Origin of the sequence: Sphingomonas guangdongensis (genome assembly GCF_900199185.1) — a bacterium.
GTDB classification, from domain to species: domain Bacteria; phylum Pseudomonadota; class Alphaproteobacteria; order Sphingomonadales; family Sphingomonadaceae; genus Sphingomonas; species Sphingomonas guangdongensis.
The window spans coordinates 450,963-562,314 of record NZ_OBMI01000001.1 but is presented as its reverse complement, the minus strand read 5'-3'; the positions used below and the strand labels follow the sequence as shown (position 1 = coordinate 562,314).

Below are 111,352 nucleotides of genomic sequence, written 5' to 3'. Positions count from 1 at the left end.
TCCGCATCGGCGACCCGGACGGAGCCCACCCCATCTACGACAGCGAGGGCGCGCGGCTATACCCCGGCCGGTGGAACACGCCGGCAAGCCCCATCATCTACACGTCCGAGCACTACTCGACCGCGATGCTGGAGAAGCTGGTCCACGCCAACAGCGTGCTGCCGCCGAACCAGCACTACATCCGCATCACGATCCCGAACGGCACCAGCTACGAGGTCTTCCAGCCCGCCGCGCATTCTGGGTGGGACGGCAAGGACGAGAGTATCTGCAAGGCATTCGGCGCCGCTTGGTACGAGGAGCAGCGGACCGCGCTTCTACTAGTGCCATCGATCCCTGCGCGGCTCGAACGTAACATCCTTATCAACCCGACGCACGCGGACGCCTCCGGCATCTCCTTTGACCTGCCCGAGCCGGTATGGTGGGACGAGCGGCTGTACGGCTGACGACGGATTTCCGCGTTCCGCAGCAGACGGTGTCTTCGCAAACCTCAGCCCAAACGCGCCGATTTGGCGGTGGGAAGCGGTCAGGCTAAGCTGCCCTCCGTTAGTAAGTCGAGCTGAGCGATGGATGGGCCGTGGCGGCAGAGCTACGCCGGTGTAAAAGACGTGTCGTCCGGTGTTATGCCATGAAAGAAAAACTTGAGGATGTATCGGTCGAACGCAGTTAGGCCTTGGACTTCGAGTGCGGCTTCGAGACCTTTGCTGCGGAAGAGATCTAGCGCGCTCCTAAGGTCGAGATCGGGCTGCAAAAAGTTTAAATATCGGGCGTTGTGCAGCTTGCGCGAGATCATCCGGGGAAGGCCGTACTCTTCCAGATTGTGAACGGTCGGGGGCAGGAACGCATGGCTCACCTTTCCTATGGAGGCTCCGATGTCCACGGAGGGATTCACAATCATTTTGTGAAGCTCGTTGACGTCACTCAGAAGGGCGGAGAGCTTGAAAGTGACCGTCCTCTCAAGCTGGAAAAGGCTTCGATATCGATCCCTTCGCCGGATACCTGCGTGAGCATCGTCGGCATATCGGTCGTCCAATTGGCCGCGAGGGCCTTGACCACCGCCACCACGCGGCCATGAGGAGTGTCCCATCCCGAAGGGCTTAAGGGCAATCACCTTAAATAGCATTCGCTCCCAGTCGGAGGAATTGGCCGAGTTCAGGTAGCCGAAGCCTCTCCAATCCTTCGGGTTGTCCTTCATGTCGCTGGCCGTTTTGAGAAGGAAATCCGCGTCGCTGTCTTGCAGCAGGTTCTCCCTTTCAATCCGCGCGAGGTTGTCCGCACCGATGATGTCTGAAAGCTGACGCTTGTACTCGATGATCCTCTCGATTCGGCGCTCAGTCAGGCTTTCGCGGTCTTGGGTCTCGTCCAAGCTTCCTAGAAGCGTATCTGGGAACTCGATCTGAAGTTGCGTATCCTCCTCCTTTGGCGGCGAATCCAGAAGGTAGATGTGGCCGACAAAGTGCTTGAACATGCGGCCGCCTCGACCGATAATGTTCTTGTATGTGAAATCCTTCAGGTTAGTCTGCCCAAGCTTGCTTTTCCAGATGACAACGTTTTGCGCGGATGTGTTCACGCCCTCGATGATCGAAGATGTGGAGATAATGCTGTCGAACCCTTTCTCATGCTCGAATAGCAGAACCTGAAGCTGGCTGAGGCACCTGTGCATTCGGCCGTTGTGTACGCCGACACCTCGCTCCACGAGGTCAGCCAGCACCCAGTCCCGCTGATAGTTCTCTCGAAGCCACCGGGCGAAATGGCTGGTGTGAGGTCGATCGACCTTGTCCAGGCGGGCCACGACGAGCTCGGCAATTCTGTTTATCTCTGTGTATGTCCTGGCGTAGATGAGCGACTTCTCTCTTCGCGGCGAGATGATCGAAAGCAGGGCCTCGGACTTCCTCTGTCCGTCGCCGCCAATCTCCTTGTAGACTTCGTGCTTCTCAAGGAATACGGTGTTAAAATCCAGGAGTTCTAGGAACTCCATGTCTCGCGTGAAGACGTTGTCTTGCAGCTTCTTGATATTTGGTGCCAGGTAGTAGCGCTGCTCGGATCGGCGAGACAGCTGGAGGATCGCCTTGATAAGTGACGGGGTCCGCTCCTTGTCGTGAACGATGCTCGCCTTGTAAAACTCGTCAATGACTAGGAGATCGATCTTCTTCAGCTTATGCACGTAGCCAAAGGCGCGCTCCTGCGGAAAGATCAAGATGTTCCGCGCTTCGAGCGGGACGTCAGGCGCGGTGATGATGCCGTACTGGCGCGCGAACTTCTTGTACAGGCGACGTCGGGTCTCGTCCATCAACGCGATTGTCGGGACAATGATCACGACGGTGTCCGGCCGCTTCGCCGCGATAAACGCGTCGATGATGAAGCTCTTTCCGAAGCTCGTTGGGGCGCTTACCGCGATGCTCTTGCCATCGAGAAGCTTCGAGAGAACCGTGGACTGCTCGCGGTGCAAAGTGGCGGTCCGGTTGCCGACATCGACGGCGAACGCCTCATGAACGAACTTCTGATCCCATGACGCAGTCTCGAGCTGAAGATACGGGAAGAGCCCAGCCGTCCGGATCAGCTGGTTCAGGACCTGAGGGTAGGGAGTCCTGCTACGGTCCAGATCGCCGAGAAGCCGTATCAGCATGTTTCGCGCGGCCAAGTCGTTGCCGCCTTCGATCAGGTCGTTTACTTCGGAACATGCGGCGAAGACCTCCATTACGCCGCCCCCTTGAAGTAGGAGACCGCTCCCAAGAATGTCTCGACGATCGCCTTTTTGTCCGGAACCGGGAAGAGGATCAGATGGAATTGGATGTCGCCATACCTATGGACCTTGGACGACCCGGATAATTGCCTTGAAAAGTAGGCTTCGGCCCTCTCGGTGTGCTGGACGGAGATTGCGTTCCGATATTCGTCAGATAGCTGGACGCATTTGGCTGTCTCGGCGCACTGGTGGAGAATGAGGATCGGAACGTGACTCTTCGGCTTCAGATGATCTATTGATACCTGGCTGCTGAGCGCGGCCTTGATCTTCGTCCTCAAGGATGCGGAAAGGACCAACCGGTCGAGATCCGACACATTGGTGATGATGGCGTTCTCTTTTTTGAGCTTTCCCGTATCGAGGCTCGCGTAGACCGAGTTCACGACCGCGTCCAAACGTGCGTCGACGATGGAGTTATAAAACTTCGCTTCGCCGAACCATAGCGTAAAGTCCTCACCATCGTCGCTGATCACAATGTGGACGCTATCAGCGCCCTTCGCGTTGTCCTGGACGTTCTGCTTGTAAAATATCTTAGGGACAACGGGTAGCGCCCCGAAATGGTTTTTCATTATTCCATAGAGGAAAACTTCCGCGATCTCGCTTCCCTGACCAACTTCGTCCTTATCGGTGAGCCTAAGATTCCTAGCGGAAGCCACAAGTGCTGAGTGGCTCTGATCCGCTAGGGCAAGTCGCTCCCGTTCAGAGAGCGCGGTTTGGGCGATGTTGTCCCATAAATAGCTCTGGAAACGACTGCTGAGCCATTTTCCGTCCTCGAAATCGTTCACTAAACTCAGAACACGCTTGTTCAACAGCACCTTCAACTGGGCGATATTCGTTATTTTCGACAGTGAGTCGTCAATGACGGTCTCGAAGGCGATGCTGGTCATCCGGCGGAACGCCTCTGACCAGGTCGAACGGAGACGGTGAAGCCCGCATCTGAGGGATCGGCCAAACGCTGCATTAAGAAAAGCGCCAGCTCCCCATCGCCTTATCTCCGGCTCCCAAGAAAAGGACTGGGTGTCAAGCATGCTAGGTGCGACCACCTGCATCACAGTTCCTCATCGATGTCCTTCGTAATTCAAGCGGCAGGCGTCCCCCAGAACAAACACGGAACTTAAACGGTCAAGGTTGGGCTGCGTAAATTCCGGTCTCCATACCGCCGTTCAGAGGATCGCCGCCGCTGCAAGCCATGATGTTCCCGTTATCACTCCTACGTCGAAGCTAGCGAGTCGGTGCGGAGCGACATGCGGCCGCTATTCGCCTTCCACGGTTCGGCGCCGCTCCGAGGGGTGGCGCCGATAAGAACCACCGCTGGCCGCTTCTGGCCCTTTCCGCGCCGGTAACCGTCCGGCCCGCGATCACCGGGCCGCACGGCCTTGGCGGGGCATGCCGGCGGGTGCGGCCACAACCGTGCGGGGCGGGCGTGAGCGCCTCAGCCGTTCTAACGGCGAAGATTGTAGGCCGGCACCGGAGTCGCTTCGACGGACGCGCGACAGGACCTGCCCAAGCTGATACTGCGCGACGTCGCGCTGGCGCGCGCGACGCGGCGGCGTTAGGCTACTTTGCGAATAGGGCTGGCAGGGGAGCCGATGCGCAAGGACCGATCGCTGGACGCTTTGGCCGCAGTCGGCAACGTCGCGCAGTTCGTGTCGTTCGCCCCGCAGGGCGGCGGCGTTTTCGCGCAGACGCATTCGCGCGTGCTGGGGCATCCGGCGGACCATCGCTTCGGCGATCTGGCGGACGCCGCGTCGGCGCTGCTAGCAGCCTCACCGGAGGGCCGCGTCAACGTTCGCAGCTACGAGCCGACCGATCCCCGGAGCCGCGAGTTCGTCTACGGGCTTCAGTCTGCGGCGGAGGTCGTCGCGACCGCGGAGCGGCTGCTTGGCGAGGGTCTGCACGTGATCCTCAACGAGACGGTCGACGTGTCGGACGGCGGCGTCTCTGGAGTGGTGCAGGATGATCTGATCGAGTTCGCGCCGGATGACACGCCCCGGTGCGTCGAGAAGCCGGGCGTCGCCTCACTTCCGCTGGACCTGGGAGTAGACCTGCTAGAGATCGTTTACGGCTTCCGTCCGGACGTCCCGGCGGGGGGCAGGACCGAATTCAGCGTCCACCCATTGCCGCGCGGATATCGCGCGACGCGGACACTGCTCTGGGAGCGGGAGGAGACGGCGGCGGAGCCCGGTCGTGCGGCCGTCGTCTGGCCGAATCGCTTTAGCCGCCATTTGGGCGACAAGCTCTACGGTCTCCTGGTGGCCCACCTCATCGGGCTGCGCGTCCCATCGACTCTGGCAATCTGCCGGAGGGTCGCACCGTTCTCCTTCGGCGTCGCGACCGGCGGCGTAGGGACTTGGACGCGCACCTGTCCCGTTGAGCAGGAACCCGGCCTATTTACCACGACGCGCGGGTGGACCGATCCCTTCGCCCTGCTGGCCAAGGAGGATTCCGCGGGAACGGCGATCGCGTCGGTCCTCTCGCAGGCGGCGGTGCCCGCGGCGCACTCGGGCGCAGCGGCTGTCGCGGCAGACGGCACGGTGCTGATTGAGGGAGTGGCCGGGACCGGCGACCGCTTCATGCTGTCCGAGCAGGCGCCGCAGGCACTACCCGAGCACGTTCTTCGAAAGGTGGGCGCCGCGTGCTCGTCCGCCGGATCGGTGCTCGGAGCGGTGCGTCTAGAGTGGGTCCACGATGGCGCGGAGGCGTGGGTCGTGCAGCTCCACGCAGGCGCGCCCGACCGAATGGACCACGTTCTGGTCGATGGCGAACCCTCGTCCTGGAGGACGGTGGAGGCGTCCGCAGGCTTGGCCGCGCTCCGCCGCGAGATCGGCTCGCTCGATCCCAACGAGGGTCTGCTGTTGCGCGGTTCGTTCGGCCTGACCAGCCACATGGCCGACCTCGTGCGCAAAGCCGGAGTGCCGGCACGCATGGAGCCGTCCGGCTGACCCGTTCGTTTCGTCACGGGACGTCGCGGCACGCGCCGGGACGTCGGACTGGGGGCCTTCTGCCGCCTGGATGGTTTAGAACCCACTTGCTCGCAGCTCGGCTAGTTGGTACATAGAGGGAACAGATGAAGACGATCATCCTTGGCATCTTCTTCCTTGCGGCCTTTATGCTGGTAAGCCGCTTGGTGGCCGCATACCTCCGCGTCACCGACGAGGGTGAGCGCCAGGCTGAGGAGCTGCTGCGCGCCGGCGTGACGGTTCGCGCGTTGATGGAGGGAAGCGTGCCGCCTGATCGGACGGGCGGGCTCATCCCGATGCGCGAGGGTCTGCTCTTCGAGGCCTCGTCGGAGGGGGTGGAGATCCGGGGAACCAGAACGGTCGCGCGCGACGTCTTCTGAGGCGGTCGTGGAGGCTCCTTGGTCAGGCAAGCGGCTCGGCTACGCAGGATGGGTCCCGAACGTTCATAGCCACCTCTCGTTCAGCCTGATCGGACACTCTCGCGGAGCGGACGTGCTGGCGGCGACGGTGGCGTATCCCCAACCTGCCTTGAAGCGCTTGGTCGCAGTCCATCAGTCCAGGCAGACGGACGACTTCCTGGCCTACGCCTGGTGGACGCGCTGGCGGAGGAAGGCGGCACGGCAGGACTTCGTCATGATCGGCGTCACGCACGAGGTCGCGGCGCCAGTGGGCATTGCCCAGCGTCCGCCTTCCCCTCCGCGCCCGGTCGGCCTCCGGCATGCGGCAGGGCGGGTTTATGACGTCCTCCGTCCCGATCATCGGAAGGTCTCGGAGCAGGAAGACAGGCCACGCCTGGTCGTCGAGACCGCGCCGGATGCCCAGGGCATGCTGCTCGGCAGCATCCACGTCATGCCGCATCAGAGGGAGGAGGCGAATGCGGCGGTCCAGAAGGACGTGCTTCGCCGGCTGCGCGAGGCGATCCGGATACTGCCATACGAGGCTACGACGTCCGCTCTCGACGACTTTCCCGACCAGGCCGCTGGCCTCGCCGCCCGTCTGAACCGTCCCGCTAGGATCGAGTTCGCGCTGTTCAGGACCGGCGAGGCGAGGCTTTGGTTTGACGAGGAGGCCACGACGGGCTTCGATGCCGACCAGCTGGAGGTGCTGGCGCGACAGTCCTACTTCTTCCTCAAGGACATGGTCCATCACCACGTCCATCACGACGCCAAGTCGGACCAGATCACCCCTCTGGTGCCGCTGTCGTCGCGACCGCTCGACGATCGGGAGGAGCATTGGCGGCGTGCGACCGCCTGGAGCCTCACGCGGATCGTCGACGCGCTGGCGCGCAGGGGCAACCTGCAGGATCTGCGCGAGGCAACGGGCATCCTCGCCTACGCGGACGCCTTCCAGAGCACGCTTTTGAAGTATCGGCGTCGGGTCGACGATCCGTGGGCGTTCGAGGCCAATGCCCTGACTTACGGCTACGACTACAAGCACGTCCGGGAGTCGCTCAAGGTTCAGCTTGACCAAGCGTCGGCGCGCCGGGCCAATCTCGGGCAGGTGGTGGTCGCGGGCCTGGCGGGCTGCATCGCCGCGACGTCGCTGCTGGCGTCAACGATCAGCGCGCACAACGCGCTCGTCCGCAACGAGGTCAAGCCATCGGGCCTGGTCGCCATCATTCCCGGACTGCCGGACGAATGGCTGACGGTCGCCGCGCGCTGGTACCTGCTGCCCGCGCTTCTGTGCGCCTGCTTTCTGATCATCGTCTCCTGGCAGGTTCTGGCGGAGGACCGAATCGGCGCGAAGCGGGTGAGACCGCGCCGAGAGGAGCAGGCGATCAGGGGCGTCGTCAACAGCCTCGCGCTCCGCTTCCGCTGGAGCGCGAGGACGGTCCAGCGGACGCTCCGCTGCGTCTATGCGGGCGCGGTTATCGGCTGCGTCGCGGCGACGATATGGCTGGCGCCCGTGGTTCTCGCGGCTGCGGACGCGGTGCTCGCCTTCAATCCCGGCGCGTCGCTCGGGGCGCTGATCGCCTGGATCGAGACCTTGGGCTGCTGAGCCGCGTTGCGTCTTCACCTGTTTAGCCGCGCGCGATCGCCGCGATGAGCGACGTCTGGAAGGCTATCGCGTCACGGAGCCTCGCCAGGACCTCGTCCCGCGGATCCGCCGGGTCGTGCGCCTCGTCGATCCGCCCGAGCGCGGTCGCGAGCAGATCGAGGGCGGCGGCGGGGGCGAGTTCGTGCCCGTCTACGTCGACCCGCGCCAGGCCGTGCGCAGCGGCTCGGCGGTATTCGAACGCGCACCCTGCACTGAACTCCCAGCCTGAGACGAATCTCACGCGCGAGGCGTGCCTCTCCAGTACGCGATCCCAGAAGGCCAGGAACTCCGCCTGACCCCAGTGAACGAAGTCGGCCTCAAAGCTGCCTGGTTCGATCGTGCGGATGCCGGCGGCCCGCTGCCGATTGGCCTCCTCGCGGAGATCCGCGATATTTGGTTCGATGACCGCTCGACGGCACGCGTTGCGGCGCCTTTCCGCAGCGAGGAGCCGTCCTTCGGCGAGATGCCACGTCAGCAGGCGCCTGCCGCCGGTGATCGGTCCGCTGAGATACTGGTAGCGCTCGCTGCCTAGCGCTGCTCTGAGAGTGGATAGTGCGACGTCCGCCAACTGCTCGCCGGTCAGTTCGATGTTCATACGGTGTCCTTTGTCGCCGAACGTCTGGTTACCTGCATCCCTCTCTTCGGAGTAGAGCCCATCAGACGATCGGCGAACATGCTCGATCGCGCGTCGTGGATGGCGTTGCCGCGCCTGTCGCGGACAGAAGCGGCTGAGCTACGAGCGTAGCTTGTGTTCGTCTTCCGCAGCTCTCGACGGGGGCCGAACGACCGAGCGCGAGCGATGCGTAGTTAGTCGGAGGCGCAGCTACGCGGCATCCGGCGGCATCAGAGCAACGACCAGCATCGCACCCTGAGGTCGTCGTTTAAGGGGCGGTCCGGATCGGCCTCGACCCATATGTCGGCGACGAGATGCGCGAGAAACGCGAGCGCCGCGTCGTGGTGCAGCCCGTCGGCATTGGCGATCCGACGCACCTCGCGGATCTGGTGCCCGCCCGGCCGCCACGCCGCACCGCGGCCCTAACGATCAATCCAATGACGGTCGTCTGACGCCCGTCAGGGCGCCACGCGGCGTTTGGCCTCGGCCGCGGCGAGCTCCGGCAGCTTGACCATAAACAGATGGCAGAAGTTGGAGCGAAGGCATCGCTCGTTTGGCGCTTCGCCTCGCTGGCTTGCGCCACTAAGGGTGAGCTTGAGGGGCTTGCATGGCGCTTGGCGTTTTCGTTCACCGAACCGACTCGATCTACGACGACAGTCCGGCTGAGCGGTACCAGTTTCCGGCGCAGTACCTCGGACGGGCGAGCGCCTGCGTGGGCGATTGGGTGCTGTACTACGAGCCGGTGAAGGTCAGGGCCACGCGCGGCTACTTCGCGGTGGCACGCGTGCAGGAAATCATCCCTGACCCCTTAATCCGCGCCATGTACGTGGCCGTTATCGAGCCCGGCAGCTATCTGGAGTTCGCTAATCCCGTGTCCTTCAATGGGCCTGACGGTCTGATCGAGCGACGCTTGCTCAATGAGCAGCAGCGCGTCTCGGGGCGGGCGCAATCGGCTGTGCGGCCGATCTCCACGACCGACTTCAACCGCATCCTGGACCTCGGTCTGGGCAACGACGAAGCGCTGCTCCCCCGCATCGACCACGCGGCCGGATCGGTTCTCCAGGAAGAGCGAGCGCCGTTCGCTTTCGAGCACGAGCGCGAACGGATCACCACCTACACGTTGCGCATCTTTCGGGATCGGGTGTTCCGAAAGGTCGTGTTACGCGCCTATGGCGAGCGCTGCGCGATCACCGGGCTTCGGATCATCAACGGCGGCGGCCGGGCTGAAGCCGAAGCCGCTCATATCCGGCCGGTGGAGGCGAACGGTCCCGATATCGTGACCAATGGACTGGCACTATCCGGCACCGTGCATTGGATGTTCGATCGGGGGCTGATCAGCCTCTCTGACGACCTCGAGATCCTTGTCTCGCGCCAGGCGAACGATCCCGACAGCTTGCGCGCGATGATCAACCGAACCGGTCGCGCTCTACCCACCATCCGCGCCCTCGATCGTCCTCATCCGCACTTTATGGCATGGCACCGAGAGCACTGCTTCAAGCTCTGAAATAGCGCCTTGTAGCCCCAGTCATCGATTGTTTCGTGCCCTTAACGGCGGCGCTGCCGATTCTGCCGGAGAAGCTTAGCAAGGCTGTAGGCAGGGAGCTTTAGCTGGCCCTAGCTCGCCCATCTTCGGAGGGGAATTTTGAGCACACCCTATGCGGCGAGCCCGCAGGTAAGTGTAGGAAACTACTCGCCAATCTTGTGATACATCGACCGCGCTAACGTGTGACAACGTTAAGCTGCTGTTTTCGCCACAGTTTTCTTGCGAGTGCAGCGCTAGTTTTCGTTTTCCTACAGCCCCGGTGAGCGGCTATCCAGACGACGCCTTGCGAAGCGCGACCACGCTCCTCCTAACCACGGAGAGTGTGATGTACTTCGAATATCTGACGATCCGTATCAGCCCGAACATGCGCGCGGAGTTGCTTGCGTATGTCGCGCGGATCGACTCCGATCCGAGCAAATTTGTGCGGGAGCTTATCGCCCGCGCACTGTCGACGGCGCGCGACGCGGAGGGCGAGATGCAACGGCACGTGCTCTTCTGCGCGGTGGCATTGGACTACCTTCTGGAGGCCCAAGCAGACACCTCGCTGCGTCAGCAGGCGATCGACGATTGGAAGAAGATGATCGCGGAATGGGAGCGGCCTCATGTCGATTGAGCGCAGCCCCAAGGCGCTGAGGGCGGGTGCGACGGCGTTACCGATCGAGCCGCTGACGGTCCGCATACCGGTGGCGGTTCAGCTCACCGGGATCGGCCGATCCAAGCTCTACGAGCTGATCAAATCGGGCGATGTGGAGACGGTGAAGATCGGCACAGCGACGCTCGTCACCATGGCCAGCTTGCGGCGGCTGGTGGAGCGTGGATCAGCCTGAGAAGGGGGCGAGGCTGGTGCAGAACGCAGCCCACTCGCGCATGAGGGAGCGACGCTTCTCGAGAAAGTCGGTGCGGCGATATGCCGCTTCGACCTTGTTGGGGATCGCATGCGCGAGGGCGGCTTCTGCAACCTCGCCAGGGTAGCTGGTTTCCTCCGCAACCCAATCGCGGAAGGCCGAGCGGAAGCCGTGGACGGTGACGCCGGTTTCCATGTCGCGCATGACCTTCAGCAGGGTCATGTCCGAAAGCTGGTTCTTCAGCCTCTGGCCTGGAAAGACCAGGTCGCTGCACAGCACGCGCAGCGCTTCGGCGCGCCGGAACACGTCGATCGCTTCGGGTGCAAGCGGCACATGATGGACCCGGCCCATCTTCATCCGTTCGGCTGGAACGGTCCACATGCCGGCTTCCAGATCAACCTCGTTCCACGTCGCGCCGCGTATCTCGCCGGAGCGCGCCGCCGTCAGGATCAGGGCCTCCATGGCGAGCCTTCCTACCGACGATCGCTCGCGCAAACGGGCGATCAGCTTGGGCACGTCGGTGAACGGCATGGCGGCGAAATGACCGTCCTTGCGGGGCTGCCGGGGCAGCCCCTTGGACAGCGAGCGCATCGGCGCTTCGGTTGGGCGGTAGCCCTTGGCGTAGCTCCAATCGAGGACGGCACCGATGCGCTGGCGGACCCGCCGAGCGGTCTCCGGCTTGGCGAGCCAGATCGGCGCCAGCACGTCGCGGATGATCGGCCCTTCGATGTCGTTGACGAGCCGATCGCCGAGCTTGGGGAAGGCATAGGTGGTCAGCGTGTTGATCCACTGATCCTGATGCTTGCCGTTCTTCCAGGCGGCCTTGTGCTCTTCGTGGACAAGCGTCGCGGCCTCGCGGAAGGTTGGGACCGGGTCTTCGACCTTCTTGCGCTCGGCGATTGGATCGATGCCCTGAGCGATCTGCCGGCGCAGCTCGGTCGCCTTTGCGCGGGCCTCAGCGAGGGTCAGCACCTTGAGCGAGCCGATGCCTATGTCTCTGCGCTTGCCATCGATCCGGACGCGCACCATCCAGCTCTTTGCGCCGCCGTCCGTCACCCGGAGCATGAGTCCGTCGCCGTCCACGTATCGGCCCGGGTCGGTGATGGCCTTGATCTTCATCGCAGTCAGCTGACCCATGACACCTCTCCAGTCCCACCACTTGTCCCACCAAAAGTGGTGGGCATGGGTGGATAGCTGCGGATGCGAGCGGACGCTCCAGCAGCCAAGAACCGGCTGTTTTTAGCGGGTTTAGCTGGATTTTAGAAGGCCCGAAAAGGGCGTAAGTGGCGGAGCGGGAGGGATTCGAACCCTCGATACGGTTTTGCCGTATACTCACTTTCCAGGCGAGCGCCTTCGACCACTCGGCCACCGCTCCGCAACATCGCGCACTGGAAGCGCTGCGCCCTAGGGGACGGGAAGGCGAGTGGCAAGTCACTCCGCTCACGGTTGCGCGGGGCGGAGCGGGGTGTCAGGCTTGCAACCATGCTGCTCTCTCTCCTCCTTTCCGTCCAGGCCGCGCCGCCCGCTGCTGCGCCGCCCAAGCCGTATGACGCCGAGCCCGCCGATTGGGTCGCGATCCCGGATGACGAAATGCTGGTGTTCACGCTGGCGGACGGTCGCCGCGTGGTGGTGCGCCTGGCCGCACGCTACGCCCCCGCGCACGTCGCCAATATGCGCGCGCTCGCGACTGCGCGGTGGTGGGACGGGGAGAGCGTTTACCGCGTCCAGGACAATTACGTGACTCAGTGGGGCGATCCGACGGAGAAGAAGGCGCTGCCGTCCGGCCTGATCGCTAATCCGCCAGCCGAGTATGAGTGGCCGGCGTTCGACGCCGTAGCGACGCTGGCGAAGCCGGATTCGTACAGCACGCGTGCGGGCTACAGCCGTGACGGATGGCCCCTTGCGACGAATGGCACGACAGCGTGGATGCCGCACTGCTACGGCATGGTCGGGGTCGCCCGCGATCTTGCGCCATCGACCGGGTCCGGCGGCGACCTCTACGCCGTGATCGGCCACGGCCCCCGCCACCTCGACCGCAACATCGCGGTGGTCGGGCGTGTGATCGAGGGAATGGAGGCGCTCTCCAGCTTTCCGCGCGGGACGGGCAACCTCGGCTTCTACGAGCAGCCGGCACAATATGTCCGGATCAGGAGCGGACGGCTGGCGAGTACGCTGCCTGCCGCTGAGCGGCCTCGCTATCAGTACCGCCGCACAGACAATGCGCGCTTCGCCGCCTGGATCGCCGCACGCGAGAACCGCGAGCCGCCGTTCTTCACGATGCCGGCGGGCGGTGCCGACATCTGCAACGCGATGCCGCCGGTGCGAAAGGCTTCTTAGCAGCCGGCGGTCCCGTGGTTGCGGCATCCAAGCTAAAGGCAATGCTCGGCCTCCACGCCGTGCCGGACCGGATGCGCAGGTGCATGATCACCTTTGTTGGTTCAGTCATGATCGTCTTTCTTACCAGCGTCGCCAAGCAACGAAGCGCCAATGTCTCGCCGTAGCGCTGGTCGGGCAACTGTCGCTTGGACCGATCCGGACCGGCTTACCTCCAGAATATGTCAACCGGCGATAGACTTGAGAAGAAAGAGGGAACACAAGCGGAACGATGTTCCGTGATGCGATGACGTTTGCGATACGGTGCTCCGGCGAACGCGCGTTCTTCACCCGGCCTGAATTCTGCCAGGATCGGGTAACCTATGACCTGATCACTCCGCGCATCGCTCGTGGTCTGTTCGACGCGATCCATTGGCGACCTTCGATCAGGTGGACCGTAACACGTATCTACATCAGCAGTATCGGAATTGGGGAGGCGCTCAAGGGGGACATGGCGGCGGTCCTGGTCGAACTTTGATTCTCCGAGACGTCGACTATCTTGTTGAGGCGCGACTTAACCTCCTGTCGCGAGCAGCGACGGGCGAGTCTCTCGCGGAGCATATGGCCTTGTTCCGGCGGCGCTGCCGTCGGCCGAAACTCGGAACCAAGCTCTATCTTGGTCGACCTGACTTCGCAGCGCAGGTCGAGTTAATCCCGGATTTCGAAACGGCACTGGCCGGGGGACTCGATCGGGATTTTGGATGGTTGCCGTGCGACCTGCCCCATGGCGCGAAGGAGGCGATGTATTTCAGGGCCAACGCTGTAAGTGGGATTGTCGAGGTACCCAAGATCAACTCTCCCGATGTGTTTGCGTGACGGCGCGAAGCTTCGCCTGATCGTACGGGCGGGGTGACGAAGTGGCCGCTGCGCGCTAGGCGGGCGGGCATGATCAAGCACGCGCTTCCCGTCACCCGCGCGGCCGATTTCTCGGCCTGGTACCAGTCCGTCATCGCCGAGGCCGACCTGGCCGAGGAATCCGGCGTGCGCGGCTGCATGGTGATCCGCCCGTGGGGTTACGGCATCTGGGAACGGGTGCAGCGCCTGCTCGATGACCGGATCAAGGCGACGGGGCACGAGAACTGCTATTTTCCGCTGTTCATTCCGCTCTCCTACTTCGAGAAGGAGGCGGAGCACGTCGAGGGCTTCGCCAAGGAGATGGCCGTGGTGACGCACCACCGGCTGAAGGCGGATGCGACCGGCCGTCTCCAGCCCGATCCCGAATCGAAGCTGGAGGAGCCGCTGGTCGTCCGCCCGACCTCGGAAACGGTGATCGGCACCGCCTTTGCGCGCTGGGTGCAGTCGTGGCGCGACCTGCCCGTCCTGATCAACCAGTGGGCGAACGTGGTTCGGTGGGAGATGCGGACCCGCATGTTCCTGCGCACGTCCGAGTTCCTGTGGCAGGAGGGACATACCGCCCACGCGACCGCCGACGAAGCGCACGAGGAGACGCTCCGCATACTCGAGGTGTACCGCTCGTTCGCCGAGGAGTGCCTTGCGCTTCACGTGGTCGCCGGCGAGAAGCCGGAGAACGAGCGCTTCCCGGGCGCGGTCGAGACTTGGTCGATCGAGGCGATGATGGGCGACGGCAAGGCGCTTCAGGCCGGCACCAGCCACTTTCTAGGCACCAACTTCGCGCACGCGCAGAACATCCGCTTCCAGAACGCGGACGGGCAGCTGGAGCTCGCCAACACGACCAGCTGGGGCGTGTCGACGCGAATGATCGGCGCGGTGATCATGGTCCACGGCGACGACGATGGGCTGTGCTGCCCGCCCAGGATCGCGCCGTGGCAGGTGGTGATCGTGCCGATGCTGCGCGACAAGCCGGAGGATGCGGCGATCGTCGACTATTGCCGCACGCTGCAGGCCGAGCTCGCGGCCTCACGCGCACTCGGCGAGCCGGTGCGGGCACTGCTCGACCTGAAGCCGGTCAAGTCGACCACCAAGCGCTGGAACTGGATCAAGAAGGGCGCACCGCTCGTGATCGAGGTCGGCGGGCGCGACGTGGAGGGCGGCAACGTGTCGGTGATCCGCCGCGACGAGCTGTACCGCGAGGATGGCAAGCTCGATGCTCGCGTGGTCGCGCGCGACGCGTTCGTCGGTGAGGCGGCGGGGACGCTGGAGGCGATCCAGGCGGCGCTCCACGCGCGCTCGACCGCGGCGCTCAAGGCCAACATCGTGCCCTTGAGCGACTGGGCCGCAGTGGAGGCGACCTTCGCCGAGGACCAGAAGAACCCCGGCTGGGTCGACGTCGCCTGGTGCAGGCCGACCGGCGCCGAGCTCGACCAGGTGGTCGAGCGGCTGAAGGCGCTGAAGCTCACCATCCGCAACGCGCCGATGGGGCAGACGGGGGAGGGTGCGGTCACCTGCATCTTCACCGGCAAGCCGGCGGTGGAACGGGTGCTGATCGGGCGGGCGTACTGATGGCGATCTGGCGGCGCCCGGTTGAGGTGGAAGCGCTGACGCGGCTCGGCGCGGCGACGCTGCCGGGGCATGTCGGCATCGAGTTCACGGAGGTGGGGGACGACTGGCTCGCCGCGCGAATGCCGGTCGATCACCGGACGCACCAGCCGTTCGGGCGGCTCCACGGCGGGGCGTCCGTCGTGCTCGCGGAGACGGTGGCGTCGGTCGGCGCGACCATGGCGCTGGGCGAGGGCAAGCTCGCGGTCGGACTGGAGATCAACGCCAACCACATCCGCCCGGCGGTGAGCGGCCACGTCCACGCGACCGCGACCGCCGAAAGCCTGGGGCGGACGACGCAGGTGTGGACGATCCGCATCGTCGACGACGCGGGCAAGCTGGTGTGCCTGTCGCGGATCACGCTGGCGGTGATCGACGCGAAGGGGTGAGCGGTTCCCAGCCATTGTCATACCCGCGGAGGCGGGGATCGGTTGCCGCCACCTTTCGGGAGTTCCAACAAGCTCAGCGTGTACCAGTCCCCGCCTGCGCGGGGATGACGAGTGAAGTTTGGCGGTGACCACCACCTCCTACGACGCCATCATCCTGGGTGGCGGGGCGGCCGGGCTGATGGCGGCGGCGACGGCAGGACAGCGCGGGCGGCGCGTGCTGGTGGTCGATCATGCCCGCGCGGTCGGCGCGAAGATCCTGATCTCAGGTGGCGGGCGGTGTAACTTCACCAACATCGGCACCGCGGCCGACCGGTTCGTGTCGGCCAACCCGCATTTCGCCAAGTCGGCGCTCGGCCGCTATACGGCGGCGGACTTCCTCGCGCTGGTCGAGCGGCACGGGATCGCCTGGCACGAGAAGACGCTGGGGCAGCTGTTCTGCGATGGGTCGGCCCGCCAGATCGTCGACCTGCTGCTCGCCGAGTGTGCCGCGGGACAGGTGCGGATCGCGTGCGGTTTCCCTGTGCGCGACGTGGCGCATGGTGACGGTGCGTACCGGGTGACCTTCGGGAACGAGGAGGCGTCGGCGCCGTCGCTGGTGATCGCGACCGGCGGGCCGTCGATTCCCAAGATCGGCGCGAGCGACTTCGCCTACCATCTCGCCAAGCGCTTTGGCCTGAAGCTGGTCGAGCCCCGCCCGGCGCTGGTGCCGCTGACGCTGGCGGGCGAGGAGGCGCTGTTCCGCGAGCTGTCGGGCGTGTCGACGGAGGTGGTCGCGCGCGTCGGCAAGGCGAGCTTCCGCGAGGCGGCGCTTTTCACTCACCGGGGCTTAAGCGGTCCGTCGATCCTGCAGGTATCATCCTACTGGCGGCACGGCGAGGAAGTCGGCGTCGATTTCCTGCCCGAGCGGGGCAGCGGCTGGCTGCGGGAGGCCAAGCGGGCGGCACCGCGGGCGAGCCTCAAGCGCGTGCTCGGCTTGCCCGACCGGCTGGCCGACGCGCTTGTCGAGCGGCTCGCGCTGACGGGCGAGCTCGCCAACCTGCCCGATCGCGCGCTGGAGGCAGCCGAGCGGCGGCTGGCCGACTGGCGCTTCCGGCCAAGCGGGACGGAGGGGTATGCCAAGGCCGAGGTGACGGTCGGCGGGATCAGTACGGCGGAGCTGTCGTCCCGCACGATGGAGGCGCGCCGCGTGCCCGGGCTGTACGCGATCGGCGAGGCGGTGGACGTCACCGGCTGGCTCGGCGGGTATAATTTTCAGTGGGCGTGGTCGAGCGGGTGGGCGGCGGGGCAGGCGCTGTAGCTATACATAGCCCGTCACCCCGGACTCGATCCGGGGTCCCGCTTTTCCCTTCTCGACCAGACGAGGGGAAGAGAGAAGAAGCGGGCCCCCGGCTCAGGGCAAGGGTGACGGGAGTGGACGCTTGCGGCTGACCGGCGTCCCCCAGCCGAGCTTCGCCAGCACATCCTCCGCCAACGCCCGCGCGGTTGTGATCTTGCCGCCCACGATCGTGAGCAGCGGCGCGGCCGATCGGTCCAGCTCCAGGTGGTAGTCGCGCGTAACGGTGCGGGCCTCCGCCGCGCCGTCGTCGTGGAGGGCGCGGATGCCGGACCAGCTGCCGGTCACGTCGGCAGGGGTAAGCGCCTGCGCGAAATAGCGGTTCGCGGCGTCGAGCAGGTAGGCGGTTTCTTCGCCCGAGATCTGCGGGTCGGCCGGTGCGTCGACGGGGACGTCGGTGGTGCCGATCGCGGTCTCTCCGGCCCACGGGAACGCGAACACGACGCGGCGGTCCGGCTGCTGGAGCAGGTAGGCGTGATCGCCCTCGTAGAGGCGGGTAACGGTCAGGTGGCTGCCCTTCACCAGTCGCAACGCCGGACGATCGCCGCCGAGCGTCTCGGTCACGTCGGCAGCCCAGGGACCTGCGGCGTTGACGATGATCCGAGCCGTGATCGATTGACCGCTCGAGAGCCTTACCTGCCACGCCTCGCTCCGCGTCGCCTCCGTGACCGCCACATGCTCGCGCAGCTGTGCGCCCACCGCGGCCGCGTCGGCGGCATAGGCGCGGGTCAGCGCGGCGTCGTCCACCATCGCGTCATAATAGACGAAGCCTGGCAGCGTGCGCGCGAACGGCGCCTGGAATGCGGCATCGCTCGCCCGCAGCCGGCGTGCGGCCGGCACGCCACGCCCGCGTCCACCGATCGTGTCGTAGAGCAGCAGCCCCAACCGCACGAGCCACGCCGGCCGGGTCGCGTGGACGTGGGGCAGGACGAACGGCACCGGCCGCACCAGCGCGGGCGCGAGGCGGAGCAGGCGAGCGCGCTCCTGCAGCGCCTCCCGTACCAGGCGGAAGTCGTAGGTCTCCAGGTAGCGCAGGCCGCCGTGGATCAGCTTGGAGGAGGCGGACGAGGTGTGCGCCGCCAGTGCGTCGCGCTCGACCAGCAGGACGGAGAGGCCGTGGAGCGCCGCCTCGCGCGCAACCGCGCAGCCGTTGATCCCGCCGCCGATGACCAGCATGTCGTACACGCGCGATCCGCTAGCAGATCGGAGCGCAGGTGACGACGGCGCGACGACTCCCTATCTGCCACCCATGCCAACGCGCACCAACGGGCTCCCCAGCCGCCAGCAGATCCTCGACTTCATCGGCGAGAGCGACACGCCCGCGGGCAAGCGGGAGATTGCGCGTGCGTTCGGCCTGCACGGCGCGGACAAGATCGGATTAAAGGCGCTGCTGAAGGACATGGCGGACGAGGGGCTGATCGATTCCGCGCCCGGTCGCGCGTTCCACAAGATGGGCGGGCTGCCTAAGGTCACGGTGCTGCGCGTGGTCGACGTCGATGACGGGGGCACCGTCTGGGCGCAGCCGGAGCGCTGGGAGGCGGAGGGTGTGCCTGAGCCGCGGCTGCGCGTGAAGGAGCGGAAGCGCGGCGCGCTGGCCGTCGGCGCACGCATCCTCGCGCGGACGGAAGAGGCGGGGAGCGGCTGGATCGCGCACCCGATGAAGGAGCTGCCGAAGGGCGCCGAGACGATCCTGGGCGTGCTGCGGCAGGAGGGTGACAAGCTGTTCCTTCAGGGCGTTGAGAAGAAGGAGCGTCGCGACTGGCTGGTGTCGGACGCGGGCGGGGCGGAGCCGGGCGAACTGGTGATGGCGGAGAAGGCCGGCCGACCGCCGCGGATGACCGCGCGGGTGGTCGAGCGACTGGGCGATCCGTTCGCGCCGCGCAGCTTCTCGCTCATCGCAATCCAGCGCCACGGCATCCCCCACGTCTTCACCGGAGCCCTGCTCGACGAGGCTAAGGAGGTCGCCTCGCAGCCATTGGGCGAGGATCGCGAGGACCTGCGCGACCTGCCGATCGTCGCGATCGATCCGGCGGACGCGCGCGACCACGACGACGCGGTCTGGGCGCAGCCGAACGGCGAGGGCAGCTGGGACGCGATCGTCGCGATCGCCGACGTGAGCTACTACGTGCGGCCGGGCTCCCTCCTCGACAAGGAAGCGCGGGCGCGGGGCAACTCGGTCTACTTCCCCGACCGGGTCGTGCCGATGCTTCCCGAAGTGCTGTCGGCCGACGTCTGCTCGCTGAAGGAGGGCGTCGATCGCGCGGCGCTCGCCTGCCGCTTCACAGTGACGAAGGACGGGGCGCTCAAGGAACCGCGCTTCAGCCGCGCCGTGGTGCGGCTCGCGGCCAACATCGCGTACGAGGATGCGCAAAGAGCGATCGACGGGACGCTCGACCATCCGCTGACCGAGAAGGCGCTGAAGCCGTTGTGGGATTGCTGGGATGCGCTCAACCGCGCGCGGGCGAAGCGCGAGCCGCTCGACCTCGACCTGCCGGAGCGGCGGATCGTGCTGGACGAGAAGGGACGCATCCTCTCCGTCGCGCCGCGCGAGCGGCTGGACGCACACAAGCTGATCGAGGACTTCATGATCGCGGCGAACGTCGCCGCCGCCAAGGCGCTGGAGGCGAAGAAGATGCCGGTCATGTACCGCATCCACGAGCCGCCCGCGCGCGAGAAGCTGGCCGGCCTGAAGGACTATCTGGAGACGTTCGGGGTCAAGTTCGCGCTGGGACAGGTGATCCGCCCTGCGACCTTCAATCGCATCCTGGAGCAGATCGGCGACGCCGACTTCCGCCCGCAGGTGATGGAGCAGGTGCTGCGCACGCAAACGCAGGCCTACTACGGGCCGGGCAACCACGGCCACTTCGGCCTGGCGCTCGGGTCCTACGCGCACTTCACCTCGCCCATTCGCCGCTACGCCGACCTGCTGGTCCACCGGGCGCTGGTGGAGGGATACAAGCTCGGCCCCGGCGGGCTGTCGTCGGGGGAAGTCGATGCGTTCGAGCGGATCGGCGAGGGGATCAGCCAGCTCGAGCGGCGCGCCATGGAGGCGGAGCGCGAGACGGTCGATCGCTACGTCGCGGCGTATCTGTCCGAGCACGTCGGCAGCGTGATGGACGCGCGGATCACGGGCGTGCAGTCGTTCGGCTTCTTCGCCACGGTGGAGGGGATCGGCGGCGACGGCCTCGTCCCGGCGCGCGACCTGGGTTCCGAGTATTTCCGCTACGATGAGGCCGGGCACCAGCTGGTTGGCGAGCACAGCGGCACTGCCTTCACGCTCGGCCAGCGCCTGCAGCTGCGGCTCGCGGAGGCGAACCCGGTATCGGGCGCGCTTCGCTTCGAGCCGCCGGACGGGATCGGATCGGCCGGCAGTGCGCCGCGCGAGCGCGAGCGCAAGGGCGGGTCGCCGCGAGTGCTCAAGCGGCGAGGGCGGCCGGGCAACATCCGGCACCAGGGCAAGCGTCGGTGATGACGGCCGCTTGCCCGCGGGCGGCGGCGTGATAGGTTCCCCGGAGTAGCGGCGTAGACTCACTCCGGGGGGCGTGATGGTTGCAGCGGCAGAGATGCGCGCGGGTGCGCGTGGCGAATGGACGTTCTTCGCGACCATGTCGCTGGTCGTCGCAGGCGTGATCGCCGCAGGCTTCGGACCGAGTTATGTGCGGAGTAGCGCCGGCAGCGGGCTGCCGTGGTGGGTGCACCTGCATGGGGCGGTGATGACCGCCTGGATCGCCCTGTTCGCCGTCCAGGCCGCGCTGGTGCGGCGCCGTGCGCTGCCGATCCACCGCGCGCTCGGCATCGCCTCCGTCGCGCTGGTCGCGGCGATGGTGCCGCTCGGCATCGCGACCAACCTGCTCGCGATCCGGCGTGGCGCGACGCCGCCCTTCTTCACGCCGGCGGAGATGTTCGCCGCCGACACGATCGACCTGCTGCTCTTTGCCGGGCTGTTCGCCTGGGCGCTGGTGCTCCGGCATCGGCGCGAGTGGCACAAGCGCCTGCTGCTCTGCGCGACGGTGCTGCTCGCCTGGCCGGCGATCGGGCGCCTGCCGCCGGTACGCTGGGGCGGGATCGAGTTGGTGATCCCGATCTCATCGGCGCTGTTGATCGGGCTGGCGCTGGTCGGGCCGCTTCATGACCTGCTCACCAGGCGGCGGGTGCACCCGGCCTACCTGTGGGGCGTCGGGCTGATCGTGCTGGCGCAGCCGCTGCACGCCCTGGTCGCGCGGAGTGACCTGGCCACTCGAGTGGTCGAGCGCGTTTCCGCCTAGCCCTCCATCCGGAACGTCACGCCGGCGTTCGCCTCCAGCCGCTTGACGAGCGGCTCGGGCATCAGCGCGCCGGGCGTCCAGATGCCGCCCGCGCCGTCCACGTCCTTGACCAAGCAGATCGCGGCCTCAGCTATCATCTTGCTGGTGGAGCCGTAGCCGGGGTCGCGGTCGCCGGTGACGGTCGCGACCACGCGCTCGCCGTCCGGCATCTCGGCCAGAAACTTGATCTCGTAATGGCCGGCCTCGCGCTCCGTCCGCGTCGGGCCGTCGCCAAGCGCCGGGCCCTTGTCCCCGCCGAGCGGATTGAGCTTCGCGACCGCCTCCGCCGCCATGCGGCCGACGTCGCCGAGACCAGGCACCGCGACCATCTCGTCGTAGCGCAGGTCGGTGCCATAGGCGTGACCGGTGAGCGCGTTGGTGCGGTGGACATTCTTGGTGTTGATCGCCGCCATGACGAAGGGCGCGGTCCACGCGCCGAGCGTGTCGTCATACTCGGGCATCAGCCCCTTGGGCTGCGACGGGCCCGTGAAGCCGGGCGTCAGCGCGAACGGGTCGATCATCAGCTTCAGCACCTGCGGGTCGCGCGCGGCGGCCGCCATCGTCGCGCGGGCGCTGGCGAAGGTCCCGCCGGAGAAGGTGCCCTGCATCTTGGTGACGCGGCCCTTCACCCGTGGCGCGGGGCGACCGAAGCGCGCCCGCGCGGCGTTCTGGACGGTCCAGACGCCGAGGTCGAAGGGGATCGAGTCGAACCCGCACGAGAACACGATGCGCGCGCCGCTGGCCTTCGCGTCGGCCTCATACGCGTCGATCATCTGGCGCATCCAGGCGGGCTCGCCGCACAGGTCGACGTAACCGGTGCCTTTCGCGGCGCAGGCGGCCACGAGCGGCCCGCCGTAGAGCTGGTACGGCCCGACGGTGGAGAGCACGACGGTGGTCTGCTCGCACAGGGCGCGCAGGCTCTCCGGGTTGTCCGCGTCCGCCACGACGATCGGCTGGTCGGGCAGGCCGAGCTCGTCGCGGACCTGCTCCAGCTTGGCCTGCGAGCGCCCGGACATGGCCCAGCGCACGCCGTGGTTGCGGCTGCCGAGGTACTCGGCCACCAGCCGGCCGGTGTAGCCGGTCGCGCCATAGACGATGATGTCGAACTCGCTCACGGCTGCTCTCCTGCTGTTTGCGTACGGGTCGCGCATCTGCGGGTGGCGCGCAAGCGCGACCGCGCCTACCTGAACGCGACGACATGCAGGAGCGCCCGATGGCCGAGTACGACTACGACCTCTTCGTCATCGGCGCGGGATCAGGCGGCGTGCGCGCGGCGCGGGTCGCGGCGGCGCACGGCGCGCGCGTGGCGGTGGCAGAGGAGTACCGGGTCGGCGGCACCTGCGTGATCCGCGGCTGCGTGCCCAAGAAGCTGCTGGTCTACGGCGCCCACTTTGCCGAGGACCTGAAGGACGCACGGCGCTTCGGCTGGACGGTGCCGGACTGCGACTTCGACTGGCACTGCCTGCGCGACAACGTCCATGCCGAGGTCGACCGGATCAACGCCGCCTATACCCAAACGCTCGGCAACCACGCGGTCGAGATCATCGGCGAGCGGGCGGTGGTGACCGGGCCGAACGCCGTCCGGCTGGCGGACGGGCGCGAGGTGACGGCGGAGCGCATCCTGCTCGCGGTCGGCGCGCGGCCCGCGGTGCCGTCGTGCCCGGGACACGAGCACGGCATCACCTCCAACGAGGTGTTCGACCTCGACAGCGTGCCCAAGCGCATCCTGATCGCGGGAGCAGGCTACATCGCGAACGAGTTCGCCGGCATCTTTAACGAGTTCGGGAGCAAGGTGACGCTGATCAATCGCACGGACGTGATCCTGCGCGGTTACGACGAGCAGATCCGCGACCGGTTGCTCCAGATCTCGATGGTCAAGGGCATCGACTTCCGCTTTCACGCCGAGTTCGAGGGGATCGACAAGGGCGAGGACGGAACGCTGACGGTGCGGATGAGCAACCACGATCCGCTCACCGTGGATTGCGTCCTGTTCGCGACCGGGCGGGTCCCCAACACCGACGGACTAGGGCTGGAAAGCGCCGGTGTCGCGCTGGACGACAAGGGCGCTGTGAAGGTCGATGAGGACAGCCGGTCGACCTGCCCGTCGATCTACGCGGTCGGCGACGTCACCAATCGGGTCCAGCTGACCCCGGTCGCGATCCGTGAGGGACAGGCCTTTGCCGACAGCGTGTACGGGGCCAAGCCGGCCCGGGTCGACTATGACTGCATCCCGTCGGCCGTGTTCAGCCACCCGCCGCTCGCGGGCGTCGGACTGACGGAGAGCCAGGCCAAGCAGAAGCTCGGCAACGTGAAGGTCTACACCTCCGACTTCCGCCCGATGAAGAACGTGCTCGCCAACCGCAACGAGCGCGCGCTTTATAAGATGGTGTGCGACGCCGACACCGACCGGGTCGTCGGGCTCCACATGATTGGCCCGGACGCGCCGGAGATCCTTCAGGCGGCGGCGATCGCCGTGAAGGCGGGGCTGACCAAGGCCGATTTCGACGGCACGGTGGCGCTGCACCCCAGCATGGCCGAGGAGCTGGTGCTGATGCGCTGAGCGCGAGGCGTGTCGCCACAGCGACGCGCCGGTGCGCAAGCACGCGCTCGGCCGGCCGGCGGTGCTTAGCACCGGCCGACGACGCGGGCTTCGCCCGCGTCCCCGCCGCCTACCGTACTTCGATAAGTGCCAGGTGAAGGATGCCCCGCATCCTTCAGGATCGTCTGGGAGACGATCCGACCTGACACTCCTTCGCCTTCGCTCAGTCGCTACTCAGCACGAACAGGTTTGGACTACTCCGCCCCATCCGCAAGCAGCGCATCCGTCTCCGTCCGCTCCACCGCGCCTTCCCCGTCCGCGCGCCGTGCAATCGCCGAGGTCGCCGCCACGTCCATCGCGACGTTGCCGAGCGTGCGCATGATGTCAGGAAAGGTCTCCACCGCGACTAGCAGCGCGAGCGGGCCGATCGGCAGCCCCATGGCGAGCGCGATCGGGGCGATGGAGGAGACGAAGCTGATCGTGCCCGGCAGGCTGACCGCGCCCATGGTGGTGATCGCGGCCGCGGCGATGCCGATCGCGTACTGGGTCGGGGTGAGTGCGACGCCGAAGATGTGCGCGACATAGAGTGTGACCGCGAGGTTCATCGCCGGCCCCGTGTAGCGGAAGATCGCGACCGCGAGCGGCAGCACCATGCCCGATGTCGCGACGGGCACGCCGAGCCGCTCGGTCGCGCGCAGCATGGCGGGAAGCGAGGCGAGCGACGACTGGGTGGAGATCGCGACCGCGGCGGGCTGGGTCATCGCGCGCAGGTACGCGCCGAGCCCGAGCCGCCCGCCGATAACCGCGACCGGGAAGGCGAGCAGCGTCACGCCTGCGCCGGTCGCGGTGACCACCGCGACATAGTGGATCAGCGCGCCGAACGCCGCGGTGCCCGCCTTCACCCCGACGCCGAAGGACAGCGCAAAGACGCCGAGTGGCGCCAGCCACAGCACCCAGCCAATGACGATCAGCATGGTGTCAGCGATCGCGCGGAACACGCCGGTCAGCAGCCGGCGCGGCTCGTCGGGCAGGCGGGTCACCGCGAAACCGAACGCCACCGTGAAGACGATGAGCGGCAGAAAGGCGTCGTTGACCGCGGCGGCGAGCGGGTTGGTCGGCACCATCGCGACGATGAACTGGCTGAACGGCGGCACGTCGCCGATCTCGCCCGCGCTCGCGACCGCGCTCTTGAGCGCCGCGGCGGCGTCCGGCCCGAGCGGGAAGATCGCGAGCAGGGCGGTGATGATCACCGCCGAGAGCGCGGAGGACACCCAGAGCAGCGCGATGAAGACGACGAGCGCGCGGGTTGCGAGCGTGCTCGCCCGGGCGGCCTCCGCGGTCGCGGCAATTCCGGTCACCAGCAGCCCGACGACCAGCGGGACGATGGTCATCTGCAGCCCGTGGAGCCACATGGTCCCGACCGGCTCCGCGACCGCGAGCCCGGCGGTGCCCGCCCCTGGCGCCCAGGCCGCGAGCCCGATGCCGAGCAGCAGGCCGCCGACCAGCGACAGCAGGATACGGGTGGCTTGCGACATGCTCGATTCTCCCACGGCCGGGCGCTATGGCTACGGCCGCGCGTGGCGACAAGGTTGCGGAAACGGGTGAAATGGCAAGGAAATACTTCGGTACCGACGGGATCCGCGGCCTCACCAACGCCGGCGTGATGACGGCGCAGATGGCGATGACGGTCGGCATGGCCGCGGGCAAGCACTTCCTGCGCGGCGACCACCGCCACCGCGTCGTGATCGGCAAGGACACGCGGCTGTCGGGCTACATGCTGGAGAACGCGCTGGTCGCGGGCTTCACCAGCGTCGGCATGGACGTGGTGCAGGTCGGCCCGATGCCGACGCCGGCCGTCGCGATGCTGACCGTGTCGATGCGCGCTGACCTCGGCGTCATGCTCTCGGCCAGTCACAATCCGTACCGCGACAACGGCATCAAGCTGTTCGGGCCGGACGGCTACAAGCTGTCGGACGAGGACGAGGCCGCGATCGAGGCGGCGATCGAGGGCGAGGTGACGCTCGCCCCGGCGGCGGAGATCGGTCGCGCCAAACGCTACGAGGACGCGCGCGGGCGCTACATCCATTTTGCCAAGTCGACCTTCCCGGATGACCTGCGGCTCGACGGGCTGAAGATCGTGGTCGATTGCGCCAACGGCGCCGCCTACCAGGTCGCGCCGTCGGCGCTGTGGGAGCTCGGCGCCGACGTGGTCGCGATCGGCGTCCAGCCGAACGGCAAGAACATCAACGACCGGATCGGATCAACCGCGCCGGAGGTGCTGTGCGAGACGGTGGTGTCGACCGGCGCGCACCTAGGCATCGCGCTCGACGGCGACGCCGACCGGCTGATCGTCGCCGACGAGAACGGGCGCGTGGTCGACGGCGATCAGCTGATGGCGACGATCGCCGGCGGCTGGCACCGGACGGGCAAGCTGCGCGGGCAGGGGCTGGTCGCGACGGTGATGTCCAACCTAGGGCTGGAGCGTCACCTGCGGTCGCTGGGGCTCGACCTCGTCCGCACCAAGGTGGGTGACCGGTACGTGCTCGAGCAGATGCGCAGCACCGGCTACAATCTCGGCGGCGAGCAGTCGGGGCACATCATTCTCAGCGACTATGCGACGACTGGTGACGGGCTGGTCGCCGCGCTGCAGGTGCTGGCGGAGGTGGTGCGCGCCGGCCGCCCGGCGAGCGAGGTGCTGCACCGCTTCGATCCCGTGCCGCAGCTGCTCCGCAACGTCCGTTTCGCGGGCGGTCGCCCGCTCGACGACGCGGGCGTGCAGGCGGTGATCGCCGATGCGGAGGCCCAGCTCGACGGCCGCGGCCGGCTGGTCATTCGTCCGTCGGGAACCGAGCCGGTGATCCGGGTGATGGCGGAGGGCGACGACGCCGCGCAGGTCGAGGCGGTGGTCGCGCGTATCTGTGACAGCGTCCAGGCGGCAGCCGCCTGATGCTCGAGATGCGGCCCGACTGCGAGCGGTGCGGCACCGACCTGCCGGCGGACGAGGCGGGTGCCTTTATCTGCTCGATGGAGTGCACCTTCTGCGCCGATTGCGCCGATCGCCTGGACGAGCGCTGCCCGAACTGCCGCGGCGAACTGCTCGACCGGCCGGCGCGGGTGGATGATCTGCTCGCGCGCCATCCCGCCTCGACGAAGCGGCATCATCGCGCGTGAGCGGCATCGCACGCGTCCTGATCGTTGCCGGCTCGGACTCGGGCGGCGGGGCAGGGATCCAGTCCGACATCAAGACCGTCACCATGCTGGGCGGCCACGCCATGACCGCGATCACCGCGGTGACGGCGCAGAACACGCTGGGCGTCGAGGCGGTCTACCGGATGGAGCCGGAGGCGATCGTCCGTCAGATGTCCTGTGTCGCCGAAGACATCGGGGTCGATGCCGTCAAAATTGGGATGCTGGGCAGCGCCGCGATCGCCGATGCCATCGCCGACGAGCTGCGCACCGACCTGTACGGAACTGCGATCGTGCTCGACCCCGTCATGATCGCGTCCAGCGGCGCGGTGCTGGCGGACGAGCGGACGGTCGCGGCGATGGAACGACTGGCGCGGATGAGCGCGGTAGTCACACCCAACCTGCCCGAGCTCGCCGTCCTGTGCGGGCGCGAGCGGCTGGACCCCGCCGAGGTCGAGGACGCAGCGCGTGACCTGGCGGCACGCTTCGGCACGTCGCTGCTGGTGAAGGGGGGGCACGCGGAAGGCGCGACCGTCGTCGACCGGCTGATCGATGCGGACGGCGTGGTCGCGCGCTGGGCGAACCCGCGGATCGACACGCGCCACAGCCACGGCACCGGCTGCACCCTGTCGAGCGGGATCGCGACGGGGCTCGCCGCCGGGCTGCCGCTCACCCACGCGATCGGGCGAGCGATCGATTATGTGCGCGCGAGCCTTGCCGCCGCACCCGGGCTCGGGTCAGGACACGGACCAATGGGACACGCGCTGGGACAGGTAACGTTCGACCGATGCCGGGGTTGAAGCACGAGCGGCTGTACGCCGGGCCGGTCGCCGGGGTCGACGAGGCCGGCCGCGGACCGCTGGCCGGACCCGTTGTCGCTGCTGCGGTGATCCTGCCGGCGAAGGGCATCCCGCGCGGCCTGAACGATTCGAAACAGCTCTCGGCGGCGACCCGCAAGACGCTGTGCGAGCGGCTCCACGGCTGCGCGGGCGTCGGCGTCGGGATCGTCGAGGCGGACGAGATCGACCGGCTCAACATCTACTGGGCGACGATGAAGGCGATGACGCTGGCGGTGGAGGCGCTCGGCTGCTCGGTCGAACACGTATTGGTCGACGGCAACCGCCTGCCACGCTGGAGTTATACGGCGACCGCGATCGTCGGCGGGGACGCGATCTCGGCCTCCATCGCCGCCGCGTCGATCGTTGCCAAGCACACGCGCGACACCATCATGATCGCGCATGCCGCAGCGCATCCGCAGTACGGCTGGCACTCGAACAAGGGCTATGGCTGCGCGCAGCATCTCCGCGCGCTGCGCGAACACGGGCCATCGCCGCTTCATCGCCGCAGCTTCGCGCCCGTCGCACAGGCCGAGCTGCCGTTATCCATGCCGGCTGAGTCTTTCGCGTCACACCACTAGGGATTGTGGTCGCGGTCGGCGCGCGACTCAACATCGAGTCGAGGTGCGGAAATGTTCCGCCTCGTTAACGATATCGTAACTGCCCCGGTTAACCATTGATCACTTGACGGTGAGTCCGCTTGCCGTCGATTTCACGGGCTCAACGTGCCGGGGGGCTGAAGCAGGTGGGAGTGATCGACCGGGTCGCGGGTGCGACCGCGACGACCGACGAAGCGCCGCTTGCGCTCGCCCAAGCCATCAGCTTGTCGGCCCTGCCGACGGGGCGCATTATCCAGGGCGACTGCATCGCCGCAATGCGCGCGCTGCCTGCGGCCAGCGTGGACCTGATCTTCGCCGACCCGCCCTACAACCTCCAACTCGGCGGGGAGCTCAGCCGGCCGGACGGAAGCCACGTCGACGCGGTAACCGATCACTGGGACAAGTTCGACAGCCTCGCCGCCTACGACGCCTTTACCCGCGCCTGGCTGGCGGAGGCCAAGCGGCTGCTGAAACCGGGCGGCGCAATCTGGGTGATCGGCAGCTACCACAACATCTTCAAGGTCGGAGCGGCGATCCAGGACCTCGGCTACTGGATCCTCAACGACATCGTGTGGCGCAAGGCGAATCCCATGCCCAACTTCAAGGGCACCCGCTTCACCAATGCGCATGAGACGCTGATCTGGGCCTCGACCGGCGAGAAGGCGAAGTACACCTTCAACTACCGCAGCATGAAGACGCTGAACGACGAGCTGCAAATGCGCTCCGACTGGGAGTTCCCGATCTGCGGGGGTGCCGAGCGGCTGAAGAAGGACGGGCATAAGGTCCACCCGACGCAGAAGCCGGAGGCGCTGCTCTACCGCATCCTGCTCGCGTGTACGAAGCCGGGTGACGTGGTGCTGGACCCATTCTTCGGCACCGGCACGACCGGCGCCGTCGCGAAACGGCTGGGCCGGCGCTGGATCGGGATCGAGCGCGAGGGCGTGTACATCGCCGCCGCCGAGGAGCGGATCGCCGCGGCGCTGCCGCTCGACGAATCGGCGCTCACCACCATGCAGTCGCCCAAGGCCGCGCCCAAGGTCGCGTTCGGCACGCTGGTGGAGACCGGGTACCTGGAGCCGGGCACAGTGCTGATAGACGCCAGGCGGCGGTTCAGCGCCACGGTGCGCGCCGACGGCTCGCTCGCCAGTGCGTGCGGGCAGGCGGGCTCGATCCACAAGCTCGGCGCGACCCTCCAGGGCGCGCCCGCGTGCAACGGCTGGACCTTCTGGCACCACGAGGCACAGGGCACGCTCCAGCCGATCGACACGATCCGCCAGACCTACCTGCTCGCGACGCAGCCGTGACGTGCGGTCACCCCGGCCTTGCGCCCGGGTGACGAAAGGAACCTCCCACGTGATCGATCCTCGCACCATCCCTGCCGGCGCGCGGCTGTACCTGCGGCCGGAGGGGTTCGTGGACACGCCGGTGGGGCGCGACGGGCAGGTGGCCCGGCTCGCGGGCGGTCTGCTGTGGTTCGCCGCGTACGAGCTGATCGCGCGGGTCGGGAACGCCCGGGTGGTGCAGGAGAGCGTGGCCGTGCCGGAGCTTTCCGCCCTCATCGCCAACCTGCCGCCCGCGCAGGCTGCTCGCGTCCGCCTGCTCGCCGAGCGGCTGTCCGCGCCGCGTGCGCCGCTCGTGTTCGGCGCGCGCACGATCCGGCTCGATCAGCCGCAGGTCATGGGCATCCTGAACGTGACGCCGGATAGTTTCTCAGATGGCGGACGGAACGGTGGCGATCCCGCGGCGGTTGCGCAGGCCGGATTTGACCTCGGCGTGCAGGGCGCCGCGATCGTCGACGTGGGCGGCGAATCGACCCGGCCGGGCGCCACGACGGTGTGGGAAGGGGACGAGATCGCGCGGGTCGAGCCGGTCGTCCGCGCGCTCGCAGCGACGGGGACCCCCGTCTCGATCGACACGCGCAAGGCGGCGGTGATGGAAGCGGCGATCGCCGCCGGCGCGACCCTGGTCAACGATGTGGCCGCGCTCGCCTTTGACGATCGCGCCGCAGAGGTGGTCGCGCGGGCGGGTGTGCCCGTCGTGCTGATGCACTCCCCCGATCCGGCGCGCGGGCCGCACGGCGACGGCGGCTACGGCGACGTCCTGCTGGACGTCTATGACTGGCTGGAGGCGCGGATCGCGGCGGTCGAGACTGCCGGCGTCGAGCGGACGCACATCCTCGTCGACCCGGGGATCGGTTTCGGCAAGTCGCTCTCCGACAATCTCGCGCTGCTGAACGGCACGGCGCTGTTCCACGGCCTCGGCTGCGCGGTGGTGCTGGGCGCCAGCCGCAAGCGGCTGATCGGCGCGCTCTCAAACGAAGCGCCGGTGGATCAGCGGCTGGGCGGCAGCGTCGCGCTGGCGCTGCACGGAGCGAATCACGGCGCGCAGCTGCTCCGCGTCCACGACGTGGCGGAGACGGCGCAGGCGATCCGCGTCTGGCGCGGCCTGCGCGATGCGGCGCTCACCGGACGGCGGGGGTGACCGGCTTCTTGGGGCTGGCGCTCGCCGCGCCGTAGAGCGCCGTGCCGAGCAGCCCGCAGACGATCGCCGCAATCAGCACCGCGCGCCGTCCGCGCGACGCCCAGCTCGGTACCGCCGCGCCAAGCAGCAGCACGCCGCCGACCAGCCAGCGCGTGTCGCCGCTCGCTCGCCAGTGCAAGATCCCGAGCGCGCTCGCGGCAAGCGCGAGGATCAATTGCGCAAGCGGCAACGACGCATGCGGTCGGCGCGTCAGTCCGAAGAGCGCACTTGCGACGAACAGCAGCGCCGCGAACAGGGCCAAGGTTCCGAACACGGCAGCTCTCCTGCGGGCTTCAGACGCCGCATCCTAGCACGGCGGCGCGCGCGTTGTCCCGCCGCGATCACGCCGCGCTCTGGTCGATCCCCAGTTCGCCGAGCTTTCGGTAGAGGGTCGAGCGACCGATCCCGAGCCGCCGGGCGACTTCCGTCATGCGGCCGCGATAGTGTCCGATCGCAAGGCGGATCACGTCCGCCTCGATCTCCTCAAGCGCGCGCAGGTTGCCGTCGGCGCGGAACAGCGTGACGCCGCTCGCCCCGGCGAGCGAGGCCGGGCTGCCCGGCGCGCTGGAGCGGGCACCGGCGAGCGTCGCGATCTGCGGGAAGTCGGCGCGGGTGAGCGCGTCGCCGTCGCACAGCACGGCGGCCCGGAAGAGGGCGTTCTGGAGCTGGCGGACGTTCCCGGGCCAGTCGTACTGGACCAGCAGCGACAGTGCGTCGTCGGTGATGCCGAGCGGACGCAGCCCCGGCTGGAGCGCGATGCGGCCGAGCAGGTGCCGCGCCAGCGGCGCGATGTCGCCGGGCCGGTCGCGCAAGGGGGGGATCGTCACCTGCACGACGTTCAGGCGGTAGTAGAGGTCCTCGCGGAAACGGCCCGCCTCCACCTCGTGCGCCAGCGTCTTGTTGGTGGCGGCGATCACGCGGACGTCCACCTCGCGCGGGTGGCGCGCGCCGACCGGCTGGACCTCGCCCGACTGGAGCACGCGCAGCAGCTTCACTTGCGCCTCCAGCGGCATCTCGCCAATCTCATCGAGGAAGATGGTGCCGCCGTCGGCATCGGTGAAACGGCCGACCTTGCGCTCGAACGCGCCGGTGAAGGCGCCCTTCTCGTGCCCGAACAGCTCGCTCTCGACCAGGTTGGCGGGAATCGCGCCGCAGTTGATCCGAATCATCGGTTTGCGGCCGCGCGGGGAGGCGGCGTGGAGCGCGTCGGCGACCACTTCCTTGCCGACGCCGCTCTCGCCCTCGATCAGCACGGGGACGCGGGCGCGAGCGGCCTTGGCGGCGATGGCGAGTGCGGCGCGGAACTGGGGAGCGGCGCCGACGATGTCCTCGAACGCCAGGGTCGCGGGCAGCTTCTCGGTAAGCGGGCGGAGCTCGCCCGCGCTGGTGCCGCCGACCGCTGCCTCCAGTGCGGCGAGCAGGCGCTCGGCGCCGAGCGGCTTCACCAGGAAGTCGGTGGCGCCGGCGCGCATCGCCTCCACCGCGGCCGCGACCGAGTTGTCGGCGGTCAGCGTGAGGATCGGGAGCTTAGGACGTCGCGTGCGCAGCTCGCGGATCAATCCGGTGGGATCCGCCTCCGGCGACCAGCTGTCGAGCAGGATGGCGTCGAGCGCCATGCCGTCCGGTGTGCCGAGCTGCGCGATCGACATCTCCGCGTCGCCGGCAAAGATGGTACGCCACCCGCGCCGGGCGGCGATCGCGGCAATCAGCCGGCGCTGTGCGGGTTCGTCATCGATCAACATCAGCAGGCGCTGGCCGTTGCGCGTCATTCGTGTGTCCCCACCGTCCCAGTCAGGGGCAGCGGCATAGCGCGGGGCGGTAAAGGGCGGCTTAAGCGCGCGGACGGCCGACGTGGACCCGATCTGGACCGATCCAGAACTAGCGGCATAATCGCGCTCCAGGGTCGTGCGGAGGGGACGGTGATGCTGTCGTTCGTGCTGTTGCTGGCGACGCCGGCCTACACCGTCCCGCCGGGCCTGGCGGTCGTGGGCGGCCTGCACGGATGCTGGCGAGTGAGCGGCCAGGTGCAGGGCGAGGCATCGCCGTCGATCGCACGGGGCGAGTGGCACCTTGGCCGCCGCTATTTCACCCTGCACCTGCGCGCGACGGGGGCGAAACCCTACGAGGCGGCGATCACCTATGGCGCCGTCCAGCAGCCGCGCGCGATCGGCTCGGTCTTCTCCGACACCTTCGGCGGCCTGTACGAACCGTCGCTGGGGCTTGGTACGCTGGAGGAAAGCGGCTTCGTGCAGCGCTATCGCTTTCCGGACGCGATCTACCTCAACCGGTTCAGCCGCGAGGGCACCGGCTGGCGCTGGACCATCACCGAGGAGCGTGTCGGCAAGCCGGCGTCGATCTTCGCCGACTATCGCCTGCGTCCCGCCTCGTGCCGCGGCATGGCGTTCGATTACTGACGGGCCTCGGCGCGCGCGGCGTCGTCGCCGGAACGATCAACAACCGTTGCACGTACAGGCGACCATGGCGACGAGTGACGAGCAGGCGCCGTCGGCGCGGATCGCGCTGGTGCTGAGCGGCGGCAACGCGCTCGGCGCCTATCAGGCGGGCGCGTACCAGGCGCTGGACGAGGCTGGCTGGCTGCCCGACTGGGTGGTGGGCGCATCGGCGGGCGCGATCAACGGCGCGATCCTGTGCGGCAACCCGCCCGAGCGACGGCTGGCGGCGCTGGAGGGGCTGTGGCGGCCAGCGTACGACGCGAGCGAGAGCCACCCCGCTGCCGACCAGTCGCGCCGCACCGGCGCGGCGGCGCTGACGCTCGCGGCCGGACAGCCGGGCCTGTTCACGCCGCGCAGCATGTGGGGACCGTGGTGGAACCCGTTCGGCAATCCCGAGCCGTCGAGCCTGTACGACACGACTCCGATGCTTGCGACCCTGGCGGCGCTGGTCGACGTCGATACGCTCAACGACGGGCACCCCCGCTGCTCGATCACCGCGGTCGACGTGGCGACCGGCGAGGACGTCGTGTTCGACAGCGCACGTCGCCGACTGGAGCACGCGCACGTGCGGGCGAGCGCGGCGTTGTTACCGGCCTTTCCGCCGGTGGAGGTCGACGGGCGGCTGCTCGGCGACGCGGGCATTTCCGCCAATCTGCCGCTCGACGTGGTGCTGGCAGAGCCGGGTGACGCGCCGCTGCTGTGCGTCGCGATCGATCTGCTGCCCTTGCGCGCGCCGCCGCCTGCAACGCTCGGCGAGACGGTGTCGCGCATGCAGGACCTGATGTTCGCGACACAGAGCCGCCGCGCGCTCGCCGCCTGGCAGGCGCTCTACGCCGCGCAAGGGCCGGACGCGCCAGCCGTCACCGTGCTCCACATTGCCTACCGCGCGCAGGAGCGGGAGGTGAGCGGCAAGGCCTTCGACTTCTCGGGCGCGAGTGCCGCGCACCGCTGGCAGAGCGGCCGCGAGGATGTCGCGCGAGCGGTGGCGCAAGTGCGCGGCGGCGGCCTGGTCGGGCAGCCCGGACTGACGGTGCTGGAGGAGGACGACGGCGGGCGCTGGCGGCCCGTCACCTGGCCGATGCGACCGATCGACGTCTGACCGGCTGTTCCCGGCACTCCCTTACCGCGGCAAGGGCTGTTGTCACCTCCGGCTCGACGGCACCCGACTTGCCGCCACTCGGCACCGGACATGGATACCAGCCTGCGCTGGCATGACGGTCGACTTCAGCCCGCGCGTGCCCATGTCTGGGTGCGGCAGAACGGGCCGAAGCAGCCCTTGACCTTGAGCGTCCCGCCCGCGCCGCGGAGTTCGGAGCGGTAGGTGCGTCCACTCTCCGGATCATAGATGCGGCCGCGCCAGTAATCGCCGTCCGCGGTGAAGCCGGTCAGGATCGCTAGGCCCTGGATCGGGCGGGTACGAAGGCTCTTGTCCGGATTGTTGGCGTCGACCGCCGGGCCGCCCGCACGCGGCTTTAGGATGCGCACGATACGGCCGCACAGCTGCTGACCGCAGGGGGCGACCTCCACCACGGCCTGCCCACCCTGCGTGATCCAGCGTCCGGTGACCGGTGCGGGCGCGGCACCTGCCGCAGTCGCTGCGCTGAGCAGCGCGATCGTCGAAAGACGGCGGATCATGGGCGGCGGCTCCTGAGCGGGCGGGTGGTTGCCACGGTCTCGAACGCGGCGACGATCGGCACGGCCTGGCGGATCGCGTCCCGCACGGCCGGCAGCTGGAGCGACGCCTCGTGCGCGGCCTTGCTCTCCCACGCTTCCGTCACCCAGAGCAGGTTCGCGTTGTTTGCATCCTCGGCCACCAGATACGCCAGGCAGCCCGGCATGTCTGCGCTCCCGCCCAGCAGCAGCTGCCCGAGCGCCGCGCGCTGCCCCGGCTTGGCGGTGATCCGCCCGACGAGCCCGTAGGCACCGTCGGGCGTGACCGCGCCGGCCGCGCGCCCGGTGAGCGCGAGTCCCAGCGCGCCCGCGATCGCGCCGCGCCGGTTCACGCCGCCAGCTTGCGCAGCACGTACTGGAGGATGCCGCCGTTCAGGAAGTAGTCGAGCTCGTTCACCGTATCGATCCGGCAGCGGGTCGCGAACGTCTCGGTCGTGCCGTCCGCGCGGGTGAGCGTCACCTCCACGTCCTGGCGCGGGCGCAACTGCGCGACGCCGGTGATCGTGAAGCGCTCGGTCCCGTCGAGGCGGAGCGTCTCGCGCGAGACTCCATCGGCGAACTGGAGCGGAACGACGCCCATGCCGACCAGGTTGGAGCGATGGATGCGCTCGAAGCTCTCGGCGATGACCGCACGGACGCCGAGCAGGTTGGTGCCCTTCGCCGCCCAGTCGCGCGACGATCCGGTGCCATACTCCTTGCCCGCGACCACGACCAGCGGCACGCCGTCGGCCTTGTAGCGCATGGCGACGTCGTAGATCGGCAGGACCTCGTCACCGTACTTCGACATGCCGCCCTCGACGCCCGGCACCATCTCGTTCTTGATGCGGATGTTGGCAAAGGTGCCGCGGACCATGACGTTGTCGTTGCCGCGACGCGCGCCGTAGCTGTTGAAGTCGGCGCGGGTCACCTGCCGCTCGGTCAGCCAGGTGCCGGCCGGGCTGTCCGCCTTGATCGAGCCAGCGGGCGAGATGTGGTCGGTGGTGATGGAATCGCCCAGGATCGCGAGCGGGCGCGCGTCCACGATGTCGGAAACCGCGGCCGGCTCCATCGACATGCCCTCGAAATATGGCGGATTGGCGATGTAGGTCGACGCAGCCGGCCAGCTGTAGGTGTCCGAGCCCTCGACCTGGATGCCCTGCCAGTGGCGGTCGCCCTGGTAGACGTTGCCGTAGCGCGCCTCGAACATGTCGGAGTCGATGTTGGCGTCCATCATGGCGCGGACCTCGTCGTTCGACGGCCAGATGTCCTTGAGGTAGACGTCCGAACCGTCCGAACCCTGGCCGATCGGCGTCTCCACCATGTCCTCCGTCACCGTGCCCTTCAGCGCATAGGCGACGACCAGCGGCGGCGAGGCGAGGAAGTTCGCGCGGACGTCCGGCGAAACGCGGCCCTCGAAGTTGCGGTTGCCCGACAGGACAGAGGCGGCGACGATGTCGTTGCCGTTGATCGCCTCACTGATCGGGCCGGGCAGGGGCCCCGAGTTGCCGATGCAGGTGGTGCAGCCGTAGCCGACGAGGTTGAAGCCCAGCGCGTCGAGATCCTGCGTCAGCCCCGACTTGTTGAGATAGTCGGTGACGACCTGCGAGCCCGGCGCGAGGCTCGTCTTGACCCAAGGCTTCGGCTTCAGCCCCTTCTCGCGCGCCTTGCGGGCGACGAGGCCGGCGGCGATCAGCACGCTGGGGTTGGAGGTGTTGGTGCAGCTGGTGATCGCGGCGATGACGACGTCGCCGTCACCGATGTCGTGGCCACGCTCGGCGACCGGCACGCGCTGCACCTCTTCCTTCTTGTAGACCTTGAACAGGTCGCCGTTGAAGACCTCATCGACCTTGGAGAGCGAGACGCGATCCTGCGGGCGCTTCGGCCCGGCAAGGCTCGCGGTCACCTCGCCCATGTCGAGCTCGAGCGTATCGGTGAAGATCGGGTCGGGCAGGCCGTCCTCGCGCCACATGCCCTGGGCACGGCAGTACGCCTCGACCAGCGCGATCTCGTCGTCCGGGCGGCCGGAGAGGCGGAGATAATCGAGCGTGCGGTCGTCGATCGGGAAGAAGCCGCAGGTCGCGCCATACTCTGGCGCCATGTTGGCGATGGTCGCGCGGTCGGCGAGCGTCATCGCGGCGAGGCCGGGGCCGTAGAACTCGACAAACCGGCCGACCACGCCCTTGGCGCGCAGCATCTGGGTGACGGTCAGCACCAGGTCGGTGGCGGTGATGCCTTCCTTCAGCGCACCGGTCAGCTTGAAGCCGACGACCTCCGGGATCAGCATGGAGACGGGCTGGCCGAGCATCGCCGCCTCCGCCTCAATCCCGCCAACGCCCCAGCCGAGCACGCCGAGACCATTGATCATGGTGGTGTGGCTGTCAGTGCCGACCAACGTGTCCGGGTAGGCGATGGTGGTGCCGGTCGCGTGCTCACCGCTCGCCTCCGACGACCACACGCCGCGGCCGATATACTCCAGGTTGACCTGGTGGCAGATGCCGGTGCCCGGCGGCACGACCGAGAAGTTGTCGAGCGCCTTGGATCCCCACTTCAGGAACTCGTAGCGCTCCATGTTGCGCTGGTACTCGAGGTCGACGTTCGCCTCCGCGGCCTGGGGCGTGCCGAACTCGTCGACCATCACGCTGTGGTCGATGACCAGGTGGACGGGAACCTGCGGGTTGATCTTGGCGGGATCGCCGCCAAGCTTGGTGATGGCGTCGCGCATCGCCGCCAGGTCGACGACGCAGGGCACGCCGGTGAAATCCTGCATCAGCACGCGTGCGGGGCGATACTGGATCTCGCGGTCGGAGCGCGCGTCCTGCTGCCAGTCGATGATCGCCTGCACGTCGGCGACCGTCACGGTCTTGCCGTCCTCGAAGCGGAGCATGTTCTCCAGCAATACCTTCATGGAGAAGGGCAGGCGGCTGACGTCGCCCAGCTTCTCTGCCGCCTTCGCCAGCGAGAAGTAGTCGAACGACTTGCCCGCCGCGGTGAGGGTCGAGCGGGTGGCGAGCGTGTCCTGGCCAATGGCGGTCAAAGCGGGGGTCCTTCCCTGTCGCACGACACGCAGATCGGGGCAGGGTTCCCGCGGGCGCCGGCGAAGCTGATGAAAACACGGATTTGTGCGGGCGCGAATAGCAAGGGCGGGCCGATGGGGGAAGGGGATGGTTTAGCCGGGGAAAGGGAGTGTTAACCAAGGAAGCGTAGCGCTTGCCTGGTGAGCCTCGCCAACCTCCGTCGCGCCGGGAACCGGCTGTTCTCCCGGGATGGCAGCGATGCGCCCGACGACCTCGTGCGGCGCAGCGCCGCCAAGGTGCTGGCATGGACGACGCTGGCGACGGTGCTGCTGGCGGCGATCGGCTTCTTCGAACCGATCGACGATCACCTCCGCATGCTCCGCAACATGGCGCGCACGCATCCGCCGTCGGGCAGGATCGTGGTCGTCGGCATCGATCAGGCGAGCGTCGAGAAGCTGGGAGTCTGGCCATGGTCCCGCGCGCGGCATGCTGACCTGCTGCGCCGCGTCAACGCGGCCGGCGCGAACCGAGTCTTCTTCGACATCTTCTTCCACGCGCCCGGCCATGATCGCGCCGGGGATCGTCGTTTTGCCGAAGCTCTGAAGCAGGCGGGCAACGTGTGGCTCGATGCCAGCTACTTCCCGGACGGCCCGGTCGAACGCGGCAGGAACAAGCTTCCACTAGCGGAATTTCGTGAGAATGCGGGACTTGTCAGCGTCGCGATCAAATACTCGTCGTTGGCTCTCGTCCGTGACATGCCCTACGCAACGCTGTTTGACGGAAAGCCGGTGCAGACGATGGCGGCGAAGCTGGCCAACGTCACGAAAGCTGCGGGCGAAACCTTCCCCATCGACTATGCGATCGACCTCGCAAAGATCAAGACGGTCAGCGCGAGCGACGTTATCAACGGAAGAGTTCCAGCGTCGACGTTCCGCGGCAGGGATGTAGTTGTAGCTCTAGCAAGTCACGATCTTGGCGACGTATACTTTCTGCCAGGCCGCGGGCTGATCAACGGCGGCTATGTCAACGTCCTTGCGGCTGAAACGCTGCTGAGCGGCAAGCCGGTAGATCTTGGCTGGTTCTGGCCGCTGCTGCTGACCGCACTGCTGGCCGGCCTGCACGTTCTGTGCCGCCCGACCTGGCTCAGCCGGCTGGCACTGGCCGGAGCGCTTGGTGCGAGTACCGTCCTGCCGTTCTTTGCCGAAGCCCGACTGGTCTTCCTGGATGTCGTGCCTTGCCTCACATTGGTGCTGATCGTCGCTCCAAGCCGCGCCTGGCTGAAGTATCGGCGGTCTGCCAGGCTCCGCGGCAACGTCAACGCCGTCTCCGGCCTGCCCAACCTCAACGCGCTGCGTGACGAATGCGATCCTCATCAGCCGGTGCTCGTCGGCGCCCGCATTCACAACTTCGCGGAGATCAGTTCGTCGCTGCCGGAGGAGGGCGAGCATGCGCTGGTCAAGCAGATCGTAGCGCGGCTCGAACTCGGCGGTCACGGTGCCCGAATCTACCAGGGCGACGAAGGCATCTTCGTGTGGGGGTCGACGGCCGAGAGCGCGGGCCCGGACCAGCTCGATGCGCTTCACGCCCTGTTTCGCAGCCCGGCGCTGATCGACGGTCGTCCGATCGATCTCTCGGTTACGTTCGGCTACGATGCCATACGCGATCGCAATCTGGCAAATCGGATCGGCGCGACACTGGTCGCAGCATCAGAAGCTGCGGCCGAGGGGCTGCGCTGGAAGGCCTATGACCCGGCGAAGCTCGCCGATGCGGAGTGGAAATTGTCGCTGCTCGGCCGGCTCGACGCCGCGATCGACAGCGGCGAGGTGTGGGTCGCCTATCAGCCGCAGCTCGACGTCCGGACCGGTCGCCTGTGCGGCGCGGAAGCGCTGGTGCGCTGGTCGCATCCGGAGAAGGGTGCGGTCAGCCCGATGGAATTCGTGCTCGCTGCCGAGCAGCACAACCGCATCGACAAGCTGACCGCCTTCGTGCTCGGCGATGCGATCAAGACGGCCGCGGCTTTCCAGGCGCGCGGCATCACCTTTGATGTCGCGGTCAACATCTCGGCGCGGCTGCTCGAGCGGCCGGGGCTGGTCAGCCTCGTCCGGCAGCAACTCGCCGATGCTCGATTGCCGCCAGAGCGGCTGACCCTTGAGGTGACCGAATCGGCCGCCCTGACCAGCGGCCGCGCGTCGATCCGGACGCTGGAGGAGATCGGCTCGCTCGGCATCAACGTGTCCATAGATGACTACGGAACCGGCTTTTCCACCCTCGAATACTTCAAGCGGATCCCGGCAACGGAAGTGAAGATCGACCGGAGCTTCATCGCGGCACTCGATCGTAATGCGAGCGACCGCCTGATGGTCCATTCAACCATCGAACTGGCGCATTCGCTGGGGAGAACCGTTGTCGCAGAGGGCGTCGAGACCCCCGAAATACTTGCCGAGCTAACCAATCTGGAGTGCGACAAGATCCAGGGTTACTTTATCGGCAAACCGATGAAGCTCGAAGAGTTGACGAAGCTGATCGTCAATCAGGAGCAGGCGGTCGCCGCCTAAAGGTTAACAACTTGTAAACATCATCCAACCTTGGTACATGCTCCTGTGACGGGCCGTCCTGCGGCGGTGCGTCGTGAACACAGGGGAGCAGTTTATGATCAAGAATCAGCGCCCCGTTCGCGGCTTCTGGGATTGGGTTGCAACCGGCGATTGGAACGGCGGCAACGGCAACACCGGCGCGGACGGCTGAGCAACCGAGCTTTCGGTTCAACAGACAAGCCCTGGCGGACAACCGCCAGGGCTTTTTGTTTTGTGGGGCGGCGCTCAGTGCAGGAGGTAGCGCATGATCGCCTCGTAGTGCGCGCTCCCGGCCAGCAAGTGGCTCTCGAACAAGGTGAAATGCTCGAGGGCGAAGGGCGCGCTGCTCAGCCCGGCATGTTGCGCTGACCACGGCGCGGTCGGTCCTGCGCTGCGGTTCAGTCGAGCGACCGTGACGTGGGGCAGATAGGCGCGTCGCTCGGGCGCGAGGCCCAGCCGCACCAGCGCCGCATCGATCTTGCGGTGCAGCGCCGTGATCGGTTCGCGCGGCGCGATGCCCGCCCAAAGCGCATTCACCCGCCCGCCCGAATCAAACTGGCCGACTCCGTCCAGCCTTAGCGTCAGGGCAGGCGCGCGGACCGTGGCGAGTACGTCGGCGACGTCCTCCGCGACCCGGCGATCGACCTCGCCGATGAAGCGCAGCGTGACGTGCAACTGATCCTCGTCCTGCCAGCGCGCGCCCGCCACGCCGGTCGACAGGTCGAGCAGCTGCTCGCGGATCGGCGGCGGCAGGCGAAGGCCGATGAACAGGCGGTGCACGGGCGATGTTTCCAAGTGTTGCTGGGTGGAGCGCGCACCCGGTTTCGCTTGAAAGCGCCTGTTCCAGCAACGATATTCGACCCATCCGGCATTGTGCCGGGCAAAGGAGCTGTTTTCGAAATGGCAAACTGGTCTGATCCCCGCGCGGGCACGAGCGGCTTCGCTGCGCGGTCCGCCGGTATGCGCACCGCGGCGTATGACGAGGGCCTGCGGTCCTACATGCTGTCGGTGTACAACTACATGGCCTCGGGCGTGCTGCTGACGGGTATCGTCGCGCTCGCCTTCGCCTACTCCGGCCTCGCGGCGCAGGTCATGACGACGCCGCTGCGCTGGGTCATCGCGCTCGCGCCGCTCGGCTTCGTGATGGTGCTGAGCTTCGGCATTAACAAGCTGTCGACCAGCGCCGCACAGGCAATCTTCTGGGCGTTCGCGGCCGTGATGGGCTTGTCGATGTCGGCGATCTTCCTCGTCTACACCGGTCCGTCGATCGCCATCACCTTCTTCGCGACCGCGGTTGCATTCCTGTCGCTGAGCCTGTGGGGCTACACGACCAAGAAGGACCTGTCGGGTTTCGGCACCTTCCTGATCATGGGCGTGGTCGGCATCCTGGTCGCGTCGCTGCTGAACCTTTGGTTCCAGTCGCCGGGCCTCAACCTCGCGATCAGCGCCATTGGCGTACTGCTGTTCGCGGGCCTGACCGCCTACGACACGCAGATGATCAAGAACACTTATGCCCAGGTCGCAGGCACGGACATGATGGGCAAGGCCGTGATCATGGGCGCGCTGTCGCTCTATCTCGACTTCGTTAACATGTTCCAGTTCCTGCTGTCTTTCCTCGGCAACCGCGAGTAATCTACTTCACTACCATTTGACTCAATTGAGGGCTCGGCGGGCGACCGCCGGGCCCTTCCTTTTGCGCCGGGGCCGGAACCCCGCGGTGGACGTGCTCGTTTGTGTCGGAACATGTCGGAGAGGTCCAAGGAGGGCCGTGATGAACGAGATCGAGCAGAACGTCGACACGACCATGACCGTCGCGCCCGACAACCCGGACAGCAGCCCGCCCACCCGCGCCGACGCCGGCACCGACGAATCGATCGCCGAGCGGCTGGAGCGCAACCCGCAGAGCAAGGAGGCGCGGCTCGACCGGGCGTTGGACGAGTCCATGGACGCGAGCGATCCGCCCGCCACGACCCAACCGGTCCACAATCATGAGCCGGCTCCGTCTTCGGGGTATGACGAGGACGCGGAGCGCAAGCTTCAGTCCGGTGACTAGCCTCCAACGTGTGGCGGGGACGTCGCCCTTCCCAGGAGCGGGAGGCGACGTGTGGTTGCCCAGCGTCCCGTCCTTTCAGACGAGTTCAGCCGACCACGGGCGGCTAGCCCCATAAGCAGTCCGCATCCAAGGCGTAGCGTCCGGCGACCCTCAGTTGCTTGGCGCGACCCCTAGCGATGCGGGCGCTGCGGCTTTACGGCGCTCGGGATGGCCAGCCTCTACCAGCGCTTCGTGACGTGGATTGGGGAAGGAACCGGCCTTCCCGACACGGTGCTCCACATCCATGCCGGCCTGGCGGTGCTCATGATCGTGCGGATCATCAGCGGTCGGTCGCTCGGCAGCTTCATTCCCTGGCTGGTGGTGCTGGCCGCCGAACTGGCCAACGAGGTCATGGACCGGATCATCTACGGTTCGTGGCGGTGGCCCGACACGATCAACGACGTGGTGCACACCATGTTCTGGCCGACGGTCATCTGTTTCGGCGTTCGGCTGCGTCCCCTGATCGCCCGGCGCGCTCAGACGCGATGATAGTCCCGGTACCAGCGGACGAACCGCGTCAGCCCATCCGTCAGCCTGACCTTGGGTTCGTAGCCGGTCAGCGCGTGAAGTGCCGACACGTCGGCAAAGGTCGCCGAGACGTCCCCCGGCTGCATCGGCCGCATCACCTTCCGCGCTTCGACGCCGAGCGCACGCTCTAGCGTCCCGATCATGTCCATCAGCCCGATCGGATGGTGGTCGCCGATGTTGAGGATGCGGTGCTGGTCCGACTCGGGCGGTCGGTCGAGCGCGCCGACGATGCCGTCGACGATGTCGTCGATGTAGGTGAAGTCGCGCGCCATGCGCCCCTCCCCGAACACCTCGATCGGCTCGCCCGCCAGGATCCGCCGGGTGAACGAGAAATAGGCCATGTCGGGGCGGCCCCAGGGGCCGTAGACGGTGAAGAAGCGCAATCCCGTCTGCGGCAGCGCGTAGAGGTGGGTGTAGGAGGCGCTCATCAGCTCGCCCGAGCGCTTGGTGGCGGCGTAGAGCGAGACGGGCGCGACCGCCGCGTCATCTTCGCGGAAGCCGCCGGGGGCGAGCGGCCGCTCTCCGTAGACCGAGCTGGACGAGGCATAGACCAGGTGGCGGAAGCCGGGGGCGTGCCGCGCCGCCTCCAGCACCGAGAGGTGGCCGTGGAGGTTCGCGCGGGCGTAGGCGAAGGGGTGCTCGATCGAGTAGCGCACGCCTGCCTGCGCAGCCAGGTGGACGATCCGCGCCACGCCGTTCGCGCGCACCAGCGTCGCCAGCGCCGCCTCGTCCGCGATGTCCATGCGCTCGAACCGGAAACCCTCGCGTGCCCGCAGCGTCGCGAGCCGCGCTTCCTTCAGCGACGGATCGTAATAATCGTTGACGATATCCACACCGATCACCGCCTCGCCACGGTCGAGCAGCCGGTGCACCACCGCATGGCCGACGAAGCCCGCGGCACCGGTGACGAGGATCGGATCGTTCGCTTGCATGGGAAGGCCTCTACGGTGCAAAACTCTCCTATCCGTTGACGCCCGCCGCCGATACGCCTTGAACTTCGCGGTCACCGCTGGTAGGGGCCCGGCGCTATGTCGGCTGCGGACGTGTTCGCGGCACCGCATTCTATTCGCTTCGGAGCTTACGTTTTTTATGCAGATCATCGTTCGCGACAACAACGTCGACCAAGCGCTGCGCGCGCTCAAGAAGAAGCTGCAGCGCGAGGGCGTGTATCGCGAGATGAAGCTGCGCCGCCACTACGAGAAGCCGAGCGAGAAGCGCGCGCGTGAGCGCGCCGCCGCCGTGCGCCGCGCCCGCAAGCTGGAGCGCAAGCGCATGGAGCGCGACGGCGCCAAGTAAGCGCCGCCTCCGCGCCGCTCACCCGGGCGGCGCGGCCACTGCCTGACCTACCTCAGCGGTCGCCCGCGACGGCGCCGTCGCATCCCGGAGCCGCCATGTCGGTCACTGCCGTCCCGATCGCCCCCGTCAAGCGCCGCTACCTGGTCTATCTGGTGATCGGGCTGGTGTTGGCCGCGGTCGCCGCGGTCGCGCTCGCGATGCAGGGCCCGGTCGATCCCAGCGCCGCCTTCCTTGCCCGCAATGCGAAGCAGGCAGGCGTGGTGACGACCGCCTCCGGCCTCCAGTACCAGGTGCTGGAGAAGGGGCAGGGCGCGCCGCCGACCGATACCGACGTCGCGCTGATCACCTATGTCGGCAAGCTGCCGGACGGATCGGTGTTCGACCAGAGCCAGCAGCCGGTGCCGATGCCGGTCGCGGGCGTCGTCCCGGGCTTTTCCGAAGCGCTGAAGCTGATGCCCAAGGGCGCCAAGTATCGCGTCTGGATCAAGCCGTCGCTCGGCTATGGCGGGCCGCGCCCGGCGGGTGCCCCGCCGCTTGAGGGCAAGGCCGCCGAGCTCGCGACCCAGGTGCTCGCGTTCGACGTCCAGCTGCTCGACTATCTGCCGGAGGCGGTGATCCGCCAGATGCAGATGCAGCAGCAGATGGGCGGGGCGATGCCGGGCGGTGCGCCGGGTGCGCCCGCGCCGGGCGCGATCCCGGGCGGACCGCCACCGGGCCGCTGAGGCGGGTTCAGCCTCAGCGCATTCAGTTATCCCGGACATGTTCCGGCGTCCGCAGGGCCGCGTACGAAGACCCGAGCCTACAGCGGAGCGGCTGCCGTCCGGTGGACACCGGAGCGAGTGCAGCGTGAGGGTGTAGGTGATCGCCGCCCGAAGCGGTCGCATTGTCGCGTCGTGACCGTGTAAACCGCAAGATCGGTCGAGCGTGCGACTGCGTGGAGCGCCTAGCTGGCGATGCCACGGAGGACGGGAACGGTGTCTGCGACGCTTCACAACTATCAGGCGCGGATGCGGCGGGTGCTGGATCATATCGATCGGCATCTCGACCGCAGTCTGTCGCTGGACGAGCTGAGCGGCGTAGCGGCGTTCTCCAAATTCCACTTCCACCGGCAGTTCACGGCGACCTTTGGCTTGTCCGTGCATCGCTATATCCAGCTCGCCCGGCTCAAGCGGGCCGCCTTTGAGCTGGCGTTTCGCGACGACCAGCGCGTGACGGACATCGCGATGGATGCCGGCTACGATGCGCCGGAAGCCTTTGCCCGCGCCTTTCGGCACCGGGTCGGGCAGACGCCGTCATCGTTCAGGAAAGCTCCCGATGGGGAGCCGTGGCTTGCGGCCTTCGGGCCACTCGACAATGCGAGGAGCAAGCTGATGCAGACGAGTTACAGCCCCAACGACGTGACGATCCGCGAGGTGGCACCGACCGCTGTCGCGATCATGGAGCATCGCGGCGATCCGGCGACGATCGGCGCGACGATCCGCCGGTTCATCGCCTGGCGGAAAGCGGTGGGACTGTCACCCCGCAACAGTCCGACCTTCAATGTCTTCCACTCCGACCCACGCACGACGCCCGCGGCCGAGTACCGGCTCGACCTGTGCGTCGGGACCGACCGGCCGGTCGACGCGCATGGCGAGCGGATCGAGACGGGGATCATCCCGGGTGGACGCTGCGCAGTGCTGCGTGTCACCGGCCGCACCGACGACCTGGAGCCTGCCGCGCTCTACCTCTACCGCGACTGGCTGCCCGCCAGCGGCGAGCAGGCCCGCGACTTTCCGCTCTACTGCGAGCGCATCGCCTTCTTCCCGGACGTGCCGGAGCATGAGGCGATCGCGGACCTGTATCTGCCACTGAGGTGAGCCGCGCGACCGTCGGTGGCTGCTACGGCAGATGCCGGTCTCGGTTCGGGTCCGTGCGGGCGTGGCGCTACTTTCCGGATTGTCGGGCGATGCGGAGGATGTATGGAGCGTAGGCGGCCCCGCAGCCGCCGGTGTAACGCTGCTCTCCATTCGGCAGTCGCCTGATCACCCAGAGCGTCTCGCCCGTCGGGATCGCCGCTTCGCAAGCGGGCGCGCCGAGCGGGCGGCATCCGTCCAACTCAGCGGTCTGATGCTGTACGATCCGGGTCGTCCTGACCGGCGGCCCCCATAGGGTCCGGGTGACCGCGACGGTATAAGTCACCGGCAGCCTGTACTCGGTCAACGACCAGATCCAGCGTAGCGGCGCGATCCGGCAGGTGAGCGGGTATTCGATTCCGACGACCCGGCCGCGCACGATCCGCGACAAGTCCTTCATGTACCAGCGCAATGCGCGCTCGCTGAGTTCCTCGGGGCGTGGGCAGCTGCAGGCGACCGCCGCTGACGACGCCAGGATCATGCTTACGGCAAGGGCGTGTGCCAGTCTTCGCATGGACGATCATCGCCACGGCGACCGGAGAGGTCAATGGTCGGCGCGGGGTGATGCCAACTGGCGGCGGTCCGTTGTCTCACGCCACCAGTCGCGGCGCGACCGGGGCAGGCGCGGGCTGGTCGGGCCAGATGCCGCGGGCGTCGTAGACGTGCTTGCCGGCGCGCTCCTGCGCCGGGATCGAGCGGAACAGGTCATGGTCGACCAGGATGACGAAGGTGGCGCACTGCTCCAGCGCGGTGTCGACGTCGACCAGCGCGGCGGCGGTGCCATCGAAGGCGGAAGGCAGCACGCTGGCGTAAGGTTCCACGACGTCGACGCGGTTGCCGAAGCGATGCGCGAGCGCGGCGGCGACCTTTACCGCCGGGCTCTCGCGGAAATCGTCGATGTTCGCCTTGAAGGCGAGGCCCAGCAGCGCGACGCGGCCGGGCGTTCGCTCGATCAACTCGGCCGCGCCGGCGATCACGAAGTCGACCTTGCTGTCGTTCACTTCGCGTGCGGTGCGGATCAGGCGCGCACGTTCCGGCGCCGCGGCGACCAGGAACCAGGGATCGACCGCGATGCAGTGGCCGCCGACGCCGGGGCCGGGCTGAAGAATGTTGACGCGCGGGTGGCGGTTGGCGAGGCGGATCACCTCCCACACATCGACGCCCATGGTCCCGGCGAGCATCGAGAGTTCGTTGGCATAGGCGATGTTGACGTCGCGGTAGGCGTTCTCGGCCAGCTTGGTCATTTCCGCCGCCCGCGACGTGGTGGTGACGCAGGCGCCACGGACGAAGCGGCGGTAGAAGCCCAGCGCCTTGCGCGCGCAGCGCGGCGTGATGCCGCCGATCACCCGGTCGTTGTCGATCAACTCGATCAGGATGCGGCCGGGCAGGACGCGTTCCGGGCAGTAGGCGATCGCGATGTCCGCGCCTTCCGCACTGTGCCCGGGCACCTTGAGGTCGGGGCGGAGCTGGGCGAGCAGCTCGGCGACCTTCTCCGTCGTGCCGACCGGCGACGTCGATTCGAGGATCACCAGGTCGCCGCGCTTCAACACGGTCGCGATCGTGGTGGCGGCGCGCAGGACATAGCCGATGTTGGGTGCGCGATCCTCGTCAAAGGGCGTCGGCACGGCGATCACGAACACGTCGGCCGGCTCGATCGCCAGCGAGGCGCGCAGCGTGCCGCGCGCGACGACGCCGGAGACGAGGCCGTCGAGGTCGACCTCTTCGATATGGACGCGGCCGGAATTGACGGTATCGACCACCGACGGGGTCACGTCGACGCCGAGCACCTGCGCGCCCGTGCGCGCGATCACCGCGGCGGTGGGCAGGCCGATGTAGCCCAGGCCGAGGACCGCGACCTTGAGCTCAGTTCCCGAATCCATTCGCGATCACCCCTGCAATCCGTGCCGAGGCCTTGCCGTCGCCGAACGGATTGTGGGCGCGCGCCATGGCCGAGTAGGCGGCGGTATCGTCCAGGAGGGTTGAGATTTCGGAAACGATGCGGTCGGCGTGCGGCCCGACCAGCTTCGCGGTGCCGGCGGTGACGCCCTCCGGCCGCTCGGTCGTCTCGCGCATGACCAGCACCGGCTTGCCGAGTGCAGGCGCCTCCTCCTGCACGCCGCCCGAATCGGTCAGCACGAGGTGGGCGAGCTCCAGCGCGCGGATGAAGTGGGGGTAGTCGAGCGGATCGATGCGGGCGACGTTGGCGCAAGTCCCGAGCACCCGGTCCATGACCGACACGACGTTGGGATTGGGGTGGACGGGGAAGATCAGCGCGACGTCATCCCGGTCGGCGATCCGGCCGATCGCCGCGGCGATCTGGGCCATGCCGTCGCCGAAGTTCTCCCGCCGGTGCGTGGTGACGAGCACGATCCGCTTGCCGGCGAACCGCGCGGCCAGGCCGTCGAGCCCGGCGGCGATCATCGGATCGGCCGCGATCCGCGCGCGCGTCCAGTGCAGCGCGTCGATCACGGTGTTGCCGGTGACGTGGACGGTGTCCGCGGCGATGTTCTCGCGCAGCAGCGCGTCGGCGGCGGTCTGGGTCGGGGCGAAATGCTGGTCAGCGATCGGTGCAACGATGCGGCGGTTCACCTCCTCCGGCCACGGCTGCCAGATGTCGCCGGAGCGCAGGCCCGCCTCGACGTGGCTCACCGGCACCTTGCGGTAATAGGCGGCGAGCGCGCCGACCATCGCGGTCGCGGTGTCGCCCTGCACCATCACCCGGTCGGGTGCTTCAGCGTCCATCACCTCGCCCAGCCCGGTCAGCAGCCGCGCGGTGAGGCGATCGAGCGACTGGCCGGGCTCCATCAGGTCGAGGTCGATGTCGGGGGTCAATTCCGCGATCTGGAGCACCTGGTCGAGCAACCCGCGGTGCTGCGCGGTGACGCAGGTGCGCACCTGCAGCTCCGGCCGGGCGGCGAGCGCCTGAACGACGGGGAACAGCTTGATCGCCTCCGGCCGGGTGCCGAACACGACGAGGATCTTCTTGGGCGCTACTGTCATGCGGCCGGCCATAGCGGCTGCGTGTTAAACCGGGACTAAGCGGGCGCCGGTTGATTGCCGCTCGCCGCCCGCGTTGCTATGCCGCGCCGCACAAAAGGGGAGTCGAAGCGATGACGATCAAGCCGGTGCGTAAGGCAGTGTTCCCCGTTGCCGGTCTCGGCACCCGTTTCCTGCCCGCCACCAAGGCGATGCCGAAGGAGATGCTGACCGTCGTCGATAAGCCGCTGATCCAGTACGCGGTCGAGGAAGCGCTGGAGGCGGGGATCGAGCAGATCATCTTCGTCACCGGTCGCGGCAAGGCGGCGCTGGAGGATCATTTCGACGTCTCCTACGAGCTCGAGGCGACGATGAAGGCGCGTGGCAAGTCGCTGGCGGTGGTGGAAAGCATCCGCCAGAAGCCGGGCTCCCCCGTCTACGTCCGCCAGCAGGAGCCGCTGGGGCTGGGCCACGCGGTGTGGTGCGCGCGCGACATCGTCGGCGACGAGCCGTTCGCGGTGCTGCTGCCCGACGAGCTGATGGTCGGCGGCTTCATGCGCCAGATGGTCGAGGCGTATAACCGCGTCGGGGGCAACCTGGTCGGCGCGCTGGAAGTGCCCGAAGACGAGACGCACCAGTACGGCGTGATCGATCCGGGCACCCGCGACGGGCCGCTGACCGAGGTCAAGGGCATGATCGAGAAGCCGGCGGCCGGCACCGCTCCTTCCAACCTGATGATCCCGGGCCGCTACATCCTCCAGCCCGAGGTCATGAACATCCTGGCCGAGGGCAAGGCGGGCGCGGGCGGCGAGATTCAGCTGACCGACGCGATGGCGCAGCTGATCGGGCGCCAGCCGTTCCACGGCTTCACCTTCACCGGCGATCGCCACGACTGCGGCAACAAGGTCGGCTGGCTCCAGGCGAACATCGCGCTCGCGCTCGCGCGCGACGACCTGAAGGGACCGGTCGGCGCGTTCATCGACAGCCTGAAGAGCTGAGGTCAGACCTTACCGATGCGGCTGCGCGTGGCCGAGAACAGGCGGGTTGCGGTAGGACGGCTAGGCGTTCCCCTGCACTGCGGATAAAGTGGGCGCTATGTCAGCGGGGCGCGGCCCTGCGTCAGTTGAGAGCGCGTCGTGCCGAGAATCGCTCTGTTAGCGGCAACATGCCTGGTTGCTGCGTCGCCTGCCGCGATCGCGCAGGAGCTCTCCCCGGCGCTGGACCCAGTGCAGGTCGGGCAAGGCCTGGTGCTCAAGCACATGGTCGAGAGCCACGGTCGAGCGGCCGCCGCTGCCAGGACCGGCAAGCGTCAACCTACCGCGCAGCAGGTCGCAGCCTGCGGTCAGCGCAAGCGTTTCATCGCGGAGCATGGCGCGGACGATCCGCGCATCCGCAAGCTCCAGCAACTGTGCCGCGGGGTCGGCCTTTAGACGACGATTAACCGGTCGTCGCCCAGATCGGCGAGCAGCGACACCATGCCGCCGCCTTCCGTTCCGGCCGGCAGCGCTACTCCCTGCGCGGCAAGGCCGGTCTGGCAGGCGATCACCGCAACCCCCAGCTCCTGCGCGGTGGCGAGCAGCCGGTGTTCCGCCGTCAGCACCCGCACGGCCGCATCGTGCAGGTAAAGCCGCGTGCGTCCGCCAAGCGCCGCATGAGCGCTTGCGAGCGTGCAGGCCGAGCCGAACCGCTCTGCATCCGTGCTCGCGACGACGATCGTCAGCCCGCGCACGCCGGGCACCCGGAATCCTTGGGAAGGGTGATGGTGCGGAACCGCGCGGCGAGCGCGTCGAGCAGCGTCAACCGGCCGGCGGGGTCGTCGCCGAACGGCACGATCGCGCGGATCGCCTCCAGTGCGGCGGCACTGCCGACCAGCCCGACCAGCGCGCCGAGCACGCCGACATCGGCGCAGCTCACCTCCGCCCGATCGGGGTCGGCCCCGACGAAGCAGCGGTAGCAGGGCTTGTCCGCCTCCCATCCGCGATAGACCGCGAGCTGCCCCTCGAACTGCGTCGCGGCGGCTGACACCAGGGGTATGTGGAGCGCGAGCGCCGCGTCCGCGACCGCGAGCCGGGTCGCGAAATTGTCGGAACCGTCGACCACCACGTCGGCCCCCGCCAGCAGCGCGGCGGCGTTGTCTGCGGTCAGGCGGACGGCGTGCTCCTCGACCTCAACATAGGGATTGAGGCGGCGCGCGGCGGCGTGGGCGGCAGCAACTTTCGACTCGCCCACATCGGCGGTTGCGAAGATCGTCTGGCGCTGGAGGTTGGACAGGTCGACGCGGTCGTCGTCGACCAGCACCAGCGTGCCCACGCCCGCCGCGGCGAGGTACTGGACCACGGGCGAGCCGATCCCGCCGGTGCCGATCACGACGGCGCGCGCCTGCTTCAGTCGCGCCTGGCCAGCACCGCCGATCTCGTGCAGCACGATGTGGCGGGCATAGCGTTCAAGCTCCGCATCGTCGAAGCTCATCGGGGGGCGGGCACCACCAGGCGGGCGCGGTACCAGCCGGCGGCGGTGCGCCGCAGGTTCTTGCGCGCGAGCGTCGAAATGATGCCCGCCCCGTACTGCTCGACGGTGACGCAGTCGATCGCGAGCGGCTTGACCGCCCGCACGGCCCCGTCCTGGACCAGCACCGCGAACTCGAGCGCGACCGGCGGGCGGAGCAGCGGGCAGCGCCCCGCCGCCACCTCGCGCGCCAGGAAATAGGCGGCATCGCCGGGCACGCGCGGCGGCGTGCGCCACGGCAGCGGCGGCATGCGCGCGAGATCGAGTGCCACCGCTGAGGGAGGCGGCACCGGCGCGAGCGGCGTCGCCTGGATCAGCAGCAGGGCGGCGAGCGAGCTCACCGGCCGGTCGATCCGAACCCGCCCGCGCCGCGCGGCGTGTCGTCCAGCACGTCGACCTCAGCCAGCGTCGCGCGCTGGACGGGGGCGGGCACGAGCTGGGCGATGCGGTCGCCGCGCGCGATGGGAAAGGGCGTGTCGGAAAGATTGGCGAGGATCACCTTCACCTCGCCGCGATAGTCGCTGTCGATCGTGCCGGGCGTGTTGAGACAAGTGATGCCGTAGCGGAGCGCCAGGCCGGAGCGGGGCCGCACCTGCACCTCGTAACCGTCCGGAATGGCGAGTGCGAAGCCGGTGGCGACCGCGTGGCGGGCACCTGGCGCGAGTTCCAGCGCCTCGGCGGCGACCACGTCCATGCCGGCCGCCCCGACGGTCGCATAGCTCGGGAGCGGGAGTCCCTCGCCGTGCGGCAGGCGCTTCAACTGTATGGCGATCGCAGGCAAATCCGGTGCAGGGTCCCAAGCTGTCGTTTACGACGGATGCGTCGGTTACGCTATCCCGGGGCGACGGCCCGGCGCGCAGCCTACCATGATCGATATGGGGCCGTACTGATCGCGATCAAGCCAGCACGGCGGCGATCCGGTCGGCCAGCCGACGCGCCACCTCTACCTTGGCCAGTCGCTCCCACTGCTCGGTGCCGTCCGCGCGGACGAGGTGAACGGTGTTGCTGTCGCCCCCCATCACATCGCCGGAGACGTCGTTGGCGACGATCCAGTCGACCCCCTTGCGCGCGCGCTTGGCCTCGGCTTGGGCGACGACCTGCTCGGTTTCCGCGGCGAAGCCGATCAGCAGGCGGGGGCGATCGGCTCGCGCGGCCAGCTCGGCGAGGATGTCGGGATTGGGCCGGAGATCGAGCGCCGGGGCGCCGGCGCCCTTCTTCAGCTTCTGCTCGGCGGGGGCGACGTGCCAGTCGGCGACCGCGGCGACCATCACGGCGCAATCGGCCGGAAGCGCCGCCCAGCAGGCCGCCGCCATCTCGCGCGCGGTGGTCACGTCGACGCGGGTCACGCCGGGCGGGGTCGGCAGCGTGACCGGGCCGGCGACCAGCGTCACGCGCGCGCCGCGCTCCGCCAGCGCGGCGGCGATCGCGAACCCCTGCTTCCCCGACGAGCGGTTGGCGATGTAGCGGACCGGATCAATCGGCTCATGGGTCGGCCCGGCGGTGACCAGCACGTGTCGAGCCGACAGGCTGCCGCCGCGCTGCCGTCCGAAGTTTTGGATCGCGGCGAGGATCGCCGTCGGCTCGGGCAGGCGGCCCGGCCCCCATTCGCCGCACGCCATCGCGCCCTCGTCCGGCTCCATCACCGTGACCCCGTCGGCGCGGAGCTGCGCGACGTTGCGCCTGGTCGCTGCGTGCTGCCACATCCGGACGTTCATCGCGGGCGCGACCAGCACCGGCTTGTCGGTCGCGAGCAGCAGAGTGGTGGCGAGATCGTCGGCGTGCCCCGACGCCATGCGGGCGAGGAGGTCCGCGGTACCGGGCGCGACGACCAGCAGGTCGGCCTGGCGGCTGAGCTGGATGTGGCCCATCTCCGCCTCGTCCTTCAGGTCCCACAGCGTCGTGTAGACCTGGTTCTCGCTCAGGGCCGCGAGCGTCATCGGGGTCACGAAGTGCGCGCCGCCGTCGGTCAGCACGCAGGTGACCGCCATCCCCACCCGGCGGCACAGCCGGATCAGCTCGCACGCCTTGTAGGCGGCGATCCCGCCCCCGACGATCAGCAGCACGCGAGTCACGCCATCCTCCGTATCGTGATGCGGCGGCGCCGTGCCAGGCATTCGCGCAGCGCATCGGGCACGAAGGCGAGCCCGACCGGCAGCAGCCCCGCGCACAGCAGCCCCCAGTAGAAGGTGTCAACGCGGCCGAACAGCGACAGCAGCAGCGCAAAGGCCGCGAACAGCCCGCAGACGCGGAGCGCGAGCGGCGAGCGCCACGCCGCCCAGCCCCACAGCGCGAGCGCGACGAGCGGCGCCGCGAGCACCGGCGGCGCCAGGCGCAGGCTGGTCGAGATCGTCATGATGCGCACGAAGAACCCGGGCCCGAGCAGGCCGTGCCATCCCGGCGAGGCGGGATCGAGCAGGCGGACGACACGGGCAACCGCGGCGGCATGCGCGGCGAGCGCCGCCGCCAGCACAGCGATCGCGACGCCCCACCCGATCGCCTCCCGCCAGCGGCGATCGGCGAGCGCGGCGAGCAGCATGACGCCGAGGTACAGCACCGCGATCTCGCGGATCAGCGCAGCGGCGCAGCCGAGCGCGACCGCCTCCACCCAGCGGCCCGGCCGCCAGCAGCCGAGCGACAGCGCGATGAGGAGGCCGGCCCAGATCTCGTGAAACCAGCGCAGCTCCTCCTGGACGAACACGGCAAGGCCGGCGAACAGCAGCAGGACCGCGACCGCGCGCGGCGGCGCGCGGGTGAAGGCGGGCGCGAGCGCGCGGTACCAGGCATAGGCGGTGCCGGCGGCGAGCAGGTAGAGGAGCGCGACCACCGCAGGCTCGGGCAGCAGCGACTGGACGACCGCGAGAGTCGGCAGGCGAAAGGTGACGAACGGCTTCAGCGGATAGTTGCCGGCGCGCAGCAGCGTGGCGGTCGTCGGATAGTAGAGCCCGCCGTGGCGGAGCTGCTCCACGATCGACTGGTAGAGGACGACGTCGGTCTGCTCCTCCGCGCGCGCCTCCGGTGCGCCGGTCGCCGGCGGCGGGGCGGGCGCCCGCAGCGCCAGGAGCGATACCGCGAGAAGCACGGCGAGCGCGAGGAGCGCGGCGCGGCGGTGAAGCGCGTAGCGGGTCCGCGCGACCAGCCAGAGCCCGGGCTTGACCGGTGCGGCCATGCCTGGCGACAGCGGCTGCGCGCCGCCCGTCACCGGATCAGCGCCACGGTCGCAGCGACGCTCAGCGCCGCGCTCAGCACCGCGACCGCCGCGTAGCGCCAGCCCCCGCCGACCCGCACGACCTCGATCTCGCGCAGCGGCGGGGGCGGGGGCTCGCCGCCGGGCGAGGGGTAGCGCGCCTCGATGTTGCGGAGCAGCTCGGGCAGGCGCGCAAAGGTCTTCAGGTCGGCGACGATGCGATCGGCGGCCCAGGCCTCCGGCCCCAGCTCCGTCCGGATCCACTCGCGCACGAACGGGCCCGACGTCTCCCACATGTTGATGTCGGGATCGAGCCGGGTCGCCACGCCCTCGACCACTACCATCGTCTTCTGGAGGAGCAGCAGGTGGGGCTGCGTCTGCATGTCGAAGTCGCGGGTGATGGTGAACAGCCCGTCGAGCATCGCGCCGACCGACATGTCCTTGACCGGCAGGCCGCGCATCGGCTCGCCGACCGCGCGCAGGGCGGTGGCGAACTCGGCGACGTCATGGTGCGGGGGGACGTAGCCCGCCTCGAAGTGGATTTCGGCGACCCTGCGGTAGTCGCCGGTGATCAGGCCGTAGAGGATCTCCGCCAACCACACCCGCGCGCGGCGGTCGATCCGCCCCATGATGCCGAAGTCGATCGCGGCGATGCGGGCCTGACCATGGGCGCCGGGCAGCGCAAACAGATTGCCCTGGTGCATGTCGGCGTGGAAGAAGCCTTCCGAGATCGCCTGGCGCAGGAAGGAGCGGACCAGCAACTGCGCGAGCGCGGGAAGGTCGTAGCCCGCCTCGACCAGCGCGGCGCGATTGGACAGCTTGATCCCGTCTATCCACTCGAGCGTGAGCACCTTGCCCGACGTGCGCTGCCAATCGATCGCGGGAACATGGAAGCCGGCCTCCGCCTCCATTGCGCTGGCCAGCTCGGACGCCGACGCGCCCTCCCGCCGAAGGTCGAGCTCGCGCGCGGTCCAGCGCTTGAAGCTCGCGATGACCAGGCGCGGGCGGAGCCGCGCCGCCTCGCCGCCGAGCGCCTCCAGCTGCGCCGCGGCCCACTCGTACGTGTCGATCGCGCGCGCGAAGTCCTGGTCGACGCCCGGGCGCAGCACCTTCACCGCAACGCGACGCCCGTCGATCGTCACCGCGCGGTGAACCTGCGCGATCGAGGCGGCCCCGATCGGCACCTCCTCGATCTCGCGATAGACCTGGTCGAGCGGGCGGCCGAGCGATCCCTCGATCGTCGCGCGAATCCGGTCGAAGCCGACGGGCGGCAACGCGTCCTGAAGCCGCATCAGGTCGTGCGCGGCATCCTCGCCGATCAGGTCGGCGCGGGTCGCGAGCGTCTGCCCGAGCTTGATCGCCGCGGGGCCGATCGCCTGGAACGCGTCGGCGTAGCGCGGTACCTTGGGCACCCGCGCACCCAGGCGGGCGAGCCGCGCCAGACGGCGGACCGCCGTCGGCGTGTTCGCGTCGCGCTCGATGCCACGCAGCGCCCCGTGCCGCGCGAGGATGCGACCCCACTTCAGCAGGCGCCAGAGATGGACGATCGGCGCGGTCACTTGGGCGTCAGATCTTCCAGCCCGAGTGGATCGCGACCAGCCCGCCCATGATCGGCTCGACTCTAGTCTGCGCGAAGCCGGCGTCGGCGATCATCTGGCGAAATGCGGGCATGTTCGGAAAGCGACGGATCGACTCGATAAGATAGCGGTAGCTGTCCTCGTCGTCGGCGAGCAGCTTCCCGAGCTTTGGCACCAGCCTGTGCGAATAGGCGTCGTACACGTCCTTGAACCCCGGCCAGGTCACCGTCGAGAACTCCAGGCAGAAGAAGCGCCCGCCACGCCGCAGCACGCGGTGCGCCTCGCGCAGCGCCGCCGGGATGTCCGTCACGTTCCGGATGCCAAAGGCGATGGTGTAGGCGTCGAAGAAGCGGTCGGGGAAGGAGAGGGTTTCCGCATTGGCCTCGGTCCACACCAGCCCGTCGAGCCCGCGTTGCTGCGCCCGGTCCATGCCGACCTCCAGCATCGCCGGATTGATGTCGGCGACGGTGATCGACGCGCCCGATCGCGCCAGGCGAAAGGCGATGTCGCCGGTGCCGCCCGCCATGTCGAGGATCTGCTCGCCCGCCCGCGGCTTCACCCGCGAAACGAAGCGGTCCTTCCACAGCCGGTGCATGCCCCCGGACATGGCGTCGTTCATCAGGTCGTAGCGGCTGGCGACGTTCCGGAACACGTCGCCCACGCGCTGCGTCTTCTCGGCCGGGGCGACATCCTGGTACCCGAAGGACACGGTCTCGTTCATGACCGCGAGCCGTAGCGGGTGCGGGCGTCCGTGCAAAGCGGACGTTGGCGGACCGGGGAGCCGGTGCCCGCGCCTCAGTTCTTCGGCTTGGGCCCCGACATCATGGCATCGATCTTCGACTTGGGCAGGTTGATGAGCAGGCCGTTGCGGTTCTTGGCAAAGGAGGTGAAGTCCACCGCCACCTTGCCGTCCGCGCCGACCAGCACCGCATAGTCGTCGGCCACGCGTTCGAGCGTGCCGACCATCACGCCTTTGCGGTCGCGGACGGCGGCACCGACCGCCAGATCGGCGGGCACCACCGGCACGGGGCGCAGCGAGTTGGTCGGCCCGGCGCGCGCCACGTCGCTGCGCAACTGCCCGAACATGCGGTCGCGATCCAGCATCATCGAATCGGTCGTGCCGGCGGGCGGCCCGGGCGGCGGGGGCGGAACCGATGGCGCGGTTCCCTGCGCCATCGCCGCCGGTGCCAGCGCAAACAGACCGGCCGCGGCCATACACGTGAGAAAGCGCATCCTCGTCCCCTCCCGATATTTGCGCCGAGGCTAACTGGAGCGTTGGCTGCGTGCAATCCACCCGCGACCACGAGGGATCATCCGCAGGAAGGGGGAGTGCGCTCCGTTCCCTTATGGTCGGGCGCGGCCTACGTGGGGCGTGTAGCGCGCGTGCGGAGGAGTGGATTTGCCCGAACTGCCCGAAGTCGAGACCACCGTGCGCGGGCTCACCCCTGTGCTGGCGGGGCAGCGGATCGCGCGGGTGCAGCTGCGGCGGGCGGACCTCCGCCGCGCGTTCCCGATCGATCTGGGGCAACGGCTGACCGGCGCCACCGTTACCGCGCTCGGGCGGCGGGCGAAGTACGGGCTGATCGATACCGACCGCGGCGACACGCTGGTCTTTCACCTCGGCATGTCGGGACGGTGGCGGGTCGATCCGGCGGAGCTGCTGCCGCACGACCATCTGGTGATCGAGACGGACGCCGGCCGCATCCTGGCGCTCAACGACCCGCGGCGATTCGGGTCGCTCGACCTGTTCCGCACCGCCGAGGTGCCCGCCTGGCCGCCGTTCGTGGCGCTCGGGCCCGAGCCGCTCAGCGACGCGCTGACCGGCGCTTATCTGGAGCGCGCGCTGACCGGCCGCGTCGCGCCGATCAAGGCCATGCTGCTCGACCAGCGGATCGTCGCGGGGCTCGGCAACATCTACGTCTGCGAGGCGCTGTTCGAGGCGGGCATCCGTCCATCGCGGCCGGCGGGGCAGATCGCCCGGGCCCGGCTCGACCGGCTGGCCGAGAAGATCAAGGCCGTCCTGCTGCTCGCGATCGAGGCGGGCGGATCGAGCCTGCGCGACTATGCGAAGCCCGATGGCGAGCTGGGCTATTTCTCCAAGCAGTTCAAGGTCTACGGCCGCGAGGGCGAACCGTGCCTGTGCGCGGGCGGGGGGACGGTGAAGCGCTACGCCGACGGCGGCCGATCGACCTGGTGGTGCCCGCGCTGCCAGCGCTGAGGTAGTTGACCGAATCGCACCTGTCCGCTAGGGGCGCCGCTTTCCCGGCTCGTGGACTGGAGTTCGCGCGCCCTCAATACAGGCAGGAACAACGAGCAATGGCGAATACGCCACAGGCGAAGAAGCGTATCCGGCGCAACGAGCGTCGCGCGGAGATCAACGGCGCGCGCGTGAGCCGCATCCGCACGTTCGTGAAGAAGCTCGAGACGGCACTCGCCGCGGGCGACAAGGACGCAGCGACCACCGCGATCGCGCTGGTCCAGCCGGAGCTGGCGCGCGGCGTCGCCAAGGGCGTGATCCACAAGAACACCGCGGCGCGCAAGTTCTCGCGCCTCACCAAGCGCCTGGCCGCGCTCGGCTGACGCAGTCCGCCCGCCGGCATGGCGGGTGCGAGTCGACAGGGGTTCGTGCCCCTGAACAGGGCCTCGTCCGGTACGTCCGGACGGGGCCCTTTTCGTTGATCCGTATCAAGATGGGAAACAGAATGCGAACGCGGTTCGGTTCCCGTTTTCCGATCCCAGGACTTCCCGCGATTCGCCAAAGCATTATCGCTGCACGCGGCTCAACTTACTGTAATAATTGACGAAAAGTTTTTTACCGCGGGAATCCGTGTGTCAATTCCCATTATTTCAGAATCTTTACCGCGGCCCGCTTGATCGACTCGTCGCAGCCATTCAAACAGTCAGTCCCGGTCGCGATCGCGGTCCGGGGACAAGCAGATTTGGTACGCGCTTTGGCGGCGAAACGGGGGTTTTCCGCCGGGGGGAAGTTATTGTCTGTCGCAATCAGCCGGTGGAGCGGGGGCGCTTCGCCGGGAGGAGAGAGGTGTGTCGGTGGCTCTGAGCGTAGCGCGGATGGGGGAAGCGGACGATGTGCTCGGTCGGGCCTGGACACGCGTGCGCACCAACCTGCGCCACTCGGCCGGCCAGCGGCTGTTCGACCAGTGGCTGAAGCCGGCCGAGCTGATCGAGGGCAGCGACGCGGAGAACGTCCGGATCGGCCTGCCGAGCGCGTTCGCCGCGACCTGGGTCAAGAGCCACTATGCCGACCGGCTGTTCTTCGAATTTCGCGCGCTGCTGCCGGGCGTGCGCGCGGTCTCCATCGAGACACTGAGCGACGCGCGCCCCCCGCGCAAGCTGACGGTGGAGGCGGCACCCGCGCAGGAGGCGCCCGAGCGCGCCCCGGTGCGCAACACCAGCCACCAGTTCGATCCGCGCTTCACCTTTGACCGCTTCGTCGTCGATGCGTCGAACAGGGTTGCGTTCAATGCGGCAAGGGCGCTGGCCGAGCCGGGCCGGCCGCGGTTCAGCCCGCTTTACCTCCACTCGGGCACCGGGCAGGGCAAGACCCACCTGATGCACGCCATCGGCCACGCCTTTGCCGAGGCGTGCCCGGAGTCGACCGCGCTCTACATGCCGGCCGAGCGCTTCATGTTCGAATTCGTGCAGGCGCTTCGGGCCAAGGATACGCACGCGTTCAAGGCGCGACTGCGCGGCGTCGATCTGCTGATGATCGACGACCTGCAGTTCATCGCGGGCAAGGAAGCGACTCAGGAAGAGTTCTTCCACACGGTCAACGAGTTCATGGGCGCGGGCAAGCGGCTGGTGATCGCCGCCGACCGTTCGCCGACGGCGCTGGAGCACGTCGAGCCGCGGCTTGTATCGCGGCTGGCGAGCGGCCTCGTCGCCGACATCAAGCCGCCCGAGCTGTCGCTGCGTCGCGCGATCCTGGCGGCGAAGCTGTCCGACACGCCCGACGCGAACGTGCCGGGCGAGGTGACCGAGCTGCTCGCCGAGCGGATCAGCGCCAGCGTCCGCGAGCTGGAAGGCGCGCTGACCCGCGTCGTCGCCTATGCGCAGCTGAACGGAGAGGCGATCACGCTCGACTTCGCGGTCGCGACGCTCGGCGAAGTGCTGCGCGGCGCGCAGCGGCGGGTCACGATCGACGAGATCCAGAAGGCGGTGTCGGCGCACTTCGACCTGAAGCCGATCGACCTGTTGTCCGCCCGCCGCGCGGTGGCGGTCGCGCGGCCGCGCCAGATCGCGATGTACCTCGCGAAGCGGCTCACCACTCGATCGCTGCCGGAGATCGGGCGCAAGTTCGGCAACCGCGATCACTCCACCGTGATCCACGCGGTGCGCCGGATCGAGGACCTGCGCGGCAAGGACCAGGACATCGACGGCGCGGTGGTGGCGCTGCTGCGTCAGCTGGAGCGTTAAGCGTCGGTCGGGCGAGCCGCTGCGGGGTTTGCCGTTCGGCTAGCGTCGCCGCGTCGTCACCATGGCCACCGCTCGCTCGGTGGCGAGCCGCGTTTCTCCGGCCAGCTTCTTTACCTCGGCCGCCACCACGGAGAAGCCGCGGCCGGCCTCTCCCGCGCGGGCGGCCTCGATGGTGGCATTGAGCGCGAGGGGGTTGGTCTGCTGCGCAATGCCGCTGATCGCGCCGACGATCTCCGACAGGTCGGCGATCATCGATTCCAGCTCCTCACTCAGGAGCTTCGCGGCAGTGACGTCGGCGGCAATTTTCAGGATGCGTTCTGGCCTGCCGGTGTCGTCGAGCACGGGATTGTACGTCGCCTGCAGCCACACCGGGGACCCGTCGCGCCTCAGGCGGCAATACTCGCCGCCATCGAAGCTGCCGCTCGCCAGCTTCTGCCAGAAGGTCGCGTAGGCGATCGAACCGGCGTAGTCGGGATCGCAGAAGATGCGATGGTGCTTGCCGACCAGCTCAGGCAATTCGTAGCCGAGCAGATCGAGAAAGAGCCGGTTGGCCCACAGGACGTCGCCACCGGGAGTAAACTCGGCCACCGCCTGCGACCGGCAGATCGCGTCCCAGCCGGCGGTGAGTCCGCGCTCGGATGACGGCAGGTGATGCGGGTGGCCGCTCATGCCCTCCGGGGCTAGTCCGAGGACGGCCGAGATTTGGTTAACGATCCCGACCGCCGCAGGAGATGGTCCGGTAACGTGCCTAGATCTGCAATCCCACCGCCGCCTGCGCGGAACGAAGCGTCGGGGCGGCGAGCGCCTGGGCGCGGGCGGCGCCGCGCGCGAGTTCGGCGGCGACGGCCGCACGGTCGCCGAGCAGCTCGGTCAGTCGCGCCCGGATCGGCCCGAGCACAGCCACAGCCAGATCGGCGAGCGCGGGCTTGAACGCGCCGAAGCCCTGACCCGCGAACTGGTCGACCACGTCCTGCACCGGCAGATCCGCGAGCGCAGCGTAGATGGTGACGAGGTTTCGTGCCTCCGCGCGTCCCTCCAGTGCAGCCCAGCTGTCCGGCAGCGGCTCCGGATCGGTGCGCGCCTTGCGCAGCTTGGTGGCGATCACGTCGTCGTCGTCCACCAGGTTTATGCGGCTCTGGTCCGACGGGTCGGATTTGGACATCTTGGCAGTCCCGTCGCGCAGGGACATGATGCGGGGCGCGGCGGCGGAGATCAGCGGCTCGGGCGCGGGGAAGAGCTCGACGCCGAAGTCGGTGTTGAACTTGATCGCGACGTCGCGGGCGAGCTCCAGGTGCTGCTTCTGGTCCTCTCCCACCGGAACGTGGGTCGCCTGATAGGCGAGGATGTCGGCGGCCTGAAGAACCGGATAGGTGAACAGTCCGACGCTCGCGCCCTCGCGGTTCTTGCCGGCCTTGTCCTTCCACTGGGTCATGCGGTTGAGCCAGCCCATCCGCGCCGTGCCCTGAAGAATCCAGGCGAGCTCGCTGTGGGCGGGGACGCGCGCCTGGTTGAACAGGATCGACTTGGCCGGATCGATTCCGGCCGCGAGCAGCGTCGCTGCCATCTCGATCGTGCTGTTGGCGAGGTCGGCGGGCGTGATGTCGCCGGTCAGTGCGTGGAGGTCCGCTAGAAAGTAGAGGCTCTCCCCGCCCTCCGCCGCCAGGCGGTCCTGGAGTGCGACCCACTGCTTGATGGCACCCAGATAGTTGCCGAGGTGGAGGTTGCCGGTGGTCTGGATGCCGGACACGACGCGCATGGGACGGGTTCCTGTGGAGTTAGGCGCGGCGGCGCACGAGCGCTCTTAGTTCGGCGACGGAGAAGGCGCGCAGGCCGAACGCCGCCGCGAGGTAGACGAGCATGCCGCCGCTGACCAGCGCCACCATCGCGCCGGTCCGCTCCAGCCGGTCGCCGGTGGTGTAGGGGGCGAGCAGATCGTCGGCGAACCACAGCGCCGCTCCCATCACCAGCGCCGCGGCGGCGAGGCGCAGGACTCGCCGGACAAGTTGCGCGTCGGGTATGAAGTGGCCGCGGCGGCGCAGCTCGCGGTAGAGCAGCGCGACGTTGACCCAGGACGCGATCGCGGTCGCGAGCGGCGGGCCGACCTGCTGCAACGGCACGATCAGCGCGAGGTTGAGCAGGAGGTTCACGCCGATCGCCCAGGTCGCGAATCGCACCGGCGTCCGGGTGTCGTGGCGCGCGTAGAAGCCGGGGGTCAGCACCTTGACCAGGATGTAGGCGGGCAGGCCGAGCGAGAAGGCGGCGAGTGCCTGTGCACAGGAAATCGTGTCGGCAGGCGTGAAGGCGCCGTGCTGAAAGAGCGCGGCGACGATCGGGGTGCCGCACGCGACCAGAGCGACGGTGGCGGGGAGGGTGAGGAACAGCGCGAGCTCCAGCCCGCGGTTCTGGGTCGCCATGGCCGCTTCCTCGTCGCCCCGGCCGAGCAGGCGGGTGATGGTCGGGAGGAGGACGGTGCCGAGTCCGATGCCGATGAGGCCAAGCGGCAGCTGGTTCAAGCGATCGGCATAGTAGATGTACGACACGGCGCCCGCCGGGAGCAGCGAGGCGGCGAGCGCGGTTGAGACGACCAGGTTGAACTGCACGGCGCCGGCCCCCGCCGCGGCCGGCCAGATCAGCGCGAGCAGCTTCCTCACGTCGGGCGTCAGGCGCGGGCGGCGGAGGCGCAGCGTCACCTTGGCCTGGCGGGTCGCGACGATCAGCCAGACGAGCTGAAGCACGCCCGAGACGGTGACCGCGATCGACTGGGTCCGCGCGGTCGCGATCGGATCGCCGGGCGCGTGGAAGAACAGCAGCGCGACGATCAGCGTCAGGTTGAGCAGGATCGGCGCGGCCGCGCTGACCCAGAAGCGGCCGATCGAGTTGAGGATGCCGCCGAGCAGCGAGACCAGGCTGATGCAGAGCAGGTAGGGAAAGGTGATCCGCGAGAACTCGACCGCGGTGGCGAACTGGTCATCGCGACCCTCGCCGAAGCCGAAGGTGAGGAGCCAGACGACCGGGACCGCGAAGATCATCATCGCCGCGGTCATGATGATCAGGATCGGCAGCAGGATGGCGAGCGCGGCCTCCGCAAAGGCGATGCCGGGGGCGAGATCGTCGCCGGCCTCCGCCACCTTGCGGTTGAACATCGGGATGAACGCGGCGGAGAACGCCCCTTCCGCAAACAGCGCACGAAACATGTTGGGCAGCCGAAAGGCGATAAAGAAGGCGTCGGAGGCGAACCCCGCACCCACGAAGCGCGCGAACAGCGAGTCGCGCACCAGCCCGAGCACGCGGCTGGCAAGCGTCAGGCCGCCGATCGAGCCGAGCGCGCGGGCGAGGTTCATTGTGTCAGAGCCACGAGCACATCCGTTCGTCCTGAGTAGCCGCTGAGCCTGTCGAAGAGTGCCAGGTCGGATCGTCTCCCAGACGATCCCGAAAGATGCGGGGCATCGTTCACCTGGCACTGTATCGAAGGACATGGCACAGGGCGATGCTTCGATACGAGCCTTAGCCTGCGCTCAGTCTCTACTCAGCACGAACGGAGCGGTGGATATCCTCAGGCCTGCCCGGCCGGCTCGCCCTCGGCGAGCTGGGTCTGCTGCGCGAGCTGCTGGAGGTAGAGCTGGCCGAAGTCGATCGGGTCGAGGAGCAGCGGCGGGAAGCCGCCGTCGCGCACCGTGTCGGCGACCACGCGGCGGGCGAACGGGAACAGAATGCGGGGCGCTTCGCCGAGCAGGAAGGGCTGGAGGTGCTCGTCGGGGATGTTGCGCAGCCCGAACAGCCCGGCAAAGGTGAGGTCGACGACGAACGCGACCTGCCCGTCCTCCGTTTCCGCCCGCACGTCGATCTTCAGCACCACCTCATGCAGGTCGTCGCCGACCTTGGCTGCGCCGATGTTGAAGCCGACGTCGATCTTGGGGGCACCGGGCAGCTGGTAGATGGCGGGTGCGTTCGGGTTCTCGAACGACAGGTCCTTCACATATTGCGAGATGACGCCCGCGACCGGCGCGGTATCCTCGCCATTGGTCAGCGGCCCGCCCGCGGCACCAAATTGTTCGTCTGCCATGATGATCCCCTTGTGCAACGCTTGGCGCCGCCGGAGCGTTGGCGGGGCGGCGGCGACAATGATGAGGGCCGCGCCTAGCAAAGGGCCCACCTCGACACAACGCCCGGGGCCCGGACGTTTGTATGTGGGCCCCGCCCGGACTATATTGTCGGCCTAGCCGAATTCGGAGGATCAGTGCTGTACGTCATCCTGCTCGCAATGGTCGCCGCGTTCCTGGCGCTGCGGCTGTATTCGGTGCTCGGCAAGAAGACAGGCCATGAGCAGCCGCTGGTGAAGCCGGCCGAGGGCGCGCCGGTCCGCCCCGTCGCGCGCACGGTGGACGTGCCGAGCGAGGTTCGCGAGAGTGCGCCGCGGGCGATCGACAGCGGGGCGGAAGCGGGATTGCGCGCGATCGTCGCCGCCGACCCCTCGTTCGACGTCGCCGCCTTCGTCGAGGGCGCCAAGGGCGCGTACCGGATGATCATGGAGGCGTTCTGGGCTGGCGACCGCGAGACGCTTCAGTGGCTGGTCGAGGACGAGGTCCGGAGCGAGTTCTTCGCGGCGATCGACGCGCGCGAGGCGGCGGGCGAGACGCTGGACAACCGTCTGGTCTCGATCGAGCGCGCCCAGATCAGCGAGGCGAGCGTCGCCGGCCGGACCGCGCGCATCACCGTGCGCTTCGATGCCGACATCGCCGCGGTTACGCGCGACAAGGACGGCGCGGTGATCGCGGGGTCGCTGACCGACGCGGTCGAGACCCACGATGCCTGGACGTTCCAGCGCACGCTGAAGAGCGACGATCCGAACTGGAAGCTCGCCGATACCGACGAGGCGTGAGGCGCGGCTCTCGTCTCGCGCGGCGTTTCACTACAAGCGCTGCTCGCTAGTGCGACGCCATTATCGCTAAAAGGGGCGTCCATGCGTCTGATGAGTGTCGTGCTGGCGGCGGGGCTGCTGTCGGCCTGTTCCGGGAGCATGGTGCCGCCCGCCTCAACCCCGGGCGCGGCGCCGGTCGCGCGGCCGGCCCCGAGCAGCCCGCGCCCGGGAGTCGCCCCCCATCCCTCCACCAGCGTGCCCGTGCGCGCACCAACACCAGCGACACCGATTGCGCCGATGCCGGCCGCGACCCCGCCTGCGGGCGTGACCAGTGCGGCCGCCGCCGGCGTCGTCGCCGGTCCCGCGGTTGCCGCGCTGCCGCTCACCGCCGAGCGAGCGGCGGCCGCGCTCACCGCTTTTCGCACCTCCTGCCCGGGACTCGTCCGCCGGACGGACTCGAGCGGGCTGACCCGCGGCGCCGACTGGCAGCCGGCATGCGACGCGGCGCGCAGCGGCGCGGACGCCGACCCGGTCGGCTTCTTCGGGCGCTGGTTCGAGGCGGTCCAGGTCGGTGACGGCCGCGCCTTCGCGACCGGCTATTACGAGCCCGAGATCGCCGGCGCGCGCACCCGCGGCGGCGCTTATCAGACCCCAATCTACGCGCGGCCACGCGACCTGGTGGAGGTCGATCTCGTCCTCTTCTCCGATGACCTGAAGGGCAAGCGGGTGCGCGGCAAGGTGCAGGGCACCGCCTTCGTCCCCTATGACGACCGGACGCAGATCGAGGAAGGCTCGCTCGACGGGCGCGCGCCGGTGCTGGCCTATGCCGCCGATCCGGTCGAGTTCTTCTTCCTACAGGTCCAGGGTTCGGGTCGGCTGCGCCTGCCGGACGGCGGCGTGATGCGGATCGGCTACGACAACCAGAACGGCCGCGCCTATACCGGGATCGGAGCCTTGATGCGCCAGCGCGGGCTGATCGGGCCGACCCAGGCATCGATGCAGGGGCTGATGGGGTGGCTGCGCGCCAATCCGGAGCAGGGCCGTGCGATCATGCGCGAGAACAAGAGCTTCGTGTTCTTCCGTGAGTTGACCGGGCCGGGGCCGCTCGGTGCGATGGGCTATCCGGTGGTGGGCGGCGCGTCGATCGCGGTCGACACGCGGTTCGTGCCGCTCGGCGCACCCGTGCTGCTGTCGATGGACCGCGCGGATGCGAACGGGTTGTGGATTGCGCAGGATACGGGCGGCGCGATCAAGGGTGCGAACCGCGTCGACACCTTCTGGGGCGCAGGCGACGAGGCGCGGGCGATCGCGGGCGGCATGGCGGCGCGCGGCACCGCGTTCCTGCTGCTCCCCGTCGGCACGCTCGCCCGACTGACGGCGGAGGGCCGCGGTGGCGGAGCGACGCCTCAGCCCTGACGAGGCCGCGCTGTGGCGGCGGGTGATGGCGGGCGTCCGCCCACTGGAGGGGCCGCGGCCCGTCGCTGCGCCTGCCGTGCCTAGTGCAGCGCCGACGGTTCAGGTCACCAAAGCCGCACCGGTCCCGCCGCTGCCCGCGCGCCACAAGTCGCCGAAGCCGCCCGCGGCAGTCGCGACGCTCGACGGCGGGTGGGACCGGCGGCTGTCGCGCGGGCTGGTCTCGCCCGATCGCACGGTCGACCTGCACGGGCATGGGCTGCAATCGGCCTATCACCTGCTCGACGACGCGCTGGGGAGCGCGCTCGCGGCGGGGGACCGGGTGATCCTGCTGATCACCGGCAAGCCGCCCGCGCGTGAATCGGAGCGGCCGCACAAGCGCGGCGCGATCCGCGCGGCCGTGGGCGACTGGCTGGCCGCGTCGCGTCACGGCGACCGGATCGCGGCGGTGCGCGGCGCTCACCCGCGGCATGGCGGCACGGGGGCGCTCTACATCGTGCTCAGGCGGGTGCGGTAACGGGCTCCCCTCCCGGTAAAGGGAGGGGAGTTAAGCGAGCGCCCTGGCGATCACCCCCGCGTAGATCCGCTCCAGCGCGCGCAGGTCGGCAACCGCGACCGCCTCGTCGCGCTGGTGCATGGTCGCGTTCAGCAGCCCGAACTCGACCGTTGGACACACCGCCGAGAGGAAACGGGCGTCGGAGGTGCCGCCGGTCGTCGAGAGCTCGGGCGTGAGCCCCGTCACCGCCCGGACCGCGTCGGCAACCAGCGCGGAGAGCGCGCCCGGCGTGGTCAGGAACGCCTCGCCCGAGACGACGCCGCGCACCTGCGCGTCGTGGGCGTGGGTAAGGACAACAGCGCGGATGCGTTCGATCAGCGCCTCGCCGCGATGCCGGTCGTTGAAGCGGATGGACAGCCGCGCGCGGGCTGCTGCCGGGATGACGTTGGTGGCCGTGTTGCCGACCGCCAGGTCCGTCACCTCAATGTTCGACGGCTGGAACCAGGCGGTGCCCTCGTCCAGCACCAGCGCGTCGATCGCGACGAGCGCGGCGACCAGCTTGGGGATCGGGTTGTCGGCCAAATGCGGGTAGGCGACGTGGCCCTGCCGCCCGGGCACCTCGACCCAGATGTTGACGGAGCCGCGCCGCCCGATCTTCATCGTGTCGCCGAGCCGATGAGCCGAAGTCGGCTCGCCGACCAGGCACCAATCGGGGCGGAGCCGGCGCGCCGCCATGCGCTCGATCAGCGCGCGGGTGCCGTGGACCGCCGGCCCCTCCTCGTCACCGGTGATGAGGAGGCTGACCGTGCCGGTCGCGGGCGCGTCGGCGCAGGCCGCGACAAAGGCGGCGACCGCGCCCTTCATGTCCACCGCGCCGCGGCCGTAGAGCAGGTCGCCGCGAACCTCCCCCTCCCAAGGGCCGCTCGTCCAGCCGTTGCCCGGGGGCACGACGTCGACGTGCCCGGCGAAGGTGAGGTGCGTGCCGCCCGACCCGCGCACCGCGATGAGGTTCTCGACCGGGCCATCCGGCGCCTCGCCGGCCACGAAGCGATCAACGGCAAACCCGAGCGCTGTGAGGGCCGCTTCGAGCACGTCGAACACGCCGCCGCGCGCGGGCGTGACGCTTTCCTCGCGGAGCAGCGCCTGCGCTAGCGTGACGACGTCGGGTGCTTGGTCCGGCATGGCCCGCGGCATCGCTTAACCGCCACGCGAGCGCAATCCCGCTATCGCCCGGCCGGCACCGCCGCGAGCGACGCGATCGCCGGGCGGCCGACAGGTGGGGTCGCCACCTTGGGGCTGCGCGCCTCCAGGGCCGCCAGCCACTTGGCCGTGCCCGCGCCGATGCTGACCTGCGGCTCGGAGGCGAGCAGGCGGCCCTCGCCCTCCCACCTGGCGATCAGGTCGGTCGCCTCCTTGACCGCGGCGGCGAGCGGCACCGGCTTGCGCAGGCCGTGGTTGACCATGGCGTCGCCGAAGAAGGTCCAGTCGTTGTCGCTGACGCAGCCGAACGAGGAGCGCTCGGCTGAGGCGGCGGTCACGACGATGCTGGTGTCGCCCGACAGCAGCGGCACGAACACGCCCGAGTAGCAGGCGGAGACGAACAGGAGCCGGTTGGCGATGCCGAGCGTGCCGAGCAGGCTCCACAACCGGGCCGGGCTGATCGCGCCATAGCCGTGGTCGGCGTCGTTGTAGACGACACCGAGCGGGGCACCGTGGCTGGTCGTGTAGAGCACCAGCACGTCTTCCTTGGCGTCCATGACCTCCGCGATGCGGGCGAGCGCGGCCTCGATGTTGGCCGGTGCGCCGCGCGGCAGACTGCTCTCCGCCGAGCCGTCCGAGCCGGCGAGCACGATCGTGCGCCCGGCGGCGTCGTAGCGGCGGGCGAGCACCGTTGCCGCCTCCCGCGCCTCGCGCCCGAACACGGGATCGCTGTCGAGCGCGACGGAGAGTACATAGGCGTCGACCACGCCCTTGCGCCCCGGCTTCACGCCAGCGAGCGCGCTGGCGAGCCGGCGGTGCTCGGCGAGCGACCAGCGCGCCGGTCGGTCATGCTCGAGCTGCGTGCCGCCGTCGGCGGCGGCCTGCACCTCCTGCGGGGTCGCGCGGGCGAACAGCGGCGGGGGCGGGGCGGTGTGCTGCGGCGGATAGTAGCTCTGCGCCGACGTCAACAGCGCCAGCCCCGCACCCACGATCCGCCACCACGCCGTCATCACACGCCCTCGCGACCGGGCGTATGGTCGGCGGCGGGCGCCCGCGCTGTCAAGCGGGTCAGCACACCTCGGCCGTGCTGACCGGCGGCGGACCGGCAGGGATGCGCGCCGGTGACAGGTAGAAGGGATCAGCCGAGAGCCGGTGGCGGTCGCCGTAGACCGTCCCCAGCACGGCGTAGAGCGCGGGGTCGTAGGCGGCGAGACCCTGGTGGCTGAGGATGCGGCGGCCATCGACCACCACCAGCCGCTTCGAATTGAACCACAGCTGCGTGCCGACAGCCCAGTACTCGTCCGCGGTCGTCATCGCATACTCGCCCCGCCAGCGCCCCGCCGCGAGCGCAGCGCGGTACGCCTGCTCGATTCGGCCGGCGAGCGGGTCGCCCGCGTGGCGCAGCGCATGGTGGATGGTGTGGGCGAACTCGTGCACGAAAGTGGTCTCGCCGTAGTAGCGCGAGGTCCGCTGTCCCAGCAGGTCCTCGGCCGCGGCGCTGGTGAACACGCCGCCCATCCCGCGGGCGCGCCAATTCCAGTACTGCCGGTCGGTGAGCCGCCCGATCCGGGCGTCATAGTGCTTGCGCTCGCAGCGGGTGAGGCGCGGGTCGTCGCGCGCGGGGCGCGTCCAGCCGCGCTGCTCGGGCAGGTCGGTGGTCGACTCGTCCTGCGCCATTACGGCGACGCGGACGCCCATCGCCTGCATCGTGCGGGCGATATCGGGTCGGTGCTCCAGCATCTCGGCGACGATCGACTGCGCAGCGATCAGCGCAGTGTCCGGCACCTTGGCCGACGACAGGATCGGCAGGCCCGCGACCGCGACATGCTTGGCGTAGAAGGGGTCGGCGCGAAGGGTCGGCGGCGGCGCGGTGACCGGTGACGCCTGGGCAGTGAGCGCGGCGAGGGCGAGGAGCAGCATCGCCGATGGAGGTAGGAAGTGCGACCAGCCGCCGCCACTTTGGCGGCGCCCGCGCGTTCGGAAGCGGACGGATCGTCCAGGAGCCACCATGAAGCCGAAGCTGAAGCCGCTTGCCGAGCAGGTCATCGTCATCACCGGCGCCAGTTCCGGCATCGGGCTGGTCACCGCGCGGAAGGCGGCGGCGGCGGGCGCGGCCGTGCTGCTGGTGTCGCGGGACGAGGCGGCGCTCGCCCGCATCGCCGCGGAGCTCGGCGATCGCGCGTCCTACGCCGTCGCCGACGTCGGCGACCGGGCGGCGGTGGAGACCGCGGCGGCGGCGGCCGTGGCGCGCTGGGGGCGGATCGACACCTGGGTCAACAACGCGGGCGTGACGATCTATGCGGCGCTGATCGACACGCCGGAGGATGAGCATCGGCGACTGATCGAGACCAATTACTTCGGCTGCGTCAACGGCTGCCTGGCGGCGATCCCGCACCTGGCGGAGAGCCGCGGCGCGCTGATCACCGTCGCCTCGATCGTCGCCGACATGCCGAGCCCGGTCATGGGCGCCTATGCCGCCTCCAAGGCGGCGGTGCAGTCCTATGTCGAGTCGCTCCGGATCGAGCTGGAGGCGGCGGGGACGCCGGTATCGGTGACGCTGGTCAAGCCGTCGGGGATCGACACGCCGATCGCCGACCACGCCGCCAACCATGTCGGCGGGCACGGGCTGATCCCGCCGCCGGTGTATGCGCCCGAACTGGTGGCGGACGCGATCCTCGACGCCGCGGTCACCCCGCGGCGCCAGATCACGGTCGGGGGCGGCGGGCGCGCGCAGGCGCTGTTCGCCGAGCATTTCCCGCGCGTCTTCGAGCGGTTGGCGCCGATTGCCGCAACCACCTTCATCGATCCGGCCAAAACGCAGCCGCAGCCGTCCAACCTGTTCGCGCCCGCCCGCTCGGGACGGGAGCGATCGGACGTCAATACGGGCCGGCAGGTGAGCCTCTACACCGCCGCGGCGCGCCGGCCGAAGCTGGTGAAGGGGGTGGCGGTTGCCGGGCTGGCAGTGGGGCTGCTGGCGCTGCGGAGCAGCAGTCGGCGAAAGGAAGCTTGATTCGGCGTCCGTGCTGAGTAGCGACTGAGCGTAGGCGAAGGCGCGTATCGAGGCATCTGTTCCCCGCGCAACCGGCCCTTCGATACGCCACTTCGACTTCGCTCAGCGGCTACTCAGGACGAACGGAGTTGAGGGGCCTGCCACACTGGCGATCCCTCCCGCACGCCGCTACCGTCCCGCGCAAACCAGAACAGGCGGGGAGACAGGCGTGGCGAGTGGGATGTTCCGGCGCAAGGCGATCGTGCCGCCGAGCGAAATGGCGGCCGAGCATCAGCTCGCGCGGACGCTGTCGTGGCCGCATCTGGTCGCGCTCGGCGTCGGCGCGATCGTCGGCACCGGCATCCTCACGCTGATCGGGGTCGGCGCCGATCGCGCCGGGCCGGCGGTGATCGTGTCGTTCGCGGTCGCCGGCCTGATCTGCGCGTGCGCGGCGCTCGCCTATGCCGAGATGGCGACGATGATGCCGGTGTCGGGCAGCGCCTACACCTACAGCTACGCCGTGCTGGGGGAGGTGTTCGCCTGGGTGGTCGGCTGGTCGCTGCTCGCCGAGTACACGCTGGTGGTGGCGACGGTCGCGGTCGGCTGGTCGGGATACGCGACCGGCTTTCTCGCGGGGCTCGGCCTGGCGCTCCCGGACGCGCTGACCCACGGACCGACGATGGCCGACGGGGCGGTGGCGAGCTGGGGCGTGAACGTGCCCGCGCTGGTCATCGTCGCGGTCGTCGCCGGGCTGCTGATGCTCGGCACCAAGGAGAGCGCGACTCTGAATGCGGTGCTGGTCGTCGTGAAGGTGATCGCGCTCGCGGTGTTCGTGGGCGTCGCCCTGCCGTACTTCGACGGCGCGCGGCTCGAGCCGTTCTCCCCCTTCGGCTTCGCCAAGCACCTGTCGGCCGACGGGGTGGAGCGCGGAGTGATGGCGGCGGCGGCGATCATCTTCTTCGCCTTCTACGGCTTCGACGCGATCTCGACCGCGGCGGAGGAGACCAAGAATCCGGGCCGCGACCTCGCGATCGGGATCGTCGGATCGATGGCGGCGTGCGTCGCGATCTACATGATCGTCGCGGTCGCGGCCGTCGGCGCGCTCAGCTACACCCGCTTCGCCGACAGCCCGGAGCCGCTGGCGCTGATCCTGCGCGAGATCGGCCAGCCCGGGGCGGCGCGCTTCCTGGCCGGATCGGCGGTGATTGCGCTGCCGACCGTCATCCTCGCCTTCCTCTACGGGCAGAGCCGCATCTTCTTCGTCATGGCGCGGGATCGGCTGTTGCCGGAGAGCCTGGCGCGCGTGTCGGCGCGGGGCACGCCGGTCCGCATAACGCTGTTCACCGCCGCGATCGTCATGCTGTTCGCGGGCTTCTTGCCGATCGACGCAATCGCGGCGCTGGCGAACGCGGGCACGCTCACCGCCTTCGCCGCCGTCGCGGTCTGCATGCTGGTGATGCGTCGCCGGGCGCCCGACATGGCGCGGCCGTTCCGAGCCCCGGCCGCCTGGGTGGTGGGCGCGGGCGCGATCGTCGGTTGCGCCTACCTGTTCATCAGCCTGCCGAGCACGACGCAGCTGTGGTTCCTCGGCTGGAACGTCGTCGGGCTGCTGCTCTACTTCCTGTTCGTGGCGCGCCGGCAAGCCGTGTGACCGGCTGGACGATCGGGATCATCGGGGGCTCCGGGCTCTACGATATCGCGGGACTGGCGGGCGCGTGGGAGCGAGTGGAGACGCCGTGGGGTGCGCCATCCGACGCGATCTTCCGCGGACGGGTGGGGGCGGTCGACGTCGCCTTCCTGCCGCGGCACGGGCGCGGGCACGTCATCCCGCCCGGCGACATCAACGCGCGTGCGAACATCGCCGCGCTGAAGCTGGTCGGCTGCACCGACGTCGTTGCGATCTCCTCCGTCGGTTCGCTGGTGGCGGAGCGGCCGCCCGGCAGCTTCTCGATCGTCGACCAGTTCATCGATCGGACCAAGGGGCGGCCGTCGAGCTTCTTCGGCCCGGGACTCGTCGCGCACGTCTCCATGGCCGATCCGGTCTGCCCGCGGCTGTCGGCGCTGCTCGCGGATGCGATGCCGGAGGCGGATCGCGGCGGCACCTACCTCGCGATGGAGGGTCCGCAGTTCTCCACCCGCGCGGAGAGCCGGCTGTACCGGAGCTGGGGCGCCCACGTGATCGGCATGACGGCCATGCCGGAGGCCCGGCTCGCGCGGGAGGCGGAGCTGCCCTACGCGCTGGTCGGGATGGTGACCGACCTCGACAGCTGGCACGAGGGCGAGGGCGTCGACGTCGCGCAGGTGCTGGCGCAGGTCGGCGCCAACACGGCGCGGGCGCGGACGCTGGGCGCGGACCTGCTCGCCGCGTTGCCGGCGGAGCGGGCGGCGTCGCCGATCGACGCCAACCTGGACACCGCGATCATCACGCCGCGTTCGGCACGTGACCCCGTAATGGTCGAGCGGCTGGCCTCGATCGCCGGCCGCGTGCTCCGCTAGGCGTCACGCCGCCACAACAGCACGCCGATCAGGACCGCGACGGCCAGCCCGCCCAGAAAGCCGATCGTGGGCTGGCGAAAGGCGAGGCCCACACCCGTGCCGATCAGGAGGGCAAGCGTGATCGGCGCACCGGCGCCGTGCGGCGAGCGGGAGGGGGGAGGCGACATGACGCGCGCTGTGCCATGTCCCGCACGAGGACGCCACCTCTCCCGATCCGGGACGGCCGGAACAGGGGTGCGAAGCGCGTTAAGGTTCGTGAGGCGCGGCAATCGGCCGTTCGCGACTTCTGGCACGCGGCTTGTTGGAGTCCTCGCATGTTGTTCGACGATCCGTTCGCTGCCGCCCTTCCGATCCTCACCGACCAGGCCGTCCTCTCCGACGCCCGCGCCCTCATCGACGGGTTCGGCGACGACGCCGGGTTCGAGGCGGCGGCCCGCGCCGATCGGAGCCGCGACCTTGGCAACGCGGTCCACTTCGCGCGCTGGCGGCAGATCGAGCGGCTGATCGTCGTGCTGGCGAGCGACGAAGCGATCGGCACCGTGCACTGAAGTCGCGCACTCGGCGCCTTCCAGCAACCTTGAGCTACTAAGCCATTGTCCGGCACCGCCCCGGCGGGCTAGAGGTGGCGGTCATGTTCGGGCCTGCCTGCCGGCACCGCGTACTGGCCGCCGCCTGGCTCGCGCTCCTGCCGCTTCCTGCGCACGCGCAAGACGTGCCGCCGCCACCGGCCGACGACGGGCTCGATCCCGATGCGCCGCTCGCCGACCTGCCCGGCATCGGGGTCGACTGGCCGGACCTGGCGAAGGCGCCGGTGGACGACGCTGCCGATGCGGCAGCGGGTGCGCAGGTCGGGGCGGAGGTCCGCTACGACTATGCCCTCGCCGGCATCGACGGGGTCGGCAGTCCGCTGCTGCTCCAGCGCTTCAACGCGGCGTCCACGCTCCGCGCGAACCGCGGCGATCCAGCCAACGCCGCGCAGATCGACCGCCGCGCGCGGGAGGACAGCACGCTGCTCCAGGAGCTGCTCCGCGCCGAGGGCTATTACGACGCGCGGGTTGCGACCCGGGTGGAGCCGCGCGGGCAGACGCTCGCGGTCACGCTGGAGGTGGAGCCGGGTGCGCTGTACCGCTTCAACCAGGTGACGCTGGCCGGCGTGGAGGCGGCGGGCGACAAGTCGGCGGCCCTCACCCGTGCCTTTGATCTCGCGCCCGAAGCGCCGGTCAACAGCGATGCGGTCGCCGCCGCCGAGGAGCGGCTGCGCGCCACCGTCGGCGAGCAGGGCTTCGCGTTCGGGCGGGTCGGCGAGAGCGAGATCGTTGTCGACCGCGCGAGCCGCACCGCCACGCTAACCCTTCCCGTCGAGCCGGGCAGCGAACGGCGCTTCGGACGCATCCGCATGGACCAGGTCCGCGTGTTCGGGCCGCGCCACGTGCAGGAGATCGCGCGCTTCACGCCCGGCCAGCCGTACAGTGCCTCCGCGCTGGTCGACCTGCGCCGCGCGCTGGTGCAGACCGGGCTCGTCTCCTCCGCGCGGGTCGAGCCGGTCGATGGCAGCACGCCCGGCACCGTCGACGTCGCGGTCGATCTGGAACCCGCCCCGCCGCGGACGATTGCGGGCGAGCTCGGCTACGGCACGGGGGAGGGCGCGCGCGCGGAGGTGAGCTGGACCCACCGCAACCTGTTTCCGCCGGAGGGCGCGCTGACGGTGCGCGGCGTGCTCGGCACGCGCGAGCAGCTGGGCGCGATCACTTTTCGTCGCAACAACTACCGCGGACGCGACCGGGTTCTCACGATCCAGACGGCGGTCGCCCACACCGAGCGGGACGCGTACGAGGCCGACACGGTGCAGCTGTCGGGCACGCTGGAGCGACAGACCAACATCTTCTTCCAGAAGGCGTGGACCTGGTCGCTCGGCGCCGAGCTGGTCGCGACCGACGAGCGCGACGTGATCGTCTCGACCGGCGCACCGCGGCGGCGGACCTACTTCATCGGCGCGCTGCCGACGAGCCTGACCTATGACGGATCGGACGACCTGCTCAATCCGACGCGCGGGTTTCGCCTGGGCGGGCGGATCAGCCCGGAGCTGTCGCTGGTCGGCACCGCCTTCGGCTATACCCGCACGCAGCTCGACGCGAGCGCCTATCACCCGGTCAGCTCGTCGGTGGTGCTCGCCGGGCGCGTGCGGCTCGGCACGATCCTCGGCGCGCCGCGCGACGCGGTGGCGCCGTCCAGGCGCTTCTACGCCGGTGGCGGTGCGTCCGTGCGCGGCTATGGCTATCAATCGATCGGGCCGCGCGATCCCAACAACGATCCGATCGGCGGGCGGAGCCTGACCGAGTTCGCGCTGGAGGCGCGGGTGCGGGCCTTCGGTAATTTCGGGATCGTGCCCTTCCTCGATGGCGGTAACATCTACACCGATGCCCTGCCGCGCTTCTCCGGCTTCCGCTACGGCGCCGGACTGGGTTTCCGCTACTATTCCAACTTCGGGCCGATCCGCTTCGACGTCGGCACGCCGCTCAACCCGCAGCGGGGCGACTCGCGGATCGCCGTGTCGGTGTCGCTTGGACAGGCGTTTTGACGGAGGCCGACGAGGCAGAGGCGGCGCCGCCAACCGCGGCGGAGCGACCGCGGCGGCGCTGGTTGCGGCGGACGCTGACCGCGCTGCTGCTGCTGGTCGCGGCCGCGATCGCGGCGGCGGCGCTGCTCGATACGCAGCTCGGCCACCGCTTCGTCGCCGACCGCATCGCCGCGCTGCGGCCCGGCAACGGGATGCGCTACACGATCGGCCGGATCGAGGGGTCGCTGTACGGCAAGGCGACGCTGATCGACGTGCGCATCGCCGACCTGGACGGGGTGATGTTCCGGGCGCCGCGCGCGGAGCTCGACTGGCGGCCGTTCGCCTGGGCGTCGAACCGGCTCGACATCCGCCGGCTCCACGTGCCGGCCGCGACGCTCGAGCGGTTGCCGCGGACGCGGCCGAGCGGCCGGCGGCGGGCGATCCTGCCCGCCTTCGACATCCGGGTGGGGGAACTCCGGGTCGATCGGCTGATGCTCGGTCCCGCGCTCGCCGGCGGCGTGCGTCGCGCGTCGCTCGTCGGGCGCGCGGACGTGCGCGCCGGTCGCGCGCTGGTCGATCTGGCTGCGGTGGCGCAGGGCAGCGACCGCGTCCGCCTGCGGCTCGATGCCGATCCCGATCGCAACCGCTTCGACCTGGACGTGAGCGCGGCCGGTGCGGCGGGCGGCGTGCTCTCGCGCGCCGCCGGGATCGCCCAGCCGCTCGCGCTGGAGGTCCACGGCGATGGGCACTGGCGGCGCTGGCAGGGCGCGGCGCGCCTCGACGCGGACGGGCGGCGGATCGCCGACGTCCGGCTGTCGGTCGACGAGGGCCGCTACGGCCTGGCGGGAAGCATCGCGCCGGCCACGATCACGCGCGGCAAGCTGCAGCGGCTGACCGCGCCGCTTGTGCTGGTGAGCGGGGCGGCGACGCTCGCCAACCGGCGGCTCGACGGCACGCTGTCGCTGCGCTCGGCCGCGATCGCCGCCGAGCTGACGGGCGAGCTGGATCTGGGCGAGAGCAGCTACCGGAACGTCCGGATCGCCGCGCGGCTGCTGCAACCCCCCGCGCTGTTCAACAACATGACCGGACGGAGCATCGCGCTGCGTGCTATCCTGGATGGGCCGTTCGCGCGTGCCGCGTTCGACTACCGGCTGAGCGCCGATCGCTTCGCCTTTGATCGTACCGGGTTCGAGGGCGTGCGCGCAGGCGGACGCGGGCGGCTGTCGCCCGCCCCGGTGACGGTGCCGATCACCTTCAGCGCCGCGCGCGTGACCGGCGTCGGCGACGTGGCGGGCGGGATCCTCCGCAATCTGCGGGTGGCGGGCGCGCTGAAGGTGAGTACGCGCGACCTCACCGGCAGTGCGCTGCGCCTCACCTCCGACAGGCTGAGCGGCGCGATCGACCTGTTCGTCGATCTGCGCACCGGCCGCTACGACGTGGGGCTGACCGGCGGGCTGCGTCGCTACCTGATACCCGGGATCGGGCTGGTCGACGTGCAGTCGCGGCTGTCGGTCGTTCCGGGCCCGAACGGCCGCGGCACGCGCGTGGTGGGCACGGGGGCGGCGAGCGTGGTGCGGCTCGACAATGCCTTCTTCCGCTCGCTGACCGGCGGGCTGCCGCGCATCCTGACCGGACTGGAGCGCGGCGCCGACGGCGTGCTCTACTTCCGCAACCTGCGGCTGGTCTCGCCCGCGCTACGGCTGTCGGGGAACGGCTATCGTCGCCGCGACGGCACCTTCCACTTCGAAGGCGCGGGCAGCCAGGCGACCTATGGGCCGCTGACGCTCAGGCTCGACGGGCGGATCGAGCGGCCGACGATCGACCTTCTGTTCCGCAGCCCGGCGGCCGCGCTCGGCCTGTCGGACGTGCGCGCGCACCTCGATCCGACCGCGGCAGGGTTCGCCTTCACCGCGGCCGGCGGCTCGCGGCTGGGACCGTTCAGCGGCGCGGGCGCGATCCTGCTGCCGCGCGGCGGCGGCGCGCGGATCGAGGTCGCTCGGCTCGACGTCGCGGGCACCCAGGCGCGAGGGGCGCTCGACATCGTGCCGGGTGGGTTCGCCGGCCGGCTGGCGATCGCGGGCGGCGGCGTCACCGGCGCGCTCGACCTGCGGCCGGAGAACAGCGTCCAGCGGATCGACCTCGCGCTCGATGCCCGCGCGGCGCAGTTCAACAACGGCCTGCGGGTGCGGCGCGGGCGGGTGGAGGGATCGGTGCTGCTCGACCCCGCCGGCACCCGGATCGAGGCGACGGTGACCGCCAACGGGCTCCGCTACGGCGGGCTTGCGCTCGGCCGGCTGGCGGCGAACGTCGCGCTGACGGACGGGGTCGGCGAGGTGCGTGCCTCGATCGCCGGCAATCGGGGCCGCGCGTTCGCGATCCAGTCGATGATCGCGGTGGCGCCCGATCGCTACGTGCTCCGGGCGCAGGGCACCGTGGATCGTCGCCCGATCGCGCTCACCCAACCGGCGGTGCTTTCGCGCGACGGCGACGGCTGGCGGCTGGAGGGTGTACGGCTGAGCTTCGCGGGTGGCGAGGCGCAGGTCGGCGGCCGCTTCACGGCCGGGGAGGTCGCGGTGCAGGCGAGTCTTGCGCGGATGCCGTTGTCGGTGCTCGACCTCGGCTATCCGGGGCTGGGGCTGGGCGGCAGCGCGAGCGGGACGCTCCGCTACGTCGACCGCAGCGATGCCCGCCCGACCGGGGCGATCGACATGACCGTGCGCGGGCTCTCGCGCGCCGGGCTGGTGCTCTCCTCCAGGCCGATCGACTTGGGGATCGCGGGAGTGCTCGACGGAACCCGGCTCGGCGTGCGCGCGGTGATGGCGTCCGGGGGGCAGACGATCGGGCGCGGGCAGATGCTGCTGACCCCGCTTGCGGACGGCGGACTCGCGGCGAGCCTGACCGGAGCGCCGCTGGTCGGGCAGCTACGCTACAGCGGCCCGGCCGACACCTTGTGGCGGCTGACCGGGGTCGAGCTGTTCGACCTGTCGGGCCCGGTCGCGATCGGCGCGGACGTGAGCGGGCGGCTGTCCGCGCCGCGAATCCGCGGGTCGCTGCGCACCACCAATGCCCGGATCGACAGCACGGTGACCGGCACCGTGCTCCGCAATGTCGCGGCGAGCGGTCGCTTCGGCGGCTCGCGGCTGGTGATCGACCGCTTCACCGCGCAGGACGGTGGCAGCGGCCGGGTGAGCGGCAGCGGCGCGTTCGACTTCGCGGGTCCCCGCGGGCTCGGCATCGACCTGTCGGTGCAGGCGGCCGATGCGCAGCTGATCGGCCGCGACGATATCGCCGCGAGCGTCAGCGGGCCGCTGCGCTTCCAGTCGGACGGGTCGGGCGGCACCATCTCCGGCCAGGTGACGGTGACCCGCGGCCGCTATCGGCTGGGTCAGGCCGCGTCCGTCGCGGCGCTGCCGCGGCTCAACATCCGCGAAGTGAACGTGCCCGGCGGCGACGACGACGAGGAGGTCCGCGATCCCTGGCGGCTCGACCTCGACGCCCGGATCGCGGATGCGATGACGGTGAGGGGGCTGGGGCTCGACAGCATCTGGTCGGGCGCGCTCAAGATCACGGGGGAGCCGACCAACCCGCGGATCGCCGGCCGCATGAACCTGGTGCGCGGAGACTATGAGTTCGCCGGGCGCGAGTTCGAGCTGGAGCGCGGGATCATCCGCTTCGACGGAAGCGTTCCCGCCAACCCGGCGCTCGACATCGCCGCCAATGCCAACGTGCAGGGGCTGAACGCGACCATCCGGGTGACCGGCACCGCCGAGAAGCCTGAGATCGGCTTCTCCTCCGTCCCCGCGCTACCGGAGGACGAGCTGCTGTCGCGGCTGCTGTTCGGCGCCTCCATCACCAGCCTGTCGGCGCCAGAGGCGCTGCAGCTCGCCGCCGCCGTGTCGGCGCTCCAGAACGGCGGCACCGGGCTCAATCCGATCAACGCGGTGCGGCGCGCGGCCGGGCTCGACCGCTTGCGCATCCTGCCCGCCGACCCGCAGACGGGTGCCGGAACGTCGATTGCGGCCGGCAAGTATCTCACGCGGCGGGTCTATGCCGAGATCATCTCCGACGGGCAGGGATACTCCGCGACCCGGCTGGAGTTTCAGGTGACGCGGTGGTTGTCGCTGCTTTCCTCGATCTCGACGATCGGGCGGCAGAGCGCCAACGTGCGCGTGTCGCGCGATTACTGAGGATGGAGGACGTCGCATGAAGGCACGCGCGGTAAGGATCGAGCGGACCGGCGGTCCGGAGGTGATCGAATGGCACGACGTCGATCTGGCGGCGCCTGGCACGGGCGAGGTGCTGCTGCGCCACACCGCGGTCGGGTTGAACTACATCGACACCTATCATCGCTCCGGGCTCTACCCGGTCGCGCTGCCCGCGCCGCTCGGGTCCGAGGCGGTCGGGGTGGTCGAGGCAATCGGCCCGGAGGTGACCGGGGTAAGCGTCGGCGACCGGGTCGGGACCTTCGGCCCGAGCCGTGGCGCATATGCGACCGCGCGGATTGCGCCGGCGGCGGAGCTGATCGCGCTGCCCGAGACGGTCGATGACCGAACGGCAGCCGCGCTGCTGCTGAAGGGCGGAACAACCGAGTTCCTGGTCGATCGCTGCGCCCGCGTGACGGCGGGGCAGAGCGCGCTGGTCTGGGCGGCGGCGGGCGGGGTCGGGCATCTGCTGGTCGGCTGGCTGAAGGCGCGCGGCGCGGCCGTGATCGGCATTGCGGGTGGGGCGGAGAAGGGGGAAGCCGTGCTGGCGGCTGGTGCCGACCATGTGCTCGATCACCGCCAGGACGACATCGCCGCCCGCGTTCGCGAGATCACCGGCGGAGTCGGCGCCGACGTCGTCTTCGACGGGGTCGGTCAGGCGAGTTGGGACGCCTCGCTGAAGGCGACGAAGCGCCGTGGGCTGATCGCCTCGTTCGGCAACGCCTCGGGCGCGGTCACCGGCATCGGGCTCGGGGCGCTGGCGCAGCACGGCTCCCTGTTCGTCACCCGCCCGACCATGTTCGATTACTACACCAGTGCAGAGGAGCGCGCGGCCGGGTTCGCGTCGGTGTGGGACATGCTCGCGCGCGGCGCGATCCGGCCGGAGGTCGGCCAGACCTTTGCGCTGGAGCAGGTTGCCGACGCGCACCGCGGGCTGGAGGCGGGCGAGACGCGCGGGAGCACGGTGCTGGTGCCGTAACGTCATCCCAGCGAACGCTGGGGTGACGGCCTCACGGATACTGGCTGTCCTTGAGCAACCCGGCGAGGTGGGCAGCATTGCTCGCCACCATCTTGGCGGTCTTCTCGACCTTCTCCGGCGTCTCGGCGAAATCCTTGAAGTCCTTGTCGCCCATCGCCTCGCCCACCCAGTAACAGGCCGCGACCGCGGGGATGGTCCAGCCGGTGTCGTTGAGCGACTGGAACAGCTGCGCCGAGGAGAAATGCGCGCCGTCCTCGTTCCCGACGATCGCCGCGACCGCGACCTTGCCGTAGCTCGGCATGCGGCCGGCCTCGTCGGTCTCGCTCAGGAACGCATCCATTCGCTCGAGCACGCGCTTCGCGACGCTGCTGATCTGGCCCATCCAGATCGGCCCGCCGAAGATCAGGATGTCGTGCGCCAGGATCTTGGAGCGGAGCAGCGGCCAGTCGTCGTCCGGCCCCTCGTTGCTGGTCACGCCGTTCTTGATCTCGCAGGCGGCGACGCGGACCGTCTCGGTGATCTCCACGTCGTGCTCGGCGAACGCGCCTTTCAGCACCGCGATCATCGCGTCGGTAGAGCTCTTCTCGGCGGCGTTCGCCTTCAGCGAGCAGTTGAGCGCAAGCGCCTTGAGGCGGGCCATCGTCGTTCTCCGGTATAACAGGGATCAGGTTCCAAGACGTCCCAGCGCCGCCGCCGTTCCCGCCAAGCTGCGCTTCGGTACGGCGAAGCAAAGCCCCCTGTTCGGCGTGCGCGGGCATCCCCACATCACGGCCATGCTACCCTACTCCTTCCTCGACCTGGTTCCCATTCTGGCGGACGGCACCGCGACGCAGGCGCTGCGCAACGCCGCCGACCTCGCCGCCCACGCCGAGGCGCTCGGCTACACCCGCTACTGGGTGGCGGAGCACCACGGCATGCCCGGGATCGCGAGCGCGGCGACGGCGGTGGTGATCGGCCACCTGGGCGCGGCGACCCGGACGATCCGGATCGGGGCCGGCGGGATCATGCTGCCAAACCACGCGCCGCTGGTCATCGCCGAGCAGTTCGGAACGCTGGACGCGCTGTTTCCGGGGCGGATCGACCTGGGTCTCGGCCGAGCGCCGGGGTCAGACGGGCGGGTCGCGCGCGCGATGCGCCGCACGCTGGAGACGAGCCCGGACGCCTTCCCGCAGGACGTGCTGGAGCTGCAAAGCCTGTTCGCCGACGATGGCCAGACCGGCATCCACGCGACGCCGGGCGGCGGGGCCGACGTCAAGCTGTGGATGCTGGGGTCGAGCACCTTTGGCGCGCAGCTCGCGGCGATGTTGGGGCTACCCTACGCCTTCGCATCGCACTTCACGCCCGACGCGCTCGATGCGGCGGCGGCGATCTATCGCCGGGATTTCCGGCCGTCGGCCGCGCTGACGCGGCCGCACTTCATGCCGGCGTTCAACGTCGTTGCGGCCGACACCGATGCCGAGGCGGAACTGCTCGCGACCTCGCAGCAACAGGCGTTCGTCGCGATCCGCACGACCGGCACGGGCATCAAGCTGCCGCCGCCCGTCGCCGGCTATCGCGACACGCTGCTGCCCCCAGCGGCCGCAATGCTGGACCATGTGCTCCAGTGCACCGCGGTCGGATCGGCGGAGACGGTCGCGCGGCAGATTGCCGCCTTCGTCGAGCGGACCGGTGCGGACGAGCTGATCGTGACGAGTGCGATCCACGACCATGACGCGCGCAAGCGTAGCCTCGCGATCACCGCGGCGGTGATGCGGGAGCTGAACGTGGAGGTTCGGGCGGCCGCGTAACGTCACGCGGCCTGCGCCGGGCGACATCAGGTCGCGAGCGGCAGCCGCAAGCGCACGAGCAGCCCACCCAGATCCTCGCTCTCCTCCAGGCTGACGGTGCCCTCGTAGATCTCCGCCACGTCGCGGACGATGGCGAGGCCGAGCCCGGTGCCGGGTTTTCCCGAATCAAGCCGGACGCCGCGGTCGAAGATGCGGATGCGGTCCGCCTCCGGAATGCCGGCGCCGTCGTCCTCGACCATCAGCTCGACGAAGCCGGCTTCGGCGCGAACGGTCACGAACACGCTGCCGCCGCCGTACTTGGCGGCATTCTCGACCAAATTGCCCAGGATCTCGTCCAGGTCCTGTCGCTCGATGTGCGCGTGCAGGTCCTTGGCACCGTCGACGTCGATGCGGGCGTTCGGATAAAGACGGGCGACCGCGCGCTCGACCGCCTCGACGCTCGGCCACACCGCCGCCCGGCTATGCGCGCTTCCGCGGCGGCCGACTGCGCGGGCGCGGGCGAGGTGGTGGTCGACCTGCCGGCGCATCGTTCGCGCCTCGCGGATCACGGTCGCGGACAGGTCCGCCTGGCCCGCCGCGGCGGCGTTCATGATGACGGTCAGCGGCGTCTTGAGCGCGTGGGCGAGGTTCCCGGCGTGGCGACGCGCCTCCTCCGCCTGACGCTCGTTGTGGGCGATGAGGCCGTTCAGCTCCTCCACCATCGGCGCGATCTCGGCCGGCATGTCGCCCTCGACCCGGGTCGACTTGCCCGCGCGCATTCGCTGGATCTGCAGGCGCACCGTGCGCAGCGGGCGGAGGCCGTAGAGCGTCTGGAGCGCGACCATCACGATCAGGCCGAAGCCGAGCAGCACGAAGCTGCGCACCAGGATGCGGCGCAGCACCAGGATCTGCTCGTCGAGCGGGGCACGGCTGGCGGCGACCTGGAAGCGCCAGCGCACCGGCGAGCCCGGCAGGCGCACGTCGCGCTCGATCACGCGCAGCTTCTCGCCCGGGAACTCGGTGCTGTTGTAGAGGCGCGGTTCGACGTCCGCCTTGGAGCCCGTGACCCGGAGCGTCCGGTCCCACAGCGAGCGGGAGGGAAAGGTCTCGTACCCCGCGCCGCTCACCTGGTAGTAGAGGCCGGAGTTGGGCTCCAGAAAGCGCTGGTCGGCGAGCTCGCGGCTGAAGCGGACTTCCCCTTCCGGCCCGATCTCCGCCGTCACCAGCATGGTGTTGAGCAGAAAGCCGATCTGGTCGTCAAACGAGGTGCTGATCGCGGACGTGAGCACCCGGTCGAGCAGGAAGCCGCCGCCGGCAAGCAGCACCATGATCCACGCGCTCGCGATGACGATCATGCGCCGCGACAGCGAGCCGGTCACGCGGACGTAGGCGCGGGGGGTATCTGGCAAGGTGGCGGTGTCGGTCATGTCCACCCGCCTTCAATCAATCGCCTCGAATAACGATCGAGCGTAGTCGAGAGCGCGTATCTAGAGGTCGGCCCAGCGCTCAAGATTTCTCGAGACGCCGTCTCGACAAGCTCGACGGCTACTCGAAACAAACGGTTGAGCATGGATGGCGAAGTCCGCCCGTCACACCGCGGGCCGCGCGTCCGGCTCGTCCAGGCTGTAGCCGAGGCCGCGGATGGTGGTGATCACGTCCTGGCCGAGCTTCTTGCGGATGCGCGTCACGAACACCTCGATCGTGTTCGAATCGCGGTCGAAGTCCTGGTCGTAGATGTGCTCGATCAGCTCGGTGCGGCTGACCACCTTGCCCTTGTGGTGGAGGAGGTAGCTCAGCAGCTTGTACTCCTGCGCGGTGAGCTTCACCGGCTCGCCCGCGCGGGTGACCTTGCCCGAGCGCGTGTCGAGGCGGATGTCGCCCGCGGTCAGCTCGGCGGAGGCGTTACCGGACGCGCGGCGGATCAGCGCGCGCAGCCGAGCGATCAGTTCTTCCGTCTGAAACGGCTTGGCGACGTAATCGTCCGCGCCCGCGTCGAGCCCCGCCACCTTGTCCGACCAGCTGTCCCGCGCGGTCAGCACCAGCACGGGCGCTGCGCGCCCTTCCTTGCGCCAGCGATCGAGCACCGTCAGCCCGTCGACCTCCGGCAGGCCGAGGTCGAGAATGATCGCGTCATATTCCTCCGTCGAGCCGAGAAAGTGCCCTTCCTCGCCGTCGGTCGCGAGGTCGACGGCGTAGCCCGCGCCCTCCAGCGTGTTGCGAAGCTGCTGGCCCAAATTTGGCTCGTCCTCGACGATCAGCACGCGCATCCCGGCTCTTCTCCCCTTGTTCGCCGCCTCAGCCGCCGGCGCGGCCGATCACCGTGCCCGAGCGGCCATCGACACTGACCCAGATCACATGCCCTTCGCGCAGGAACTTCAGCGTGTAAACCGCGCTGCCCGCATCGAAGTCGAACCCGATGTACCGGGCGCCGCGCATCTGCGGCACGATCCGTCGCTCGATCTCCCCCACCGGGAGCAGGCGACCCTGCTTGCGCGCGTGCAGCGCGTCGTCGTGGTCGCCGCGCCGGTGCTGCGACACTGGCAGCAGCGCGGCAAGCGGCACAGGCGGAGCGCCGAGCAGGAGGAAAACGGCCGAAATCATCGTCATGTCGGGCGTTGGCATAGGGGCGGCGGATTGAACAGCCTGTGAATGACGCAGCGCGGCGGCGCAGCGCGGCGGTGGGGCGCCGATGCCGAGCCACCGCCACGCGCAAGCTCGGCCGACGGGCCAACAGGCCCGGTCGACGTCACGGGACTTGCTCCCGTGACGGCAGCAGCGGTGGTGAGAGGCCCGCCGCGGCAAAGCCGCGTCGTCGGCCCTCGCTTAAGCGAGGCCGGCCGGGCCGCGCTTTAGGCTCGATTTAGCTTTGCTAAATCGTTAGCTCGCGCGGCCATGCCCGCACCAACTCTCGCCTATGAAGGGCTCGGTCTCGTCCAGGAATCGGGCTGGCTGTTTCGTGATCTCGACCTCTACATCGGTGAGCGGGATCGGCTCGCGCTGATCGGGCGCAACGGGGCGGGCAAGACGACGCTCCTGAAGCTGATCGCCGGCACCATCGAGGGCGACCAGGGCCGGCGCACGATCGTGCCGGGTACCCGCGTCGTGCTGCTCGAGCAGGACCCACGAGTGGACGGGTTCGCAACGCTCCGCGACTTCGCACTGAGCGGCGACGAAGCCCCCGAGCGCCACGAGGTGGAGGCGGTCGCCGATCAGCTCGGCATCGACCTGTCGCGCGAGGCGGCGACCGCGAGCGGTGGCGAGCGCCGGCGCGCTGCGATCGCGCGGGCGCTGGCGATGGAGCCGGACGTGCTGCTGCTCGACGAGCCGACCAATCACCTCGACATCGCCGCCATCGAATGGCTGGAGGGCTGGCTCCAGCGCTTCACCGGCGCGTTCGTCGTGATCAGCCACGACCGCACCTTCCTGACGCGGCTCACCCGTCAGACGCTGTGGCTCGACCGCGGCACCATCCGCCGGGCCGAGGTCGGCTTCGGCGGGTTCGAGGCATGGACCGAACAGGTGTATGCGGAGGAGGAGCGCAACGCCCAGCGGCTCGATGCGAAGCTGAAGATCGAGGAGCACTGGCTCCAGCGCGGCGTCACCGGCCGCCGCCGCCGCAACCAGGGCCGGCTCGCCAAGCTGAAGGAGATGCGCGCCGAACGTGCGGCGATGCAGGGTCCGCAGGGTGCCGCCGCGATCGCGATCGGTGCCGACGACGCCAAGACCAAGGTGGTGATCGACGCCAAGGGCGTGACCAAGCGCTTCGGCGAGCGCACGATCATCAAGGACCTGTCCTTGCGCGTCACCCGCGGCGACCGGCTGGGGATCGTCGGTGCGAACGGGGCGGGCAAGACGACGCTGCTCCGACTGTTGACCGGCGAGCTTGTGCCGGACGAGGGCAGCGTGCGGCTCGCGCAGACGCTCGACGGCATCGTCATCGATCAGCAGCGCAAGCTGATGGCGCCCGAGAAGACGGTCCGCGACGTCCTGGCCGATGGCGGCGAGTGGATCGAGGTGCTGGGCACCAAGAAGCACATCGTCGGCTATCTCAAGGACTTCCTGTTCGACGCCAATCTGGTCGACGCAAAGGTCGGTACGCTGTCGGGCGGCGAGCGCTCGCGCCTCTTGCTCGCGCGCGAGTTCGCGCGGCCGTCCAACCTGCTGGTGCTCGACGAGCCGACCAACGACCTCGACCTGGAGACGCTCGACCTGCTGCAGGAGGTGATCGCAGACTATGCGGGCACGGTCATGATCGTCAGCCACGACCGCGATTTCCTCGATCGGACGGTGACCGTCACGCTCGGGCTCGACGGGTCGGGGTCGGTGGACGTGGTGCCGGGCGGCTACGCCGACTGGGAGGCGAAGCGGCGCGTGCGGGTGGTCGGCAAGTCGGCGAGCAAGGCCGCGCTGCCGCCGCCGCCCAAGCCGGCGGGGCGCGCCAAGCTCAGCTACAAGGACCAGCGCGACTATGAGCTGCTGCCGAAGCGGATCGAGGAGCTCGACGCCGCGGTCGCGCGCGACGAGGCGCTGCTCGCCGATCCGGCGCTCTACGCGCGCGATCCGGCGAAGTTCGACCAGCTGATGAAGGCGATCGCGGCGGCGCGGGCGGAGAAAGACGACGCGGAGCTGCGCTGGCTGGAGCTGGCCGAGCAGTTGGAGGCGCTGGCCTGAGCGGCAGACCCTCTGCCGCATGTCGGCTACCGCTCGCTCAGGTCCAGCGTCACGCGCGTGCCCGTCCGGTCGCTGTCGGTGTGGAGCTTGCCGCCTGCTTGCCGCGCGAAGGCATCGAGCAGCCGCGATCCGAGCCCGCCGTCGCTCGCCGGGGCGCCGGCCGCGTCCGTCCCGATGCCGTCGTCGGCGACGCTCAGGGTGCAGCTGCGGCCGTCGTTGCGGAAGCTGACCTCGATGGTGCCGCGGTCGCGGCCGGTGAAGGCGTGCTTGACCGCATTCGTCACCAGCTCGTTGACGACCAGCCCGATCGAGACCGCCCGGTCACGCGGCATGGCGGTGGCGTCGGCCGTGCAGCGCAGCTGGATCGTGCCGTGCAGGAACAGCGAGTCTGCCAGCGCCGCGCACAGGTCGCCCAGGTAATCGCGCATCTCGACCACGCCGGCCGACGATCCGCGGTAGAGGTGGCGGTGCGCGCGGGCGATGCTCTCGACGCGGGTAAGCGCGGTGCCGAGCGCCTCCTGCGTCGCGGGCTCGGGACTGCGGCGACGCTGCAGCTCCAGCAGGCTCTGGACCAGGGCGAAATTGTTCTTCACCCGGTGGTCGAACTCGGCGAGGAACAGGTCGCGCTCGGCGATTTCGCGGTCGCGCTCCTCTGCGGCGCGGCGCACGGCGCGGCGGAACAGGTCGCAGATCGCGATCAGGCCGCCTGCGGCGACGACGACCGCCCCGACGCTGATCGCCATGGTCGCGGTCGGCTGTAGCCCGCGGGTGGGGTAATAGACCCCCGAGACATAGGTGATCGTGAGCGCGGCCGTCAGGCTGCCGGCGCGCCAGCGGCCAAACAGGGTGGCGAGCGCGACCGCGGGGAACAGCAGCGCGAACGGCGCGCCGCCGGGCACCGCCAGGTCTACCAGCGCCCGGAAGACGTAGTAGAGCGCGGCGCACGACAGGCCGAAGCCGATCTCGCTCACCCAGTGCGGCACGGCGGGGGCGAGCCGGTCGGGGATGTCTAGTTCGCCGATGCGTGCCATCGGACCCGAGTGCAGCGGGCTGGTGTCGCGCTGTCAAGCGTTCGGGAGTGGCTTGCCGCTGCGGCCGGCCAACTCGACCGCATATTGCCAGGCGACCCGCCCGGAGCTGCTGCCGCGCCGGGTCGCCCAGCCGACCGCGTCCGCCGGATCGAACGGCAAGTAATAGGCCGCGGCATAGGCTGAGACGATCGCGAGGTAGGTGTCCTGATCGATCGCGTGAAACCCGAGGCTCAGCCCGAAGCGATCGGCGAGCGCCAGCGCATCGTCGACCGCGTCGCGCGGATTGATGGCGCTGCCCTGCTCTTCCAGGTCGCGCGGCATCAGGTGGCGGCGGTTGGAGGTGACCAACAGGCGGACGTTCGCGGGCCGGCTCTCCGCTCCGCCTTCCAGCAGCGAGCGCAGCTGCCGCGCCTCCGCCGGCGACGCAAAGCCCAGATCGTCGACGAACACGGCATAGGCGCGCGGCACGGGCGCGAGCAGGTCGAACAGTCGGGGCAGGCCGTCGAGCGTAGGTGCGGCCACCTCCACCAGCGCGAGCGCGTCGCCGACCGCCGCGACTGCCGCGGCGACCACCGCCGACTTGCCGGTGCCGCGCGCACCCCACAGCAGGACATCGTGCGCGGCGTGCCCGGCCGCGAGCCGACCGAGGTTGGCGACGAGCGCCGCTTTTTGCGCGTCGATGCCGGTCAGGAGCGCGAGCGGCAGCGGCCGGTGCGCGCGCGCCGCGGCTAGCGCCTCCCCGCTCCACAGATAGGCCGGGTGAGCGAGCGGATTGGCCGAGGCGGGCGGTGGCGGCGCGAGCCGCTCCAGCGCGGCGGCGATGCGGGCGAGCGGATCGGACATGGGGCGTGGGTAGGGAGAGTCGCCGCCGGAAGATAGACCGTCTTGCCAGCGTAGGCTGGCATCCATGTCTGTGGCGAGGTCGGCTGACGTCACGGTGAATCGTGACAGAAGTGGATCCCAGCCTTCGCTGGGATGACAGATCTAGCCGAGCCGCTTCAGGAGGTCGCCCGCCGCACTCCGCTCGCCGAAGCGCGGGTCCCTGAGCGCGAGCGCAACCTGCGCCCGCGCGTCGGCCGGGCGGCCGAGGTCGGCGTAGAGCTGCGCCAGATGCCAGCGGATCGTCGCGTGGGTTGGAGCGAGCGCCACCGCCTTGCCGAGCAGCTGGAGCGCGCCGCCAGCATCGCCGGTGCCGTACAGGCTCCAGCCGTAGGCGTCGGCCGCGGCGGCGTTCAGCGGCGCAAGGGCGTAGGCTGCGGCGGCAAAGGAGCGCGCGGCGGCGTGGTTGCCGGCGCCGTCATAGGCGAACGACAGCTCCGCCAGCAGCGCGGCGTCGCGGTTGCCGAGCCGGGCGCGCAGGCCCTCCAGCGTGTCGATGGCGTCCGGGTAGGCGCCGTCGGCGATCTGCCAGTGCGCCGCCAGCCGACGCGCGGCGACCGACTGTGGGTTCTGCTGGAGGAACAGTGCGAGCGCGGCGGCGGCACCGGCGCGGTCGCCCGCGGCCTCGCGCGCCTCCGTCAGGCGGAGCAGCGTTGGCTCGTCGAACACCAGGCTCGCAGCGCGCGCATAGGCGGCGGCGGCCTCCGCCGGGCGGCGCAGCGTCATCAGCACGTCGCCGAGCACGATCGCCGCTCCTGGCGCGCCGCGGTTGGCATCGGCGACCCGCTGTGCACGGGCGAGCGCTCCTGCGCCGTCGCCCGCGTCGAGCAGGCCGCGGATCAGCGGGATCGCGGTGCTCGGCTCGCCGTCAGGATCGCGCGCGGCGGCGGCGGCGAGCACCGGCACGCTCTCATCGGTGTCGAAGCTGGTGGCGGCCCCGCGTGCCGGAAGAGCCGCGCGGTCGAGTTGCTCGGCCGCGGCGATGCGGTCGCCCGCCGCCTCGAACGCGCGAGCCGCGAGCGTCAAGCTAAAGCTGTCGGCGTCGCTGCGCAGCGCGACCGGGCGCAGTACCTCCAGCGCGCCGGCCGCATCTTCGCTGCCGAGGAGCGCGGTCGCGAGCAGCTGGCGCGCCTGGATGTTCATCGGCTGCAGCGCAACCAGGTGACGGAGCGTCGCCACTGCCTGTTCATGATCGTCGTCGGCGAGGTCGAGCGTGGCGCGGAGGAGCAGCGCGGCGGGCTGATCCTCCAGCGCGCCGCCGGTCCGCTCCAAGAGGTCGCGGGCGAGCGCGGGCTTGCCGCCGCGCGCCGCCAGCACCGCCAGCAGGTAGAGCGCCTGCGGGTCGCCCGGCCGGACGGCAAGCGCGGCGCGGGTGGCGGCGAGCATGGCGGTGGCCTGGCCGGCGTCGCCGAGCGTCGCCGCCTGATCGATCAGGATGGCGTAGTTGTTGGGATCGGACCGGCGGGCCGCGGCGTACCAGCGGAGCGCGGCGGTGAGCCCAAACTGGTCGCGGACCAGCTGGGCGCGGAGCAGCAGCGCGGCGGCGTTGGTGCGATCGAGCGCCACCGCGCGGGCAGCGACGTCGATCGCGCCCGCGACGTCGCCGACGCTCTGGCGAAAGCGGCCGACGTCGACCAGCAGCGCCACGTCGCGGGGCGCCCGGCGCAGCGCGTCGCGGAGCAGCACGTCGGCGGCGCCGGGATTGCCCGCGGCGGCGAGCGCGCCGGCCTGCACCCTGAGCCCCGCAACCCACGCGCCGGGCGCGGCGGTCTTCGCGATTGCCAGCGCCTGGCTGTTGTCGCCCTGTAGCAGCCGTGCCCGGGCGAGCTCCGGCGCGGTCGCCGCTGCTGCGGCGCCCAGCGCGCGGGCGCGCGCGACCTCGGCCTCGGCGGTGATGCCGTCGCCCTCGCCCAGCGCCGCGCGCGCGAGCGCCAGGTGCGCGGCGGCGCTGGCGTTGGCGGCGGCGACCGCCGCGCGCGCGGCCTGGCGCGCGACCGTGTAGCGGCCGTGCGCAAGCGCGTCCTGCGCGGTCCGGATCAGCGCCGCGGCACCGCCGGCGTCGGCGTGCACCGGCGAGGCAGCGAGCGTCGCGAGCAGCGCGAGCAGCAACAGGCGCCTAGGGCTGGAGGTCATAGGCCTTCATCAAATCATAGAGGGTCGGACGGCTGATCCCGAGCAGGCGGGCGGTGCCGGAGATGTTGCCGTCGGCGCGGGCGAGCGCGTGGCGGATCGCGCCGCGATCGGCGGCCTCGCGCACCGCACGCAGGTTGATGGGAGTTGCGCCGTCGGCCGGCTGGCCGAGATCGAGGTCGGCGGCGGTGACGCGCGCGCCGTCCGCCATGATCGCTGCGCGCTTGACCCGGTTCTCCAGCTCGCGGACGTTGCCGGGCCAGGGATGAGCGTCGATCGCGGCGAGCGCGTCGGGCGCGAAGCCGGTCGCGGCGCCCTTCACGCCGGCCGTGTGCTTGGCGAGAAAGGCTCGCGCGAGCAGGCCGGCGTCGCCCGGCCGCTCGGCAAGGGATGGGATGCGAACCACGATCTCCGCCAAGCGGTAGTAGAGGTCCTCGCGAAAGCGCTCGGCGGCGACCATCTGATCGACGTCGCGGTGCGTCGCACTCACCACCCGCGTGTCGATCGGGATCGCGCGCCGGCCCCCGATCCGCTCAATCACGCGTTCCTGGAGGAAACGCAGCAGCTTGACCTGGAGCGGCAGCGGCACGTCGCCGATCTCGTCCAGGAACAGCGTGCCGCCGTGCGCCTGCTCGATCTTGCCCTCGACGGTCTTGACCGCGCCGGTGAAAGCGCCCTTCTCGTGCCCGAACAGCTCGCTCTCGAGCAGCGTCTCGGGGATCGCGGCGCAGTTGATCGCGACGAACGCGCCGCGGCGGCCGCTCGCCTCGTGCAGCCCGCGGGCGAGCAGTTCCTTGCCGGTGCCGGACGCGCCGAGCAGCAGCACGGAGACGTCGGCGCTCGCCACCCGCTCGATCGTGCGGGTGACTTTGAGCATTTCAGGAGACGCGGTGATGAGGCCGCCGAGCGCGGTCGTACCGGCGGCACGCTCCGCCAGGCGGCGGTTTTCCGCCTCCAGTGCGTGGACGTGAAAGGCGCGGGCGACAATCAGCCCGAGCGCGTCGATGTCGATCGGCTTGGCGTAGAAGTCGTACGCGCCTTCGGCGATAGCGCGCAGCGCACTCTCGTGCGCGCCGTGCCCAGACGCGACGATGACCTTCAGATCGGGTTTGAGCGCGAGCATGGCGGCGAGCGTCGCGAAGCCCTCGCTCGTGCCGTCTGGATCGGGCGGCAGGCCCAGGTCGAGGGTCACGACCGCCGGCTCCTCGGCGCGCAGCAGCGTCAGCGCCTCGTCGCGGTCGGCGGCGACCAGCACGCGGTAGCCGTCATAGGCCCAGCGCAGCTGGCGCTGAAGGGCGAGATCGTCCTCGACGATCAGCAGGGTCTTCGGGGTCATGCGGCTTGATCCATCGCAGGAGCGGCGGCGCGGGGCAGGAGCAGGCGGAACGTGGTGCCAAGCTTAAGTGCGCTCTCCACTTCGATCCGCGCACCCATGCCCTCTGCGAGCTGGCGCGCCTCGAACGCGCCGATGCCGAAGCCCCCGGGCTTGGAGGAGTGGAAGGGGCGGAACAGCTCGTCGCGGACGAAGGCGGGCGACATGCCGCAGCCGCGGTCCGCCACCGTCACCACGCAGCTGTCGTCCGCTTCCGTGACCGAGAGGAGCACCGGGCTGTCGGCAGCGCTCGCCTCGATCGCGTTCAGCAGCAGGTGGCCGATCACCTGCTCCAGCCGAGCGGCGTCGGTGTGCGCGAGGACGTCGCCTCGACCCTCCACCTGGATGGGATGGGTCGCGCGGCGCGCGGCGGCGAGGCGGTCGAGGACGGGCAGGATCGCGGTCGGGACCGGCACCGCCGCGCGGGCGCGGTGGTTGGCGGAGAGCCGGGCGAGCAGCGCGTTCATCTTGGCCGCGGAGTCCTGCAGCGTCGCGACCATGTCGTCGCGAAAGGCCGGATTGTCGGCGTGCCGCTCCGCGTTGCGCGCGACCAGCTTGATCCCGCTCGCCAAGTTCTTGATGTCGTGGACGATGAAGGCGAAGCGGCGGTTGAACTCGTCGAAGCGCTGGTTCTGCGCAAGCGAGTCCTGCGCGCGTGCTTCCGCCAGATAGCTCGCGACTTGGCGCCCTGCGATGCGCAGCAGATCGAAATCTTCCCAGTCGAGCGCGCGATCGAGCGCCGGGCGCGCGAGCACGATCGCTCCCACCAGCGTGCCAAGGTGAAGGAGCGGCACCACCGCCCAGGCGCTCGGTTCCGCGCGCAGCCAGTCGGGCACGGTCGCTGCACCGTCGACGTCGCCGCTCGACCGGCGGAGCGCGTCGAGTTCGACGATCCGCTCGCTCGCCTCCAGCTGCGCGACGAAACCGGCCGACGCGGGACCGGCCGCCCCCTCCCAGTGCCACCCGCTCGCCGCGCCCAGCGCCGGGCCGTCGCGGACTAGCAGCAGTCCGGCGGGAGATTCGGTCAGGTCCGCGACCGCCTTCACCACGCGCTCCTCCAGCCCCATGTCCTGCCCCGGCGCGCCCAGCGTGCCGGTGAAGCGCAGCCATTCGGTGCGGTAGTCGTAGCGGTGGGTGAAAAGGTGCTTGGCGACCTTTACCTTGGCCCAGCTGCGCAGCCAGGGCGAGGACATCAGCGTCAGCACGGCTGCCGCCGAGCCGACCACGAACGCCGTCTGGAGCAGGCGGGCGTGGCTGCCGCCGAGTGCCGACAAGGCGCTGGTGACGACCGCGAGCAGCGCGAAATAGCCGCCGATCGCCAGAAACGACATGGACTGGAGCGCGACCGTCCGCGACACCGCGAGCGGGCGGCGGTCGTCGCGCTGCAGGGCCGCGGCGGCGAGCAGGGCGGTCGCCGCCGCGGTCACGCCCCTCACCGTCAGCAGCGGCGACAGCCAGTCGCCGGTCAGATACGCGCCCGTCGTCAGCGCCAGATCGCTCAGCCAGAGCAGCCCAAAGCCGCCGGCGAGGAGCCGCACGTCACCGCGCCGGTGACCGGCGTAGGCGCCGTGGGCGAGCAGCAGCGCCGCGACGTCGATCATCATCCGCAGCAGCGCGGCGCCGGTCGCCAGGTCGGCGGCGATCCGGGTCGGCGGCAGGGTGGCGGCGGCGAGCGACAGCAGCGCCTGGGCGACGACCACCAGTGCGACCACACCGTAGATCGGCCCCGTCCCGCGCGGGACCGCGCTGTCGCGAGCGCTGCCGAGCGCGAGCAGGAACCCGAGGCTCGCAAGATTGCGGAGCGCGGCGGCGATCTGCGTGCCCGGATCGGCGCCGCCGAGCCCCGCGACGCTCAGCGCCCAGACGCCCGCCAGCACGAGCGCCAGGACGAGTGGCCAGCGCGGGAGCGTGCAGCCGCTGCGCCGGGTCGCCCACAGCGCGACGGCCGTGAACATCAGCCCGGCAAGCGCGTGGCTCCACAGGATCAGGGCGGCGCTCACGCCCGCCTCAGCGTGCGCCTTCGGGCCACAGGATCACCCGAATGGTCTGCAGCAGGATCAGGAGGTCGAGAAACGGCGAGTAGTTCTTGGCGTAGTAGAGGTCGTACTCTAGCTTCTGCCGCGCATCGTCGATGGAGGCGCCATAGGGGTAGTTGATCTGCGCCCAGCCGGTGATGCCCGGCTTCACCATGTGCCGTTCCGCATAATAGGGCATCTGCGTTTCCAGATCGTCGACGAACTGCGGGCGCTCGGGACGCGGACCGACGAAGCTCATCTCGCCCTTCAGTACCGACCAGCACTGCGGCAGCTCGTCGATCCTGAGCTTGCGGATGATCCGGCCGATACGGGTGATGCGCGGATCGTCCTTTTCCGCCCAGACCGCCTTTCCGGCGAGCTCGGCATCCGTCCGCATCGAGCGCAGCTTGAGGCAGGTGAAGACCGTTCCGTACAGTCCGACCCGGGGCTGACGGTAGAAGGCGGGGCCCTTGCTCTCCAGCTTCACGGCAATCGCGGTCAGCAGGATGAGCGGCAGCGTGAGCACCAGCAGCACCACGCTCGCGCCAATGTCGAACAGCCGCTTGAAGATGCTGGACAGCATGCGGCCGGAGGAAAAGCCGTCGGAGAAGATCAGCCACGACGGATTGACACTGTCGAGGTCGACGCGGCCCGTCTCGCGCTCCAGGAAGGTGGAGGTGTCGTTGACGTGGACGCCGGCGGTCTTGATGCGGACCAGATCCTTGAGCGGCAGCGCGTTGCGCCGCTCCTCCAGCGCCAGCACCACCTCGCTCGCGTTCAGCAGCACGACGTGATCGGCGAGGTTGTAGATCGCGTCGCGCGCGATCGCCTCCGGAATGACCCGGTTGCTCTCGCTCATCGACACATAGCCGACGACGACGAAGCCGGAGCCGGGCTTGCCGGCGAGCTGCTTGAGGCGCGCGGCGCGCGGGCCGGCACCCAGCACCACGACGCGGCGCTTGAACGCCTGGCTGCCGAGCGTCTTGCCGAGCAGCAGCCGCACCACGATCAGCGCCGCGATCGCGAGGAACATCGCGTAGAACAGGTTGGAGCGCCACAGGCTCAGCTGGGGCAGGATGAAGAACACGGCGCTGAGGAAGATGATGCCGATCGCGATGCCGACCGACAGCCGCACCGCCGCGTAGCGGATCGATTGCAGCGACTCGGCACCGTAGACGCCGACCGCGACCATTGCGATCTGCAGCGTCGCGGCGAAGCTCACCAGCTGCGGCAGCCGGGTGTGGAGCGGCTCCACCAGCATGCCGAGCTGCCCGGCGCGGATCGTCCAGCCGAGCTCCGCCGAGAGCATCAGCAGAATGAGGTCGAACAGCCCGAGCAGGAGCACGGCGTTGGGAATGTAATGCTTGAACAGCCTGATCATCGCGGCGCCGCCGATCGGGAAAGAGGTGTAAAGCCTGCCGACACGGCGATTGCTGTGGCGCAAATAGGCGAACAATTTGCTAAGGACCGGCGGAACGTGGATGAAGCTCGATCGTTTCGGCCGCGTACCGGCGCGGTCCTCGCGTGGGGAATTAGGGGGCACAGCTGGACATGAGTGAGACGCAGACGATCGTGCCTGTCATCCTGTCGGGCGGATCGGGGACCAGGCTGTGGCCGATGTCGCGGCCCGAGCGGCCAAAGCAGCTGCTGGCGCTCACGGCCGAGGAGACGATGCTCCAGCTGACGGCGCAGCGCACGCCCGGGGGCGAGCGCTTCGCGGCACCGATCGTGGTCGCCAACGCCGCCCACGCCGACGAGGTGGAGGCGCAGCTGTCCGCCGTCGGCATGGCGCCGTCCGCGCTGATCCTGGAACCGGTCGGCCGCAACACCGCGCCCGCCATCGCGCTTGCCGCGATCGCGGCCGGCGGCGGGGCCGCGCCGCTGCTGGTGATGCCGTCGGATCACGTCATCGCCGACGTGGCCGCCTTCCACCGCGCGATCGAGGCGGCACTGCCGCTGGTCGCGGAGGGCTGGCTCGTCACCTTCGGGATCACGCCCGATGCGCCGGAAACCGGCTATGGCTGGATCAAGATCGCCGAGGAGATCGCCGGCGGCGTGCACCGGGTCGAGCGTTTCGTCGAGAAGCCGCCGATCGAGCGTGCGCAGGCGATGCTGGCGGAAGGCGGGCACGCCTGGAACGGGGGCATCTTCCTGTTCCGCGCCGATCGCTATCTGGAGGTGCTGGGCCGCGAGTCGGGGCCGATGGTCGATGCCGCAGGGGCGGCAATGGACGGCGCTCGCCGGGAGGGCGTGCGGGTGTGGCCGGACGCCGACGCCTTTGCGCGATCGCCTTCAGACTCGATCGACTATGCGGTCATGGAGAAGGCGGGGCGGGTCGCGGTCGTGCCGGTGTCGATGGGATGGAGCGACCTTGGCAGCTGGGACGCGCTCCACGCCATCAGCGAGCGCGACAACGGCGGCAACGCCCACGCGGGCGAGGTGATCGCGGTCGACACGGCGGGCTGCTTCGTTAAGACCGACGGCGTGCGGGTCGCGCTGGTCGGGGTGAAGGACCTGATCGTGGTTGCGAGCGGCAATGATGTGCTGATCCTGCCGCGCGGCCGCAGCCAGGAAGTCAAGAAGATCATCGAGGCGCTGAAGAAGGCGTGACCTCCGGCCGGGTGAAGCGCAAGGCGGCGATGGCCGCCGGCGTCATCCCCGCTGCCGCGACCGAGCCGCTCGCCTGCGCGCTGTGCGGCCGTCCGCTCGGGCGCAAGGTCGAGTGGCACCATGTTGTGCCCAAGAGCGAGGGCGGGGTGGAGACGGCGCCGGTGCACCCGATCTGCCACCGCACGATCCACGCGCTGGTCGGAAATGCCGACCTGGCGCGGGTCTACCCGAAGCTCGATGCGCTGCGCGAGCGCAAGGACGTGCAGCGCTTCCTCAAGTGGGTGGCGAACAAGCCGCCGGACTTTCACGCACCGACCCGGCGAAGCCGGGCGGGGGAGTGAGCGTGGGGCAATGATCCGTCATCCCGGACTTGATCCGGGATCCATGCTTCGGCAGCCGCTTCGCTCCCTAACCGTTGAAGCGCCCGCGGCACGATGAACCCCGGCTCAAGGCCGGGGTGACGGATCAGGACTGTCATGCCAACGCCCGCTGGCATCCATGTCTGTCGCGAGGGAAGGTGACGGCACCTCCGGCCGCACCAGAGATGGACGCCAGCCTTCGCTGCGCTGGAGTGACGGTTATCGTTGTACGAGCCGCACCCTATCCAGCACCAGCGTCCGCACACCAGCCGGTGCCACCGCGCCGTCGATCAGCACGTACAGTCGTCCCGGCACCAGCCGCCCCGCCGCGAAGTCGGCCGCTTCGCGGGTGTGGCGCTCAGCGGTCGCCTTGCCGACCCGCGCGGCGTAGACAGTGCGGACCGGCTTTCCGGACTTGGCCGCCCGCCATGCGACCTCCTGGAACAGCGCGAGGTCACGGGTGACGTCGGCGGGCACGAAGCTGATGTCCCGTGCGCGCGTAATCACCAGGTCCCAGCGCGGATCGCGGGTCCGGGCGTACAGCCGCGTGGTCGCCGCTTCCGCATTAGCCAGCCGGATCGTCGCCCACATGTTCGACAGGTCCAGCGCCTGGATGCCGAGCAGCACAGCGAGCAGCAGGCCCGAGCGGCGGGCCGGCAGGCGGAAGGCGAGGAGAAGCGCGGCGAACACCAGCGTGTAGGCCGCCGGCCAGAACAGCCTGCCCGACGCGCGCATGCTGTCCAGCACGGGGGCAAGCGCGTCCGGCAGCGGGAAGCGCGGCAGGCGCGTCCCTGCGACATCCGGGAAGTTGCTGACCGCCACCAGCGTCAGCACCGCGAGCGCAGGCAGCAGCCAGCGCAGCCGGGCGAGGACGAGCCGATCGGTGGCGGCGGGTGCAGGGCCGCGCAGCGCCAGCCCCAGCGCAACCGGGAGCAGCAGTAGCAGGCCGGCGCCGAGATATTGGAACCCCTCGAACCCGCGCGCCTCTCGCTGCGGGGTCGCGGGGAGCAGCGTCGAGTAGGCGGGGTTGCCGGGGTTCCACAGCGCGTCGAGCGGCAGCGCAAAGGCACCATAGCTGCCGGTCGACTGGAAGGCACCACCGGCCCCGAGCCACAGCGCGATTGCCGCCACCAGCGCCAGCGAGGCGGCAGCGGCCGCGATCAGTCGCCCGCGTTCGCGCAGAGTCGCGACGAACCGCTCCAGCATCGCCGAACCCCAGATCGCCGCGACCATGACGAGTAGGTAGCTGTGGACCAGCACCGTGATCGCGAGCAGCGCCGCCCACGCCGCGTGTCGCCCGGCGCGGCGCGGATCGACGAACAGCCACAGCGCGGCGAGGATCAGCCAGTGCGCCAGGAGGTTGGCGTGGATGAAGCGGTTGAACAGCGTCGGGAGTGCGGCGAGCAGCAGCGTGCCCATCACTAGGGCGAGCCGTCCGGGCGCGTGCGGGCGCAGCAGCAGGTAGGCGAAGGCGAGCTGCAGAACGAAGCAGAGCAGGATCCACGGCCCGACCAGTTGTGCGTCCGCGGGGAGCAGTCTGGCGGCCGGCGCCGCGAGCAGTGCGACCAGCGGGTTGCTGTCGGTGAAGAGCAGCGGCACGCCCTCCGGCGCGTTCAGCAGCGTCGTGTGTGGGCGCAGGCTCGCCGCCTCATCATGGAGCCAGGCGTGGAGCCCCAGTGCATTCTCGCCGTTGTCACTGCCGCGGATCAACCAGCCCGGATTGTCGATCCGGAGCGCGCCCGCGGGGAACACCAGCAGGAACAGCAGCAGGCCGCCGAGCAGGCAGGCGAGCGGGGCGAGGGCGCGACGCATCGCGGGGGAGTTTAGCCGCGGCGTGCTGCGGGATGGTTAACGGGTGATAGGCGAAAGGGGCCGGTAGCGTGTGCCACCGGCCCCTTCTGCTTGTTTCGGTCGGACGGCGGCAAAGCCGCCGTCCTGACGTCAGACCGGACGGCGTTGCCGCCGGCTGGCCGTTCTGATTTTCTGTCCGGGGCAGCTCTCGCTGCCCCGGTCGAAAATCAGAAGTCCATGCCGCCCATGCCGCCCATGCCGCCGCCACCCATGGCAGGCGCCGGCTTGTCTTCCGGCAGCTCGGCGACGGTCGCCTCGGTGGTGATCAGCAGTCCCGCGACCGACGCCGCGTTCTGCAGCGCGGTGCGCACCACCTTGGTCGGATCGATCACGCCGGCCTGAACCAGGTTCTCGTAGGTGTCGGTCGCCGCGTTGAAGCCGAGCGTCGTGTCGTTGCCGTCAAGCAGCTTGCCCGAAACAACGGCGCCGTCGTGGCCGGCGTTGCTGGCGATCTGGCGAACCAGCGCGGTCAGCGACTTGCGGACGATGTCGACACCGCGGGTCTGGTCCTCGTTGGCGCCGGACAGCCCCTCGAGTGCCTTGGTCGCGTAGAGGAGCGCGGTGCCACCGCCGGGAACGATGCCCTCTTCGACCGCGGCGCGGGTCGCGTGCAGCGCGTCGTCGACGCGGTCCTTGCGCTCCTTCACCTCAACCTCGGACGCACCGCCGACCTTGATCACGGCGACGCCGCCGGCGAGCTTGGCGAGACGCTCCTGGAGCTTCTCGCGGTCGTAGTCGCTGGTGGTCACCTCGATCTGCTGGCGGATCGCACCCACGCGGCCCTGGATCGCATCGGCCTCACCCGCACCGTCGACGATGGTGGTGTTGTCCTTGTCGATCGACACGCGCTTGGCGGTGCCCAGCATGCTGAGCGTCACGCTCTCCAGCTTGATACCGAGATCCTCGGAGATCACCTCGCCCTTGGTCAGGATCGCGATGTCCTCCAGCATCGCCTTGCGGCGATCGCCGAAGCCCGGCGCCTTGACGGCCGCGACCTTCAGGCCGCCGCGCAGCTTGTTCACGACGAGCGTGGCGAGCGCCTCGCCCTCGATGTCCTCGGCGATGATGAGGAGTGGACGACCCGACTGGACGACGGCTTCCAGGATCGGAAGCATCGCCTGCAGGTTGGAGAGCTTCTTCTCGTGGATCAGGATGTACGGGTCGTTCAACTCGACCGTCATCTTCTCCGGGTTGGTGATGAAGTAAGGCGACAGATAGCCGCGGTCGAACTGCATGCCCTCGACGACGTCCAGCTCGAACTCGAGGCCCTTGGCCTCCTCGACGGTGATGACGCCTTCCTTGCCGACCTTCTCCATCGCTTCCGCGATCTTCTCGCCGACCTCGCGGTCGCCGTTGGCGGAGATGATGCCGACCTGCGCGACTTCCTGCGAACCGGACACCGGCTTGGAGCGCGACTTGATGTCCTCGACGACCTTGCCGACCGCGAGGTCGATGCCGCGCTTCAGGTCCATCGGGTTCATGCCGGCCGCAACCGACTTCATGCCCTCGCGCACGATCGCCTGGGCGAGCACGGTTGCGGTGGTGGTGCCGTCGCCGGCGACGTCGTTGGTCTTGGACGCCACCTCGCGCACCATCTGCGCGCCCATGTTCTCGAACTTGTCCTTGAGCTCGATTTCCTTGGCGACCGTCACACCGTCCTTGGTGATGCGCGGCGCGCCGAAGCTCTTGTCGATCACGACGTTGCGGCCCTTCGGCCCCAGCGTGACCTTCACGGCGTCGGCGAGAATGTCGACGCCCTTCAGGATGCGCTCACGCGCATCGCGGGAAAACTTGACGTCCTTGGCTGCCATGGTGGCTCTTCCTTCTGTTCGTCACCCCAGCGGAAGCTGGGGTCTGTGCGGCAGGTGCCGCGCTACTCGTGAAAGATCCCGGCGTTCGCCGGGATGGCGGTATTGATCAGCCGACGATCCCCAGGATGTCGCTTTCCTTCATGATCAGCAGGTCCTCGCCGTTGACCTTGACCTCGGTGCCGGACCACTTGCCGAACAGGATGCGGTCGCCGGCCTTCACGTCGAGCGGGGTGACCTTGCCGTCGTCGGCCTTGGCGCCGGTGCCGGCGGCGACGACTTCACCCTCCTGCGGCTTCTCCTTGGCGGTGTCGGGGATGATGATCCCTCCGGCGGTCTTCTCCTCGGCTTCGACACGGCGGACGAGCACGCGGTCGTGCAGCGGACGAAAGTTCATGCGCGTTACCCTTTTAAGAACTGAAAGGTGCGTTTGGCACTCACCGTCGGGGAGTGCCAACAACGGCCATATGTGGAAGCGTGGCTTCAGCGTCAAGGGTCATGGCGAGGCGCGATGCGGCCATTGGAAAAGTTCCTGCGATAACGGTCGCCCTAGCCGTTACAAGCGACGATCGCGTGACAGGTGTCAGCTCGATCGCGGCTGTTCTGTGTTGCATCCCTAATACAGAGCGTTGCCCTCCCTTCCGCCATCGACTAGCGTCGCAGCCGTCCATGACAGGGGTGCGCTGGTGAGACTGGTTCGGGGTACGTGGAAGCTGCTGGTCGGGGTTAAGGACTTTCTCGTCCTCGCCTTCATGCTGTTGTTCTTCGGCCTATTGTTCGCCGCGCTGAACGCGCGTCCGACCGCGCGCACGGTTGGGGAGGGCGCGCTGGTGCTCGATCTCGCCGGGCGGCTGGTCGAGCAGCCGGCGCAGGTCGATCCGTTCGCGACGCTGAGCGGCGGCGGTGCGTTGCGCGACATCCGCGCGCGCGACGTGATCCGCGCGCTGGATGCCGCGCGCGGCGACGCGCGGGTCAAGGCGGTGGTGCTGGACCTCGACCGCTTCCTCGGCGGCTACCCGGCGACGGTCGCCGACGTGGCGGAGGCGATCGGCCGGGTACGCGCAAGCGGCAAGCCGGTGCTCGCCTATGCGACCGCCTACATGGACAGCTCCTACCTGCTGGCGGCGAACGCGTCGGAGGTGTGGGTCAATCCCAACGGCGGCACGCTGTTCATGGGACCGGGCGGATCGCAGCTCTACTACAAGGGGCTGATCGACCGGCTGGGCGTCACCGTCCACGTCTACCGCGTCGGGCAGTTCAAGTCGGCGGTGGAGCCGTACACGCAGACCGGGCCGTCCGATCCCGCTCGCGCCGCGGACCAGGCACTCTACGGCGCGATCTTCGAGCGCTGGCGCGAGAATGTCGCGCGCGCCCGGCCCAAGGCGCGGATCGCGGAGGTGATCGCACGGCCGGCAGCGGTGGTGCAGGCCGCGCGCGGCGACATCAGCGCGATGAACCGCGCCTACGGCCTGGTCGACCGCGAAGGCGACCGGCTGGCGTTCGGCAAGCGGGTGGCAGCGCTGGTCGGTGCGGGCAAGGAGCGGACGGCGGGAAGCTTCGCCACCATTCGCCTCGCCGACTGGGTCGCTGCCCATCCGCTGCCGACGACCGGCGACGCGATCGGCGTGATCACCGTGTCGGGCGAGATCGTCGACGGCGAGGGCGCCGCCGGCACCGCCGGCAGCACCACGATCACCAAGCTGGTGCTCGACGGCCTCGCCAAGCGCCAGCTGAAGGCGCTGGTGGTGCGGATCGACTCGCCCGGGGGATCGGTCACCGCGTCCGAGGACATCCGCCAGGCGGTGCTGCAGGCGAAGGCGCAGGGCCTGCCCGTGGTGGTGTCGATGGCGGGGCTGGCGGCGTCTGGGGGCTATTGGATCGCCACCGCGGGCGATCAGATCTTTGCCGAGCCGAACACGGTCACCGGATCGATCGGCGTGTTCGCGGTACTGCCGAGCTTCGAGAACGCGCTGGCGAAGATCGGCGTGACCGCCGGCGGAGTCGCAACCACCCCGCTGTCGGGGCAGCCGGACGTCATTGCCGGCTTCTCGCCGCAGCTCGACGCCATCCTCCAGGCGGGGGTGGAACAGTCGTACGGCCGCTTCATCGCGCTGGTCGCGCAGACCCGCCGCCTGCCACCCGCGCGCGTCAACGAGATTGCGCAGGGACGCGTCTGGGACGGTGGCACGGCCCGCCAGATCGGACTGGTCGACCGGTTCGGCGGGATCGACGATGCGGTGGCGGAGGCGGCGCGCCGCGCCCGGCTCGATCCCAAGAATGTCCACGCGCTCTACCTGGAGAAGGACGGCGGCTGGCGCGCGACGCTCGCCGAGGCGCTGTCGCGCGATTCCGATGCGGGTGAGGCGGCGGCGCTTGACCTGGTCTCGCGCGTGTCGGCGGACCGGCGGGCGGTGTTCGCGCAGGCGCTGGCCGATGCGCAGCGGCTCGCGTCGGGGACGGCGATGCAGGCGCGCTGCCTGGAGTGCGCAAATCTCGGCGGAGCGCGCGGCGCCGGTGCCGACCTCCGGCTTGCCGACCTGCTCTACGCGCGGCTGTTCGGATGATCGCCATTCGTGCTGCCCGGCCGGACGATGCCGCCGCCATCGCGGCGATCTACGCGCCTTATGTTCAGGGCGGCACCGTCAGCTTCGAGAGCGACGCTCCCGACGCGCGAACCATGCGCGCGCGGATGGCGGCGTCCGACGGTTTCTACCCGTGGCTGGTCGCAACCAACGGCGACGCAGCGGGCGGGGTGCTCGCCTACGCCTATGCCACGCGTTTCCGCGAGCGCCCGGCGTACCACTACGTCGTGGAGACGTCGGTGTACGTCGCCGGTGCCGTCGCCGGCCAGGGCGTCGGGCGGCTGCTGTACGCGGCGCTGATCGACACGCTGCGCGCACAGGGCTTCACCCAGGCGATCGGCGTGCTGTCGCTCCCGAACGATGCGTCGATCCGCGCGCACGAGGCGGCCGGGTTCCGGCGCGCGGGCGTGTTCCGGGAGATCGGGTTCAAGCACGGCCGCTGGATCGACGTCGGCTTCTGGCAGTGCCAGCTGAACGAGAGCGCGGTGCCGCCGGCCGAGCCGCGGCCGTTCGCCGAGGTGGGGGTCGTCCGGGCCTAGCGCCGGCCGCGGTAGGCCGGCAGGCGGAGGTGCCACCGGATCGCGGCGGCGCGCAGCAGAAAGCCGGCGGCGGCCGCGAGCGACGCCCCGGCAAGCGGCGGCAGGCCGAGCACCGTCAGCACCACGAACAGACCGGATGCGAGTGCCGCTGCGGTCACGTACAGCTCCGGCCGCATCAGGATCGACGGCTCGCCCGCCAGCACGTCGCGGATGATCCCGCCGACGCAGGCCGTGACCACCCCCATCACCGCCGCGGGGAGCGGCGGGACGCCGAACGCCAGCGCCTTGGCCGCGCCGAACACGGCATAGGCGGCCAGGCCGACCGCATCGAGCCAGTCGAGCGCGGCACCCCGCCACCAACGCTCGGGCGTCACCCAGATCACGATCGCGGCCGACAGGCAGACGCCGGCGACCCGCGGGTCCTGCACCCAAAAGACCGGAGCGCCGATCAGCAGGTCGCGGACCGACCCGCCGCCGACCCCCGTCACCAGCGCGAAGAAGGTGGCGGTGACCAGCGTCTGCGCCCGCGCGGTCGCCGCCAGCGCGCCGGAGGCGGCGAACACCGCGATCCCGAACAGGTCGAGCCAGGGCAGCACGCTGCCGAGCGAGGAGGCGATCGCCGGCGTCACGTGGCCGCCTTGCGCGCGCGGCGCCAGGCGAGCGAGCGATCGTTGAGCGCGGGCAGGTCCGCCGATCCGTCCGCCACCGCCTCCGCGAGGCGCACGGCCTCATCGAGTACCGCGTCGCTCGCGTGCCGATAGGCCGGGCGCTTCGAGATGGCATCGTACCACACGCCCCCGGTTGCCGCGTCGAACAGGATGCGCTGAAAGCAGTGATCGTAGCGCACCGGCCACCCGCGCGGGCCCGCCAGCGCCGGCAGGATCGCGCGGGTCAGTTCGAGCCAGCGGGCCTCCAGCGCGGATCGGTCGGGTGCTGGCGACATGGGTGCGCATGTAGTCGGACCGATCGGGCACGGGAAGCGATCAGGTGCGCGGTACGGCCCTGCCGATTGCGGACGGCGGCGCCGCTGCTAGCCTGTCCCCGACGACCTGAGGGAGGGTGGAGATGAAATCTTTCGTGACGGCGGCGATGCTGATGCTGGCGGCTTCCGCCGCGCAGGCGCAGACGGGCGCCGGTCTGGCGGGCGAGTGGACCGTCGATTTGGCGGTCGATCCGGCAAAGCCGTACACCAGGCCGATGAAGCTGGCGCTGGGGGCCGACGGCACGGTGACCGGCAGCTTCTACGACAGCGCGATCGAGAACGGACGCTGGCGGACGGATCCCGGTCGGACCTGCGTCAGCTTCCGCACTTCGGATGGAAAGGGACCCTATCATACCGCCGCCTGCCTCCGCGGGGAGGTGGTGGAGGGTCAGACCTGGGCCGAGCACCGCAGCTTCCTGTTCAACTGGCACGCGACCCGGTTCGGTAGCGCAGCGGGAGCGACACGGTGAGCGGTGTAATATGACGGCGCGGCGTGGAGCCATGACGCTCGCCGAAGCGATGGCGGAGCTGGATGCCGATCCCGCGTTTCAGGCGAGGCGGGCCGCAAAGGACCGGGATCATGCGGTCCTCGCGGAGCAGCGGCGACGTGAGCAGGCGCCGCTGCTGGCTGATCTCGCGCGGGCGGGGGCACCGTAGGCTGGGTTGGGCGGCTGCTTGAGCAGCCCAGCGTTGACGAGCGGGTCTACCCCGTCCTGCTGGAGCATCTCGCAAGGCCATACAGGCCGCACCTCCTGGAATGGATCGGTCGGGCGTTGGGCCGGAAGGATGCTCGGCCGATTGTCTGGGACACGCTCGTCAGCAGACTGCGGAGCCACGAGTTACAGTCGGCGGCGGCCGAGGGCGTCTTCACAGCGATCGCGACGATGGCGCGCCCGGCAGACCTGCCGACCCTCATCGACCTGTTGTCCGATCCCGCGCTGGGCAGAGGCAGGATCTTCTTGGTGCGTAATGTCATGCGGTCCAGGAGGCCGGAGGCGAAAGCTGCGCTGATCCGGCTGAAGGACGATCCTGACCTTGCCACCGAGATCGCAGCGCGGCTGTCGCGAGCAAAGCCGCGCTGACGGCGACCATCGGCGATCCGAGTCGCGCCGGATCAGCCCAGGCCGACGCGGAGGTGTCCGCCGGGCGTCGTCGGGTCCGATCCGCGGCTGCTTGCTGTAGTTTCGGCTGCGGGTGACCCTGCGTGCCGGGGCAGGGCGACAAGGCTCATCATGTAGCCGATGATCGCGCTTCCGCCATAGCCGACGATCGGCGTCGGGTAGTTGCCGAGCGCTGCGGCCAGGATCGCGACGAACCAGACGGCGCCGAAGACGGCGTAGTCCACGCGACAGTCGGGATCGCGACGCCAACCGGACAGTGCCGGAACCACTAGCAGCACCGTGCCCGTCAGCACCGCCAGCCCGGCAGCGAGGTGGACGTTGAACGACGAGTAGAGGATCTGGTCGACATAGGGCACCGCTGGCAGCGCGTCTGCGCGCTCGAGGGTGACCGTGAGGCCGATGCTGGCGGCAGCAAGCCCGATCAGCACGTTGCGGTCTCGGCGGAGCAGCGCGAGCGTGACGAGGGCGACGACCAGCATCGCGGCCATCGCCCTGTCCGGTTGCAGCGCGAGCGCCGCCGCGGCGGCGACGATCCCGCCGGTCGCCAGCGTGGTGCGGGTCCGCGCGAATGCCACGAGCATCACGGGCAACAGGACCAGGCTGGGCTGGACCACGAAGCCGCCGAGATCGACCCAGCGCGCCGCTCCCTCGACCTGAGGTCCGAGGATCGCGGTGGCGAGCAGCGCAGCTGCCATCGCGACGACGATCCCGCCCAGCGACCGGCTCCCTCCCGCCACAGCAAGGTCGAGCAGCGGCAGCGTCGCGCAACCGATCACCAGGGCGCCTGCGTTGATGATGAGATAGCGTGTCGGCGCACCGGCGATCGCCATGTATACCAGCCCGAGAAGCACCGCGGCTACCGCGCAGGCGAACCCCAGCGCCCGCGGCCGATGCAGGATGGTCCTCGCGACGTCGAACATGCTCGATCTCCCCGCCATGCGACCAGCCGGAGCGGCGCGGACGCGACTGTTCACATGCGGCAGGAGACGCCACGCACTGTCAAGCGGGTACCGACCCGACCAGTGCAGTTGAGTGGTCAAAGCGCGGCGGACGATCACGCGTCCGCCGCGCTCGCATCTCACATGTGGATCGGCTTGCCCTGCACCGCCATCGCCGCTTCCTTGATCGCCTCCGAGTGGGTCGGGTGGGCGTGGCAGGTGTAGGCGATGTCCTCGCTGGTGGCGCCGAACTCCATGGCCTGGCCGGCCTGCGCGATCATGGTGCCGGCGACGCTGGCGATCGCCCAGACGCCGACCACGCGGTCGGTCTTCGCGTCGGCGATTATCTTCACGAAACCGTCGGGCTCGTGGTTGGTTTTGGCGCGTGAATTGGCGAGCATCGGGAACTTGCCGACCTTGACCTCGCCCCGCTCGCGGGCGAGCTCCTCCGTCAGGCCGACACCGGCGATCTCGGGCCAGGTGTAGACGACGCTCGGGATTACGTCGTGGTTCACGATGCCGGTGTGGCCTGCGATGTTCTCCGCAACCGCGATCCCCTCATCCTCCGCCTTGTGGGCGAGCATCGGGCCGGGGACGACGTCGCCGATCGCCCAGATGGTCGGCACCGAGGTGCGGAAGTCGTGGCCGATCTCAATCTGGCCACGATTGTTGACCTGGAGCCCGGCGGCCTGGAGGTTGAGCCCGTCGGTGTTCGGGCGTCGGCCGATCGACACCAGCACCGCATCCGCCTCGATCGTCGATGCCTCGCCGCCGGCGGCGGGCTCGACCGTCAGGGTCGCCTTGGTCCCGTCGTTCGCGATACCGGTCACCTTGGTGCCGAGCCGGAACTCAATCCCCTGCTTCTTGAAGATCTTGTTCGATTCCTTGCGGACCTCGCCGTCGAAGCCGGGCAGAATTTGGTCGAGAAACTCGACGCAGGTGACCTTGGCGCCGAGGCGCCGCCACACCGAGCCGAGCTCCAGCCCGATCACGCCGCCGCCGATCACCACCATGTGCCCCGGCACTGCCCCGAGCTCGAGTGCGCCGGTCGAGTCGACGACGACCTTCTGGTCGATCTCGACACCAGGAAGCGGGGTCACGCTGGAGCCGGTCGCGATGACGATGTTCTTCGCGCGCACGGTGCGGTCGCCGACCGTCACGCTGTCGGGTCCGGCAAAGGCGGCGTGCCCCTTCAGCCACTCGACCTTGTTCTTCTTGAACAGGAACTCGATCCCCCCGGTCAGCTGCTTGACCGCGTCGCGGCGCTGGCCGTGCATCGCCTCCAGGTCGAGCTCAGGCGTCACCTTGATGCCCATCTTCGCCATCGCGCCATTCGCCGCGGCGTCGAAATACTCGGAGGCGTGGAGCATCGCCTTCGACGGGATGCAGCCGACGTTGAGGCAGGTGCCGCCGAGCGTCTCCCGGCTCTCGACACACGCAGTCTTGAGGCCCAGCTGCGCGGCGCGGATCGCGGCGACATAGCCGCCCGGGCCGGCGCCGATCACCAGCACGTCATAATCATAGTCAGCCATGGAAGGTCGCCTCATCTAAAACGAAGATAATGTGAAGACTTTGGGAATGAAGTCATGTTAGCCCTACCATCGACGTGTCGGCACCCTGGATGCCGCGGCGCGAAGGGGAGGGGCACTTGGACGAGCGCTGGCTGCTGATCGATATCGCGCATCAGGGCGAGGTGCGGCTCGCCTGCGTCACGCCGGCGCGGCCGGAGATTGACAAGCTCTACACCTTTGAGACGGCGTCGCTGCCGACCTTCACCGACGCGCTGCTCCGCTTCGAGCGGGAGAGCGGGCAGACGCTGCACGGCATGAACGCGATCGTCGCCATCGCGGGCGCGGCGGTCGGCGACGCGATCCCGGTTGTCCGGACGCGCTGGAACATTTCCCGCAACGGCATCACGCTGATGCTGGGGCGTCCGGTCACGATCCTCAACGACACCGCGGCCAAGGCCTGGGCGACGATCCGGCGCATGCCGGCGTGCCAGGCGGTGCGCGGCGTCGGCCTGCCCGATTTCAGCGGGCGCAGCCGCCACCTCTTCATCA

106 protein-coding genes, 1 tRNA gene and 1 pseudogene (2 of these 108 only partly in view) are annotated in these 111,352 nt (G+C 69.4%); 55 read left to right on the top strand and 53 right to left on the bottom strand.

Annotated elements, in window-relative coordinates; genetic code table 11:
- Window positions 1-443: the 3' portion of an RES family NAD+ phosphorylase gene (locus CRO12_RS02630; RefSeq protein ID WP_097062444.1), read on the top strand. Its footprint begins 37 nt before the window's first position; 443 of the gene's 480 nt are visible here — the last part of the coding sequence; its start codon lies beyond the left edge, outside the window; it ends in the stop codon at window positions 441-443.
- A 143-nt stretch (window positions 444-586) separates the two neighbouring features.
- On the opposite strand, the gene CRO12_RS02625 is transcribed toward CRO12_RS02630, so the two are convergent.
- The gene (locus tag CRO12_RS02625; protein WP_218838845.1) at window positions 587-2,695 is read right to left on the bottom strand and encodes a DEAD/DEAH box helicase; all 2,109 of its coding nucleotides are present in this window, start codon (window positions 2,693-2,695) and stop codon (window positions 587-589) included.
- Complete coding sequence (locus tag CRO12_RS02620; RefSeq protein ID WP_218838844.1) at window positions 2,695-3,624, bottom strand: HamA C-terminal domain-containing protein; 930 nt, start codon at window positions 3,622-3,624, stop codon at window positions 2,695-2,697. Before CRO12_RS02620 ends, CRO12_RS02625 begins: the two co-directional genes overlap by 1 nt.
- 702 nt (window positions 3,625-4,326) lie before the next feature.
- On the opposite strand from CRO12_RS02620, the gene CRO12_RS02615 reads away from it, so the two are divergent.
- From CRO12_RS02615 to CRO12_RS02605, 3 genes are all read left to right on the top strand, one after another.
- The gene (locus CRO12_RS02615; protein WP_097062442.1) at window positions 4,327-5,679 is read left to right on the top strand and encodes a hypothetical protein; all 1,353 of its coding nucleotides are present in this window, start codon (window positions 4,327-4,329) and stop codon (window positions 5,677-5,679) included.
- A 125-nt stretch (window positions 5,680-5,804) separates the two neighbouring features.
- Window positions 5,805-6,077 carry a hypothetical protein gene (locus CRO12_RS02610; protein ID WP_097062441.1) on the top strand — a complete coding sequence of 91 codons (273 nt, stop codon included), beginning with the start codon at window positions 5,805-5,807 and terminating at the stop codon, window positions 6,075-6,077.
- Window positions 6,078-6,189: 112 nt separating this feature from the next.
- Window positions 6,190-7,695, top strand: a complete 1,506-nt coding sequence (locus tag CRO12_RS02605) for a hypothetical protein (RefSeq protein WP_097062440.1) — start codon at window positions 6,190-6,192, stop codon at window positions 7,693-7,695.
- 22 nt (window positions 7,696-7,717) lie between these two features.
- Here the strand turns inward: CRO12_RS02605 and CRO12_RS02600 are convergent, their stop codons facing one another.
- Both CRO12_RS02600 and CRO12_RS17875 read right to left on the bottom strand, forming a co-directional pair.
- Window positions 7,718-8,329 carry a hypothetical protein gene (locus CRO12_RS02600; RefSeq protein ID WP_097062439.1) on the bottom strand — a complete coding sequence of 204 codons (612 nt, stop codon included), beginning with the start codon at window positions 8,327-8,329 and terminating at the stop codon, window positions 7,718-7,720.
- Window positions 8,330-8,577: 248 nt separating this feature from the next.
- A complete protein-coding gene (locus CRO12_RS17875; RefSeq protein ID WP_179640831.1) occupies window positions 8,578-8,724 on the bottom strand; it encodes a hypothetical protein in 147 nt (48 codons plus the stop codon).
- Between the two features lie 230 nt (window positions 8,725-8,954).
- Here CRO12_RS17875 and CRO12_RS02595 point away from each other — a divergent pair, with 230 nt between their 5' ends.
- The 3 genes from CRO12_RS02595 to CRO12_RS02585 all read left to right on the top strand — a co-directional run bounded on the left by CRO12_RS02595 (window position 8,955) and on the right by CRO12_RS02585 (window position 10,717).
- Window positions 8,955-9,851, top strand: coding sequence for an HNH endonuclease (locus CRO12_RS02595; protein WP_097062438.1), 897 nt, complete (start codon window positions 8,955-8,957; stop codon window positions 9,849-9,851).
- Window positions 9,852-10,215: 364 nt separating this feature from the next.
- A complete protein-coding gene (locus tag CRO12_RS02590; protein WP_097062437.1) occupies window positions 10,216-10,503 on the top strand; it encodes a hypothetical protein in 288 nt (95 codons plus the stop codon).
- Window positions 10,493-10,717 (top strand): helix-turn-helix domain-containing protein, encoded by a 225-nt coding sequence (locus CRO12_RS02585; protein ID WP_097062436.1) that lies wholly within the window; start codon window positions 10,493-10,495, stop codon window positions 10,715-10,717. Before CRO12_RS02590 ends, CRO12_RS02585 begins: the two co-directional genes overlap by 11 nt.
- On the opposite strand, the gene CRO12_RS02580 is transcribed toward CRO12_RS02585, so the two are convergent.
- Window positions 10,709-11,872, bottom strand: a complete 1,164-nt coding sequence (locus tag CRO12_RS02580; RefSeq protein WP_097062435.1) for a tyrosine-type recombinase/integrase — start codon at window positions 11,870-11,872, stop codon at window positions 10,709-10,711. The two genes, CRO12_RS02585 and CRO12_RS02580, sit on opposite strands and share 9 nt — an antisense overlap.
- Before the next feature lie 147 nt (window positions 11,873-12,019).
- Window positions 12,020-12,110, bottom strand: a tRNA-Ser gene (locus CRO12_RS02575).
- A 107-nt stretch (window positions 12,111-12,217) separates the two neighbouring features.
- Between CRO12_RS02575 and CRO12_RS02570 the strand changes: the two genes are divergently transcribed.
- The 5 genes and pseudogenes from CRO12_RS02570 to CRO12_RS02550 all read left to right on the top strand — a co-directional run bounded on the left by CRO12_RS02570 (window position 12,218) and on the right by CRO12_RS02550 (window position 17,251).
- Window positions 12,218-13,072, top strand: coding sequence for a peptidylprolyl isomerase (locus CRO12_RS02570; protein WP_097062434.1), 855 nt, complete (start codon window positions 12,218-12,220; stop codon window positions 13,070-13,072).
- 268 nt (window positions 13,073-13,340) lie between these two features.
- A pseudogene (cas5, locus tag CRO12_RS18520) lies at window positions 13,341-13,924 on the top strand (CRISPR-associated protein Cas5).
- Between the two features lie 69 nt (window positions 13,925-13,993).
- Window positions 13,994-15,529, top strand: coding sequence for a proline--tRNA ligase (gene proS, locus CRO12_RS02560; protein WP_097062432.1), 1,536 nt, complete (start codon window positions 13,994-13,996; stop codon window positions 15,527-15,529).
- Entirely contained in the window at window positions 15,529-15,954 is a 426-nt protein-coding gene (locus CRO12_RS02555) for a hotdog fold thioesterase (RefSeq protein ID WP_097062431.1), read from the top strand. Before proS ends, CRO12_RS02555 begins: the two co-directional genes overlap by 1 nt.
- 124 nt (window positions 15,955-16,078) lie before the next feature.
- A complete protein-coding gene (locus tag CRO12_RS02550) occupies window positions 16,079-17,251 on the top strand; it encodes a BaiN/RdsA family NAD(P)/FAD-dependent oxidoreductase (RefSeq protein WP_097063302.1) in 1,173 nt (390 codons plus the stop codon).
- A gap of 93 nt (window positions 17,252-17,344) precedes the next feature.
- Here the strand turns inward: CRO12_RS02550 and glpD are convergent, their stop codons facing one another.
- Complete coding sequence (glpD, locus tag CRO12_RS02545; protein WP_281253369.1) at window positions 17,345-18,472, bottom strand: glycerol-3-phosphate dehydrogenase; 1,128 nt, start codon at window positions 18,470-18,472, stop codon at window positions 17,345-17,347.
- Between the two features lie 64 nt (window positions 18,473-18,536).
- On the opposite strand from glpD, the gene rnr reads away from it, so the two are divergent.
- A complete protein-coding gene (rnr, locus tag CRO12_RS02540) occupies window positions 18,537-20,756 on the top strand; it encodes a ribonuclease R (RefSeq protein WP_097062430.1) in 2,220 nt (739 codons plus the stop codon).
- Between the two features lie 76 nt (window positions 20,757-20,832).
- Window positions 20,833-21,552, top strand: coding sequence for a hypothetical protein (locus tag CRO12_RS02535; RefSeq protein WP_097062429.1), 720 nt, complete (start codon window positions 20,833-20,835; stop codon window positions 21,550-21,552).
- On the opposite strand, the gene CRO12_RS02530 is transcribed toward CRO12_RS02535, so the two are convergent.
- Window positions 21,549-22,742 carry a saccharopine dehydrogenase family protein gene (locus CRO12_RS02530; protein WP_097062428.1) on the bottom strand — a complete coding sequence of 398 codons (1,194 nt, stop codon included), beginning with the start codon at window positions 22,740-22,742 and terminating at the stop codon, window positions 21,549-21,551. The two genes, CRO12_RS02535 and CRO12_RS02530, sit on opposite strands and share 4 nt — an antisense overlap.
- A gap of 62 nt (window positions 22,743-22,804) precedes the next feature.
- Between CRO12_RS02530 and gor the strand changes: the two genes are divergently transcribed.
- Window positions 22,805-24,151 (top strand): glutathione-disulfide reductase, encoded by a 1,347-nt coding sequence (gene gor, locus CRO12_RS02525; RefSeq protein ID WP_097063300.1) that lies wholly within the window; start codon window positions 22,805-22,807, stop codon window positions 24,149-24,151.
- Between the two features lie 233 nt (window positions 24,152-24,384).
- Here the strand turns inward: gor and CRO12_RS02520 are convergent, their stop codons facing one another.
- Window positions 24,385-25,665, bottom strand: a complete 1,281-nt coding sequence (locus CRO12_RS02520) for a dicarboxylate/amino acid:cation symporter (RefSeq protein ID WP_097062427.1) — start codon at window positions 25,663-25,665, stop codon at window positions 24,385-24,387.
- A 71-nt stretch (window positions 25,666-25,736) separates the two neighbouring features.
- Here CRO12_RS02520 and glmM point away from each other — a divergent pair, with 71 nt between their 5' ends.
- The 6 genes from glmM to folP all read left to right on the top strand — a co-directional run bounded on the left by glmM (window position 25,737) and on the right by folP (window position 31,232).
- Complete coding sequence (gene glmM / locus CRO12_RS02515) at window positions 25,737-27,077, top strand: phosphoglucosamine mutase (RefSeq protein WP_097063299.1); 1,341 nt, start codon at window positions 25,737-25,739, stop codon at window positions 27,075-27,077.
- Window positions 27,077-27,301, top strand: a complete 225-nt coding sequence (locus CRO12_RS02510; RefSeq protein ID WP_097062426.1) for a DUF1272 domain-containing protein — start codon at window positions 27,077-27,079, stop codon at window positions 27,299-27,301. Before glmM ends, CRO12_RS02510 begins: the two co-directional genes overlap by 1 nt.
- Window positions 27,298-28,116, top strand: coding sequence for a bifunctional hydroxymethylpyrimidine kinase/phosphomethylpyrimidine kinase (gene thiD / locus CRO12_RS02505; protein WP_245858126.1), 819 nt, complete (start codon window positions 27,298-27,300; stop codon window positions 28,114-28,116). Before CRO12_RS02510 ends, thiD begins: the two co-directional genes overlap by 4 nt.
- Window positions 28,104-28,733, top strand: a complete 630-nt coding sequence (locus tag CRO12_RS02500) for a ribonuclease HII (protein WP_097062425.1) — start codon at window positions 28,104-28,106, stop codon at window positions 28,731-28,733. The genes thiD and CRO12_RS02500 overlap by 13 nt, the downstream gene beginning before the upstream one ends.
- Window positions 28,734-28,897: 164 nt before the next feature.
- Entirely contained in the window at window positions 28,898-30,055 is a 1,158-nt protein-coding gene (locus CRO12_RS02495; protein ID WP_425442977.1) for a site-specific DNA-methyltransferase, read from the top strand.
- A 49-nt stretch (window positions 30,056-30,104) separates the two neighbouring features.
- Window positions 30,105-31,232, top strand: a complete 1,128-nt coding sequence (gene folP / locus CRO12_RS02490; protein WP_245858124.1) for a dihydropteroate synthase — start codon at window positions 30,105-30,107, stop codon at window positions 31,230-31,232.
- On the opposite strand, the gene CRO12_RS02485 is transcribed toward folP, so the two are convergent.
- Entirely contained in the window at window positions 31,213-31,545 is a 333-nt protein-coding gene (locus CRO12_RS02485; RefSeq protein WP_097062424.1) for a hypothetical protein, read from the bottom strand. The genes folP and CRO12_RS02485 overlap by 20 nt on opposite strands.
- Window positions 31,546-31,612: 67 nt before the next feature.
- Entirely contained in the window at window positions 31,613-33,040 is a 1,428-nt protein-coding gene (locus tag CRO12_RS02480) for a sigma-54-dependent transcriptional regulator (RefSeq protein ID WP_097062423.1), read from the bottom strand.
- Between the two features lie 150 nt (window positions 33,041-33,190).
- Between CRO12_RS02480 and CRO12_RS17870 the strand changes: the two genes are divergently transcribed.
- On the top strand, window positions 33,191-33,685 hold the full coding sequence (locus CRO12_RS17870; protein WP_179640827.1) for a hypothetical protein: 495 nt from the start codon (window positions 33,191-33,193) through the stop codon (window positions 33,683-33,685).
- A gap of 64 nt (window positions 33,686-33,749) precedes the next feature.
- A complete protein-coding gene (locus tag CRO12_RS02475; RefSeq protein ID WP_179640825.1) occupies window positions 33,750-34,823 on the top strand; it encodes a patatin-like phospholipase family protein in 1,074 nt (357 codons plus the stop codon).
- A 125-nt stretch (window positions 34,824-34,948) separates the two neighbouring features.
- Here the strand turns inward: CRO12_RS02475 and CRO12_RS02470 are convergent, their stop codons facing one another.
- Genes CRO12_RS02470 through acnA form a run of 3 tightly spaced genes read right to left on the bottom strand, consistent with a single transcriptional unit; the run spans window position 34,949 to window position 38,408 of the window.
- Window positions 34,949-35,359, bottom strand: coding sequence for a DUF2147 domain-containing protein (locus CRO12_RS02470; RefSeq protein ID WP_097062421.1), 411 nt, complete (start codon window positions 35,357-35,359; stop codon window positions 34,949-34,951).
- Complete coding sequence (locus CRO12_RS02465; RefSeq protein ID WP_097062420.1) at window positions 35,356-35,727, bottom strand: putative quinol monooxygenase; 372 nt, start codon at window positions 35,725-35,727, stop codon at window positions 35,356-35,358. Before CRO12_RS02465 ends, CRO12_RS02470 begins: the two co-directional genes overlap by 4 nt.
- A complete protein-coding gene (gene acnA, locus CRO12_RS02460) occupies window positions 35,724-38,408 on the bottom strand; it encodes an aconitate hydratase AcnA (protein WP_097062419.1) in 2,685 nt (894 codons plus the stop codon). The genes CRO12_RS02465 and acnA overlap by 4 nt, the downstream gene beginning before the upstream one ends.
- A 180-nt stretch (window positions 38,409-38,588) precedes the next feature.
- On the opposite strand from acnA, the gene CRO12_RS02455 reads away from it, so the two are divergent.
- Window positions 38,589-40,943 carry an EAL domain-containing protein gene (locus CRO12_RS02455; protein ID WP_097062418.1) on the top strand — a complete coding sequence of 785 codons (2,355 nt, stop codon included), beginning with the start codon at window positions 38,589-38,591 and terminating at the stop codon, window positions 40,941-40,943.
- Between the two features lie 264 nt (window positions 40,944-41,207).
- Here the strand turns inward: CRO12_RS02455 and thpR are convergent, their stop codons facing one another.
- Window positions 41,208-41,741 carry an RNA 2',3'-cyclic phosphodiesterase gene (gene thpR, locus CRO12_RS02450; RefSeq protein ID WP_097062417.1) on the bottom strand — a complete coding sequence of 178 codons (534 nt, stop codon included), beginning with the start codon at window positions 41,739-41,741 and terminating at the stop codon, window positions 41,208-41,210.
- 120 nt (window positions 41,742-41,861) lie between these two features.
- On the opposite strand from thpR, the gene CRO12_RS02445 reads away from it, so the two are divergent.
- From CRO12_RS02445 to CRO12_RS02435, 3 genes are all read left to right on the top strand, one after another.
- Window positions 41,862-42,593 (top strand): Bax inhibitor-1/YccA family protein, encoded by a 732-nt coding sequence (locus CRO12_RS02445; RefSeq protein ID WP_097062416.1) that lies wholly within the window; start codon window positions 41,862-41,864, stop codon window positions 42,591-42,593.
- A gap of 139 nt (window positions 42,594-42,732) precedes the next feature.
- Window positions 42,733-43,014 carry a hypothetical protein gene (locus CRO12_RS02440; protein WP_097062415.1) on the top strand — a complete coding sequence of 94 codons (282 nt, stop codon included), beginning with the start codon at window positions 42,733-42,735 and terminating at the stop codon, window positions 43,012-43,014.
- Window positions 43,015-43,221: 207 nt separating this feature from the next.
- A complete protein-coding gene (locus CRO12_RS02435; protein ID WP_097062414.1) occupies window positions 43,222-43,542 on the top strand; it encodes a hypothetical protein in 321 nt (106 codons plus the stop codon).
- On the opposite strand, the gene CRO12_RS02430 is transcribed toward CRO12_RS02435, so the two are convergent.
- Entirely contained in the window at window positions 43,530-44,513 is a 984-nt protein-coding gene (locus CRO12_RS02430) for an NAD-dependent epimerase/dehydratase family protein (protein ID WP_097062413.1), read from the bottom strand. The two genes, CRO12_RS02435 and CRO12_RS02430, sit on opposite strands and share 13 nt — an antisense overlap.
- Window positions 44,514-44,670: 157 nt before the next feature.
- Here CRO12_RS02430 and rpsU point away from each other — a divergent pair, with 157 nt between their 5' ends.
- The 3 genes from rpsU to CRO12_RS02415 all read left to right on the top strand — a co-directional run bounded on the left by rpsU (window position 44,671) and on the right by CRO12_RS02415 (window position 46,733).
- On the top strand, window positions 44,671-44,877 hold the full coding sequence (gene rpsU, locus CRO12_RS02425; RefSeq protein WP_056428702.1) for a 30S ribosomal protein S21: 207 nt from the start codon (window positions 44,671-44,673) through the stop codon (window positions 44,875-44,877).
- A gap of 95 nt (window positions 44,878-44,972) precedes the next feature.
- The gene (locus CRO12_RS02420) at window positions 44,973-45,599 is read left to right on the top strand and encodes an FKBP-type peptidyl-prolyl cis-trans isomerase (protein ID WP_097062412.1); all 627 of its coding nucleotides are present in this window, start codon (window positions 44,973-44,975) and stop codon (window positions 45,597-45,599) included.
- 252 nt (window positions 45,600-45,851) lie between these two features.
- Complete coding sequence (locus tag CRO12_RS02415; RefSeq protein ID WP_097062411.1) at window positions 45,852-46,733, top strand: AraC family transcriptional regulator; 882 nt, start codon at window positions 45,852-45,854, stop codon at window positions 46,731-46,733.
- A gap of 67 nt (window positions 46,734-46,800) precedes the next feature.
- On the opposite strand, the gene CRO12_RS02410 is transcribed toward CRO12_RS02415, so the two are convergent.
- From CRO12_RS02410 to wecB, 3 genes are all read right to left on the bottom strand, one after another.
- Window positions 46,801-47,169, bottom strand: a complete 369-nt coding sequence (locus CRO12_RS02410; protein ID WP_144033503.1) for a hypothetical protein — start codon at window positions 47,167-47,169, stop codon at window positions 46,801-46,803.
- Window positions 47,170-47,359: 190 nt separating this feature from the next.
- The gene (gene wecC, locus CRO12_RS02405; protein ID WP_097062409.1) at window positions 47,360-48,649 is read right to left on the bottom strand and encodes a UDP-N-acetyl-D-mannosamine dehydrogenase; all 1,290 of its coding nucleotides are present in this window, start codon (window positions 48,647-48,649) and stop codon (window positions 47,360-47,362) included.
- Window positions 48,633-49,769 carry a non-hydrolyzing UDP-N-acetylglucosamine 2-epimerase gene (gene wecB / locus CRO12_RS02400; RefSeq protein WP_097063295.1) on the bottom strand — a complete coding sequence of 379 codons (1,137 nt, stop codon included), beginning with the start codon at window positions 49,767-49,769 and terminating at the stop codon, window positions 48,633-48,635. Before wecB ends, wecC begins: the two co-directional genes overlap by 17 nt.
- 110 nt (window positions 49,770-49,879) lie before the next feature.
- Here wecB and galU point away from each other — a divergent pair, with 110 nt between their 5' ends.
- Both galU and CRO12_RS02390 read left to right on the top strand, forming a co-directional pair.
- Window positions 49,880-50,743, top strand: a complete 864-nt coding sequence (gene galU / locus CRO12_RS02395) for a UTP--glucose-1-phosphate uridylyltransferase GalU (protein WP_097062408.1) — start codon at window positions 49,880-49,882, stop codon at window positions 50,741-50,743.
- Window positions 50,744-50,881: 138 nt separating this feature from the next.
- Complete coding sequence (locus CRO12_RS02390) at window positions 50,882-51,175, top strand: hypothetical protein (RefSeq protein ID WP_144033502.1); 294 nt, start codon at window positions 50,882-50,884, stop codon at window positions 51,173-51,175.
- Here CRO12_RS02390 and CRO12_RS02385 read toward each other — a convergent pair.
- The 9 genes from CRO12_RS02385 to CRO12_RS02345 form a co-directional block, all read right to left on the bottom strand.
- Window positions 51,172-51,483, bottom strand: coding sequence for a peroxiredoxin (locus CRO12_RS02385; RefSeq protein ID WP_097062406.1), 312 nt, complete (start codon window positions 51,481-51,483; stop codon window positions 51,172-51,174). The two genes, CRO12_RS02390 and CRO12_RS02385, sit on opposite strands and share 4 nt — an antisense overlap.
- Window positions 51,462-52,214: a HesA/MoeB/ThiF family protein gene (locus CRO12_RS02380; RefSeq protein ID WP_097062405.1), complete on the bottom strand. Its 753-nt coding sequence runs from the start codon at window positions 52,212-52,214 to the stop codon at window positions 51,462-51,464. The genes CRO12_RS02385 and CRO12_RS02380 overlap by 22 nt, the downstream gene beginning before the upstream one ends.
- Window positions 52,211-52,591, bottom strand: a complete 381-nt coding sequence (locus tag CRO12_RS02375; protein WP_097062404.1) for a hypothetical protein — start codon at window positions 52,589-52,591, stop codon at window positions 52,211-52,213. Before CRO12_RS02375 ends, CRO12_RS02380 begins: the two co-directional genes overlap by 4 nt.
- Window positions 52,588-53,031 (bottom strand): dUTP diphosphatase, encoded by a 444-nt coding sequence (gene dut, locus CRO12_RS02370; RefSeq protein ID WP_097062403.1) that lies wholly within the window; start codon window positions 53,029-53,031, stop codon window positions 52,588-52,590. Before dut ends, CRO12_RS02375 begins: the two co-directional genes overlap by 4 nt.
- 115 nt (window positions 53,032-53,146) lie before the next feature.
- The gene (gene coaBC / locus CRO12_RS02365; protein WP_097063294.1) at window positions 53,147-54,322 is read right to left on the bottom strand and encodes a bifunctional phosphopantothenoylcysteine decarboxylase/phosphopantothenate--cysteine ligase CoaBC; all 1,176 of its coding nucleotides are present in this window, start codon (window positions 54,320-54,322) and stop codon (window positions 53,147-53,149) included.
- Window positions 54,319-55,449, bottom strand: a complete 1,131-nt coding sequence (locus tag CRO12_RS02360; RefSeq protein WP_245858123.1) for a hypothetical protein — start codon at window positions 55,447-55,449, stop codon at window positions 54,319-54,321. The genes coaBC and CRO12_RS02360 overlap by 4 nt, the downstream gene beginning before the upstream one ends.
- Window positions 55,446-56,993 (bottom strand): 2-polyprenylphenol 6-hydroxylase, encoded by a 1,548-nt coding sequence (gene ubiB / locus CRO12_RS02355; RefSeq protein WP_097062402.1) that lies wholly within the window; start codon window positions 56,991-56,993, stop codon window positions 55,446-55,448. The genes CRO12_RS02360 and ubiB overlap by 4 nt, the downstream gene beginning before the upstream one ends.
- Before the next feature lie 7 nt (window positions 56,994-57,000).
- The gene (locus tag CRO12_RS02350) at window positions 57,001-57,732 is read right to left on the bottom strand and encodes a class I SAM-dependent methyltransferase (protein ID WP_097062401.1); all 732 of its coding nucleotides are present in this window, start codon (window positions 57,730-57,732) and stop codon (window positions 57,001-57,003) included.
- Window positions 57,733-57,806: 74 nt separating this feature from the next.
- Window positions 57,807-58,226: a hypothetical protein gene (locus CRO12_RS02345; protein ID WP_097062400.1), complete on the bottom strand. Its 420-nt coding sequence runs from the start codon at window positions 58,224-58,226 to the stop codon at window positions 57,807-57,809.
- A 184-nt stretch (window positions 58,227-58,410) separates the two neighbouring features.
- On the opposite strand from CRO12_RS02345, the gene mutM reads away from it, so the two are divergent.
- From mutM to dnaA, 3 genes are all read left to right on the top strand, one after another.
- Window positions 58,411-59,229, top strand: coding sequence for a bifunctional DNA-formamidopyrimidine glycosylase/DNA-(apurinic or apyrimidinic site) lyase (gene mutM, locus CRO12_RS02340; RefSeq protein WP_097063292.1), 819 nt, complete (start codon window positions 58,411-58,413; stop codon window positions 59,227-59,229).
- A 98-nt stretch (window positions 59,230-59,327) separates the two neighbouring features.
- The gene (gene rpsT, locus CRO12_RS02335) at window positions 59,328-59,591 is read left to right on the top strand and encodes a 30S ribosomal protein S20 (RefSeq protein ID WP_097062399.1); all 264 of its coding nucleotides are present in this window, start codon (window positions 59,328-59,330) and stop codon (window positions 59,589-59,591) included.
- A gap of 492 nt (window positions 59,592-60,083) precedes the next feature.
- The gene (gene dnaA, locus CRO12_RS02330; RefSeq protein ID WP_097062398.1) at window positions 60,084-61,448 is read left to right on the top strand and encodes a chromosomal replication initiator protein DnaA; all 1,365 of its coding nucleotides are present in this window, start codon (window positions 60,084-60,086) and stop codon (window positions 61,446-61,448) included.
- A 39-nt stretch (window positions 61,449-61,487) separates the two neighbouring features.
- On the opposite strand, the gene CRO12_RS18515 is transcribed toward dnaA, so the two are convergent.
- From CRO12_RS18515 to secB, 4 genes are all read right to left on the bottom strand, one after another.
- Window positions 61,488-62,117, bottom strand: coding sequence for a methyl-accepting chemotaxis protein (locus CRO12_RS18515; protein WP_097062397.1), 630 nt, complete (start codon window positions 62,115-62,117; stop codon window positions 61,488-61,490).
- 79 nt (window positions 62,118-62,196) lie between these two features.
- The gene (gene trpS / locus CRO12_RS02320) at window positions 62,197-63,204 is read right to left on the bottom strand and encodes a tryptophan--tRNA ligase (protein ID WP_097062396.1); all 1,008 of its coding nucleotides are present in this window, start codon (window positions 63,202-63,204) and stop codon (window positions 62,197-62,199) included.
- 19 nt (window positions 63,205-63,223) lie between these two features.
- Entirely contained in the window at window positions 63,224-64,789 is a 1,566-nt protein-coding gene (murJ, locus tag CRO12_RS02315; protein ID WP_097062395.1) for a murein biosynthesis integral membrane protein MurJ, read from the bottom strand.
- Between the two features lie 212 nt (window positions 64,790-65,001).
- On the bottom strand, window positions 65,002-65,511 hold the full coding sequence (secB, locus tag CRO12_RS02310) for a protein-export chaperone SecB (RefSeq protein ID WP_097062394.1): 510 nt from the start codon (window positions 65,509-65,511) through the stop codon (window positions 65,002-65,004).
- A 177-nt stretch (window positions 65,512-65,688) separates the two neighbouring features.
- On the opposite strand from secB, the gene CRO12_RS02305 reads away from it, so the two are divergent.
- The 3 genes from CRO12_RS02305 to CRO12_RS02295 all read left to right on the top strand — a co-directional run bounded on the left by CRO12_RS02305 (window position 65,689) and on the right by CRO12_RS02295 (window position 68,236).
- Window positions 65,689-66,327 carry a Tim44/TimA family putative adaptor protein gene (locus tag CRO12_RS02305; protein ID WP_144033549.1) on the top strand — a complete coding sequence of 213 codons (639 nt, stop codon included), beginning with the start codon at window positions 65,689-65,691 and terminating at the stop codon, window positions 66,325-66,327.
- 81 nt (window positions 66,328-66,408) lie between these two features.
- On the top strand, window positions 66,409-67,722 hold the full coding sequence (gene mltA / locus CRO12_RS02300) for a murein transglycosylase A (protein ID WP_097062393.1): 1,314 nt from the start codon (window positions 66,409-66,411) through the stop codon (window positions 67,720-67,722).
- A gap of 25 nt (window positions 67,723-67,747) precedes the next feature.
- Window positions 67,748-68,236, top strand: a complete 489-nt coding sequence (locus CRO12_RS02295; protein ID WP_097063290.1) for a Smr/MutS family protein — start codon at window positions 67,748-67,750, stop codon at window positions 68,234-68,236.
- Between the two features lie 30 nt (window positions 68,237-68,266).
- Here CRO12_RS02295 and dapE read toward each other — a convergent pair whose 3' ends face one another.
- From dapE to CRO12_RS02280, 3 genes are read right to left on the bottom strand one after another with little or no spacing between them, the layout of a single operon-like run.
- Window positions 68,267-69,397: a succinyl-diaminopimelate desuccinylase gene (dapE, locus tag CRO12_RS02290; RefSeq protein ID WP_097063289.1), complete on the bottom strand. Its 1,131-nt coding sequence runs from the start codon at window positions 69,395-69,397 to the stop codon at window positions 68,267-68,269.
- A 41-nt stretch (window positions 69,398-69,438) separates the two neighbouring features.
- On the bottom strand, window positions 69,439-70,425 hold the full coding sequence (locus tag CRO12_RS02285) for a C13 family peptidase (protein WP_097062392.1): 987 nt from the start codon (window positions 70,423-70,425) through the stop codon (window positions 69,439-69,441).
- A 58-nt stretch (window positions 70,426-70,483) separates the two neighbouring features.
- Window positions 70,484-71,335 carry a glycoside hydrolase gene (locus CRO12_RS02280; protein ID WP_097062391.1) on the bottom strand — a complete coding sequence of 284 codons (852 nt, stop codon included), beginning with the start codon at window positions 71,333-71,335 and terminating at the stop codon, window positions 70,484-70,486.
- 88 nt (window positions 71,336-71,423) lie between these two features.
- Here CRO12_RS02280 and CRO12_RS02275 point away from each other — a divergent pair, with 88 nt between their 5' ends.
- The 3 genes from CRO12_RS02275 (at window position 71,424) to CRO12_RS02265 (ending at window position 74,900) form a co-directional block, all read left to right on the top strand.
- On the top strand, window positions 71,424-72,425 hold the full coding sequence (locus CRO12_RS02275; protein ID WP_097062390.1) for an SDR family oxidoreductase: 1,002 nt from the start codon (window positions 71,424-71,426) through the stop codon (window positions 72,423-72,425).
- Between the two features lie 220 nt (window positions 72,426-72,645).
- The gene (locus tag CRO12_RS02270; protein ID WP_097062389.1) at window positions 72,646-74,055 is read left to right on the top strand and encodes an amino acid permease; all 1,410 of its coding nucleotides are present in this window, start codon (window positions 72,646-72,648) and stop codon (window positions 74,053-74,055) included.
- A complete protein-coding gene (locus CRO12_RS02265; protein ID WP_097062388.1) occupies window positions 74,052-74,900 on the top strand; it encodes a phosphorylase family protein in 849 nt (282 codons plus the stop codon). The genes CRO12_RS02270 and CRO12_RS02265 overlap by 4 nt, the downstream gene beginning before the upstream one ends.
- Here CRO12_RS02265 and CRO12_RS17865 read toward each other — a convergent pair.
- On the bottom strand, window positions 74,897-75,067 hold the full coding sequence (locus CRO12_RS17865; RefSeq protein WP_179640821.1) for a hypothetical protein: 171 nt from the start codon (window positions 75,065-75,067) through the stop codon (window positions 74,897-74,899). The two genes, CRO12_RS02265 and CRO12_RS17865, sit on opposite strands and share 4 nt — an antisense overlap.
- A 147-nt stretch (window positions 75,068-75,214) precedes the next feature.
- On the opposite strand from CRO12_RS17865, the gene CRO12_RS02260 reads away from it, so the two are divergent.
- The 4 genes from CRO12_RS02260 (at window position 75,215) to CRO12_RS02245 (ending at window position 82,638) form a co-directional block, all read left to right on the top strand.
- A complete protein-coding gene (locus tag CRO12_RS02260) occupies window positions 75,215-75,448 on the top strand; it encodes a hypothetical protein (RefSeq protein ID WP_097062387.1) in 234 nt (77 codons plus the stop codon).
- 83 nt (window positions 75,449-75,531) lie between these two features.
- A complete protein-coding gene (locus tag CRO12_RS02255; protein ID WP_097063288.1) occupies window positions 75,532-77,478 on the top strand; it encodes an autotransporter assembly complex protein TamA in 1,947 nt (648 codons plus the stop codon).
- Window positions 77,475-81,644, top strand: coding sequence for a translocation/assembly module TamB domain-containing protein (locus CRO12_RS02250; RefSeq protein WP_179640819.1), 4,170 nt, complete (start codon window positions 77,475-77,477; stop codon window positions 81,642-81,644). Before CRO12_RS02255 ends, CRO12_RS02250 begins: the two co-directional genes overlap by 4 nt.
- Before the next feature lie 16 nt (window positions 81,645-81,660).
- Window positions 81,661-82,638: a quinone oxidoreductase family protein gene (locus CRO12_RS02245; RefSeq protein ID WP_097062386.1), complete on the top strand. Its 978-nt coding sequence runs from the start codon at window positions 81,661-81,663 to the stop codon at window positions 82,636-82,638.
- A 31-nt stretch (window positions 82,639-82,669) separates the two neighbouring features.
- Here CRO12_RS02245 and CRO12_RS02240 read toward each other — a convergent pair whose 3' ends face one another.
- Window positions 82,670-83,278 (bottom strand): flavodoxin family protein, encoded by a 609-nt coding sequence (locus CRO12_RS02240; protein ID WP_097062385.1) that lies wholly within the window; start codon window positions 83,276-83,278, stop codon window positions 82,670-82,672.
- A gap of 133 nt (window positions 83,279-83,411) precedes the next feature.
- Between CRO12_RS02240 and CRO12_RS02235 the strand changes: the two genes are divergently transcribed.
- Entirely contained in the window at window positions 83,412-84,425 is a 1,014-nt protein-coding gene (locus CRO12_RS02235; protein ID WP_097062384.1) for an LLM class flavin-dependent oxidoreductase, read from the top strand.
- Between the two features lie 26 nt (window positions 84,426-84,451).
- Here the strand turns inward: CRO12_RS02235 and CRO12_RS02230 are convergent, their stop codons facing one another.
- From CRO12_RS02230 to CRO12_RS02220, 3 genes are all read right to left on the bottom strand, one after another.
- Window positions 84,452-85,831, bottom strand: coding sequence for a sensor histidine kinase (locus CRO12_RS02230; RefSeq protein WP_245858120.1), 1,380 nt, complete (start codon window positions 85,829-85,831; stop codon window positions 84,452-84,454).
- 162 nt (window positions 85,832-85,993) lie between these two features.
- A complete protein-coding gene (locus CRO12_RS02225) occupies window positions 85,994-86,671 on the bottom strand; it encodes a response regulator transcription factor (RefSeq protein WP_097062383.1) in 678 nt (225 codons plus the stop codon).
- Window positions 86,672-86,699: 28 nt separating this feature from the next.
- Window positions 86,700-87,011, bottom strand: coding sequence for a hypothetical protein (locus CRO12_RS02220; protein ID WP_097062382.1), 312 nt, complete (start codon window positions 87,009-87,011; stop codon window positions 86,700-86,702).
- Between the two features lie 285 nt (window positions 87,012-87,296).
- Between CRO12_RS02220 and CRO12_RS02215 the strand changes: the two genes are divergently transcribed.
- Window positions 87,297-89,075: an ABC-F family ATP-binding cassette domain-containing protein gene (locus tag CRO12_RS02215; protein WP_097062381.1), complete on the top strand. Its 1,779-nt coding sequence runs from the start codon at window positions 87,297-87,299 to the stop codon at window positions 89,073-89,075.
- Between the two features lie 26 nt (window positions 89,076-89,101).
- On the opposite strand, the gene CRO12_RS02210 is transcribed toward CRO12_RS02215, so the two are convergent.
- The 6 genes from CRO12_RS02210 to CRO12_RS02185 all read right to left on the bottom strand — a co-directional run bounded on the left by CRO12_RS02210 (window position 89,102) and on the right by CRO12_RS02185 (window position 97,883).
- Complete coding sequence (locus tag CRO12_RS02210) at window positions 89,102-90,106, bottom strand: sensor histidine kinase (protein ID WP_097062380.1); 1,005 nt, start codon at window positions 90,104-90,106, stop codon at window positions 89,102-89,104.
- Window positions 90,107-90,139: 33 nt separating this feature from the next.
- A complete protein-coding gene (locus CRO12_RS02205; RefSeq protein WP_097062379.1) occupies window positions 90,140-90,949 on the bottom strand; it encodes a DUF815 domain-containing protein in 810 nt (269 codons plus the stop codon).
- A 141-nt stretch (window positions 90,950-91,090) separates the two neighbouring features.
- Window positions 91,091-93,118 (bottom strand): tetratricopeptide repeat protein, encoded by a 2,028-nt coding sequence (locus CRO12_RS02200; protein ID WP_097062378.1) that lies wholly within the window; start codon window positions 93,116-93,118, stop codon window positions 91,091-91,093.
- A complete protein-coding gene (gene prsR, locus CRO12_RS02195) occupies window positions 93,102-94,451 on the bottom strand; it encodes a PEP-CTERM-box response regulator transcription factor (protein WP_097062377.1) in 1,350 nt (449 codons plus the stop codon). The genes CRO12_RS02200 and prsR overlap by 17 nt, the downstream gene beginning before the upstream one ends.
- Window positions 94,448-96,487, bottom strand: a complete 2,040-nt coding sequence (prsK, locus tag CRO12_RS02190; RefSeq protein ID WP_245858118.1) for an XrtA/PEP-CTERM system histidine kinase PrsK — start codon at window positions 96,485-96,487, stop codon at window positions 94,448-94,450. Before prsK ends, prsR begins: the two co-directional genes overlap by 4 nt.
- A gap of 7 nt (window positions 96,488-96,494) precedes the next feature.
- A complete protein-coding gene (locus CRO12_RS02185; RefSeq protein WP_097063284.1) occupies window positions 96,495-97,883 on the bottom strand; it encodes a TIGR03013 family XrtA/PEP-CTERM system glycosyltransferase in 1,389 nt (462 codons plus the stop codon).
- Between the two features lie 170 nt (window positions 97,884-98,053).
- On the opposite strand from CRO12_RS02185, the gene CRO12_RS02180 reads away from it, so the two are divergent.
- Both CRO12_RS02180 and CRO12_RS02175 read left to right on the top strand, forming a co-directional pair.
- Window positions 98,054-99,112: a mannose-1-phosphate guanylyltransferase/mannose-6-phosphate isomerase gene (locus tag CRO12_RS02180; RefSeq protein WP_097062376.1), complete on the top strand. Its 1,059-nt coding sequence runs from the start codon at window positions 98,054-98,056 to the stop codon at window positions 99,110-99,112.
- A gap of 29 nt (window positions 99,113-99,141) precedes the next feature.
- Window positions 99,142-99,453, top strand: a complete 312-nt coding sequence (locus tag CRO12_RS02175; RefSeq protein ID WP_097063283.1) for an HNH endonuclease family protein — start codon at window positions 99,142-99,144, stop codon at window positions 99,451-99,453.
- A 237-nt stretch (window positions 99,454-99,690) separates the two neighbouring features.
- Here CRO12_RS02175 and CRO12_RS02170 read toward each other — a convergent pair whose 3' ends face one another.
- From CRO12_RS02170 to groES, 3 genes are all read right to left on the bottom strand, one after another.
- Window positions 99,691-101,283 (bottom strand): DUF6311 domain-containing protein, encoded by a 1,593-nt coding sequence (locus CRO12_RS02170; protein WP_097062375.1) that lies wholly within the window; start codon window positions 101,281-101,283, stop codon window positions 99,691-99,693.
- A 206-nt stretch (window positions 101,284-101,489) separates the two neighbouring features.
- Window positions 101,490-103,133, bottom strand: a complete 1,644-nt coding sequence (gene groL / locus CRO12_RS02165; RefSeq protein ID WP_097062374.1) for a chaperonin GroEL — start codon at window positions 103,131-103,133, stop codon at window positions 101,490-101,492.
- Between the two features lie 106 nt (window positions 103,134-103,239).
- The gene (gene groES / locus CRO12_RS02160) at window positions 103,240-103,527 is read right to left on the bottom strand and encodes a co-chaperone GroES (RefSeq protein WP_097062373.1); all 288 of its coding nucleotides are present in this window, start codon (window positions 103,525-103,527) and stop codon (window positions 103,240-103,242) included.
- Window positions 103,528-103,816: 289 nt separating this feature from the next.
- On the opposite strand from groES, the gene sppA reads away from it, so the two are divergent.
- Together sppA and CRO12_RS02150 are read left to right on the top strand one after the other, a co-directional pair.
- The gene (sppA, locus tag CRO12_RS02155) at window positions 103,817-105,694 is read left to right on the top strand and encodes a signal peptide peptidase SppA (protein ID WP_097062372.1); all 1,878 of its coding nucleotides are present in this window, start codon (window positions 103,817-103,819) and stop codon (window positions 105,692-105,694) included.
- Window positions 105,691-106,251 carry a GNAT family N-acetyltransferase gene (locus CRO12_RS02150; RefSeq protein ID WP_097062371.1) on the top strand — a complete coding sequence of 187 codons (561 nt, stop codon included), beginning with the start codon at window positions 105,691-105,693 and terminating at the stop codon, window positions 106,249-106,251. Before sppA ends, CRO12_RS02150 begins: the two co-directional genes overlap by 4 nt.
- Here the strand turns inward: CRO12_RS02150 and CRO12_RS02145 are convergent.
- Together CRO12_RS02145 and CRO12_RS02140 are read right to left on the bottom strand one after the other, a co-directional pair.
- Entirely contained in the window at window positions 106,248-106,880 is a 633-nt protein-coding gene (locus CRO12_RS02145; RefSeq protein WP_097062370.1) for a trimeric intracellular cation channel family protein, read from the bottom strand. The two genes, CRO12_RS02150 and CRO12_RS02145, sit on opposite strands and share 4 nt — an antisense overlap.
- Window positions 106,877-107,194 (bottom strand): GCN5-related N-acetyltransferase, encoded by a 318-nt coding sequence (locus tag CRO12_RS02140; RefSeq protein ID WP_097062369.1) that lies wholly within the window; start codon window positions 107,192-107,194, stop codon window positions 106,877-106,879. The genes CRO12_RS02145 and CRO12_RS02140 overlap by 4 nt, the downstream gene beginning before the upstream one ends.
- A 122-nt stretch (window positions 107,195-107,316) precedes the next feature.
- Between CRO12_RS02140 and CRO12_RS02135 the strand changes: the two genes are divergently transcribed.
- From CRO12_RS02135 to CRO12_RS02130, 3 genes are all read left to right on the top strand, one after another.
- Window positions 107,317-107,703 (top strand): hypothetical protein, encoded by a 387-nt coding sequence (locus CRO12_RS02135; RefSeq protein WP_097062368.1) that lies wholly within the window; start codon window positions 107,317-107,319, stop codon window positions 107,701-107,703.
- A 31-nt stretch (window positions 107,704-107,734) separates the two neighbouring features.
- Entirely contained in the window at window positions 107,735-107,890 is a 156-nt protein-coding gene (locus CRO12_RS17860; RefSeq protein WP_179640817.1) for a hypothetical protein, read from the top strand.
- A 116-nt stretch (window positions 107,891-108,006) separates the two neighbouring features.
- Window positions 108,007-108,315: a hypothetical protein gene (locus tag CRO12_RS02130; RefSeq protein ID WP_097062367.1), complete on the top strand. Its 309-nt coding sequence runs from the start codon at window positions 108,007-108,009 to the stop codon at window positions 108,313-108,315.
- A gap of 32 nt (window positions 108,316-108,347) precedes the next feature.
- On the opposite strand, the gene CRO12_RS02125 is transcribed toward CRO12_RS02130, so the two are convergent.
- Together CRO12_RS02125 and lpdA are read right to left on the bottom strand one after the other, a co-directional pair.
- Window positions 108,348-109,274 (bottom strand): hypothetical protein, encoded by a 927-nt coding sequence (locus CRO12_RS02125; protein WP_097062366.1) that lies wholly within the window; start codon window positions 109,272-109,274, stop codon window positions 108,348-108,350.
- Window positions 109,275-109,432: 158 nt separating this feature from the next.
- Complete coding sequence (lpdA, locus tag CRO12_RS02120; protein ID WP_097062365.1) at window positions 109,433-110,824, bottom strand: dihydrolipoyl dehydrogenase; 1,392 nt, start codon at window positions 110,822-110,824, stop codon at window positions 109,433-109,435.
- 74 nt (window positions 110,825-110,898) lie between these two features.
- Between lpdA and CRO12_RS02115 the strand changes: the two genes are divergently transcribed.
- Window positions 110,899-111,352, top strand: partial view of a glucokinase gene (locus CRO12_RS02115; RefSeq protein ID WP_179640815.1) — the beginning only. 503 nt of this gene lie beyond the right edge of the window; the window shows 454 of its 957 coding nt (coding positions 1-454); the start codon lies at window positions 110,899-110,901; its stop codon lies off the right edge, out of view.

What these genes read in the sequence shown, in the direction of transcription:
- CRO12_RS02625 (WP_218838845.1), bottom strand. Translation starts at nt 2,695, where the DNA reads ATGGAGGTCTTCGCCGCATGTTCCGAAGTAAACGACCTGATCGAAGGC.
- CRO12_RS02620 (WP_218838844.1), bottom strand. Translation starts at nt 3,624, where the DNA reads ATGACCAGCATCGCCTTCGAGACCGTCATTGACGACTCACTGTCGAAA.
- CRO12_RS02615 (WP_097062442.1), top strand. Translation starts at nt 4,327, where the DNA reads ATGCGCAAGGACCGATCGCTGGACGCTTTGGCCGCAGTCGGCAACGTC.
- CRO12_RS02610 (WP_097062441.1), top strand. Translation starts at nt 5,805, where the DNA reads ATGAAGACGATCATCCTTGGCATCTTCTTCCTTGCGGCCTTTATGCTG.
- CRO12_RS02600 (WP_097062439.1), bottom strand. Translation starts at nt 8,329, where the DNA reads ATGAACATCGAACTGACCGGCGAGCAGTTGGCGGACGTCGCACTATCC.
- CRO12_RS02595 (WP_097062438.1), top strand. Translation starts at nt 8,955, where the DNA reads ATGGCGCTTGGCGTTTTCGTTCACCGAACCGACTCGATCTACGACGAC.
- CRO12_RS02590 (WP_097062437.1), top strand. Translation starts at nt 10,216, where the DNA reads ATGTACTTCGAATATCTGACGATCCGTATCAGCCCGAACATGCGCGCG.
- CRO12_RS02585 (WP_097062436.1), top strand. Translation starts at nt 10,493, where the DNA reads ATGTCGATTGAGCGCAGCCCCAAGGCGCTGAGGGCGGGTGCGACGGCG.
- CRO12_RS02580 (WP_097062435.1), bottom strand. Translation starts at nt 11,872, where the DNA reads ATGGGTCAGCTGACTGCGATGAAGATCAAGGCCATCACCGACCCGGGC.
- CRO12_RS02570 (WP_097062434.1), top strand. Translation starts at nt 12,218, where the DNA reads ATGCTGCTCTCTCTCCTCCTTTCCGTCCAGGCCGCGCCGCCCGCTGCT.
- proS (WP_097062432.1), top strand. Translation starts at nt 13,994, where the DNA reads ATGATCAAGCACGCGCTTCCCGTCACCCGCGCGGCCGATTTCTCGGCC.
- CRO12_RS02555 (WP_097062431.1), top strand. Translation starts at nt 15,529, where the DNA reads ATGGCGATCTGGCGGCGCCCGGTTGAGGTGGAAGCGCTGACGCGGCTC.
- rnr (WP_097062430.1), top strand. Translation starts at nt 18,537, where the DNA reads ATGCCAACGCGCACCAACGGGCTCCCCAGCCGCCAGCAGATCCTCGAC.
- CRO12_RS02535 (WP_097062429.1), top strand. Translation starts at nt 20,833, where the DNA reads ATGGTTGCAGCGGCAGAGATGCGCGCGGGTGCGCGTGGCGAATGGACG.
- CRO12_RS02530 (WP_097062428.1), bottom strand. Translation starts at nt 22,742, where the DNA reads ATGCGCGACCCGTACGCAAACAGCAGGAGAGCAGCCGTGAGCGAGTTC.
- gor (WP_097063300.1), top strand. Translation starts at nt 22,805, where the DNA reads ATGGCCGAGTACGACTACGACCTCTTCGTCATCGGCGCGGGATCAGGC.
- CRO12_RS02520 (WP_097062427.1), bottom strand. Translation starts at nt 25,665, where the DNA reads ATGTCGCAAGCCACCCGTATCCTGCTGTCGCTGGTCGGCGGCCTGCTG.
- glmM (WP_097063299.1), top strand. Translation starts at nt 25,737, where the DNA reads ATGGCAAGGAAATACTTCGGTACCGACGGGATCCGCGGCCTCACCAAC.
- CRO12_RS02510 (WP_097062426.1), top strand. Translation starts at nt 27,077, where the DNA reads ATGCTCGAGATGCGGCCCGACTGCGAGCGGTGCGGCACCGACCTGCCG.
- CRO12_RS02500 (WP_097062425.1), top strand. Translation starts at nt 28,104, where the DNA reads ATGCCGGGGTTGAAGCACGAGCGGCTGTACGCCGGGCCGGTCGCCGGG.
- CRO12_RS02480 (WP_097062423.1), bottom strand. Translation starts at nt 33,040, where the DNA reads ATGACGCGCAACGGCCAGCGCCTGCTGATGTTGATCGATGACGAACCC.
- CRO12_RS02475 (WP_179640825.1), top strand. Translation starts at nt 33,750, where the DNA reads ATGGCGACGAGTGACGAGCAGGCGCCGTCGGCGCGGATCGCGCTGGTG.
- CRO12_RS02470 (WP_097062421.1), bottom strand. Translation starts at nt 35,359, where the DNA reads ATGATCCGCCGTCTTTCGACGATCGCGCTGCTCAGCGCAGCGACTGCG.
- CRO12_RS02445 (WP_097062416.1), top strand. Translation starts at nt 41,862, where the DNA reads ATGGCAAACTGGTCTGATCCCCGCGCGGGCACGAGCGGCTTCGCTGCG.
- CRO12_RS02440 (WP_097062415.1), top strand. Translation starts at nt 42,733, where the DNA reads ATGAACGAGATCGAGCAGAACGTCGACACGACCATGACCGTCGCGCCC.
- CRO12_RS02435 (WP_097062414.1), top strand. Translation starts at nt 43,222, where the DNA reads ATGGCCAGCCTCTACCAGCGCTTCGTGACGTGGATTGGGGAAGGAACC.
- CRO12_RS02430 (WP_097062413.1), bottom strand. Translation starts at nt 44,513, where the DNA reads ATGCAAGCGAACGATCCGATCCTCGTCACCGGTGCCGCGGGCTTCGTC.
- rpsU (WP_056428702.1), top strand. Translation starts at nt 44,671, where the DNA reads ATGCAGATCATCGTTCGCGACAACAACGTCGACCAAGCGCTGCGCGCG.
- CRO12_RS02420 (WP_097062412.1), top strand. Translation starts at nt 44,973, where the DNA reads ATGTCGGTCACTGCCGTCCCGATCGCCCCCGTCAAGCGCCGCTACCTG.
- CRO12_RS02410 (WP_144033503.1), bottom strand. Translation starts at nt 47,169, where the DNA reads ATGAAGGACTTGTCGCGGATCGTGCGCGGCCGGGTCGTCGGAATCGAA.
- wecC (WP_097062409.1), bottom strand. Translation starts at nt 48,649, where the DNA reads ATGGATTCGGGAACTGAGCTCAAGGTCGCGGTCCTCGGCCTGGGCTAC.
- wecB (WP_097063295.1), bottom strand. Translation starts at nt 49,769, where the DNA reads ATGACAGTAGCGCCCAAGAAGATCCTCGTCGTGTTCGGCACCCGGCCG.
- galU (WP_097062408.1), top strand. Translation starts at nt 49,880, where the DNA reads ATGACGATCAAGCCGGTGCGTAAGGCAGTGTTCCCCGTTGCCGGTCTC.
- CRO12_RS02380 (WP_097062405.1), bottom strand. Translation starts at nt 52,214, where the DNA reads ATGAGCTTCGACGATGCGGAGCTTGAACGCTATGCCCGCCACATCGTG.
- CRO12_RS02350 (WP_097062401.1), bottom strand. Translation starts at nt 57,732, where the DNA reads ATGAACGAGACCGTGTCCTTCGGGTACCAGGATGTCGCCCCGGCCGAG.
- CRO12_RS02345 (WP_097062400.1), bottom strand. Translation starts at nt 58,226, where the DNA reads ATGGCCGCGGCCGGTCTGTTTGCGCTGGCACCGGCGGCGATGGCGCAG.
- rpsT (WP_097062399.1), top strand. Translation starts at nt 59,328, where the DNA reads ATGGCGAATACGCCACAGGCGAAGAAGCGTATCCGGCGCAACGAGCGT.
- dnaA (WP_097062398.1), top strand. Translation starts at nt 60,084, where the DNA reads ATGGGGGAAGCGGACGATGTGCTCGGTCGGGCCTGGACACGCGTGCGC.
- CRO12_RS18515 (WP_097062397.1), bottom strand. Translation starts at nt 62,117, where the DNA reads ATGAGCGGCCACCCGCATCACCTGCCGTCATCCGAGCGCGGACTCACC.
- trpS (WP_097062396.1), bottom strand. Translation starts at nt 63,204, where the DNA reads ATGCGCGTCGTGTCCGGCATCCAGACCACCGGCAACCTCCACCTCGGC.
- murJ (WP_097062395.1), bottom strand. Translation starts at nt 64,789, where the DNA reads ATGAACCTCGCCCGCGCGCTCGGCTCGATCGGCGGCCTGACGCTTGCC.
- secB (WP_097062394.1), bottom strand. Translation starts at nt 65,511, where the DNA reads ATGGCAGACGAACAATTTGGTGCCGCGGGCGGGCCGCTGACCAATGGC.
- mltA (WP_097062393.1), top strand. Translation starts at nt 66,409, where the DNA reads ATGCGTCTGATGAGTGTCGTGCTGGCGGCGGGGCTGCTGTCGGCCTGT.
- CRO12_RS02295 (WP_097063290.1), top strand. Translation starts at nt 67,748, where the DNA reads ATGGCGGGCGTCCGCCCACTGGAGGGGCCGCGGCCCGTCGCTGCGCCT.
- dapE (WP_097063289.1), bottom strand. Translation starts at nt 69,397, where the DNA reads ATGCCGGACCAAGCACCCGACGTCGTCACGCTAGCGCAGGCGCTGCTC.
- CRO12_RS02285 (WP_097062392.1), bottom strand. Translation starts at nt 70,425, where the DNA reads ATGACGGCGTGGTGGCGGATCGTGGGTGCGGGGCTGGCGCTGTTGACG.
- CRO12_RS02280 (WP_097062391.1), bottom strand. Translation starts at nt 71,335, where the DNA reads ATGCTGCTCCTCGCCCTCGCCGCGCTCACTGCCCAGGCGTCACCGGTC.
- CRO12_RS02275 (WP_097062390.1), top strand. Translation starts at nt 71,424, where the DNA reads ATGAAGCCGAAGCTGAAGCCGCTTGCCGAGCAGGTCATCGTCATCACC.
- CRO12_RS02270 (WP_097062389.1), top strand. Translation starts at nt 72,646, where the DNA reads ATGTTCCGGCGCAAGGCGATCGTGCCGCCGAGCGAAATGGCGGCCGAG.
- CRO12_RS17865 (WP_179640821.1), bottom strand. Translation starts at nt 75,067, where the DNA reads ATGTCGCCTCCCCCCTCCCGCTCGCCGCACGGCGCCGGTGCGCCGATC.
- CRO12_RS02260 (WP_097062387.1), top strand. Translation starts at nt 75,215, where the DNA reads ATGTTGTTCGACGATCCGTTCGCTGCCGCCCTTCCGATCCTCACCGAC.
- CRO12_RS02255 (WP_097063288.1), top strand. Translation starts at nt 75,532, where the DNA reads ATGTTCGGGCCTGCCTGCCGGCACCGCGTACTGGCCGCCGCCTGGCTC.
- CRO12_RS02245 (WP_097062386.1), top strand. Translation starts at nt 81,661, where the DNA reads ATGAAGGCACGCGCGGTAAGGATCGAGCGGACCGGCGGTCCGGAGGTG.
- CRO12_RS02240 (WP_097062385.1), bottom strand. Translation starts at nt 83,278, where the DNA reads ATGGCCCGCCTCAAGGCGCTTGCGCTCAACTGCTCGCTGAAGGCGAAC.
- CRO12_RS02235 (WP_097062384.1), top strand. Translation starts at nt 83,412, where the DNA reads ATGCTACCCTACTCCTTCCTCGACCTGGTTCCCATTCTGGCGGACGGC.
- CRO12_RS02230 (WP_245858120.1), bottom strand. Translation starts at nt 85,831, where the DNA reads ATGACCGACACCGCCACCTTGCCAGATACCCCCCGCGCCTACGTCCGC.
- CRO12_RS02225 (WP_097062383.1), bottom strand. Translation starts at nt 86,671, where the DNA reads ATGCGCGTGCTGATCGTCGAGGACGAGCCAAATTTGGGCCAGCAGCTT.
- CRO12_RS02220 (WP_097062382.1), bottom strand. Translation starts at nt 87,011, where the DNA reads ATGACGATGATTTCGGCCGTTTTCCTCCTGCTCGGCGCTCCGCCTGTG.
- CRO12_RS02215 (WP_097062381.1), top strand. Translation starts at nt 87,297, where the DNA reads ATGCCCGCACCAACTCTCGCCTATGAAGGGCTCGGTCTCGTCCAGGAA.
- CRO12_RS02210 (WP_097062380.1), bottom strand. Translation starts at nt 90,106, where the DNA reads ATGGCACGCATCGGCGAACTAGACATCCCCGACCGGCTCGCCCCCGCC.
- CRO12_RS02205 (WP_097062379.1), bottom strand. Translation starts at nt 90,949, where the DNA reads ATGTCCGATCCGCTCGCCCGCATCGCCGCCGCGCTGGAGCGGCTCGCG.
- CRO12_RS02200 (WP_097062378.1), bottom strand. Translation starts at nt 93,118, where the DNA reads ATGACCTCCAGCCCTAGGCGCCTGTTGCTGCTCGCGCTGCTCGCGACG.
- prsR (WP_097062377.1), bottom strand. Translation starts at nt 94,451, where the DNA reads ATGACCCCGAAGACCCTGCTGATCGTCGAGGACGATCTCGCCCTTCAG.
- CRO12_RS02185 (WP_097063284.1), bottom strand. Translation starts at nt 97,883, where the DNA reads ATGATCAGGCTGTTCAAGCATTACATTCCCAACGCCGTGCTCCTGCTC.
- CRO12_RS02180 (WP_097062376.1), top strand. Translation starts at nt 98,054, where the DNA reads ATGAGTGAGACGCAGACGATCGTGCCTGTCATCCTGTCGGGCGGATCG.
- CRO12_RS02175 (WP_097063283.1), top strand. Translation starts at nt 99,142, where the DNA reads ATGGCCGCCGGCGTCATCCCCGCTGCCGCGACCGAGCCGCTCGCCTGC.
- CRO12_RS02170 (WP_097062375.1), bottom strand. Translation starts at nt 101,283, where the DNA reads ATGCGTCGCGCCCTCGCCCCGCTCGCCTGCCTGCTCGGCGGCCTGCTG.
- groL (WP_097062374.1), bottom strand. Translation starts at nt 103,133, where the DNA reads ATGGCAGCCAAGGACGTCAAGTTTTCCCGCGATGCGCGTGAGCGCATC.
- groES (WP_097062373.1), bottom strand. Translation starts at nt 103,527, where the DNA reads ATGAACTTTCGTCCGCTGCACGACCGCGTGCTCGTCCGCCGTGTCGAA.
- CRO12_RS02150 (WP_097062371.1), top strand. Translation starts at nt 105,691, where the DNA reads ATGATCGCCATTCGTGCTGCCCGGCCGGACGATGCCGCCGCCATCGCG.
- CRO12_RS02140 (WP_097062369.1), bottom strand. Translation starts at nt 107,194, where the DNA reads ATGTCGCCAGCACCCGACCGATCCGCGCTGGAGGCCCGCTGGCTCGAA.
- CRO12_RS02135 (WP_097062368.1), top strand. Translation starts at nt 107,317, where the DNA reads ATGAAATCTTTCGTGACGGCGGCGATGCTGATGCTGGCGGCTTCCGCC.
- CRO12_RS17860 (WP_179640817.1), top strand. Translation starts at nt 107,735, where the DNA reads ATGACGCTCGCCGAAGCGATGGCGGAGCTGGATGCCGATCCCGCGTTT.
- CRO12_RS02125 (WP_097062366.1), bottom strand. Translation starts at nt 109,274, where the DNA reads ATGTTCGACGTCGCGAGGACCATCCTGCATCGGCCGCGGGCGCTGGGG.
- lpdA (WP_097062365.1), bottom strand. Translation starts at nt 110,824, where the DNA reads ATGGCTGACTATGATTATGACGTGCTGGTGATCGGCGCCGGCCCGGGC.